Genomic DNA, 115343 nt, shown 5'->3' on the forward strand with positions numbered 1-115343 from the left:
GCGGGCACCGCGGGCCTGGATCTCCCGGATGTTGCTCAGCAGCTTCGAGTGCAGCACCGCCCGGCCCTTCGGCGACGGCATCACCACGATCACCGGCAGCCCGTCCTCGATCAGCGCGATCGGACCGTGCTTGAGCTCGCCGGCGGCGAAGCCCTCGGCGTGCATGTACGCCAGCTCCTTGAGCTTGAGCGCACCCTCGAGCGCCACCGGATACCCCACGTGCCGGCCCAGGAACAGCACCGTCGACGACGCCGCCAGCTCCCGCGCCAGGCGCCGCACCGGCTCGACCGTCTCGAGCACCCGCGCGATCAGGTGCGGCATCGCGGCCAGATCGGCGTACTCGCGGGCCACCTCGTCCGGGTACTTGGTGCCGCGGGCCTGCGCCAGCGCCAACCCCACCAGGTAGTTCGCGGCGACCTGCGCCAGGAACGCCTTGGTCGAGGCCACCCCGATCTCCGGGCCGGCCCGGGTGTAGAGCACCGCGTCGGCCTCCCGGGGGATCTGCGCGCCGTTGGTGTTGCACACCGCCAGCACCCGTGCCTTCTGATCCTTCGCGTGCCGCACCGCCTCGAGGGTGTCGGCGGTTTCCCCGGACTGCGAGATCGCCACCACCAGCGTCGACCGGTCCAGCACCGGATCCCGGTACCGGAACTCGCTGGCGAGCTCGACCTCCACCGGCAACCGCGTCCAGTGCTCGATCGCGTACTTGGCCACCAGACCCGAGTGGTAGGCGCTGCCACACGCGACGACGAACACCTTGTCCACGTCGCGCAGCTCCTGATCCGACAGCCGCTGCTCGTCGAGCACGATGCGGCCCCCGGCGAAGTGCCCGAGCAGCGTGTCGGCCACCGCGGCGGGCTGCTCCTCGATCTCCTTGAGCATGAAGTAGTCGTGGCCGCCCTTCTCGGCGGCCGCCAGATCCCAGTCGATCTCGAACGGGCGGGTCACCACGTCGGTGCCGCCGTCGAAATCGGACACCTGATACCCGTCGGCGGTGATCACCACCACCTGGTCCTGGCCCAGCTCCACCGCGTGCCGGGTGTGCTCGATGAACGCGGCCACGTCCGAGGCCACGAACGTCTCGCCGTCGCCGACCCCGACGACCAGCGGCGTCGACCGGCGCGCCGCGACGATCGTGTCCGGATGGTCGGCATGGGTGAACACCAGCGTGAAGGCCCCCTCGAGCCGGCGCAGCACCGACAGCGCACTGGCCTCGAAGTCCCCCGCGGTCGGCCCGTCCGCATACGCCCGGGCCACCAGATGCACCGCCACCTCGGTGTCGGTGTCGCTGGCGAACTCCACCCCGGCCTTCTCGAGCTCCACCCGCAGCGGCGCGAAGTTCTCGATGATGCCGTTGTGCACCACCGCCACCTTCCCCGACCCGTCCCGGTGCGGATGCGCATTGCGGTCGGTGGGACGACCGTGCGTGGCCCACCGGGTGTGCCCCATGCCGGTGGTGCCGGCGAAGTGCTCCACCCCCACCTCGTCGAGCTCGGCCTCGAGATTGGCCAGCCGGCCCGCCTTGCGCTCGACGGCCAGGCCGCCCGCACCGTCCAGGACCGCCACACCGGCCGAGTCGTAGCCCCGGTACTCCATCCGCCGCAGTGCCTCCACCACGACATCGAGAGCCGGGCGATGCCCGACGTACCCCACGATTCCGCACATGGTTAGCAGGGTACTGGTCCGCGACCCGCCGGTAACAACTCGTCCACGTCCCGGCGGGTGGCACGCTCGAAGCTGATCATCGGCTAACGTTCACGCCGTGGCGGCGAAACCGAAATCCCTGGCCCAGCGGCTCTCGAAGCGCGGACCGCACACGGTGCTGCGCGGCAACCTCGCTCTCGCAGGTCAGCCGGGCATCGTCTACACCCCCGCCGAGGGCTTCGGCCTGCCCGCCGTCGCGTTCGGCCACGGCTGGATGACCGGTCTCGACAAGTACTCGGCGCTGTTCGAACACCTCGCCTCGTGGGGCATCGTCGTGGCCGCCCCGAGCACCGAACGCGGGCCGATCCCGTCGCACCTGGGCCTGGCCGCCGACCTCGGCACCACCCTCGACATCTGCGTGGGCGTGCGCCTGGGCACCGGACGGATCAGCGTGCACCCCGACCGTCTCGGCCTGATCGGCCACGGCATGGGCGCGGGAGCTGCGGTACTTGCGGCGTCCCGGCGCGACGTGGCCGCCGTCGCCGCGCTCTACCCGGCCCCGACGTCGCCGCCGGCCTCGGTCCTGGCCGCGCGTGTGCACGCGCCCGGGCTCGTGCTCGCCGCCGAGAAGGACCTCGGCTCGATGGGCAGTGATGCCGTCGCCGTCGCCCAGGCCTGGGGCGGCGAGATGCTGATGCGGTCCGTCCACAAGGCCACCGACGACGGCATGATCGAGGGCCGCCGCCTGCTCGCCTTCCTCGGCGTCGGCGGCGCCCAGCGCAACACCCAGAAGGTCACCCGCGCGCTGCTCACCGGATATCTGCTGTACCGGCTCGCCGGCGACAAGACCTACGCGCCGTTCGCCGACCCCGAGGCCGAGCTTCCCGGCTCGGAGGTGCTCACCGAGCCCGACGCGATCGACCGCGAGCTCGGCACTCAGATCAACCAGCTGCTCGGGCGATAGAACTCCTCTTCGACGGCCGGCGCCGGCCCGCGCGTCGCGCCGGCGGCGAGTTCACGGGGTTCCCGGAGGCGCCGCAGGTTCTCGAGCCGGCGCTCGACCGCGTCCCGGTGCTCGGCGACGATGTGTTCGAACCGTCCGGTCACAGCGGCCCCGCCTCCGCCAGGACCACGCCGTCGGCAGGCTCCTCCTCGGGGCCCGCTTCGACGCTCTCACCAGCAGGTTCCGCCGACGCGGGCCGCCGCGCGGGGGTGTCCGCCCGCGTGCCGGGCATCCCGGCCGGCGCGGGACCGAGCGCTCCGCCGTCACCTGGTTCGTCCGGTCGCCGCGGCTCGTCGGGCGGTGTGGGCGGCGTGTCGTCGCCCACACCGGCGCCGGGTGTGTCGGGGTCCGTTCCCGTCCCTCCGGCGGCGGGGGCCGGGGTCTCGGGGGCGGGTGTGCGCGACGGCGGGTGTGCCGGATCCGGCGGCGGCGACGACAGCGGACGCTCCGGCTGCGGTTGCGGCGGGCCGGCCGGCTCGACGGCCTCGGAAACCTCTTCCACCACGGTCGTGGCCAGACCGAGGACCGCGCCTGTGAGTTCGCCCACGGCCGTCGCCAGCCGCAGCCCCGCGGCCACCAGGTCCGTCGCCGCCCCACACGGCGACCACGGATCGGTCACCGGAGCCACGCTCCGCGGGCCGGGATCCGGCGGCGCCAGCGTCGCGGCGAGTTCGGCGAGTACCGCCCGCACCGCTCGGTCGGTGTCGTCGCACAGGTCGAGGAACGACTCGACGGCCGTCTCCACCCCGGGCCGGAACACCTCGTCGCGCCACCGCCCGCACCATTGCGTGACAGCCGCGCGTTCGGGGGCCGGGCCCAGCGCCGAATCCCAGGCGGCGAGCTGGGCTGTCGTCGGGCCGTCGCCGCCCGCGGCGCCGGCCAGAATCGCGTCGATCTCCTCGACGGTGCGCCCGCCGACGGTCGTGTCGGCGAACTCGGCGGCCGCCCGGGACTTCTCCTCGACGATCGCGAGCACCGCGGCCGCCGCGTCGGTCAGCGCGCGACGTGCGGCGCCGAGCCGTGCCTGCAGGTCCTCGCCGACCGCCACATGACGGTCGAGCGCGTCGGCCGCACCCACCGCCCCGCCTCCGGTCCAGGCCGCCGCCAAGGCGTCGACGTAGGAGCGCTGCCGCGCGACCTCGGCACCCAGGGCACCCTCGAGCCGGGCGAACACGTCGGCGTCCGCGAGCAGGACGGCCGGATCCGTGCCGCGCTGCTCGTCGTAGCGTTCCCGCAACTGCGCACAGGACGGCAGGCCGGGGGCGCAGCGCTCGGCGCGGGGAAGATGCTCGGCGAAGAAGCGCAACCCGACGCGGCCCCCGTCGAGCACCAGGTCGAGCCGCTGCCCGCCCCCGGTCACCGGCCTCCTCCGGTCACCGGTGCCCCGTCGGCGGCAGGTCGACGGCCCGCAGGACCGACTCGGACTCCCGCTCCAGCCACGCGTACCCCCCGGCCGCGCGCCGCAGCGCCTCCGCGCGGGCGGCCGTCGCCGCCGACCACTCCGCGACCGCCCGATGCAGCCCGTCGTAGCGCGCTCGCACGACCTCGGCCTCGGACCGGTAGCGGTCGCCGGCCGCGTCCGGACCGAAGCCGACGGCGCGGCACGCACGCGCATGCCAGTCGATCTCGGCGGCCGAGTCCGCCAGGCCCTCGGCGATCACCCGGACCGCCGCACCGTCGAGCCCCACCCCGTCACGCACCGCGCCGCCCCCTCCCTCGTCCCCCCAGGTGGTTCGACGCAGCGGGAGGCGGATCGGTTCCCCGGCGGGGCAGAGCCGACAGATGGAGGCCGACAGATGGAGGCCGACAGATGGAGGCCGTCGGATCGGTGCCGTCAGACGGAGGCGACCGCTCCCGCGAGACGATCGGCGAGAGCACGGGCCACCGCGTCGTCGGCGGCCTCGACCATCACCCGGACCAGTTGTTCGGTGCCCGACGGACGCAGCAGCACCCGCCCGGTCTCCCCCAGTTCCCGCTCCACGGCGGCAACGGCGTCCGCGACGACGGAAGCCTTGGCCACCGCGGCCTTGTCCGACACGGGCACGTTCACCAGCACCTGCGGCAGGGTGCGCATGACCGCGGCGAGCTCCGCGAGGGGCGAAGCGGTCGCGACCATCCGTTCCATGAGGCGCAGGCCGGTGAGCACCCCGTCGCCGGTGGTTCCCAGGGCCGGCAGCACGATGTGGCCGGACTGTTCGCCGCCGAGGCTGAACGAGCCGCGGCGCAGCTCCTCGAGCACGTATCGGTCGCCGACGCCGGCGGTCACGACCGTGATCCCGGCCTCGCGCATCGCCAGGTGCAGGCCGAGGTTGCTCATCACAGTGGCGACGAGCGTGTCGGCGTGCAGCTCGCCGGCCTCGCGCATCCCGAGGGCGAGGATCGCCATGATCGCGTCGCCGTCCACCACGGTGCCCGTCGCATCGACCGCGAGGCACCGGTCGGCGTCGCCGTCGTGCGCGAGACCGAGGTCGGCGCCGTGCTCGACGACCGCGGCCCGGAGGCCGTCGAGATGCGTCGAACCGCAGCCGTCGTTGATGTTGAGCCCGTCCGGGTCGGCGTGCAGCGCGACGACCGTGGCCCCGGCCGCGGCGTACGCGGCCGGCCCGACGCGCGACGCAGCGCCGTTGGCGCAGTCCACCACGACCGTCAGGCCCGTCAGCGGCATGCGCACCGCCGTCGCGAGGTGGGCGAGGTAGCGGTCGGCGGCGTCGTCGGCGGTCCGCACCCGGCCGATGCCCGCGCCGGTGGGGCGGGCGACCCCGCCCGCACCGTGCAGCATGGCCTCGATACGGTCCTCGACGGCGTCGTCGAGCTTGTGACCGCCGGCCGCGAAGATCTTGATGCCGTTGTCCGGCATGGGGTTGTGCGACGCGGAGATCATCACGCCGAGGTCGGCGTCGTAGGCCCCGGTCAGGAACGCGACAGCCGGGGTGGGCAGCACCCCGACGGACAACACGTCGACGCCGGCCGCGGTCAGGCCCGCGGTCACGGCGGCCTCGAGCATCTCCCCGCTGGCACGGGGGTCGCGGCCCACCACCGCGACGGGGCGCCGGCCCTCGGCACCGCCTGCCAGCACGGTCGCGGCCGCCCCGGCGAGCCGTACCGCCAGTTCGACCGTGAGCTCGGCGTTCGCCAAGCCTCGCACGCCATCGGTGCCGAACATCCGACCCATCGAGCAAAGTCCTCCACGTCGAGAAATGCGGTCTCCGCCGTCCGCGGGCGCCGCCTGCTGTCGCAAAAAGTACGTCAATGCACGAGAGCAGGCGTCCGGTAGGGAATTCTCTACCGGCGCCTGCTCTCGTGGTCGAACAGGAGCCGAGGCTGACGAGGTCAGCGTCGGCGGCACATCAGCGCTTGGAGTACTGCGGTGCCTTACGGGCCTTCTTCAGGCCGTACTTCTTGCGCTCGGTGGCACGCGGGTCACGCGTGAGGAAGCCGGCGCGCTTGAGCGCGGGGCGATCCTCGGCGGTGACCTCGATCAGCGCGCGGGCGATGGCCAGGCGCAGGGCGCCGGCCTGACCCGACGGGCCGCCGCCGTGCAGGCGGGCATGCACGTCGAACTGCTCGGTGCGCTCGACCGTGACCAGCGGCGACTTGACGAGCTGCTGGTGCACCTTGTTCGGGAAGTAGTCCTCGATGGTGCGGCCGTTGAGCACGAAGTTGCCGGTGCCGGGCACGAGGCGGACGCGGACGACGGCCTCCTTGCGGCGGCCGACGGTCTGCACCGGGCGGTCGAACACGATCGGCGCGGGAGCCGGAGCGGCCTCCTCGGCCACGTACTCGTCCGCGGCGACCTCGACGTTCTCGGCGTCGGTGTACTCGTCGCTGTAGTTCTCGTTCACGTTCTCGGTCACTGCGCCACCTGCTTGATTTCGAACGGCACCGGCTGCTGCGCGGTGTGCGGGTGGTTCGGGCCCGCGTAGACCTTCAGCTTCTTCGCGATCGCGCGACCGAGCTTGTTCTTCGGGAGCATGCCGGTGACGGCCTTCTCCACCAGACGGTCCGGGTTCTTCTCCAGAACCTCACCGACGGTGCGGGACCGGAGGCCGCCCGGGTAGCCGGAGTGGTTGTACAGGAGCTTGTCCTGCTTCTTGTTGCCGGAGATGGCAACCTTGTCCGCGTTGATGATGACGACGAAGTCGCCACCGTCCACGTGGGGGGCAAAAGTGGGCTTGTGCTTGCCGCGGAGCAGGTTCGCCGCCTGCACCGCGAGGCGGCCGAGCACCACGTCGGTGGCGTCGATGACGTGCCACTGGCGGGTCACGTCGCCGGCCTTCGGTGTGTACGTAGACACAGATCTTCCTCGTCTATCGTTTCGCTGCTGGCCCGCGCGCCGCCGATGATCGCTTCCGGCGGCCAGTTGGGACCCGAGAAGCGACGTTCGCCGCGCACGAGGCAACGACGACGGACGACACGCCAACGGCACACGATACCGGGGAGGTGTGTGCACGGTCAAAACAGCACGACGTCCCGGCGGCCTCTCCACCACCGGGACGTCGCTCGCTACTCGTGTCGCCTCAGGCCTGCCACCTCCGTGCCAGCTCGGATTCGACGCTGCGCATCTCGTCGTTGCCCCGCGCCACGGCGACGGCGATCTGGTCGAGCAGCAGATTCAGCTCGGCGGATGCCCGATCCCACTTCTGCTGGGTGACGTGGTACTCGGACCGGGCCTGCCCGTCCCAGGTCTGCACCAGCGGCTCGACCTGTGACCTGATCCGGTCGAGCGTGTCGTTCATGCCGCGCTGCAGTCCGACGACGCGGGTGTGCAGGTCGTCGATGCCACCGAAGTCCTGCCGGATCACATCGGGTCCACTCATTCGTTCGTTCTCCTCGAGTCGTGAGTCGTGTTGTGCGCACGGGCCGATGCGCGGTTCCGCACCGGCCCGCCCGCAGCGGCGTCAGTAGCTGCCGTGGAGGCTGTCGCCGAGGACGTTCAGCGACTGCGCCTGGGCCTGGACGGTGTCCTCGTACGCCCGGCCGTTGGTACGGATGCCGGCGACGATCGCGGCCAGTGCCTCGTTGAGCTGGAGGGCGCTGCGGTCCCATCGCGACATCACGTCGGTGAACGCCATCCCCGACCGGCCCTGCCATACGTCCGGCGACGACGACACGGTGGTGCGCAGCGCACCGAGCAGTTGCTCGAGTTCTCCGTGGGAGTCCTCGATCTGCCGCGCCGCCGTCTCCATGGTCGCGACGTCGGTCGCCACCCGATTCGAACTGCCCTGCCCTGGTTGCGTCACGCCTGTCTCCTCCGTCGTCCCGCGTCCCGTATCCCTCCGGCCCACCGTGGCCGAAGCCGGTTCGCGCCTACATCCGATTGGACGCAGCGCCTGTCCGCCGGGTTCCCCGGCTCGGCGAACGGGGCGATCCGCTACTCCACCGTCACGGTGTGGACGGCCTGCTCGCATTCGTTCTTGATTCCCGCCCATTCGTCGACGAGGAATTGGCATCCGACCGCCACCTGCATGCCGGACTCGACCACGACGAACCAACGCACGAGCGAGAATTCGTCCGGCGCCTCCACGTAGGCGATCACCGGGCGGTCCGCGAAGGTGGTGTCGGGGTCGAGGTCACGGATCACCGGGGAACGTTCGTCCGCGCGCCGGGCCAGCACCTCCCCCACGCCGGCCAAGTCCATATCTTCACGAAGAAGACTGTGCACCAGCACTATTCGCCGATCCCTCCCGCCGGCGGGGACGAGTTCGACGCGCTCGGCCCCGGCAGGCACAGGGTCGCGGACCCTCCAGTCCCCCGGCAGTTCCAGCCGGACGGGCCCGAGTTCGTGACGAACCGAAGGTGGGCGCGGCATGGGCTGTCTCGTCGCCGAGGACTCATCGGCCGAGTCGCCGGCGACGGGAACCTCCGCGCCCACCGCGGGCAGGTCCGCGCCCTGTCCTGCAGTCCACACCCAGCCGGCTGTCGCGGCCACGACGGCCACGACGGCCACGACGGCCCAACGCATCCGGCGGACGGGCCGGGTCGACCGGGAGGCCGGCACGGTGTGCAGCCACTGTGGGAGCGACTCCGTGTCCCCCGACGGGACGGCCGGGGGTTCCGGCACCGCGGCCAGCACCTCGGACGCGGCGACCGGTATCACCCGGATGCCGCGGCCGAGCCGCTCGGCGATCCGCTCGCACAGCGGAATTCCGGGCGGCTCGCCCGGAATCCCCGTCACGAGGACGACATCCGGATCGACGGAACCGCACACGTTTCGCATCAGCCGGTCCAGCCGCTCGGCTCCCGCCGGCGAGTCGAGCAGTCCCTCGTCGAGGTCGGGGTCCCGCGCGATGCGGTCGACGTCGCCGCCGTCGGGGGCGCTCAGCACCGCCATTGTCACGCCGGCGCCGTCGACCTCCGCGACCGCGCATCGCTCGTCGTCGCCCACAGGCGCGGCGCGGCGCGCGGCCACCGCGGCGGTCAGGAGGACGGCATTTCGCGCGACCTGCCGGGCGGCCGTGTGCAACTCCTCCCGCCGACGTTCGCCCCACTCGGTGGGATGGACCACCACCACCGTGTCGAGGCCGGCCGGCGCGCCTGCCGTCGCCGCGACGTACCCGAGCAGGGTCGCCAGCGGCGCATCGTCGTCCGTGGGGACACGGCCGGGAGCCGATGCGGGAATCGTCACGGTCCGATCGGACCGCCGCGCGTACACCCGACCCGGGACGACCTGCAGGTGCAGCGCGTGGACGTCGCTCATTGCGGCGGCAGCCACGCCGTCTGCACGAGCGTCTCCCCGTCGCGTTGCACGAGGATGCCCCGTCCGGGCGGCATCGGGCGCGGACGCGCGGTGCCCACGAGCGCTCCCTCCTCTCGATTGCCGCTCATCACGAGGCCGGCCGCCGACAATTCCCGCAGCCGCGCGATGACCGGCTCGAAGAGAGCCCGCCCGGCTCCCCCGGAGCGGCGCGCCAGGACGAGGTGCAGCCCGACGTCCTTGGCCTGGGGCAGATACTCCAGCAGGGGCGTCAGCGGCGACTGGCTCGCCGCGGAGACGAGGTCGTAGTCGTCGACGACGACGAACACCTCGGGTCCCGACCACCAGGAGCGCTCACGCAGTTGCTGCTGGGTGACGTCGGGACCGGGCATCCGCCGCTCGAACACCGCCGCGAGGTCGCGGGCCATCGCCGACAACGTCACCGCGGACGGCGCGTATCCGCCGAGATGCTCACCCTCGACGACGCCGAGCAGGGTGCGCCGATAGTCCCCGACGATGATGCGGGCCTGTGCGCCGGTGTGGGACTCCACGAGGCTGCGGCAGATGCCGCGCAGCACGGTCGTCTTGCCGCAACCCGAGTCACCGAAAACGAGCAGGTGAGGCTGCTCGGAGAAGTCGATCCCCACGGGGGCCAGTTCGGCTTCGTCGATGCCGACGGGCACGAACAACCGCCGCTCCCCGGGCGCGCCACCGGCAGCCGATCGGTCCGCGAGCGCCGCGAGCACCCCGGCCCGATCGACGCGATCGGGAAGCATGCGCACGGGCGGGGCGGGGCGGCCCGGTGCGGCCGCGGCGACGGCGGCCACCGCGTCGGCCAGTCCCGCCGCGAGGTCGACGACCTCGGAGCTGCCGTCCACACGCGGCAGCGCGGACAGCACGTGCAGTCCGTGGCGGTCGATGCCCCGGCCCGGGCGGCCCTCCGGCACCGCCGCCGCCTTCTTGCGGCCGTACTCGGAATCGGCGGGGTCGCCGAGGCGCAGCTCGAGGCGGGTCCCGAGATGGTCCCGCATCGCCGGCCGCACGTCGCCCCACCGCGGTGCGGTGAGCACCACGTGGATGCCGAAGGACAACCCCTGCGCCGCCAGCACGCCGACCTGCGGCTCCAGCGCCTCGAAATCCTGCCGGATGCTGGGCCAGCCGTCGATCACGAGGAACACGTCGCCGAAGGCATCGACGTCCGCGGCCGGACCGCCGCCCTCCCGGCGGCGGCGCAGTTCGGCCATCGACTCCAGGCCCAGCGCGCCGAAACGACCCTCCCGGCGCCGCAGCAGGGCAGTCAGTTCGGCGATCGTCCGGCGCACCCGGTCGGCGTCGAGCCGGTTGGCGACCGACCCGACGTGCGGAAGGCCCGCGAGCCCGGCGAGGGATCCGCCCCCGAAGTCCAGGCAGTAGAACTGGACCTGCTCGGGAGTGTGCGTCATCGCCATCGACAGGACGAGGCTGCGGAGCACCGTCGACTTGCCGGAGCGCGGCCCTCCGACGACGACCACGTTGCCCGCCGAGCCGGCGAGATCCACCAGCAGCGGATCCCGCCGTTGCTCGAACGGGCGGTCCACGATGCCGATCGGCGTGCGCAGGGTGCTCCGCGGCAGCACGTCGCCGGTGAGCAGAGACCGCGGGACCAGTCGGTCCAGGCTCGGCGCCGCGTCGAGGGGCGGCAGCCAGACCTCGTGCGCGGGGGTGCCGTGACCCCGCACCCGACCGATCAGGACATCGAGCACGGAGCGGCTCTCCTCCGCCGGGACCGGATCCACGCCGGGCTCGGCCGGCCCGGGACCCGGTTCGAGGTGCGCGAGGGGTACTTCGGCCGTGGTGAACAGCCGCGGCCGGGTGGTCGCCGTGCCCGGCCTGATCACCGACCGGCCCGAGCGGCGGGGCTCGTAGGGACCCGACACGTAGGCGGCCGCGAACCGCACGATCTCCGCCGAGTCGCACTTGAGGTATCCGGTGCCCGGCGACGGCGGCAGATGGTAGGCGTCGGGGACTCCGAGAACGCTTCGGGACTCGTTGGCCGAGAAGGTCTTCAAGCCGATTCGGTAGGAGAGGTGACTGTCGAGTCCGCGCAGCCGGCCCTCGTCGATCCGCTGACTGGCCAGCAGCAGATGCATGTGCAGGGATCGTCCCAGCCGTCCGATCGCGGCGAAGAGTTCCGCGAATTCCGGTTGTTGCGTGAGCAGCTCGGAGAACTCGTCCACGACGACGAACAACGCCGGCAACGGAGCCAGCGCGGCACCGCCGGCCCGGGCGCGCTCGTAGTCGCCCACATTCGCGAAGTTCCCTGCCGCGCGCAGCAGTTCCTGCCTTCGGTTCATCTCGCCCTCGAGGGCGTCCTTCATCCGGTCGACCATGGCCAGTTCGTCGGCGAGGTTGGTGATCACCGCCGCGACGTGCGCGGCCGACTCGAGCCCGAGGAAGGTTGCGCCGCCCTTGAAGTCGACGAGGACGAGATTCAGCGCATCGGGGGGATGCGTCGCGATCAGACCGAGCACCAGGGTCCGCAGCAGTTCGGACTTCCCGGACCCGGTGGCGCCGATACAGAGTCCGTGCGGCCCCATCCCGCCCTCGGCAGCCTCCTTCAGATCCAGTTCGACCGGTGCACCGTCGGTTCCGATTCCGATCGGCACGCGCAGCCGGTCGCGGCCCCGTCGCGGCGACCACGCCCGCTCCGGATCGAACTGTGCGACGTCACCGAGACCGAGCAGGTTTTCCCATGGCGCCGAACGATTCTCCCCGTTGCCGGACTCGGCGACCCGCTGGGCGGCGCGGTACGGTGCCAGGCGCCGCGCCGCCGTCTGCGCCTGCGCGACGCTCGCTCCGTCCGGGACCGCGAAGGTCTCCACGCGTTCGCCGGCGCGCGCACCCAATCGGCCCTCACCGACGACGAGTTCGAGCCCGCGGGTGGCCGACAGCCGGGGCATCGACGCGGACAGGTCCAGGACCGTGACGGAGTCGAGCCCGTCGTCGAGGATCCCCGACCCGGAGCCTGGTACGCCACCGTCGATCACGATCACCAGTTCGGGCACACCGTCGACCGGTGGGGTGTTGCGGACGAACCGGCCGCGGCCCGTCAGGCGGTCGGCGAACGCGGTCTCGAGATCCCGGACCGAGCCGAACACGGTGCGGGCGCTGCCCGCACCGTCGGCGATCTCGGGGTTCTGGGCGTGCGGCAGCCACTTGACCCACTCCCACTCCGGGGCGGTGTCCGGACCGCACACCACGGCGATCCGCAGCACGTCCGTGCTGTGGAAGGTGCACAGTTGCAGCAGCATCGCCCGCACCAGATCACGGGCCGCGGGGCGATCGCCGCCGAGCGACACCGCCGCGAACCCCCGCAACGACACCGCGGTCGGCAGGGCCGGTACGACCGAGTGCGCGCGCACGAACCGGCGCAGCGACACGGCCGCCACCGGTTCGAGGTCCTCGACGGGACCCGTGTCGGGGGCGATCAGCCGGGTTGCGAGGCGCTGGCCGCTGAGCCCGACCCGCACGTGGCAGAAGTCGGCGTCGGCTCCGTCGCGTTCCCACATGCGCACCGTTCCCGCGAGCGTCCACAGCACGGCCGGGTCGGGGTGCGTCCACTCCAGGGCCCTCCGCTGCCGGTCTGCGGTGTCGTGGACCTCCCGCCGGAGCTGATCGAGATACCGCAGGTAGTCCTTGCGGTCCTCGTCGGCCTCGGCCGCTTTCGCCCCGCCTCCGCGGCCGCCGCCGGCGAGCATGCCCACCATCGAGACGATCATCATGAGCGGGAAGACGAGCGACATCGGACTTCGCGCCATCCCCGAACCGAACATCAGCGCCACCATGCCGATCATCGCGGCGACCATCACGACGGGCAGCAGCTTCGCCAGGAGATTTCCCGGCGACGAACGCGGAATCTCCGGCGGGGCCTGCATTCTCACCTCGCCCGCCGGCACGCGTGGCACCTCGCGCCGCGGCCTGCGCACGAACCGCACCGTGCTCACACCCCACCCCCGACCCGCACCGTGCTCACACCCCACCCCCGACCCGCACCGTGCCGGCCGTCCTCACGACGGCCGTCCCCCCACGGTCGACGAAGGGTAACGCACCCCTGCGACATCGGCACGCAGGCGGGCGCGAAGACGGCCTGCGCGAAGCGATGTCGTATCGTCTCCGCGAGGTCCGGGCGACACCGGGCGGGCGAGCCCGGCCCGGACCGCAGCACGGTCGGGGGACGACGGGGGGATGGACGATGACGGCTGCGCACACCGAACCGGGGCGGATCGGCGCGCCCGAACTCTGCCGCGTGACCGTGCTGGCCCAGCACACACAGGTCGACCTCGCGTTACCCGCGGACGTCCCTGTCGCACTGCTCGTGCCGGGGGTCGTCGATCTCATCACCGCCCACCGGTCCCACAACGACTTCGACGCCTCCTCCGAGCGGGTCGAGCCCGAGGCGTGGGCGCTGGCCCGTCTCGGATCGTCGCGTCTCGCCGCCGCGCTGAGCCTGCACGAGCACGGCGTCCGGGACGGGGACCTGCTGGTGCTCGAGCACGCGTCGGCACCTGCGCCACCCCCGCTGTTCGACGACGTGACCCACAGCGTCGCGACGGCGGACGAGGCCGGCGCGGGCCGCTGGTCGCCGCGTGCGGCGGCCGCGGTCGCGGCGGTCGTCGCCCTGTCCGCGACGGTCGTCGGGGTGGGGGCCCTGCTGCGACTTGCCTCCCCGGACGGCCGGACGGCCGCCGGTGCCGGCTGCGCCGCGCTCGCCGCCCTGCTCCTGCTTGCCGGGATCCTGCTCGGGCGGGCCCGCGACGACCACCGCACCGCGGCGCTCCTGTGCGCCTGCGCAGTCCCGGCCGCCTTCGCCACCGGAATTCTCGTGGTGCCCGGCTCTTTCGGACCGGCGCACCCCATGCTCGGGGCGGTCCTGTCGGGGGCGGTGGCGACCCTGGTCCTGCTGCTGACCGCCGTCGGAAGGGCGCCCTTCACCGCGGTCGCCGCCGTCGCCGCGACCGCCGCGGCCGCATTTCTCGTCGCCGCCTCGACCGGGATCTCCGCCTCCGCGGTCGGCGCCGGTGTCGTCGTCACGGCCCTGCTGACGGTGACATTCGCACCCCGCCTCGCCATGAAATTCGCCGACCTGCCGTTGCCGCCGGTGCCCGGTCCCGGGACCGGGACCGGGACCCCCGCGCCGCAGACCGAAGACGGCAGGGACGGACCGGGCTCCCCGGACGGCGGGGACCGGTCACTGCCCGATCCCAGCGAGCTGGCGGCGGCCGCCGCGCGGGCACGCGACCACCTCACCGGGCTGATCGGTGCGGGAGCCGTTCTCGTCGTCGCGGGCGCATGGTGTGCCGCGGCGCCGCTGTCCGGCGACGGTCTCCGCTTGCCCGGCACCGCCCTCGCCGTCGCCGCGGCGGCGGTGATCATGCTGCGCGGCCGCACCTACACCGATGCGCGCCAGGCGACGTTGCTGGTGGCAGGCGGCGCAACCGTGCCGGTGGGCCTGCTCGGCGCGGCCGCGGTCGGCGGATCCGCGCCGCCCGTCGTCGTGTTCGCCCTCGCCCTTGCCGTCGCGACCGCAGCGCTGGTGTTCGGCGTGGTCGCGCCGCGACGATCGTTCACGCCGGTGCAGCGCCGCGCCGCCGAAGTGGTCGAGTACGCGGTGATCGCGACGATCGTGCCGTTGGCCTGCTGGGTCACCGGGCTCTACGCCGCCGTCCGCGGGTTCTGACGTGGCCCGCGGCGCACGCCTCGTTGTCGTCGCCCTGGTGCTGACGGCCTCGTCCTTCGGAACGGCCCCGTCCGCCGCGGCGGAACCTCCGCCCGTCGATGCCGGGCGCCTGCCCCCGCCCGGGGAACCCGGGCCCGTCGACGACACCGGGCAGCGTTCGCCGTGTACCACGGTCGACGTCGCCGGCGACAGCGCCTCGATCCCGGAACCACAGCGCGTGCTGAACTTTCCGGCCGTGTGGCCGCTGAGTCGCGGGGCGGGGCAGCTCGTGGCGGTGATCGACACCGGGGTGGGCCGCAATGCGCGGCTGCCCGGGTTGGTACCGGGGGGCGACTATGTCTCCTCGGGCGATGGGACGCAGGACTGCGACGCCCATGGGACCCTGGTGGCGGGGCTCGTCGCGGCGCAGCCGGTCCCCGGGTCGGGGTTCGCCGGTGGCGCCCCGGATGCGCGGATCCTCACCGTGCGCCAGTCCAGCCGCCACTTCTCGGCGCGACGGTCGGATCCCGCCGACCACGATGCGCGCACGTCGCCCGGCTACGGCAACGTGCGCACGATGGCGATGGCGGTGCGCCGCGCCGCGGACCTCGGCGCCACCGTCATCAACATCTCCGAGGTCGCCTGCGCGCCGGCCGCGGAGGGCATCGACGACCCCGAACTCGGGGCGGCGGTGCGGTACGCGACCGAGGTGAAGGACGCCGTCGTCGTGGCCGCAGCCGGCAACGTGGAGGACCGCTGCCAGGGGTCGAACCCGCAGGGGCTCGATCCTCTCCGGCCGGGAGACGATCCGTGGCGCGCGGTCACGACCGTGGCCTCGCCGGCCTGGTACGACGACTACGTACTCACGGTCGGCTCGGTCGAGCCGGACGGGTCACCGTCGAGCTACAGCCTGCCGGGGCCGTGGGTGGACGTCGCCGCGCCCGGCAGCGGGGTGGTTTCCCTGCATCCCACCGCCGATGGCCTCGTCGACGCCTACCGGGGAGCCGAGGGCCCGGTGCCGGTGTCCGGCACGAGCTTCGCCGCGCCGCTGGTGGCCGCGACCGTCGCGCTGGTACGGGCGCGGTTTCCGCACCTCGATGCCCGCACCGTGGCGATGCGGATCGAGGCCACGGCGCACGCACCGGCGGAGGGCTGGAATCCGCGGGTGGGCCACGGCGTGATCGACCCCGTCGCGGCGGTGACCGCCCCGCCGAGGGAGCGGCGTCCGCAGGCGCCGGCCTCGGTGGCCGTCGCGGCGCCGATACCGCGGACGCCGCCGGATCACCGGCCCAGGGACGTCGCGGTCGTCGTGGCGGCGGTGGTGCTCGCGGTCCTGGGGGTGGCGGCGTCGGCGACCGCGCCGCTGCGGCGCCGTCGTCAGCGGCCGGCGCCGACCGGCGCCGGGTCGTGATCCGGCGCGACACCGTCGTGGGCGACGAGTGCCTCCGCCCGCCCGAGTGCAGGTCCCGGCGCGAACAGTTCGACGATCTGCCACGGCGCGGGCACCGGTTCGGAGAATCCCAGGGCGGTCGCGGCTTCCGCGTCGACGATCCCGTAGCGCACGCCGGTGTCGGCCACGTAGAAGAGGGCGCCGCGCCGCGCGCTGTCCGGCGCGACGGAGGTGGTCTGCACGAACGCCCCCCGGCCGGGCGCGAGGTAGGCGCTGTCGGCCTCGGGCCCGGCGCCGTCCGCCTGGGCCAGAGACACGGGCACCGCGCCGTCGGGCAGCGGCAGCACGGACCCCGCCGACACCTCGACGACGGACCGCGACCGTTCGGCCGCGCCGACCCCCGGGATCCACGTCAGGCAGGCGACGGGACGGTCGCGGGCATCGACGACGGTGGGCACGGTAGCGGGAAAGGTGTCCACCGCGAGACCCCGCACGGTCGGAGCCTCGCGCAGCACATCCGGCGCGACGGCCGGGATCTCCGCGGCGCCCTGCGAGTCGGTGAAGTGGACGATCTGCGCTGTCGCCTCGGACACCTCCTGCACGCCGTCGCGCAGCACGACGTAGAACCTCTTCCCGTCGGGCACCGCGACGCGGACCACCGAACCGACGGTCAGCGATCCGATCGGATAGCCGGGTTCGCCGCCAGCACCGGGGATCCGCGGGGCCTCGAGCCGCGGCACCTCCGGGATCGCGGCGAGCAGGCCCGGCCCGACGGGACGTGCCATGCCGGCATCGATGCCGAGGACGCGGGTGAGCGCCTGGTCCGCCAGATCCACCTCGGCGCGGGAGCCTCGGTAGACCAGATGGTGCCTGCCGTCGGCCGCGACGAGCAGGGCCTCGTCGTCGGCGAGAGGCCGCACGCGCTCGCCGTAGGCCGGCTCTCCCCCGGTGACGGTCGTTGTGACGGAACGACTTCCGTCGGTCGTCACGGTGTCGCACACCGTCCACGGCAGCGGTGCCGCGACGTGTGCCAGCGCGGACGGCGCACCGGGGATACCGACGAGGGGCCCCCGGCGCCGGGTTTCGAATTCGCCGTCGGCGACGACGGCGGGGGCCTCGGGCCGCCCGAGCACCAAACGGGCGGAGGCCAGGTTGAGTACCGGATGGAAGGCGCCGTCGATCGCGACCAGCATCGCGCCGGAATCGCGTCCCACCACGATCGCCGCGTCACCGATCCTGTCCTGCGGGCGGAGCAGAGCGAGCGCGGCACAGCCGGCGAGGCCGACACAGGCGAGGACGGCGCCCACCGCCAGGGCACGCGACTGCGACCGCATCGGGTCGTGGATCATCCGCACGTCTCGCCGCACCAGTGCATGTTCCATGCGGCGCACCAGAAATCGGTAGCCGTTGACCTGCCAGCGCGTGGTCGGCTGCGCTCCCATCGATCCTCCCCCGTACGACGCCCCCTCCGCCGCAACACAGTACAGTTCCGCCCGGGAACGTCGGGGGGGCCGGGCCGTCGCTCGGGTGGGAACGGGGGAATCGTCGTGCAGGATGGGATCTTCCGGCGGCCGCGGCGCCGCTGCGTGGTGACGGTGGTGCGGGCGCAGTGCGCGGCGGTGATCGGCGCGACGACGGCGGCGGCGACGGGCGCTCCGCTTCCCGCTGCGGTGACCGTGGCGGTACTGGCCGCGCTGGCGGTGGCGGTGCCTGTCCACGGACTCGACGCCGTCGAATGGGGGCGGCTGTGGTGGCGGTTCCGGCGCCGTTCGCTGCGGTCCGGCCCGGTGATCGTCGACGTCGCGGCGGGCGACGATCGACCGGTCGGGGTGTGCTGGGACGGCACCGCCGTCGTGGCGGTGGTCGAGCTGGTACCGACGGCCGGCGAGCTCACCCGGCTGACACGAGATCGGGCCGAACCGCTGCGCCGGCTTCCGCTGGCCGCGATCGCCGCGTGCCTCGCCACGCACGACGTCGGCCTCGACGGAATCGACGTCATCGTGCACGGCAGCCGGGTGTGCGACGAGACCGCCGCCGGTGCGGCGTACGAGCGCCTGATCGGGCCGCTGCCCGCCGCCGCGACGTGCACCGTGTGGCTCGCGCTGCGGTTCGACTCCGTCGCCTGCCCGGCCGCGGTGGCCCGCCGTGGCGGCGGCTCGGAGGGCGCGGCGCGCGCGGTGACCGCCGCGGCGCGGCGCGTCGTGCGCGCGTTGGCGGAGCAGCACCACACCGCGAGGATCCTCGGCGCGGGAGAGATCGCCGGGGCGGTGGAGTCCGTCGCCGGGTGCGCGGATCCGGCGTTGCTCGAGGAGGATCGGGGCGCCGTACGGCTTCCCGGCGGCTACAGTCGCGCCGCGGTGGTGGAGCCGGGGCACCTCGACCGGGCGATCATGACCCGGGTCTGGTCCGAGTCACTGTCGTCTGCGACGATCGCGGTTCGGCTGCGCCCCGGCGCCGAGCCGGGAGCCGTGCGGATAGGAGCGTCGGTGCGCGGCACGAGCCGCACGCCCGAGCCGAGGATCCGGATGCCGGGCACCCGACGGCTGTGGAGCCGCGAACTGGACGGGTTGCTGGCGTCGATCCCGACGGCCGCGGTGGGGCTCGAGGATCTGATCCCGCTGCGCACCATGCACCTCGCCGACGTCGACGCCCTGGCGCTGCCGGTGACGGGATGCGGGCAGCTGCTCGGCGCGGACGAGTCCGGTGCGGCCGTGTCCGTCCGCCTGACCGGCCGGGGGGTGCGCACCGTGTATGTCGCCGGGGAGCTACATCTGGCGCAGCAGGTGGTGTTCCGGGCGGTGGCGACGGGCGCCCGCGTGGTGATCCACACCGATCGCGCCCTGGCCTGGCATCCCCTGCTGGCCGCGGCGGGTCCGGACCGGTTGCGGTTGGCCGGCGACGATCGGGACTTCGACACGATCGTGTACGACGGCGTGCGGCCGGCGACGGTCCCGGCCGGGACGACCGCGATCCACGTGCACGCACACCCGGATCGGTGGCCGCGCGAGCGCCCGGACGTGTCGATCCTGCAGCCCGGAGCGGCCGGCGATCGGGTGGTGCTGGCGGTGGGTGGCCGACGGCTGTCGCTGTCGTTGGTGAGCATCGACGCCGAGGCCGCGTACATCGGCCGTCCGCGTGCCGCGCAGCCGGCGCCCGCACGCTGAGCCGGGTCCCTCAGCCGGGGTAGGGCTGGGCGGCCCGCCCGGCGCGCACGGTCCGCGCCCACCAGGCGAGCTGGTTCAACATGCGCTGCGCGGCGTCGATCGCGGCGCCGTCGGTGGTGGTGCCGTCGGCGGCGAAGGCGTGCTTGACGCGGTGGAAGCTGACCGATTCGCGGACCGGGACCATGTGCACCTCGACGACGACCTGCCGGAGTTGCTCGACGGCGCGCAACCCGCCGGAGAGCCCGCCGTAGGAGACGAATCCGATCGGCTTGGTGCGCCATTCGCGTTTGACGGTGTCGATGGCGGTCTTGAGGGCGGCCGGGTACCCGTGGTTGTACTCGGAGGTGACGACCGCGAACGCGTCGGCCGCCTCGATCCGCCGGGTGAACGCCTCGGCCTCAGGGCCGCCGGAGAGATCCTGCGGCAGCGGGGTGTCGGCGAGGTCGAGCACGCCGACGTCGAACTCGGGGCGCTGCCGTGCGGTGGCGGCGAACCAGTCGGCGACGACGGGGGCGATCCGTCCGGCGCGCACGCTGGCGACGACGATCTCGAGACGAATCGGGGCTTCGGCGTCCATGGGCCGATGGTAGGCGGCTCAGGCGGTGAGGCCGTGGGTCAGGAGGGCGGCGAGTTCGCGGTAGGCCTGGGCGTCCGGCAGGCCGGTGGCCTCGGCGACGTGGCGCTGCTGGATGCGGACCATGACAGCCGCGACGACGTCGGCGACGAACGCGGCGTGCACGTCGCGCAGTTCGCCGGCGGCGACGCCGTCGGCGATGAGGTCGCGGACGCGTTCGGCGGCGAGGCGGGTGTTGCGTTCGTAGACCTCGCGGGCGGTGGGGGCGGCGGCCATGTCCTCCATGAACTGCGCGGAGGCGGGTTCGAGTTGCCGGCCGACGGCTTCGAGGTAGGCGCGGATGCGGTCGGCGGCGCCGGTGTGGCCGTCGAGTTCGGCCTCGACGCGTTCGGTGGCGCCACGGAAGAAGTGCACGGTGGCTGCGCGGACGAGGCGGTCCTTGCTCTCGGCGAGGGTGTAGAGCGTCGACTTCGAGCAGTGCAGGCGGGCGGCGATGTCGTCGAGGGTGAAGTGGGCGAAGCCCGCGGCGAGGAACAGGGCGACGAGCTGGTCGAACAGCTGCGCCTGACGTGCCGTGCCGCGTCGGATCCCCGCTCTTGTCATACTTCATACAGTACTGCAGTATCGTTCTCAGTACTATTTCCGATCGAGGAGTCTGCCGTGCCTGTCGAGCGCCTGCTGCCCACCCCCGAGGCCTACGACCTCATCGAACTGACCCGCGACGTCGCGGACAAGGTTCTCGCCCCGCGGGTCGTCGAACACGAGCGCACCGAGACGTTCCCCGAGGGAGTCTTCCCGGCCCTCGGCGCGGCGGGGTTGCTGAGCCTGCCGTACCCGGAGGAATTCGGCGGCGGCAACCAGCCGTACGAGGTGTACCTGCAGGTGCTCGAGGAGCTCGGCGCCCGCTGGGCGGCGGTTGCCGTCGCGGTGAGCGTGCACGGGCTGTCGTGCTTCGCGCTGGCCACCCACGGCACCGACGAGCAGAAGAACAAGTGGCTGCCGGACATGCTCGGCGGCGACACGATCGGCGCCTACAGCCTCTCCGAGCCGCAGGCCGGGTCCGATGCCGCGGCCCTGGCCTGCCGCGCGACGGCCGTGGACGGCGGCTACCGGATCTCCGGATCGAAGGCGTGGATCACCAACGGCGGCAAGGCGGACTTCTACACGCTGTTCGCCCGGACCTCCGACGCCGGCTCGAAGGGCATCTCCTGCTTCCTCGTGCCGGCCGGAACCGAGGGCCTGAGCTTCGGTAAGCCCGAGGAGAAGATGGGTCTGCACGCCATCCCGACCACCACCGCCCACTACGACGACGCGTTCGTACCCGGCGAGCGCCGCATCGGCGCCGAGGGCCAGGGCCTGCCGATCGCGTTCAGCGCGCTCGACTCGGGCCGGCTCGGCATCGCGGCCGTCGCGGTGGGTCTCGCGCAGGCCGCGCTCGACGAGGCCACCGCATACGCCAAGGAGCGCAAGGCGTTCGGCAAGAAGATCATCGACCACCAGGGACTCGGGTTCGTCCTCGCCGACATGGCCGCCGCGGTGGACTCGGCCCGCGCGACGTACATCGACGCCGCGCGCCGCAAGGATGCCGGCCTGCCCTACTCGCGGCAGGCGTCGGTCGCCAAGCTCGTCGCGACCGATGCGGCGATGAAGGTGACCACCGACGCCGTGCAGGTGCTCGGCGGCTACGGCTACACCCGCGACTTCCCCGTCGAACGTTTCATGCGGGACGCGAAGATCACCCAGATCTTCGAGGGCACGAACCAGATCCAGCGGCTGGTCATCGCGCGGCACCTGGCCGGCTGACGGTGTGAACTCCCGGCAGCCCCGGGGCGCGCACTCCCGGCGGCGTCGGGGCGCGCGGCCGTCCTCCCCGGCGGCTCGCGCACCCCGACACCGCCCGGATAACTCCTGCCGTGGAATCTGAAACATCCTCCTGTCAGATTTTGCGAACCACCTGCTACCGTGCGCCGGGTGGACAGACGCCGTAGGCGTGGCCGCAGAGCCGCGGACCGGATGGAGTGGGCGGCCGACGCCGCCGACACGGTGGCGACACTCGCCGAGCTCGGCGTCCTGTTCCTGCGGCTCCTGTCGCTGCCGTTCCGCGCGGTGGCGGCGCTGCTCCGGATGATCGCGGACTGACCTCCGACCCCTCGCCGTTCCCCTCGGTATCCTGCGTCACATTTTCTGGGCAAAGCGGACAGCCTGTACTTAGATCTTGTTGGACGTACGTCCAGGATTTGTACATCGACATCGGAGGTAATTCCCATGCTGCTCGGCTCGCTCGGCTCCCTGATCGACCACGTGCTCTCCTTCCTCAGCTGGCTGATCTGAGAGACGCCTCGACGCGTAGCGAAGGGGGCGAGGTCATCCGACCTCGCCCCCTTGCTGTTTCCGTCACGCGTGCCGGGCCGCGCTACGCGCCGATCGCCTCCGCGAGGATCGGCCAGGACTCGTGCAGCGCGTCCTGCCAGTAACCCCACGAGTGCGTGCCCTGCGCGCCCGTGCTGAAGGTCGCCTCGATCCCGAGTTCGTCGAAGGTCCGCCGCAGCCGCTCGGTGCACTGGGCCGTGGCCGCCTCGATGGATCCGAGGACGACCAGGTCGACCGGATCCACCTGCCCGCCCAACGCCGCCTCGTGCGGGCCGGGCAGACCGCCGCCGGACGAGATGTACAGCGTCGTGCCGCGCAACTTCTCCGCGTTCAGCGCCGCATCGTTGGCGATCCACCCCGGTCCGCCGATCGGCCCCCACATGTTCTCGACGTCGCCGCCGCCGAGGGTGACGACGGCCTCCACGTAGCTGCGCCCCGGGTCGCTGCTCGTCTGTGCACACCCGCTGTAGGACGCCACCGCCTCGTACAGCCCCGGCGACTGCTGGGCGAGGGCCAGCACCGAGCTGCCCGACATCGACATCCCCGCGACGGCGTTGCGGCCGTCGGCGCCCAGCACCGCGTCGACGACCGGCGGCAACTCCGACGTCAGGAACGTCGCCCACCGGTGCCGGCCGAGCTTCGGGTCGTCGCGGATCCAGTCCGTGTAGTACGCGAAGGCGCCGCCCACGGGAGTGACGACGTTGACGTTCTTGCCGTCGAAGAACTCGCGGACATCCGTCTGGTCCCGCCAGTTGGCGGCGTCCTCACCCCCACCGGCGCCGTTGAGCAGGTAGAACGTCGGTCGCGCCGCGGAGGTGTCCGCGGGCCGGATCACCTCGACCGGGATCACCCGGTCCATGGACGGCGAGTACACGTGCAGCACCCAGTCGCGCGCGGTCCGCTCCTCCACGTGATCGACGTAGGCACCGGCCGGGTCCGCATCCGCAGCCGGCTGGGCGAGCGCCGGTGCCGTCAGCAGCGACGTCGCGGCGAGCAGTGCCACCGCCACCGTCGCACCCCGTCGCCGGATCGCGGGCAAGTCGAGCAATGGGTGCCTCCCTCTCACACGCCGATCCCCCGGCCGGGCCGGCCGGGGGACGTGCTCGTCGGAACATATCACCGGCCGGCCCGGCCGCAGGTCAGCAGCAGCCGGGGCTGATGGGCCCGCGCATCTCGCGGGTGGCCGCGTTGCGCGCCGCGAGGTCGTCGTCGGCGGGATAGTCGACGCCGACGAGACTGAGCCCGTGCGCCGGGGCCACGGCCACCGCCGCGGCACGCTCCCGTTCGTCGAGCAGTGCGGTCATCCATTCGACACTGCGCCGCCCCTCCCCCACGGCCAGCGCCGCGCCGACGAGGCTGCGCACCATCGACCAGCAGAACGCGTCCGCGCTCACGTGCGCGGTGAGGATCACGCCGACGTCCGGACCGGCGCCCGCCGCGCGACCGCCGGACACCGTCCAGTCGAAGCGCTGCAGTTCGCGGACCGTCGTCGCCCCGTCGCGCCGCTTGCAGAAGGCCGCGAAGTCGTGCAGGCCCAGCAGCGAGGTCGACGCCGCGCGCATCGCGTCCACGTCCACCGGCTTGGGCCAGGCGACGGTGTCGCGGGCCCGCAGGGGGTCCGCCCCGTACACGGCGGTGGTGAGCCGGTACTCGTAGTGCCGGCGGATCGCCGAGAAGCGGGCGTCGAAGTGCGGCGGGGCGACGGAGATGCCGGTGATGCGGACGTCGCGGGGCAGGAACCGGGCGAGACGGCGCACCAGGCGGACGAGGTCGTCCGGAATCGCGGCGGTGGGGACGTCGACGTGCGCGACCTGACCGGAGGCGTGCACCCCGGCGTCGGTGCGGCCGGCGACGGTGAGCTGCACCGGCGCGCGCACGATCGCACCGAGCTTCTCCTCGATCTCCCCGCACACCGTCCGCCGTCCGGGCTGACGCGCCCAGCCGGAGAAGTCGGTGCCGTCGTAGGCGATGTCGAGCCGCAGCCGGGTGGTGTCCACGGCGGCGGCGGAAGGGTTCTCGAAAGCAACGGGCCCGCCGCCCCCGTGGGGGGCGACGGGCTCGTTCGCTTCAGCGGATGCCGAAACCAAGTGGACTAGTCCTTCTTGGCCTCGTCGGCGTCCTTGGCGTCGGCCGCGGTGGCGTTCTCGTCCTCGATCGCGTCGACGACGGCGTCCGCGTTCTCGACCTGCGCGTCGGTGGCGTCGGCCTCGACGGCCTCGACCACATTCTCCTCGGCCGGGGCCTCGGTGGCCGGCGCGCTCTGCGAGGCGGCGACGCGCCGGGCGCGGTCGGCCTCGGACGTGACCGTCTTCTCCTTGACGAGCTCGATGATCGCCATGGGAGCGTTGTCACCCTTGCGCGGCATCGTCTTGACGATGCGGGTGTAGCCGCCGTTGCGGTCCTCGTAGAACGGGCCGATCTCCGCGAACAGCGTGTGGACGACGTCCTTGTTGCGGATGACCTTCAGCACCTCACGACGGTTGGCCAGCGTGCCGGCCTTCGCGTGCGTGACGAGCTTCTCGGCGTAGGGCCGCAGGGCCTTGGCCTTGGCCTCGGTGGTGGTGATGCGGCCGTGCTCGAAGAGCGCGGTGGCCAGGTTGGCCATCAGCGCCTTCTGGTGCGAGGCCGACCCGCCGAAGCGGGCACCCTTCTTGGGCTTGGGCATGATGAATCTCCTAGTAACGGACCGTGAGCTGCTACAGCTGCTCGGTCTCGGCGTAGTCCTCGTTCCCCTCGGCGTCGCCGAAGGAACCGGCGTCCGTGTCGCTCCAGGTACCGGTCGCGGCGTCGTAGCCGGCGACGGTGCTCGGGTCGAAGGACGCGGGGCTGTCCTTGAGGGAGAGGCCGAGCGAGTGCAGCTTGACCTTCACCTCGTCGATGGACTTCTGACCGAAGTTGCGGATGTCGAGCAGATCGGACTCCGTGCGTGCCACGAGCTCACCGACGGTGTGCACACCCTCGCGCTTGAGGCAGTTGTAGGACCGGACCGTCAGGTCGAGGTCCTCGATGGGGAGTCCGAAGGAGGCGATGTGGTCGGCCTCGGCGGGCGAGGGACCGATCTCGATGCCTTCTGCTTCGACGTTCAGCTCACGGGCCAGACCGAAGAGCTCCACCAGGGTCTTGCCCGCCGAGGCGAGCGCGTCCCGCGCGGTGATCGAGTTCTTGGTCTCCACGTCGAGAATCAACCGATCGAAGTCGGTGCGCTGCTCGACGCGGGTCGCCTCCACCTTGTAGGTCACCTTGAGCACCGGCGAATAGATCGAGTCGACCGGGATGCGGCCGATCTCGGCGCCGGATGCCTTGTTCTGAACAGCGGGGACGTAGCCGCGGCCGCGCTCGACGACGAGCTCGATCTCCAGCTTGCCCTTGTCGTTCAGGGTGGCGATGTGCAGGTCCGGGTTGTGGACGGTGACACCGGCCGGGGGCACGATGTCGCCCGCGGTCACGGTGCCGGGGCCCTGCTTGCGGACGTACATGGTGACCGGCTCGTCCTCTTCCGAGCTGACCACGAGGCCCTTGAGGTTCAGGATGATGTCGGTGACATCCTCCTTGACCCCGGGGACCGTGGTGAACTCGTGGAGCACGCCGTCGATGCGAATGCTGGTGACGGCCGCGCCCGGAATCGAGGACAGCAGGGTGCGACGAAGCGAGTTGCCGAGGGTGTACCCGAAACCGGGCTCGAGGGGTTCGATGACGAACTTCGAGCGGTCGTCGGCGATGACCTCTTCGCTGAGGGTGGGTCGCTGCGAGATGAGCATGGAGTGCCTCCTTGTGGGCGTCCGCCATATGACGCCCTGGTCGGGGTGTGGTGTCCCCCCGGACCTCGGGAGGACCGGAAGGACACCACGGCGCGAAGCGCCTTACTTCGAGTAGTACTCGACGATCAGCTGTTCCTGCAGCGGGATGTCGATCTGCGCGCGCTCGGGGAGCTGGTGGACCAGCACCCGCAGACGCGGGCCGACGACCTGCAGCCAACCCGGGATCGGGCGGTCACCCTGGGTCTCACGGGCCACCTGGAAGGGCAGCGTGCCCAGCGACTTCTCGCGGACGTCGATGATGTCGTACTGCGAGACGCGGTAGCTCGGGATGTCGACCTTCTTGCCGTTCACCAGGAAGTGGCCGTGGCTCACCAGCTGGCGGGCCTGACGGCGGGTCCGGGCGAGACCGGCGCGGTAGACGACGTTGTCCAGACGCGACTCGAGGATGACCAGCAGGACCTCACCGGTCTTGCCGGGCCGGCCGGCGGCCTCCTCGTAGTAACGACGGAACTGCTTCTCCATCACGCCGTAGGAGAAGCGGGCCTTCTGCTTCTCCTGCAGCTGGAGCAGGTATTCGCTCTCCTTGATCCGCGCGCGGCCGTGCTGGCCGGGCGGGTAGGGGCGACGCTCGAACGCCTGGTCGCCTCCGACGAGGTCGACGCGCAGACGACGCGACTTACGGGTAACGGGACCGGTATAGCGAGCCATGATTCAAACCTTCCTTTCCCGTTAGACGCGACGCCGCTTGGGCGGACGGCAGCCGTTGTGCGGCTGGGGGGTGACGTCGGAGATGGTGCCGACCTCGAGGCCCGCGGCCTGGAGGGAGCGGATCGCCGTCTCGCGGCCCGAGCCCGGGCCCTTCACGAAGACGTCGACCTTCTTGACACCGTGCTCCTGCGCCTTGCGGGCAGCGTTCTCGGCGGCGAGCTGCGCGGCGAACGGGGTCGACTTGCGCGAACCCTTGAAGCCGACGTGGCCGGAGGACGCCCAGGAGATGACGTTGCCGTTCGGGTCCGTGATGGACACGATCGTGTTGTTGAAGGTGCTCTTGATGTGAGCGGCACCGTGCGGGACGTTCTTCTTGTCCCTGCGGCGCGCCTTCTGGGTCTTCTTCGGACCGGTGCTGCGTGACTTGGGAGGCATTACTTCTTCTTTCCTGCGACGGTGCGCTTCGGACCCTTGCGGGTGCGGGCGTTGGTCTTGGTGCGCTGTCCACGCACGGGCAGACCACGACGGTGTCGCAGGCCCTGGTAGCAGCCGATCTCGATCTTGCGGCGGATGTCCGCCTGGACCTCGCGGCGGAGGTCACCCTCGACCTTGTAGGTCTCCTCGATGAACTCGCGCAGCTTGGCGAGATCCTCGTCGGAGAGGTCCTTGCTGCGCAGATCCGGGCTCACGCCGGTGGCCTCGAGGATCTCCTTCGAGCGGGTACGGCCGATGCCGTAGATGTAGGTCAGTGCGATCTCCATCCGCTTTTCGCGGGGAAGATCGACACCTGCGAGACGTGCCATGTGGCATTCCTATTCGGTGTGCGGAGGTCTGCTCCCAGCCCGTCCCCTGCGTCGTGAAACTGTGTGGTCCCGCGGCCCGGCCGAAGCCGGAACGCCGGTAGTCCGAAACACAGTGGGGCCCCGGCCTCCGAACCGGGGGTGTATCGCGCGGCTCCCCGACGAATCGGGAATCGTGACCGAACGACTGGTGCTGGAAGGTCTTCTCTAGCTTGTTGCCAAGCCGATCTTTCGAAGAGCGGGTGGTCTAGCCCTGGCGCTGCTTGTGGCGCAGGTTCTCGCAGATCACCATGACCCGGCCGTTACGGCGGATCACCTTGCACTTCTCGCAGATCTTCTTGACGCTCGGCTGAACCTTCACGGTGCGTCTGATCTCCTGTGTGTACGCCTGCGGCAGAGCACGAGGCATGCCGCAGACATGGTTCTCCCCGACCGTGCGGCCGGGGAAGCTCTTACTTGTAGCGGTAGACGATGCGCCCACGCGACAGGTCGTAGGGCGAGAGCTCCACGACAACCCGGTCCTCGGGCAGGATGCGAATGTAGTGCTGACGCATCTTGCCGCTGATGTGAGCCAGGACCTTGTGACCGTTCTCGAGCTCAATGCGAAACATCGCATTGGGCAGCGGCTCGATCACGCGACCCTCGACCTCGATGGCTCCGTCTTTCTTGGCCATATCCTCCGCGATCCGTGTTGTTCGGCGTGTGGTTGCATCGGTTTCCGTTACCGTGACGCTCGACGTGACCGGCCTGCGGACAACCGCGGGCCGGCGCGCAGGGCGCACCATCGATCTATGTTACGGGAACTTTCCCACCGGGGCCAAATGCCGAGATGCGAGGAGGACAGCCGTGCGGGCGTTGGTTCAGCGGGTGACGGGTGCCGCGGTCGCGGTCGACGGGCGCGAGGTCGCCCGCATCTCGCCCCGGGCCGGCGGTCACGGGCTGCTCGTGCTCGTCGGCGTGACCCACGACGACGACGCGGCGAAGGCCGCCACGCTCGCCCGGAAGGTGTGGACGTTGCGGATCCTCGAGGACGAGAAGTCCGCGTCCGATCTGGCCGCACCGATCCTCGTCGTCAGCCAGTTCACGCTCATGGCCGACACCCGCAGGAGCCGCCGTCCGTCGTGGTCGGCGGCCGCGCCACGCGCGGTGGCCGAACCCCTGGTGGACGAGTTCACGACGGCGCTGCGCGGCCTGGGCGCCGACGTGCAGACCGGCGTCTTCGGGGAGCACATGGAGGTGAGCCTGGTGAACGACGGCCCGGTCACCCTCCTGCTCGAGGCGTGAACCGGCGGCGCCCGCGGCCCGAGCGAATGTATCGTTCAGCTCCTTCACGGCAGCGAGCGATACATTCGCTCGCCGCCACCGCCGCTACTCCGGGCGCGGGGTCAGGATGCGCGGACCGTCCTCGGTCACCGCGACGGTGTGCTCCCAGTGCGCGGCGCGGCTGCCGTCGGTCGTGACGACGGTCCACTTGTCGCCGAGCACCTCGGTCTCGTAGGTGCCGAGGGTCAGCATCGGCTCGATGGCGAGCACCGATCCCACCACGAGACGGGGGCCCTTGCCGGGCGCGCCCTCGTTCGGCAGGAACGGGTCCATGTGCATCTCGCGGCCGATGGCGTGGCCGCCGTAGCCGTCGACGATGCCGTAGCTCCGGCCGTGCGCCGACTCCGCGGCGCGGGTACCCAGCTCGATGGCGTGCGAGACGTCGGTGAGCCGGTTGTCCGGCAGCATCGCCGCTATCCCCGCCTCCATCGACAGCCGCGTCGCATCGCTGAGGTCGGCGTCGGCGGCGGAGAGCTCACCGACTCCGAAGGTCCACGCCGAGTCGCCGTGCCAGCCGTCGAGAATCGCGCCGCAGTCGATCGACACGAGATCGCCCTCGGCGAGGATCTCCGTCGCCGAGGGGATGCCGTGCACCACGCGGTCGTTCACCGACGAACAGATCGAGCCGGTGAACCCGTGGTAGCCCAGGAAGGAGGGGACGGCCCCCGCGTCGCGGATGACCGCCTCCGCCACCTGGTCCAGTTCCAGGGTGCTCACGCCCGGCTTCGCCGCCTTCCGTACCGCCACGAGAGCGGCGCCGACGACGGCACCCGCCGCCGCCATCGCATCGAGTTCGCCGGCGGTGCGGAACGGAACCACCTTGCGCTTGCGCCCGAAACCCATCTTCTTGCTCCTGCGTCCTTACTTGCCGAGGGCCGCGAGGGCGCGCGCGTTGATCTCGTCGACCTCGCCGACGGCGTCGACCGTGACGAGCGAATCGGCGTAGTAGTCGAGCAGCGGCGCGGTCTCCTCGCGGTAGACCCGGAGCCGGTTGCGGATGACGTCCTCGGTGTCGTCGGCGCGGCCGCGGGCGAGCATCCGCTCCACCACCACGTCCTCGTCGATGTCGAAGGACAGGACCCCGTCGAGTTGGGTGTCGAGATCCTTCAGGATGGCCTCGAGTTCGCGAGCCTGCTCCACGCTGCGGGGGAAGCCGTCGAGCAGGAAGCCGTTGGCGGCGTCGGGCTCGGCGAGGCGGGCGCGCACCATGTTGTTGGTGATCTCGGCGGGCACGAGCTCCCCGGCGTCGATGTACTTCTTGGCTTCGAGGCCGAGCGGGGTGCCCTGCCCGATGTTGGCCCGGAACAGATCCCCGGTGGAGATTGCGGGGACGCCGAGCTTCTCCGACAGGATGGCGGCCTGCGTGCCCTTGCCGGCACCGGGCGGACCGAGGAGTACAAGTCTCACTTGAGGAACCCTTCGTAGTTGCGCTGCATGAGTTGACTTTCGATCTGCTTGACAGTGTCCAGCGCGACACTGACGAGAATGAGCACCGCGGCGCCGCCGAAGATGCTGGTGGCGGTCTGGCTGCCCGAGAGGAAGAAGTTGGGCAGCGTCGCGATGAGACCCAGGTACAGCGAACCTGGAACCGTGATGCGGTTGAGGACGTAGCTGAGGTACTCGGCAGTGGGGCGTCCCGGCCGGATGCCGGGGATGAATCCGCCGTACTTCTTCATCTCGTCGGCCCGTTCCTCCGGGTTGAAGGTGATGGCGACGTAGAAGAAGACGAAGAAGACGATCAGCGAGAAGTAGATCGCGATGTAAACGGGGTTGTTCGGATTCACCAGGTATTCGTTGATGATCCGCTGCCACCAGCTCGGGTCGGTGGCCGAGGTGGCTCCGGTCAGCTGGGCGATGAGGTTCGGCAGGTACAGCAACGACGACGCGAAGATCACCGGGATGATGCCGGCCTGGTTGACCTTCAGGGGCAGGTAGGTCGAGGAACCGCCGTACATGCGCCGGCCCACCATGCGCTTGGCGTACTGCACCGGGATCCGGCGCTGGCCCTGCTCGACGAACACCACGCCGGTGATGACCACCAGCGCGACGACGAGGACGATGGCGAAGACCAGGCCACCGCGGGACTCGAGGATGGTGCGGCCCTCGGCCGGCAGCCGCGAGGCGATGCCGGAGAAGATCAGGATCGACATGCCGTTGCCGACGCCGCGCTCGGTGATGAGCTCACCGAACCACATGACGAGTGCCGCACCGGCCGTCATGACCAGCACGATCACGACCATGCCGAAGATGCTGTCGTCGGCCAGGATCGGTTCGGTACAGCCCTGCAGCAGCTGACCGCGGGCCGCGAGGGCGACGATGCCGGTGGACTGCAGCACGGCGAGCGCCACCGCGAGGTACCGCGTGTACTGCGTCATCTTGGCCTGGCCGGCCTGGCCCTCCTTGCGGAGTTCCTCGAATCGAGGAATGACCACCGTCAGCAGCTGGACGATGATGCTCGCGGTGATGAACGGCATGATGCCGATCGCGAACACCGACAGCTGTAGCAGCGCGCCACCGGAGAACAGATTGATCAGCGAGTAGATCCCGGCGGAGTCGCCGCCGCTGAGCTGATCGATGCAGGCGCGCACATTGCCGTAGTCGACGCCCGGAGACGGCAACGTCGCGCCGAGGCGGTACAGGGCCACCAACCCGAGCGCGACGAGGATCTTCCGCCTCAGGTCCGGGGTCCTGAGGGCCGAGACGAAGGCGGAAAGCAAAGATCCTCCTGGCAGGGCGAAACGGGAGACTGTGGATCGACGCGCGGGGTCCGACGGTCGACAACTCTTGAACTCTAGCAGCGCGCCCCGGACCGGTGCCGTGGCGCCGGGTCGGGGCGGCTCGCACGCGCGGCGGATGTGCTCCGCCGCGCGGCATGCGGTGGGGTGCGAACGCCGAACGGCCGCACTGCGGGACGTGCTGCAGTGCGGCCGTTCTCGAGCTGTGCGTCACGCACGAGCGAACCGGTCAGGCCAGTTCGGTCGCGGTGCCGCCGGCAGCGGCGATCTTCTCCTTGGCGGAACCGGAGAACTTGTTCGCGGTCACCTGCACGGCAACCGTGAGCTCGCCCTCGCCGAGGACCTTCACGAGCTGGTTCTTGCGAACCGCGCCCTTGGCGACGAGCTCGTCGACGCCGACCTGGCCACCCTCGGGGAACAGGCGGGCGATGTCGCCGACATTGACGACCTGGTATTCGGTGCGGAAGGCGTTCTTGAAGCCCTTGAGCTTCGGCAGCCGCATGTGCAGCGGCATCTGGCCACCCTCGAAGGCCGCCGAGACGTTCTTGCGCGCCTTGGTGCCCTTCGTACCGCGACCGGCGGTCTTGCCCTTCGAACCCTCACCGCGGCCGACGCGGGTCTTGTCCGTCTTCGCGCCCGGGGCCGGGCGCAGGTGGTGCAGCTTGATGGTCACTTGGAGGCCTCCTCAGCAGTGACTTCCTCGACAACGACGAGGTGACGCACCACGTTGATCAAGCCGCGGTTCTGCGCGTTGTCCTCGCGGACCACGGACTGGCGGATCTTCCGCAGACCGAGGGTGCGCAGGCTGTCGCGCTGGTTCGACTTGGCGCCGATGGTGCTCTTGACCTGCGTGATCTTCAGCTCTGCCATTACTTCACGCTCCCAGCAGCCTGTGCCCGGGCGCGCAGCATGCCCGCAGGTGCGACGTCCTCGAGGGGCAGACCGCGGCGAGCCGCGACTTCCTCGGGGCGCTGCAGCTGCTTGAGGGCGGCCACGGTGGCGTGCACGACGTTGATGGCGTTGTCGCTACCGAGCGACTTCGACAGGATGTCGTGGATGCCCGCGCATTCGAGCACGGCACGCACCGCGCCACCGGCGATCACACCGGTACCCGGCGAGGCCGGACGCAGCATGACGACACCCGCCGCGGCCTCACCCTGCACCGGGTGGGTGACGGTGGAGCCGATGAGCGGGACGCGGAAGAAGCCCTTGCGCGCTTCCTCGACACCCTTCTGGATGGCCGCGGGAACTTCCTTGGCCTTGCCGTAGCCGACGCCGACCAGGCCGTTGCCGTCGCCCACGATCACCAGCGCGGTGAAGCTGAAGCGACGGCCGCCCTTGACGACCTTCGACACACGGTTGATCGAGACGACACGCTCGATGTAGTTCGACTTCTCGGCGGCACCGCCGCCACGCGAGTCACGATCGCGGCGGTCGCGACCACCACGCTGGTCCCCGGTGTTGGGGCCATTCTGTCCGGCGGGGCCGTTGCCGCCGTCACGCCGCTGACGTCCCGGCATCAGGCGTTCCTTCCGTTCGAAGAGATGGTCATCAGAACTTCAACCCGCTTTCGCGAGCCGCGTCTGCGAGGGCCGCGATCCGGCCGCTGTAGGTGTGGCCGCCGCGGTCGAAGACCACGGCCTCCACGCCGGCAGCCTTGGCACGCTCGGCGAGCAGCTGACCGACCTTGGCGCCGCGCGCCTTCTTGTCGCCCTCGACCGCACGCACGTCCGGCTCGACGGTCGAGGCCGCCGCCAGGGTGGTGCCCGTCAGGTCGTCCACCAGCTGGGCGTGGATGTGGCGCGAGGACCGGTTCACGACGAGACGGGGACGCTCGGCGGTGCCGGCGACCTTCTTGCGCAGACGGAAGTGCCGACGCTGCTTCGACAGCCGACGCCGGGTGGACGCGTCCTTGCCGAGCGGAATCCGCTTGGCCTTCTGGTTCTCGGTCTGGCTCATGATCACTTACCCGTCTTTCCGACCTTGCGGCGCACCTGCTCGCCCTCGTAGCGGATGCCCTTGCCCTTGTACGGGTCGGACTTGCGCAGCCGGCGGATGTTGGCCGCGATCTGGCCGACCTTCTGCTTGTCGATGCCCGAGATCGAGAACTTCGTCGGCGACTCGACCGCGAACGTGATGCCCTCGGGGGCCTCGATCGGGACCGGGTGGCTGTAGCCGAGCGAGAACTCGAGGTCCTTGCCCTTGAGCGCGACGCGGTAACCGACGCCGTGGATCTCCATCTTCGTGGTGTACCCCTGGGTGACACCGTCGATGAGGTTCTGCACGAGGGTGCGCGACAGGCCGTGCAGCGCACGGCTGCGGCGCTCGTCGTTCGGACGGCTCACGTTGAGCGCGCCGTCCTCACCCTTGGCGATGGTGATCGGCTCGGCGATGGTCAGCGAGAGGTTGCCCTTGGGGCCCTTCACTGCGACGTCCTGGCCGTCGATGGTCACCTCGACACCCGAGGGGACGGTGACCGGAAGCTTTCCAATACGCGACATTGTGGTGGCCTCCCTTACCAGACGTAGGCGAGGACTTCCCCGCCCACTCCCTGCTTGGCCGCCTGGCGATCGGTGAGCAGGCCGGAGGACGTGGAGATGATCGCCACGCCGAGGCCGCCCAGGACCTTGGGCAGGTTGGTGGATTTCGCGTACACGCGCAGGCCGGGCTTCGACACGCGGCGCACACCGGCGAGGCTGCGCTCACGGGAAGGGCCGTACTTGAGGTCGACGACGAGGGTCTTGCCCACCTCGGCATCCTCGGTGCGGAAGTCGGCGATGTAGCCCTCACGCTTGAGGATCTCGGCGATGTTCGCCTTGATCTTCGAGTGGGGAAGCTTCACCTCGTCGTGGTACGCCGTGTTGGCGTTGCGCAGACGCGTCAAGAAGTCTGCGATGGGGTCGGTCATGGTCATGGCTGACCTGTTCACCTTTCTCGTTGCGGTTCCCATGCAACACCGGCAGTGGTGACGAATCACCGGTGCGCCGGCCGTGGGCCTACGACGAACTTGGTTTCATGCGGACCGGACGCGGATGCGACCGGCCCCTGACAGTAGTGACGGTGGGTGACCCTGCGGTCACCCACCGTTCACGTCACCAGGAGCTCTTGTGAACTCCGGGAAGCTCACCGCGGTGTGCCATCTCACGGAGGCAGACGCGGCAGAGACCGAACTTGCGGAACACCGCGTGGGGGCGCCCGCAACGCTGGCAGCGGGTGTAGGCGCGCACCGCGAACTTCGGCTTCTTGTTGGCCTTGTTGACCAGTGCCTTCTTAGCCATGGGCTCAGTTCTCCTTGAACGGGAAGCCGAGGTGCTTCAGCAGGGCACGGCCTTCTTCGTTGTTGGTGGCGGTCGTGACGACGGTGATGTCCATGCCGCGCGGGCGATCGATCTTGTCCACGTCGATCTCGTGGAACATCGACTGCTCGTTCAGGCCGAACGTGTAGTTGCCGTTGCCGTCGAACTGGTTGCCGTTGAGGCCACGGAAGTCCCGGATACGGGGCAGCGCGATGGAGACCAGGCGGTCCAGGAACTCCCACATGCGGTCGCCGCGCAGCGTGACGCGCGCACCGATCGGCATGCCCTCACGGAGCTTGAACTGCGCGATCGACTTGCGGGCCTTGCGGATCTCCGGCTTCTGGCCGGTGATCAGGGCCAGGTCGGCGACGGCGCCGTTGATCAGCTTCGCGTCGCGGGCGGCGTCACCGACACCCATGTTGACGACGACCTTCACGACGCCGGGGATCTGCATGACGTTCGCGTAGTCGAACTCCGCGTTCAGCGCGTCGCGGATCTCCTCGCGGTACCGGGTCTTCAGACGCGGTGCGGTCTTGTTCTCGGTGGTGGTCATGTCAGATGTCCTTCCCGTTCTTCCGGGAAATCCGAACGCGCTTGCCGGTTTCCTCGTCGGTCCGGTAGCCCACCCGGGTGGGGTTGCCGTCCGAGTCGATGACAGCGACGTTGGAAACGTGGATCGGGGCCTCCTGCGTCACGATGCCCCCGGAAGAGGCGCCGCGCTCGTTGGCCGAGACCGCCGTGTGCTTCTTGATCCGGTTCACGCCCTCGACGAGGACCCGGTTCTCCTTCGGGTAGGCCGCGATGACCTTGCCCTTGGCACCCTTGTCCTTGCCCGAGATGACGAGCACGGTGTCGCCCTTGTGCACCTTCATCACAGCACCTCCGGAGCGAGCGAGACGATCTTCATGAACCGCTTGTCGCGCAGCTCACGGCCGACGGGGCCGAAGATGCGGGTGCCGCGCGGGTCGTTGTCACCCTTGATGATGACGGCGGCGTTCTCGTCGAACTTGATGTACGAGCCGTCCGGCCGGCGGCGCTCCTTGGAGGTGCGCACGACGACAGCCTTGACGACGTCACCACGCTTGACGTTGCCACCGGGGATCGCGTCCTTCACGGTGGCGACGATGATGTCACCGATACCGGCGTAGCGACGGGACGAGCCACCGAGAACGCGGATGCAGAGAATCTCCTTGGCACCCGTGTTGTCGGCGACGCGCAGTCGCGACTCCTGCTGGATCACTTACTTCTCCTTGACCTGGCTGAATTCGACAGATCCGGGTGCGCGCACCCTTTTCTGTCTGCACGGCGGATTTCCGACCCGACGTGCACGGTCCGTACCCACGAAGGTGGGGCTGTCCCGGCGCTGCCTGAAGCAGGCCGCTCGAGACAACCCCACCATCGTACTGGGTCCCTTCGTCACCCCCGCGGCGGGGGGTGGAGGAGGCCTTACTTGGCCTTCTCGAGCACCTCGACCAGACGCCACCGCTTGGTCGCGGACAGCGGACGGGTCTCCATCAGCTGCACGCGGTCGCCGATGCCGGCCACGCCGTTCTCGTCGTGCGCCTTCACCTTGGTGGTACGGCGGATGATCTTGCCGTACAGCGGGTGCTTCACCCGGTCCTCGAGCTCGACCACGATCGTCTTCTCCATCTTGTCGGAGACGACGTAGCCGATGCGGACCTTGCGGCTGGCGCGCTCTTCCTTCTGGGTCACTGCCTTTTCCTCACTCATGCCGCGTCACCCGCATCCGGGCCGGAGGCCAGGCCGAGCTCGCGCTCACGCAGCACCGTGTAGATGCGAGCGATCTCGTTGCGCACGACGCGCAGCCGACGGTTGTTGTCCAGCTGGCCGGTGGCCATCTGGAAACGAAGGTTGAACAGCTCTTCCTTCGCTTCGCGGAGCTTGGTGACCAGCTCTTCCTCGGTCAGCTCGCGGAGCTCTGTGGCGGGGGTTCCGGTAGCCATCAGAACTGCTCCTCCCTCGTCACGATCCTGCACTTGCACGGGAGCTTGTGCATCGCGCGCCGAAGGGCCTCGCGGGCAATCTCCTCGTTCGGGTAGCTCATCTCGAACATCACCCGTCCGGGCTTGACGTTCGCGACCCACCACTCGGGCGAGCCCTTACCGGAACCCATGCGGGTCTCGGCCGGCTTCTTGGTGAGGGGGCGATCCGGGAAGATGTTGATCCAGATCTTGCCGCCACGCTTGATGTGCCGGGTCATGGCGATACGAGCGGACTCGATCTGCCGGTTGGTGATGTAGGCCGGCTCGAGAGCCTGGATGCCGTAGTCACCGAAGGTCACCTGGGTCCCACCCTTGGCGGCACCCGAGCGGCTCGGGTGGTGCTGCTTGCGGTGCTTGACCCGCCGTGGGATCAACATGCGTCAGCCCTCCTGATTCTCGGTCGGAGCGGGTGCATCGGCGGAGGCGGCGCGGCCGGCGTCGGTGCTCGTCGCGGTGGTGCCCGAGGCACCGGAGCGACGGGGACGGCTCGGACGCTCGCGACGGGGGCGGTCGGCCGGGGCGGCGGCCGCAGCGGCCAGCTCACGACGGCCACCGACGATGTCGCCCTTGTAGATCCAGACCTTCACGCCGATGCGGCCGAAGGTGGTCTTCGCCTCGTACAGGCCGTAGTCGATGTCCGCGCGCAGCGTGTGCAGCGGGACCCGGCCCTCGCGGTAGAACTCCGAGCGGGACATCTCGGCGCCGCCGAGGCGGCCCGAGCACTGCACCCGGATGCCCTTGACGTTGGGCTGGCGCATGGCCGACTGGATGGCCTTGCGCATGGCGCGACGGAACGCGACGCGGTTCGAGAGCTGCTCGGCGACGCCCTGCGCCACCAGCTGAGCCTCGGACTCGGCGTTCTTGACCTCGAGGATGTTCAGCTGAACCTGCTTGCCGGTCAGCTTCTCGAGCTCGGCGCGGATGCGATCGGCCTCGGCGCCGCGACGGCCGATGACGATGCCCGGACGCGCGGTGTGGATGTCCACACGCACACGGTCGCGGGTGCGCTCGATCTCGACCTTGGCGATGCCGGCACGCTCGAGGCCGGTGGCCAGGAACTTGCGGATCGCGACGTCTTCCTTCACGTACTCCGCGTACTGCTTGTCGGCGTACCAGCGCGACTTCCAGTCGGTGGTGATGCCCAGACGGAAGCCGTGCGGGTTGATCTTCTGGCCCACTACTGAGCTCCCTTCCGGCGGTTACGGTTTCCAGCAGACGCAGGCGCCTTGCTCTCGACGATCACGGTGATGTGGCTCGTCCGCTTGCGGATGCGGAATGCACGGCCCTGGGCGCGCGGCTGGAACCGCTTGAGGGTCGCGCCCTCGTCGACGTACGCCGTCGCGACGACAAGCGTGCTCGGGTCGAGGTCGAGGTTGTTCTGCGCGTTCGCGGCGGCGCTCGCGATCACCTTGGCGACCGGCTCGGCCGCGGCCTGCGGTGCGAACTTCAGGATCGACAGAGCCTCGTCCACGGACTTGCCCCGGACGATGTCGACGACGCGGCGCGCCTTCATCGGGGTCACGCGCACGTGGCGCGCAACAGCCCGAGCGCTGTTTGCGGGTGTTTCGGTGCTCAGCTGTGCCGAGCTCTTCGCGTTGCTCATCGGCGCTTGCTCTTCCGGTCGTCCTTGATGTGGCCCTTGAACGTACGGGTCGGCGCGAACTCGCCGAGCTTGTGGCCGACCATCGACTCCGAGACGAACACCGGCACGTGCTTGCGACCGTCGTGGACGGCGAACGTGTGACCGATGAAGTCGGGCAGAATGGTGGAACGGCGCGACCAGGTCTTGATGACCTGCTTGGTGCCCTTTTCGTTCTGCGTATCGACCTTCGCCAGGAGGTGGTCGTCGACGAACGGGCCCTTCTTGAGGCTGCGTGGCATTCTCTAACTCCCTCCTTGACTAGCGCTTCTTGCCGGTACGGCGACGACGGACGATGAGCTTGTCGGACGCCTTGTTCTTGCGGGTGCGGCCCTCGGGCTTGCCCCACGGGCTGACCGGGTGGCGACCACCCGAGGTCTTGCCCTCACCACCGCCGTGCGGGTGGTCGACCGGGTTCATGACCACACCACGGACGGTCGGGCGCTTGCCCTTCCAGCGCATGCGGCCGGCCTTGCCCCAGTTGATGTTCGACTGCTCGGCGTTGCCGACCTCGCCGACGGTGGCGCGGCAGCGCACGTCGACGCGACGGATCTCACCGGAGGGCATACGCAGGGTGGCGTAGGTGCCTTCCTTACCGAGCAGCTGGATGCTGGCGCCGGCGGAGCGGGCCATCTTGGCGCCGCCGCCCGGACGCAGTTCCACCGCGTGGATGGTGGTACCGGTCGGGATGTTGCGCAGCGGCAGGTTGTTGCCGGGCTTGATGTCGGCCTGCGGGCCGGACTCGACCGGGGCGCCCTGCACCAGGCCCTTGGGGGCGATGATGTAGCGCTTCTCGCCGTCCACGTAGTGCAGCAGCGCGATGCGGGCGGTGCGGTTGGGGTCGTACTCGATGTGAGCGACCTTGGCCGGGATGCCGTCCTTGTCGTTGCGGCGGAAGTCGATCAGGCGGTAGGCACGCTTGTGTCCGCCACCCTTGTGACGGGTGGTGATGCGGCCGTGCGCGTTGCGACCACCGCGGCCGTGCAGCGGGCGAACCAGCGACTTCTCGGGCGTCGAGCGGGTGATCTCGGCGAAGTCCGAGACACTCGCGCCGCGCCGACCCGGGGTTGTCGGCTTGTACTTACGAATTGCCATGAGTCTTCTCGTCCTCTATCTCTCGAGACCCGGCCGCCTACGCGACCGGCCCTCCGAAGATCTCGATGGGCTTGCTGTCGGCCGACAGGGTCACGAGCGCGCGCTTGGTGTCCTTGCGCTTGCCGTAACCGAACCGGGTCCGCTTGCGCTTGCCCTGACGGTTGGCGGTGTTGACGCTGGTCACCTTGACGCCGAAGACCTTCTCGACGGCAATCTTGATCTGCGTCTTGTTCGAGTCCGGGTGCACCAGGAAGGTGTAGGTGCCTTCCTCCATCAGCCCGTAGGACTTCTCGGAGATGACCGGAGCCAGCAGGATGTCGCGCGGATCCGCGATCGTGCTCACTTGCTCTCCTCCTTCTCTGCCTGGGCGGACTCGGCCGGCCCGTGGATGAACGTGTCGAGCGCCTCGACGCTGAACACGACGTCGTCGCTGTAGAGCACGTCGTAGGTGTTCAGCTGGTCCGGAGCGATCGCGTGCACGTTCTGCAGGTTCTGCACGCTCTTCCACGCCGCGAGATCCTCACGGCCGACGACGAGGAGCAGGTTCCTGCGATCGGTCAGCTCCGCGAGGAAGGTGCGCGCGCCCTTGGTCGACGGCGTCTGTCCGGCCACGAGCTCGGTGATCACGTGGATGCGCTCGTTGCGGGCCCGGTCGGAGAGGGCACCGCGGAGGGCGGCGGCCTTCATCTTCTTGGGGGTGCGCTGGCTGTAGTCGCGCGGCTGCGGGCCGTGCACGGTGCCACCGCCGGCGAACTGCGGCGCGCGGGTCGAACCCTGGCGGGCGCGGCCGGTGCCCTTCTGGCGGTACGGCTTCCGGCCACCGCCGCGGACCTCGCCGCGGGTCTTGGTGGCGTGCGTGCCCTGGCGAGCCGCGGCGAGCTGCGCGACAACCACCTGGTGGAGCAGCGCGATGTTCGCGGGGGCGTCGAAGATCTCGGCGGGGAGATCGACGGTGCCGTTGGTCTGGCCGCCGGGGGCCTTGACGTCGAGCGTCAGCTTGGTTGCGGTCTCGGTGCTGGTCATGCCCGTGCACCACCCTTCACTGCGGTCTTGACGATCACGACGCCGCCCTTGCGGCCCGGGATCGCACCCTTGATCAGCAGCAGGCCGTTCTCGGCGTCCACCTTGTGGACCGAGAGGTTCTGCGTCGTGATGCGGTCGCTACCCATGCGCCCGGACATGCGGGTTCCCTTGAACACGCGGCCCGGGGTGGCGCAGCCACCGATGGAGCCCGGGCGACGGTGCACAGCCTGCGCACCGTGCGAGGCGCCCTGGCCGGCGAAGCCGTGGCGCTTCATGGTGCCGGCGAAGCCCTTGCCCTTGGAGGTGCCGGTGACGTCGACGAATGCGCCGTCCTCGAAGACCTCGGCGGTCAGTTCCTGGCCGATCTCGAAGCCCTCGGTGTCGTCGACGCGAAGCTCGACGATGTGGCGGCGAGGGGTGACACCCGCCTTGGCGAACTGGCCGGCGACCGGCTTGGTGACCTTGCGCGGGTCGATCGCACCGTAGGCGAGCTGCACGGCGCTGTAGCCGTCGCGCTCCTCGGTGCGGATCTGGGTGACCACGTTCGGTCCGGCCTTGACGACGGTGACCGGAACGACCCGGTTGTTCTCGTCGAAGACCTGGGTCATGCCGAGCTTGGTGCCCAGGATTCCCTTGATCTGGTTAGTCATGTGTTGTCTCCGCTGCGTCTTCTACAAGCTCGCTGGTCTCGAAAGTCACTGAATGTTGACGTCGACGCTCGCCGGGAGGTCGATGCGCATGAGCGCGTCGACGGTCTTGGGCGTCGGGTCGAGGATGTCGATCAGCCGCTTGTGAGTCCGCATCTCGAAGTGCTCGCGCGAGTCCTTGTACTTGTGCGGCGAGCGGATGACGCAGTACACGTTCTTTTCGGTGGGCAACGGCACCGGGCCGACCACGCGGGCGCCCGTGCGGGTCACCGTCTCGACGATCTTGCGCGCAGATGCGTCGATCGCCTCATGGTCATAGGCCTTGAGCCTGATGCGGATCTTTTGTCCCGCCACGCTTAGTGTCCTTTTCTTGCCGCGTTTCGTAGTACCCGAACGAGTCGGGAACCACCTCGTCTGCACAGTTCCACCCGAACGGCGACGGCGAACAGCACTCTTCACACTTCGTGACCGGGCGCACCCGATCCGCATGCCGCTGTTCATCTGTCATTGTTCTCCGGCACACGCGGTCGGGCGTGTCGCCCTACTGCTCGCTCCGCGGCGTCGAACCAACGCTCGACACCACGGATCGACCTGCCGGATGCACCCGTACGGGTGCAGGGAGGTACTGCTTCCGTCTTGCATGTGGCCGCGACCAGGCCGTCAGGCTCGATCCGCGACTGTCACTCGATCTCGTTCCGAGCCGCGGAAAACCGTGACCCGGTCAAGGCAACCCGACCAGTATGCAGGACCCGGTCGGCATTCTCAACTTCGCCCCGGCCGCGCGACCGTCACCACCCTCCGGTCGACAGCGTCGCGGGCGTCCGCACGGGCGCCGCCGCCCCGAGCGTGTTGGTCGGATCGGGACCCGGTCCCGGCGCCGTCGGCGTGGCCACCGGCAGCTCGCGCGGCGCCGGCGCCACGGGCGGCACGTCGCGCCACACCGGCAACGCCTCCTGCAGGGCCAGCCCCACCGAGATCAACGCGGCCTCCTGCCAGGGCAGCGCGCCCAGCTGGACACCGAACGGCAGCCCGGTCACCGCCGAGCGGCCGACCGGGAACGAAACGGCAGGGGCGCCGGTGTAATTGGCCCACTGGACGTCGCCGGCCACCCCGGACAGCACGCTCAGGCCCGCGAACGCGTCGCGGGGACAGCCGTCGTCGAGCGCGCCCGGCAACGCGATCACGTCGAGATCGTGGTCCCGGAACATGGCGTTGTACTGGTGCTGGTAGCGCAGCCGGTCGCGCTCGAGCCCGAAGTAGTCGGCCACCGGCAGCGCGAGCGACGCCACCGCCGCGCTCACGAGCGGTGCGAGATCGATGCGATAGTCGCCGAGCCGGTCCACGAACTGCCGGTGGTAGGCCCCCATCTCCGCCGTGTCGCCGGCCAGGAGCGAATCCGGTGGGTGCGGCATCGACACCGGTACGGTTTCGGCGCCCAGCGCACGCGCCGTCGCGAGGAACTCGTCGAACAGGCGCCGCAGCTCCGGGGCAAGCCGGTCGGTCGCCCCGTGCGGCACGCCGATACGGACGCCCGCGAGCGGCGCGGTCCCGGCGGGCGGCACCAGCGGATAGCCGCCCTCGGGCACGCCCGGACCGGCGGCCGTCACCGGATCGTCCGCCTCCGCGCCGGCGAGGACACCCAGCAGCAGCGAGGCGTCCGCGAGACTGTGCCCGATGGGGCCGGGGTGGTCCCGGGTCCAGGTGAGCGGGATCATCCCGTGCGAGGTGATCCGCCCGTACGTGGGCTTGATCGCCGAGACGCCGCACGAGCTGGCCGGCAGCCGCAGCGAGCCGCCGGTGTCGCTGCCGACCGACAGGGGGACGAACCGGGCCGCCACCGCGGCGGCGCTGCCGCCCGACGAGCCGCCCGGGGAGTACTGCGGGTTCCACGGGTTGGCCACCTGCGGGGTGACCACGCCGATCGCGAACTCGTCGGTGTGCACGTGACCGAGCAGGACCGCCCCGGCCTCCTGCAGCCGGCGCCACACCCCCGAATCCCCGGCGGCCACGTTGTCCCGCAGCACGTTGCTCGACGCGGTGAGCGGGAGCCCGCCCACCGCGAAGAGGTCCTTGAGCGCGATCGGCAGCCCGCACACGGGCGAGACGGGCTCGCCCGACGCCCGGGCGGCGCTGAGCCGGGTCGCCGCCGCGTCGGCGGCGGCATAGGCGAGGTCTGGATAGAGGTGGATCCATGCGCCGACGCCGCCGTCGTGGTCCCGGCTACGGCGCAGGCAGGCATCGAGGAGTTCGCGCGGGTGCAACTGCCCGGACTGCAGCAGGCTCGCCGCTTCGACCGCGCTCAGCAGGGCCGGATCGATGACCGGGACGGTCCCCGGATCGGGCAGCCGGGCCGCCGGCCGGGCGCCCGCGCGCGCAGGGTGCATCAGGCCGAGCCCGACGAGGCCACCGGCCATGGTTCCGAGAAAACGACGTCGTGACGTTTCGAAACTCACCGGTCCGACCATAACGGCGGGTAGCGGAGGCCGCAGCGCACGCGCATCCCGCGCCCCTCCCCCACGGCGCACGACCGGTGCGGAATAATCCGTCGAACGGAAGCGACCCGCGCCCCGGAACGCGGGACTGAAGGAGCGCCGAATGACATCCTCTGCCCAGTCCCGGTCGCCCGGGTCCCGGCCGCTGCGCCGCAGGCCCCAGCTGTCCGACGACGTGGCGGTGCACGTCCGCAATCTCATCATGTCGGGTGGGGTCCGGCCCGGCGACTTCATCCGGCTGGACGAGACCGCGGCCGAGCTCGGCGTGAGCGTCACCCCGGTGCGTGAGGCCTTGCTCACACTGCGCGGCGAGGGACTCGTGGAGCTCGTCCCGCACCGCGGCTATGTCGTGGCCCCGTTGAGCCGGGGCGACATCGACGACCTGTTCTGGCTGCAGGGGCAGATCGCGGAGGAGCTGGCGCGACGGGCGGCCGCGGTGATCACCCCGGACACCGTGGCCGAGCTGGCCGACCTCAACGAACGCCTGGCCGAAGCGGTGCGCAGCGGGGACGGGGCGCGGATCGAGGACCTCGAGTTCGCCTTCCACCGCACACTCAACCGCGCGACCGGCGCGCGCAAGCTGTCCTGGTTCCTGCTCAACGCCACGCGCTACACGCCGGTGCACTTCTACTCGTCCGACCCCGACTGGGGTGCCGCGGCGGTGGCGTCGCACAAGCGCCTCGTGGACGCCCTGCGCCGCGGCGACGGCGATTCCGCAGGCCGGGAGACCCGCCGGCACTTCACCGACGGGGCCGGCCGGCTGGTCCGGCACCTCGACGAGATCGGCGTCTGGAGCTGACGGACGCACGGCCCGGCGCTCGCGGAAGACCGGGGCCGCAGGCACCGGCCGGTAACATCGCGGCGTGACGGCGGGATCTACTCGTCGACGGGTCCGCAAGCGGCCGACCGAGAGTTCCACGGCGGAGAGTGATGCTGAGATACCACGACGAAGCGGTCCTCGTCGACGACCTGCACAAGTCGTTCGGGGACGTCCATGCCCTCAAGGGCATCACGTTCTCCGCCCCACGAGGCTCGGTCCTCGGCATTCTCGGGCCCAACGGCGCCGGCAAGACGACGACGGTGAAGATCCTGTCCACACTGCTGCGCCCGACCGGCGGGCGCGCGGTGATCGCCGGGCACGACGTGGTCGGCGACCCCGCCGCCGTGCGCCGCTCGATCATGATGACCGGCCAGTACGCCGCCCTCGACGAGACGCTGTCGGGCCGGGAGAACCTGATCCTGTTCGGCCGTCTGATGGGCCTCGACCGCGCGGCCGCGCGCCAGCGCGCCGACGAGCTGCTCCGCGAATTCGATCTGGTGGACGCCGGTAAGCGGGCGGTGCGGCACTACTCCGGCGGCATGCGCCGGCGCGTCGACATCGCATGCGGGCTCGTCGTGCGCCCCGAGGTCGTCTTCCTCGACGAGCCGACCACCGGCCTCGATCCGCGCAGCCGGCAGGGCGTCTGGTCCCTGGTGGGTGCGCTCAAGAAGCAGGGCATCACGGTGCTGCTGACGACGCAGTACCTCGAGGAGGCCGACCTGCTCAGCGACAACATCATCGTCATCGACCGGGGCACCGTGGTGGCGGAGGGGACGGCCAACGAGCTCAAGGCCTCCACGGGAGGCAGCTACTGCGAGATCGTCCCGGTCGACCCGAACGCGCTGCCGTGGGTGGTGCACGCCCTCGGCAACCTCGTCCCGCCCGACGTGCGCGCCGAGCTGGCCACCGCGGGCAGCAACGACCGCGTCTCGATTCCAGCGCCGCACGGCCCGGCGACGCTCGCCGAGGCGCTGCGCCGGCTCGCCCCCACCCGGATCGAGCTGGCCGACATCGGCCTGCGCCGGCCCTCCCTCGACGATGTGTTCCTCAGCCTGACCGGGCACTCGGCCGGCGCCGACACGACGTCCGCGACGACGGGAGAGCCCGCGTGACCGTCCACACGAAGAGCATCAGCGCCCAGCGGGTGCGGCACGACGCGAACATCTCGCTGCCGGAGAAGCGGGTGGGCTCGCACCGCCGGGCCGACCCGACGGTGCTCAACCAGTGGAGCGCGCTCACGATGCGCACGGTCCGCACCATGGCGCGGTACGGCGAACTCGTCGTCGCGGCGATCACCCCGGTGGTGTTCGGCCTGGGCTTCTACCTGCCGCTGAAGTTCGTGATGTCGTTGCAGGGCATCGACTACGCGCAGTACCTGATGCCGATCATCGTCCTGCAGGCGATGGCGTTCACGGCCATCTCCGCGGCGCAGCTGTCCTCGGGTGAGGCGATGACGGGACTGACGACGCGGTTGCAGACCATGCCCGTGTTCAGCGCGGTCCCGCTGATCTCACGGATGTCGAGCGCGATGCTGCGGTCCGTCGTGTCCCTGGCGGGGGCGCTCCTGTTCGGCTACGCCATCGGCTTCCGGTTCTCGGCGGGATTCGCACAGGCGGTCCTGTTCTGCGTCACCGCCCTGGCCATCAGCCTCGTCCTGTCGCTGGGCGCCGACGCGATCGGCACGCTGTCGAAGAGTCCCGAGGCCACCGCGCAGGCCCTGACGCTGCCGCAGCTGATTCTCGGCATGCTCTCGTGCGGCTTCGTCCCGGAGGAGGGCTTCCCCGAGTGGATCCGGCCGTTCGTGCGCAACCAGCCGATCTCGCAGTTCTCGTTCGCCATGCAGGACATGGCCGAGGGCGGCGTCACGTGGTCGGTCCTGTTCCCCACCGTGGCCTGGTGCGCGGGTCTCGCGCTGGTGTTCGCCCCGCTCGCCGTGTGGGCCAGCACGAGGCGGGGGTGAGCGGCAGATGAACGGACCTCCCGACATCCGTCCCGTCGACGCCAACGGCGCCGCCTTCACCTTCCCGCCGCCCGAGCACGCTCGTCCGGAGCGATCGTGGGGCGCCCTGTGGGAGCACAGCCGCATCCAGTGCCAGCGGCTCCTGCTGCGCTGGGCGCGCGATCCCGCGACGATGATCCAGGCGCTGGTCTACCCGGCGCTCACCCTGCTCATGTTCCGGGTCGTCCTGGGTAACACGGTCACCGCCGCCACCGGACAGCCCGCGATCTACGGCACGGTCCCCATGATCATCCTGGTCGGTGCCATGTTCGGGTCGGTGGTCAGCGCCGTCGGCCTGCGCACGGAGCGGCAGAGCGGCCTGCTCGGCCGCTTCTACACCCTGCCGATCCACCGGGCGGCCGGGCTGCTGGGCCGCATGCTCGCCGAGGCCGTCCGTGTGCTCGCCACGACCCTCATCATCCTGGCGGCCGGCGTCGGCCTGGGCTTCCGCTTCACCCAGGGTCTCGCCGCCGGACTCGCGATCCTCGTCATCCCCGTTCTCTTCGGCATCGGGTTCGCCCTGATGGTGACGGTCCTGGCCACCATGTCGAGCAAGCTGCCCCTCGTGGAACTGGTGTCGATCGCGTGCACCCTGCTGATGTTCTTCAACTCCGGGTTCGTGCCGGTCATGGCCTATCCGAGGTGGCTGCAGCCGGTCGTGGAGAACCAGCCCATGTCGTGTGCGATCGACACGATGAAGGCCCTGGCGATGGGCGGTCCGCTCGCGGAACCGCTGATCAAGACGCTGATGTGGTCGGCCCTCATGATCGCGGTCTTCACGATTCCGGCGATCCGGGGCTACCGGCGCGCAGCCGAGGAGGGCTGACCTCGGCGACCCCGAACGGCCGTCCCCGGCTGTTATCCTGTCCGCCGACCCGCGGCCGCACAACGGCTGCTGCAGCCACGGCACTGTCACCGCAGTGCGGCCCCTCGGAGGAAAGCCGATGAAGTATGCCCGCCGGATCACCGTCGCGGTGATGGCCGCCGCCCTGACCGCCGCCGGGCCGGCGCTGCCCACGGCCGCCGCGGACACCACCGACGCCGCCTCGTTGCCGGTGCTGCTCGAATCGATGGGGCCGAGCCCCGCGGGGGCGAACAACCTCGACTGCGTGCCCTCCCCCGAACATCCCCGGCCGGTGGTTCTCGTGCACGGAACGAGAATGGACATGACCAGCTCGTGGGCCGTGGCGGCCCCGCAGCTCGCCGACCTCGGCTACTGCGTCTACGCCCTGAACTACGGGGGCATCCGCTCGCTCGTCGACCCCGGCCTCATGATCTGGGGCGTCGGGAGCATCGAGGAATCCGCAAAGCAGCTCGGCGAGTTCGTCGATGCGGTGCGCGCTCACACCGGGGCCGATCGGGTCGATCTCGTGGGCCACTCGCAGGGTGGACCGGTCTCCCGTCAGTACCTGCGGTTCGAGGGCGGCGCGGACCCGGCGGACCCGGCCCGCAACGAGGTCGACAAGCTGGTGATGCTGGGGGCGACCAACCACGGCACCACCTTCAACGGGATGCAGCAGCTGTATTCCCTGTTCGCCCGCCTGGGGCTGGGCAACCAGGAATGGGCCACCGAGCGCGTCGCGCAGATGGTGTTCGGTATCGCCGGTCGTCAGCAGCTGATCGGATCGCGCGTGCTGGCCCGGCTCAACTCCGGAACCGAGACCCTGCCGGGGATCGACTACACGTCGATCGCCACCCGTCAGGACACGGTGGCCACGCCCCCGGAGAATGCGTTCCTGCAACCGGGCGCGGACAGCGCAGTGCACAACGTGTGGGTCGAGGACGTGTGCCCGACCAGCCCGGCCGATCACCTCGCCCTCCTGGAACTTCCGGAGTCGCTGCACCTGGTGAAGTCGGCTCTCGATCCGCACTACGCCGAGACCGTGCCCGCGCCCTGCACGGCGCCGCCCGCCGGCTGACACCCGTAGATCCCCGGCATGCGAACGGCCCCTCCCGGCGGGAGGGGCCGTTCGCATGCTCACCGCGCCGGGTGTCAGACCCCGAGGGCCCGCTGCAGCACGGGCCACGAGTCCTTCAGGTCGTCCTGCCAGTAGCCCCACGAGTGGGTTCCGGTCTCGCGGAAGTTGTAGGTGGCGGGGATGCCGAGCGTATCGAGCCGGTTCTTCAGGTTGTGGGTGCAGTAGTTGGTGGCGGCCTCGATGACGCCACCGACGACGATCTGGTTCGCCAGGACACCGGCGTCCCCGTCGATCTCCGGTCCGGTCAGCGTGTCGTACGGACCGGGCAGACCGCTGCCGTTGGAGATGTACATCTCGAGCCCGCGCAGCTTCTCGGCGTTGACGTAGGGATCTTTCTCCGCCCACGTCGGGTCGTTCGTCGGTCCCCACATGTTCTCGGTGTCGCCGCTGCCCCACGTCTCGACCGTGGTCTTGACGAACTGCTGGCCGATCGGATCGGAGGTCTGCGCGCAGCCGCTGTAGGCGGCGACACCCCGGTACAGTCCCGGCGCGGCGAGAGGCAGCTGGAACACCGAGGTGCCCGAGGTGGAGATGCCCGCGATCGCGTTGACGCCGGTGGTGCCGAGCGCACCGTCGACCAGCGGCGGGATCTCCTTGGTCAGGAAGGTCTCCCACTTGTTCACGCCGAGCTTGGGATCGGGGTTCTTCCAGTCGGTGTAGTAGCTGAACATGCCGCCGACGGGCGAGACGACGTTGACGTGCTTGTCCTTGAAGAACTCGATCGCATCGGTGCGACCCCGCCAGGTGGCCATGTCCTCGCCGCCGCCGGCACCGTTGAGCAGGTACAGCGTCGGCGCGGGCTTGCTGGTGTCGGCCGGGCGCCACACGTCCAGCAGGATCTCCTCGTCCATGGACGCCGAGTAGACCCAGACGAGCAGCTGCTGCTCTCCGTAGTTCTCGATCCTGGTGATGTACGACCCGTTCTCGGACGTGACGGCCGTGATGGGCTGCAGGGTGTCGGCCACCGGGTCGGCCGAGGCGAACGAGGCGCCCGTGAACAGCGGCAGCGCGAGTACCGCCGCCGAGATCGCGGCTGTTCCCAGCCTCCGAGCGCGGCTCCGCGACTCGACAACACTCATTCCGTCAACCTCCTCAGGCCCGGCGGGCGGGCGTCCCCAAGCCCCGGCGAACCGGGGTGCGCCCTGCGGCGCAGCATGTACTGAATCGACAGCACGGGCGTGAACGTTACCTTGCGTACCGGCCGTCAGAAACCTCACCGTTCACATCCGTCACATCGATCGCGTCACGATCCAACGCCGGCACGATCACGTCGAGGGCGGGGGGATCCATCATCGCGCCGTGCGCTCCGGGCACGAACCGATTCCGGACCCGCCCGGACACATACGGGGCCCACAGGCCCGCCGCATCCGCCTCCGTCGGGTGCTCGTCCCGCGCGCTGAAGAAGTCGACGTCGCCGGCGAAGAGCCCCGGTTCGTGCCGGTTGATCAGCTCCGGGGAGAGCACCGCCGCGGCGAAGATGCGCTGCACCCGCGGCGCGTCGAGTTCGATCAGCTCCCGGGGCACCGCGGCGGCCACAGCGTTCGCCGCCTCCGCCGGCAAACCGTCGCGCAGCGCGTCCGGATCCGCGTCCACTCCGAGACTGCGGAGGTTCTCGGCGAACTCGGCGCCGAAGCGGTCCGTGTCGATCCGCGGGATGCAGTCGAGCATCGCGAGGTGCTCGACCCGGGCGCCGCGGGCCTGCAACTCCACCGCCACCGCGTGGGCGAGCACCCCACCGAGCGACCAGCCGGCCAACCGGTACGGCCCCTCGGGACGGACCCGCGCGATCTCGTCGGCGTATCGCTGCGCGAGCGCCTCGATCGACGCCGGGACGAATCCCGGGTCCGTGAGCGCCGGCGTCTGCAGCCCGAAGACCGGCCGGCCGGGAGCGAGCCGCGCCGCCAGGGGCGCATAGGGCCAGGCCAGGCCGATCATCGGATGGATACAGAACAGCGGGGTCACGTCGGGCTCGCCGGCGCGCAGCGGCAGGACCACGGCGAGCGCCGCGTCCCCGCCGGCGTCGTCGCCGCCGATCCGTGAGGCGAACGACTCCACCGTCGGCGCCGCGAGCAACCAGGGCACCCGCACCTCCACCTCGAGCGCGTCCCGCAGGCGCGCGACGACCTGCGTCGCCACCAGGGAGTTGCCACCGAGTTCGAAGAAGTCGTCGTCGAGCCCGACCCGGTCGAGGCCGAGCACCTCGGCGAACATGTTCGCGACGGCCCGCTGCGCATCGGTCTCCGGGGCGCGGTACGGCCGCGTGGCCGTGTCCGGTTCCGGCAGCGCATCACGGTCGAGCTTGCCCACCGGCGTGAGCGGGACCTCGTCGAGGGCGACGATCGCCGACGGCACCATGTGTCCCGGCAGCGCCCTCGCCGCCGAGGCCAGCAACGCGGCGGTGTCGAGGGTCGCCGACGGCCGCGCCGTCACGTACGAGACCAACCGCACGACGCCCGCCTCGGAGGTCCGTCCGACGGTGACGGCGAAGTCGACCGCCGGATCACGGCGGAGCACGGCGTCGATCTCCCCGAGTTCGATCCGGAAGCCGCGGACCTTCACCTGGAAGTCCGACCGGCCCACGTACTCGATCTTGCCCGCCCCGGTCCATCGCACGACGTCGCCGGTGCGGTAGAGGCGGCTGCCGGTGCCGTACGGATCGGCGACGAACCGGGACGCGGTCAGCGCCGGCCGGGCGTGGTACCCCCGTGCCAGCTGGACGCCGGACAGATACAGCTCGCCGGCCACCCCGACCGGCACGGGCCGGAGCCGGTCGTCGAGGACGAGCGAGCGCGTGCCCCGGAGCGGCCCGCCGATCGTGAGCGGCCCGCCGGGGGTCAGCGGATCGCTGATGTTGGTCATGACGGTGGTCTCGGTGGGCCCGTACCCGTTGTGGAACGCCCGGCCCGGCGCCCATCGCGCGACGAGCTCCGGTGGGCACGCCTCGCCGCCGACCACGACGGTCCGCAGGTCGTCGAGGCCCGCGGGATCGACCGACGCCAGTGCCGCGGGCGTCACGAACGCGTGGGTGACGCGTTCGTGACGCAGCAGTTCCGCCAGGTCCGCGCCGCCGTAGACGGTGGGCGGTGCGATCACCAGCGTGGCCCCGGGCGCGACCGCGAGCAGCAGTTCGAGCACCGAGGCGTCGAAGCTCGGCGACGCGAAGTGCAGCGCCCGGGTGGCCGGTCCGAGGCCGTAACGCTCGCGCTGTTCGGCAGCGAAGTTGGCCAGGCCGGTGTGGGTGACGACCACGCCCTTCGGCAGCCCGGTGGAGCCGGAGGTGTAGATGACGTAGGCGGGGTTGTCCACATGCAGCGGACGCGCCCGGTCACGGTCCGTCACCGGCGCGGGCGACAGCACGGCGAGTTCGGACTCGACCTCCTCGTCGTCGAGCACCACCCACGGGATCGTGTCGGGCAGGCCGGTGCGTTCGGCGGCGACGGTCACTCCCGCCCGCGCCCCCGAGTCGGTGACCATGTGCACGACCCGGTCGACCGGGTAGCCGGGATCGACCGGCACGTACGCGGCACCGGTCTTCGCGACCGCCCACACCGAGATCACGGACTCGAAGGACCGGGTCAGTCCCACGGCCACGACGTCCTCGGGCCCGACGCCGCGGGCGATGAGCAGACGCGCGAGCCGCGACGAGCGGGCATCGAGGTCGGCGTAGGTCAGCTCGCGACCCCGGTACGACAGTGCGGTGGACTGCGGGTCGCGGGCGGCGGCCGCGGCCAGCAGGTCGGCCAGCGGCACGGCCGGTTCCGCCGGGCGTCCGGTCCGTCGGACGAGATCGTCGCGCTCGGCGTCGCCCAGGATCTCGAGCTGCCCGGTCGTGCCGGCCGTCCCGGCGACGAGGCCGCCGAGCACCCGGAGGTAGCGCTGCGCGAGGTTCTGCACGGCGGAGGCCGTGAAGGCGTCCCGGCGGTACTTGAACCCGAAGGCCAGCGACTCCTCGGCCGTGGCCACCACCGTGAGCGGATAGTGGGTGGCGTCCCGGGTGTTCACGCCGGCGACGGTCATGCCGTCGATCGAGCTGGCCTGCTCGAGGCCGCTCCGGTCGATCGGATAGGACTCGTACACGAGCAGGGTGTCGAACAACGCGCCGGTCCCCGCGAGCTGCTGGATCTCTGCCAGCCCGATGTGGTGGTGGTCGAGCAGGTCGGCCTGCTCGGCCTGCAGGGCACGCAGCGCCGCGTCGACCGCCATGTCCGGGTCGAGGCGGACGCGCACCGGAATCGTGTTGATGAACAACCCGACCATCGACTCGACACCCTCGAGCCCGCCGGGCCGGCCGGAGACGGTGGTTCCGAACACCACGTCGTCGCGGCCGGTGGAGCGGGCCACCAGCACGGCCCACGCCGCTTGGAGAACGGTGTTGACGGTGACGCCGAGCCGGCTCGCGTACTCGGTCAGCGCGGCGGTGGTGTCGGCGTCGATCGCGACGCGGTGCTCCGCGCCGCCCACGGCTCCCGCCTCGCCGTCACCGAGCACCTCGGCGAGCATGGCCGGCTCCTCGAGGCCGGCCAGCGCGTCCGCCCAGGCCCGGCGGGACCGGTCGTGGTCGCGCGCGGCCAACCACTCCAGGTAGGTGCGATACGCGGGCACCCGCGGCAGGATCGTCGCATCGGCGTCGGTCGCGTAGAGGGTGAGCAGGTCCTTCAGCAGCAGCGGCATCGACCACCCGTCGAGCAGGATGTGGTGGCTGCTGACGGCCAGCGTCCACGCGTCCGGGGCGGTGCGCACGACGAGGAAGCGGATCAGTGGCGGGGCGGCCATGTCGAACGGGACGTCCTGGTCCGCCCGCACCATCGCCTCCAGGTCGGAGCCGTCCGCGCCGACGGCGTCGACCTCGCGCCACGGCAGGGAGACGTCGTCGAGCACCAGCTGCACCGGCTCGCCGGACTCGCCGGCGACGAACGCCGTGCGCAGGTTGGGATGCCGCTCGAGCAGTGCCTCCGCCGCCCGGCGCAACCGGGCCACGTCGACCCGGCCCGCGAGGTGGAGCAGCACCTGGGTGGTGTAGACGTCGGGCCAGCCGTCGGCGAGCATCGCGTGGAAGAGCAGACCGGACTGCAGCGGGGCGAGCGGCCACACGTCGACCAGGGCGGGGTACCGCGTCTCCCACGTGTCGAGGTCGCTCTGGCCGACGTGCACGAGGGGGACGTCGGACGGCGTCAGACCGCCCGCGTCGGGTCGGGCGGCGTGGGCGGCGAGCGCCTCCAGGGCGCGCACCCACAGCTGCGCGAGTTCCTCGACGTCGCCGCGGTCGAGCAGACCGCTCGCGTATCCGAAGTTTGCGCCGAGCCGGCCGCCGATCACGACGGCGTTGATGTCGACCGTGGCCATCGCGGGCGCGTCGGCGTCGTCGCGACCCGACAGGTCGCCGAGGTCCCCGGCGGGCAGCCAGCCGAGACCGGCCGCGCCCTCGGGGATCTCGCCGGCGTCGATCCGGCCGAGGTAGTTGAAGCTGATCTGCCCGGACGGCAGCGCCCGCAGCACGGGGCCGGCGGCCGGATCGAGATAGCGCAGCAGCCCGTAGCCGATGCCCTTGTCCGGAACGGCGCGCAGGTGCTCCTTGACGGCCTTGATCGCGGCGCCCGCGGCGCGGCCCCCGGCGAACGCGTCGTCGAGATCCACCCCGGACAGGTCGAGCCGGACCGGGTAGATGGTGGTGAACCAGCCGACGGTGCGGCCGAGGTCCGCGCCGGGGACGACCTCCTCCTCGCGGCCGTGCCCCTCGAGCCGGACCAGCGCCGACGGCTCGGCGACGCCCCGGTCGCGGCGCCACCGGGCGACGGCGAGTGCCAGCGCGGCGAGCAGTGCGTCGTTGACGCCCCCGTGGAACCGTGCGGGCAACGTCGTCAGCAATGCGTCGGTCGTCGCGGGATCGACCTGGATCCGCACCTTATCCACCGTGGAGGCGAGGTCGACGGTGGGATCGAAGGGGCGCGCGCCGAGCATCGGATCGGGCCCGTCGACGATCGAGCGCCACAGCCCGAGTTCGGCCGCACGGGCCGGGACCGCGGTCTCGGCGAGGGCGTGCGCCCAGCGCCGGAACGACGTGCCGACCGGCTGAAGCTCCGGACGTCCGCCGTTCGACAGCTGCGCCCACGCCGTGACGAGGTCCGGAACGAGGATGCGCCAGGAGACGCCGTCGACGACGAGGTGGTGCGCGACGACGACGAGCCGCCCGGTGCGCGCCGCGCCCGGGTCGAGCCACACGAACTGCAGCACGACGCCCTCGGCCGGCCGCAACCGCGACTCGGCCTCGTCGAGTGCCCGCGCGGCGAGGTCTGCGAGCGCCTGTTCGTCGGTCCCGGGCGCGACCTCGATGCGGGCGACGAGCGCGTCGACGTCGACGCTGCCCGGCGGCGTGGTCGACAGCTCCCAGTCGCCGGAGCCGTTGCGGCGCAGGCGCGCCCGGAGCATGTCGTGGCGGTCGACGACGGCCGTGAGGGTTCCCACGACGCCGTCGCGGTCGATGCCGGCCGGCAGTTCCAGCGCGAGCGTCTGGGTGTAGCGATCGAATCGGCCGCCGCGTTCGACCATGAACCGGACGATCGGCGTCAACGGCATGTCGCCGACGCCGCCGCCGGGAAGCTCGGCCAGCGCGGGTACCGCCGCCTCCGCACCGACGCGCGCGACCTCGGCGAGCCCGGCCACGGTCTTGCGTTCGAACACGTCGCGGGGGGTGAAGACCACACCGCGGGCCTTCGCCCGCGACACCAGCTGGATCGAAACGATGCTGTCGCCGCCGAGCGCGAAGAACGAGTCGTCGGCACCGATCCGCTCCGCGCCCAGGACCTCCGCGAAGACCGCGGCGATCGCGACCTCGGTGGGGGTGCCGGGAGCACGGAATCTCTTGTCGCCCTTGAATATCGGAGCGGGTAGAGCCTTGCGGTCGAGCTTGCCGTTCGCGGTCAGCGGCAGCGTCTCGAGCACCACGATCGCGTCGGGAACCATGTATCCGGTAAGGAACCGGGCCACCGAGTCCAGGACCGTCGCGGGCTCGAGGTCGTGTCCCGCGCGCGGCACCACGTAGCCGACGAGGCGGTCGCCGGTGCGTTCGTCGGTGCGCACGACCGCGACGGCCTGCGCCACACCGGCGACGCCGGTGAGAGCGGCCTCGATCTCGCCGAGTTCGATGCGGAAGCCGCGCAACTGGACCTGGGAGTCGCTGCGTCCGGCGTACTCGAGCTGTCCTCGCGCGTTCCAGCGGGCGATGTCGCCCGTCCGGTACATGCGGGTGCCGGGCGCGCCGAACGGATCGGCGACGAACCGGCCGGAGGTGAGGTCGGCGCGTCCCAGGTAGCCGCGGGTGAGCTGCGCTCCGCGCACGTACATCTCCCCCGGCACGCCGACCGGAACGGGCTGCAGGCGCGCGTCGAGGACGTAGATGCCCAGCCCGGGGATGCCACGGCCGATCACGCTCGCGGCGAGTCCCGCGTCGGCCGCGGCGAGCGGCAGGTGCGAGACGTGCACGGTGGTCTCGGTGATGCCGTACATGTTGACCAGACGCGGCGCGTCCTCGGCGTGCCGGGCGTACCAGCCGGCGAGCCGCCGCAGATCGAGCGCCTCACCACCGAAGATCACATACCGTAGTGCCGGAAGGCCCGTCTCGTCGCCGTGTTCCGCGGCCGCGCGGTCCGCCTCGGCGAGCTGGTAGAACGCCGACGGGGTCTGGTTGAGCACCGTCACCCGTTCCCTGGCCAGCAGGGCGCGGAAGTCCTCGGGCGAGCGCGAGGTGTAGTGGTCGACGACGACGAGCCGGCCACCGTAGAGCAGCGGTCCCCACAGTTCCCACACGGAGAAGTCGAACGCGTAGGAGTGGAACATCGTCCACACGTCCCGCTCGTCGAACTCGAAGGCGGGCCACGTGTTCTCGAACAGTTCGAGGACCGTCCGGTGCGGAACCTGCACGCCCTTGGGACGGCCGGTGGAGCCGGACGTGTAGATGACGTACGCGAGGTTGTCGACGCGCAGCGGGGCCCGTCGTTCGTCGTCGCCGACCGGTGCGCCGGGGACCGCGGACAGATCGAGCGCCGACACGTCGATCACCTCGACGGCGGTGTCCGGCAGCGCCTCCCGATCGGTGCCGGAGACGAGCACGCAGACGGGAGCGGCGTCCGCGAGCATGAATTCGAGGCGGTCCGCCGGATACGTCAGATCCAACGGCAGGTAGGCACCGCCGGCCTGGAGCACGGCGAGGAGTCCGACGACGAGTTCCTCGGTGCGCGGCAGGGCCACGGCCACGAGGCTGTCCGGCCGCACTCCGCGGTCGATCAGGGTACGGGCGAGGCGGTTCACGCGCGACGCCAGCTCCCCGTAGGTCAGGCTGCGGTCGCCGGCGGTGACGGCGACCGCGTCGGGGGTCCGGCCGGCCTGCGCCTGGAACCGGTCGACGAGCGTCTCGCCGGCGGCGCGGGTGCCCGGCGCGTTCCACGCCTCGAGCACGACGGCCCGCTCCTCGTCCGGCAGCAGCGGGATGTCCCCGACCACCGTGGCCGGATCGGCGGCGACCGCCGCGAGCACCCGGGTGAACCGCTGGGCGAAGGCCTCCATGGTGCCGGCGTCGAACAGGTCGGTCGCATAGGTCAGCGCCACGGACAGCCCGCCCGGCGCACCGTCCTCGGCGACCACGTCCGAGACGGTCACCTGCAGATCGAACTTCGCCTGGTCGAAGGCGAAGTCGACCGGTTCGACGGCCAGGCCCGGAAGTTCGAGGCGGGTGCGCGCCAGGTTCTGGAAGCTGAGCGCGATCTGGAACAGGGGGTGCCGCGCCTGGGACCGTTCCGGATCGAGGACCTCGACGATGCGCTCGAACGGCACGTCGGCATGGCCGAACGCCTCGAGGTCGGTCTCGCGGACGCGAGCGAGGAGGGCGGCGAACGTGTCGCCGGGGCCGACCGGGGTGCGCAGCACCAGGGTGTTGACGAACATGCCGATGACGTCGTCGAGTTCGGCCTCGCCCCGCCCGGCGACGGGCGTGCCGATCACGATGTCCTCGGTGCCGGACAGCCGCGCCAGCACAGTGGCCAGTGCCGCGTGGACGACCATGAACAGCGTGACGCCGTGCCCCCGGGCGAGGGCCGTCAGCGCCGCGTGCGTGCCGGCGTCCACGGAGAAGCCGGCGACGGCACCGCGGTTCGACGCGACGGGCGGACGGGGCCGGTCCGCCGGCAGGTCGAGCTGGTCGGGGATCCCGGACAGCGTTCTGCGCCAGTAGCCGAGTTGCTGCGCGAGCACCGACCGGGGATCGTCCTCGGCGCCGAGAACCTCCCGCTGCCACAGCGCGTAGTCCGCGTACTGGATCGCCGGCGGCGCCCAGTCGGGTTCCCGGCCGGCGGCCCGTGCGGCGTAGGCGAGCATCACGTCGCGTGTGAGCGGCCCCATCGAGAATCCGTCGCCGCTGATGTGGTGCAGCACGACGACGAGCACGTGCTCCCGTTCGGACAGCCGGAACAGTCTCAGCCGCAGTGGGACTCCGGTGGTCACGTCGAATCCGGCACCGATCTCGGCGGCGACCGCGGCCGCGAGGTCGGCCTCGCTCACCGGCGTCGGCTCCAGTCCGGCGGCCGGATCCGCGGTGGGCAGGACGACCTGGCGCGCCACCCCGTCGACCTCCGGGTAGACCGTGCGCAGCGACTCGTGCCGGAACACCACGTCGTCGATCGCCGCGCGCAGCGCCCCGACGTCGAGGTCACCTCGGAGCCGGATGGCCAGCGGCAGGTTGTTCACCGCGGAGTCGGGGTCGAAGCGGTTGAGGAACCACATGCGCTGCTGGGCGAGGGACAGCGGGACGACCTCCGGTCGCGGCCGGGGGCGCAGGGCGACGCGCCCGGTCCGGCCGACCTCGGATTCGAGGCGGGCCGCGAGAGCCTCCACCTCGGGGGTCTCGAACAGCACGCGGACGGCCACCTTGGTGTCGAGCGCAGCACCGAGCCGCGCCGCGACCTGGGTCGCGACGAGCGAGTTCCCGCCGAGGGTGAAGAAGTCGTCGTCGAGACCGACGCGGGTGAGGCCGAGCACGTCGGCGAAGATGCCCGCGACGATCTCCTCGACAGGCGTGCGCGGCCCGCGGAACCCGCGGGTTTCGAACACCGGCTCCGGCAACGCCTTGCGGTCCAGCTTGCCGCTCGCGTTGAGGGGGAAGGCGTCGAGCGCGACGAGCGCCGACGGCACCATGTACGCGGGCAGGATCTCCTTGACGGCGCCGAGCAGCTGCGCGCTCTCGACCGCCGCGCCCGGGGCGGGGACGACGTATCCGACGAGCTGCTCACCGGTGGCCGTGGGCACGACGAGCGCCACGGCCTGACCGACCGTGGGCTGCGCGAGCAGAGCCGTCTCGATCTCCCCCAGCTCGATCCGCTGACCGCGGAACTTCACCTGGAAGTCGGTGCGGCCGATGTAGTCGAGGACGGGCTCGCCGCCGGCGGTGCGGCGCCACCGGACGAGGTCACCGGTGCGGTACATGCGAGCGCCGGGGGCGCCGGCGGGGTCGGCGACGAAGCGATCCGCGGTGAGGTCCGGGCGGCCCACGTAACCACGTGCGAGTTGCCCTCCGGCAAGGTACAACTCGCCGGGCACGCCGACCGGGACGGGGTGCAGCCGGCCGTCGAGAACGTACACGCGCACGTTCCACTCGGGCACGCCGATGGGCACGCTCTGCCGCTCGTCACCGGCGGGCCAGTAGGTCACCGAGACTGCCGCCTCGGTCGGGCCGTACAGGTTGTGCACCGCAGCGTCCGAGACCCGGCGGAACGCGTCGACGGTCTCGGGCGGCAGGGCTTCGCCGATCACGAACACGTGCCGCAGCGTCGAGCAGGTGCCGGCCGGCGCATGGGCGGCGAACACGGTGAGCATCGAGGGCACGAAGTCGGTCAGCGTCACGCCGTGCCGGGCAATCGTCTCGGCGACGTACACGGGGTCACGGTGACCGTCGTGGGTGGCGACGACGAGGGTGGCGCCGGCGCGCAGGGGCAGGAACCAGCCCCACAGCGACACGTCGAAGGTGGTGGCGGTCTTCTGCAGATAGACGTCGCCGCCGGTGATCTCGTACTCGTGGGCCATCCACTCGAGCTGGTTGACGATGGCCTCGTGCGAGACGCACACGCCCTTGGGGCGTCCCGTGGAACCGGACGTGAAGATCACGTAGGCGGGGGTGTCCGGGCGGATCGGGCCGGCCGGCTCGCCGTCCCGGATCGGGTCGGGCGCGTAGCACTGCAGGTCGAGGTCGTCGACCAGGACGGGGGCGACCGTGCCGGGCAGGTCCGCCGCGTCCGCGCGGGTGCTCAGGACGCACACCGGCTGTGCCGTGGCCAGGATGTGCCCGATCCGCTCGGCCGGATGGTCGGGGTCGAGCGGGACGTAGGCGCCGCCGGCCGCGATGACCGCGTAGATCGCGACCGGGAGTTCGATCGATCGCCGGATCGCGAGGGTCACCAGGGTTTCGGGTCCGACGCCGAGACCGATGAGGTGCCGGGCGAGCCGGTTGACGCGCGCGTCGAACTCGGCGTAGGTGAGCGACTCGTCACCGAAGACGACGGCCACCGCATCCGGGTGGCGGGCGACGGCGTCCCGGTACGCGGCGAGGAGCCCGGTCGCCCGGACCGGATGCACCGCACGGTCGTTGCCGACGGCGAGGGCGCGGCGCTCGGCGGTGTCGAGGAGGTCGACGTCGCCGACCACGCGGCCGGCGTCGGCGGTGAGCGCCGCGAGCATCCGCATCAGGCGGCCGGCGAAATCCCGCACCGTGGACTCGTCGAAAAGGTCTGTGGCGTAGGTGAACTGCGCCGACATTCCGGCCGGCTTCCCGGCGTCCTCCCGCGGCGAGACGGTCAGCTGCAGATCGAACTTGGCGATGGCCCCGCCGAGGTCGACGGGCTCGATCTCCACGTCCGGCAGGGTCACCTCGGCACGGTCGAGGTTCTGGAAGAACAGCGCCACCTGGAACAGCGGGTGGTGCCCGGTCGACCGCACCGGATCGAGCACCTCCACGAGCCGCTCGAACGGCAGCTCCGCGTTGTCGAACGCGGCGAGGTCGGTGTCCTTGACCCGGCCGAGCAGTTCGGCGAACGTGGCGGCCGGCTCGATGCGGGTGCGCAGCACGAGGGTGTTGACGAACATGCCGACGAGGTCGTCGAGCGCACGCTCGCCGCGGCCGGCGACGGGCGTGCCGATCGCGATGTCCGCGGTGCCCGACAGGCGCGACAGCAGCACCGCCAGCGCGGCGTGGACGACCATGAACGCGGACGTGCCGGTCGCCTGGGCGGTGGCCTCGACCGCCTCGTGCAGGGCGGCATCGACCTCGAAGTCGACGGTGGCGCCGCGGCCCGACGCCTCCACCGGGCGGGGCCGGTCGGTCGGCAGGTCGAGCCGATCCGGGAGGTCGGCGAGCGCGCCGCGCCAGAACTCGATCTCCCGCGCGGCCGGCGACGCGGGGTCGGACTCGTCACCGAGCACCGCGCGCTGCCAGAGGGCGTAGTCGGCGTACTGCACCGCGAGCGGTTCCCACGCGGGGGCCGCGCCGCCGGTGCGGGCGACGTACGCGGTGACCAGGTCCCGCACGAAGGGGGCGATGGACGCGCCGTCGGCGGCGATGTGGTGGACGACCACGACGAGAACGTGCTCGTCGTCGGCCGACCGCAGCAGTGCGACCCGCAGCGGCACCTCGGCGGTCACGTCGAAGCCGGCCGTCGCGAGCCGGGCGACCGCTCCGGGGATCTCGTCGGGCGGCGTCGGCACCGGGTCGAGGGAGTGCGCCGCCTGCTCCGGCGGGAGGACCAGCTGGGACCCGACGCCGTCGCGATCGGGATAGACGGTGCGCAGCACCTCGTGCCGGGCCACGACGTCGGCGAGGGCCCGGCGCAGGGCATCGACGTCGAGCCCCCCGCGGACGCGCAGTGCGACGGGGATGTTGTTCGCGGCCGACGCCGGATCGAACCGGTTGAGGAACCACATCCGCTGCTGTGCCAGCGACAGCGGGATCGGGTCGGGGCGCGGCCCGGCGACGAGCGGTTGCTGCGCTCCTTCCCCGACGGAGGGTTCGACGAGTGCGGCGAGACCCTCGACGGTGGACGCCTCGAACAGCAGCCGCGCGGGGACCCGGGTGGCGAGCCGCTCCCCGAGGCGGGCGGCCGCGCGGGTGGCGACGAGCGAGTTGCCGCCGAGCTCGAAGAAGTCGTCGTCGAGCCCGGCCCGCTCGGTGCCGAGCAGCTCCGTGAACACCTCGGCCACCGCGTGTTCCGCGGCGGAGCGGGGCGCGCGGTACTCGTGGGCGGGCAGCTCCGGTTCGGGCAGGGCCGCCCGGTCGAGCTTGCCGACCGGCGTCAGGGGGATCCGGTCGAGGGGCACGATCACGGTCGGCACCATGTGCGCGGGCAGCCGGCGGGCGACGAACTCGGTCAGCGCGTCGGGGTCGACGACCGCCCCCGGCACGGGGTGAACGTACGACACCAGCCGGGCCTCCCCCGACGGGGTCGGCCGTCCCACCGTGACGGCGAAGTCGGCATCGGGGTGTGCGGCCAGCGCGGCGTCGATCTCGCCGAGTTCGATGCGGAATCCGCGGATCTTGACCTGGAAGTCGTTGCGCCCCGCGTAGATCAGGCCGGTCTCGCCCGATCGGACGAGGTCACCGGTCCGGTACAGGCGGGTGCCGCCGGGCCCGGCGACGAACCGCTCGGCCGTCAGCGCGGCGCGACGGTGGTAGCCGCGGGCGAGGCCGGGTCCTTCGAGATACAGCTCCCCCACGACACCGGCCGGGACGGGGTTGAGGCGCTCGTCCAGCACGTGCGCGGTCATCCCGCGGACGGCCCGGCCGATGGTGACCTGCTCGCCGGGCTGCAGCGCGTGCGAGATGTTCGTCATGATCGTGGTCTCGGTGGGCCCGTAGCCGTTGAAGAAGCGGCGACCGGGCGCCCATCGCGCGACGAGGTCGGGTGGGCACGCCTCACCGCCCACGATCACCACGCCGAGGGTGTCCAGCCCGGCCGGGTCGACGGACGCCAGGGCGGCGGGCGTGACGAAGGCGTGGGTGACCTGCCGGCTGCGCAGCAGTTCGGCGAGGTCCTCGCCGCCGTACACCGACGGTGGGGCGATCACCATGGTGGCGCCCGCGCCGACGGCGAGCAGCAGCTCGAGGACGGAGGCGTCGAAGCTGGGCGAAGCGAAGTGCAGGGTCCGCGAGTCCGGGGTCAGCGTGTACCGCTCGACCTGCTCGGCGCAGAAACCCTCGAGGCCGGTGTGGGTGACGACCACGCCCTTGGGCCGGCCCGTGGAACCGGAGGTGTAGATCACGTAGGCGGGATGCTCCGCCCGCAGCGTCCGGACCCGGTCGTCGAGCGCGACGGGCGCTGCGGACTGCTCGGCGAGGGTGGTGCGGGTCTCGGCGGAATCGAGGGCGATCCAGGGCACGGAGCCGGGCAGGCCGGGCACCGAGGCCGCGAGGGTCAGGCCGGCCCGGGCGCCCGAGTCGTCGATCATGTGCCGGACGCGGTCGTCCGGATAGTTCGGGTCGACGGGCACGAAGGCGGCGCCGGTCTTGGCGACGGCCCACACCGACAGCACCGACTCGATCGAGCGGGGTACGGCGACCGCCACCACATCCTCCGGGCCGATCCCCCGCCGGATGAGCAGCCGCGCCAGCCGGGAGGAGGCCGAGTCGAGCTCGCCGTAGCTCAGGGTGCGGTCCTCGAACACCACGGCGGGTGCGCCGGGGTCCCGTTCGACCGCGGCGGCCAGGAGCTGGGGCAGAAGGGCGACGCGGGGTCCGCGCCGGCGTGTGGGCCGCTGCCGGACCGGCCGGCGGCTGCGTGATTCGTCCGGTCGTCGGTCCCCCGAACCGTCGACACTCATCCCCGCGTGCTCCGTCGCCGGTCGTCCTGCGCGTGCACTCCAGGCATCATCCACCTCGCGTATCCCTCATCGTCCCAGCCGCTGCCCTCTGCACACGACAGTGCAGGGTGGCACGCGCCAGCCCCATTAGACCATCGGGGCGTCGGGCGCTTCGTTACGGCCGAAACCGGGCGGTCGACCGCGGATCACCCGCCGCGGTCGCCGGGAGGACGACGGAGGATACGGGTCAGCGGGCGCCCCCGATCCAGCGGTCCAGCACCGGACCGATCCGGGCGAGGGCTTCCTGCGACGTCATCTTCCAGTGGGTGGCCTGGACCGATTCGACCGCCAGGGTGCCGGTGACGTGGGCCCGCCACTGCTGCGCGGCGCGGGCGGCCGAGGTTCCGTCCTCCCCCGCGGCGAAGAACAGCAGATCACCGTCGTATCGGGCGGGCCGGTGCTCGCCGAGCAGCCGGTAGGACAGGCGCACGCCCTCGAAGAGGCGTTCGAGCCGGGGCAGGGACAGCGCGTCGAACGGGGCCGGCAGGTCGGCGACCAGCTCCAGTGCCCGCGCGGGGGTGAACTCCGCCAGGTCGACGTCGGACCCGACGTCGGTTCCGATCGCGCCGAGCAGGTCGGCGACGGTGACCGCGGAGGGGGCGGTCCCGGTCGGCGCGGTGGGCGGATGCGCGTCGAGCAGGGCGAGGGTGGCGACCTCGTCGCCGTCGGCGCGCAGACGGACCGCGACGGCGTGGGCGAGGATGCCGCCGAGCGACCAGCCGACCAGGTGGTACGGACCGGCCGGCTGGACATGCCGGATCCGGGCCGCATAGTCGGCCGCCCACGCGTCGATGCTCTCGGGCAGCGGTTCGTCGTCGCGCAGGGCCGGGGACTGCAGTCCGAAGAGGGGACGCTCGGGGTCGAGGTGGCGGGCCAGGCCGGCGAAGCTCCACGACAGGCCGATCACCGGGTGGATGCAGAACACCGGTTCGGCGGAACCGCCCGGGCGCAGGGGCAGCACCGCGTCGAACCCTGCGGTGTGATCGGCCGGACCGGGATCGCCGGCGGATGCCTCGATCCGGGCGGCGAGGGCTTCGACGGTGGGCGTGAGGAACAGCCACTGCAGCGACACCGGCAGGCTCGTGCGCTCGCGCAGCCGGGCGATCACCCGCACGGCGCTGAGGGAGTTCCCCCCGAGGTCGAAGAAGTCGTCGTCGAGGCCGACCGGGAACGCCCCGGTATCGGTTCCCCCGGCCGGCGCGAGGACCTCCCGGTATGCGGCGGCGACCTCCGTCTCGAGCGGAGTGCGCGGCGGGCGGTGGCTCCGCGGGGCGATCACCGGCTCGGGGAGTGCCGCGCGGTCGAGCTTGCCGTGCGGGTTCAGCGGCAACGCGTCGAGGGTGACGAAGCCGGCGGGCACCATGTAGGAGGGCAGGGTCTCGGCCAGCGCGGCGCGCAGCCGGGCGACGTCGACCGGCCCGGCGGCCGGGACCAGGAAGGCCACCAGCCGGTCCCCGCCGTGGACGGTGACCGCGGCGTCGCGGATCGCCGGAAGGGCGCGCAGCGCGGCCTCGATCTCCCCGAGTTCGATCCGGAACCCGTGCACTTTGACCTGGAAGTCGGCGCGCTCGAGGTATTCCAGGGTGCCGCGGCCGGGGTCGTCACCGTCGACGCGCCAGCGCACCACGTCCCCGGTGCGGTAGAGGCGTGAGCCGGGCACGCCGAACGGATTGGCGACGAACCGCTCGGCGGTCAGGCCGGGTCGGCCCAGGTACCCGCGGGCGAGCTGCACCCCGGCCAGGTACAGTTCGCCGGCCACGCCCGGCGGCACGGGGTGCATCCGCTCGTCGAGGACGAACGTCTGGGTGTTGGGGATGGGGTCGCCGATCGGCACCGACGTGTGCGCGAGTGCGGTGACCGCGTGCGCGGTCACCGAGACGGCCGCCTCCGTCGGGCCGTACAGGTTCACCAGGTCCGCGTTCGAGGCGCCGAGCGCGCGCTCCGCCGTCGGGGTGGGCAGCACCTCGCCGATGGCGAGGACGCGGCGCAGGGTGTCGGGCAGCTCGCCGGCCGAGTCCTCGAGCAGCGCCTCGAGCATCGACGGCACCACGTGCAGGGTCGTGACCTTCTCCCGGCGGATCAGGTCGTTGAGGTAGGACGGGTCGCGGTGCCCGTCGTGGGCGGTGATCACCAGGCGGGCCCCGCAGGTGAGCGCGGACCAGAACTCCCACACCGACAGGTCGAAGGTCGCGGCGGTCTTGAGCAGTACCGCGTCGTCGGGGCCGAGCTCGTAGTGCGCCCGCTTCCAGGCGATCTGGTTGACGATCGCCTCGTGCGGCACGGCCACGCCCTTCGGGCGTCCGGTCGATCCGGAGGTGTAGATGACGTAGGCGGTGTTCGCGGCGCGCAGCGGTGTCCGCCGGTCCGCGTCACCGAGCGGCGCGGGATCGACGTCGCTCAGGTCGAGGCGGTCGACATCGAGCACCGTCCGCCCGGCCAGCGCGTCGACCCGGTCGGCGGTGGTCGACAGCACGCACTGCGGGGCCGCGGCGCCGAGGATGTACTCGTTGCGGGCCGCGGGGTGGTCGGGATCCAGCGGCAGGTAGGCGCCGCCGGCCTTGGCGACGGCGTACATCGCCACCACGAGGTCGACCGAACGCCGGATGCACAGGGCCACCGTGGATTCCGGTCCCACTCCCTGCGCCACGAGGTGGCGGGCGAGCCGGGTGACGCGCTCGTCGAACTCCCGGTAGGTGAGGGTGCCGCCGCGGAACACCAGCGCGGGTGCGTCCGGGGTGGCCGCGACCTGCTCGTCGAACAGGTCGACGAGGGTCCGGCCGGCGGTGAGGTCGGCCTGTTCGGCCTCCCATGCCCGCATCATCCCGGCGAGTTCCGTGGCGTCGTGCAGATCGATGTCGCCGACGACGGTGTCGGGTTCGGCGACGATCGCCCGCAGAATCCGCAGGTACCGGTCGAGCATGCGCTGGATCGTCGGCGCGTCGAACAGGTCGGTGGCGTAACCGAACTCGACGTCGAAACCGCCCGGGCCGCCGCCCGCACCGTGGTCGACCACTGTGACGTGGAGATCGAAACGCGCTGCGTACGAAACGCTCTCGACCGGCGCGATCCGCAGTTCCGGCAGCTCGAGGGCGTCGTGGGCGAAGTTCTGGTACGAGAACCCGACCTGGAAGAGGGGATGGCGCGCGGTGGACCGGACCGGGTCGAGCACCTCGACGAGGCGTTCGAAGGGCACGTCGGCGTGCGCGAACGCCTGCAGATCGGTGTCGCGGACCTGCTCGAGCAGCGTCGTGAACGACGCGGCGACGTCGACGTCCGTCCGCAGGGCGAGCATGTTGACGAACATGCCGATCAGGCCGTCGAGTTCGGGGGCCGTGCGTCCCGCGACGGGGGTGCCGACGACCACGTCGTGGGTGTTCGACACCCGCGCGAGCAGCACCGCGAGGACCGCGTGCAGCACCATGAACGGGGTCACGCCGTGCTCGCGCGCGAGAGCCGCGATCGCGTCGCGGGTGGCCTCGTCGACCTGCGCCGAGACCCGTTCGCCCGCATGGCCGATGACCGCGGGGCGCGGCCGGTCGGTGGCGAGCTCGAGGTGCTCGGGGATGCCGGCGAGCGCACGCCGCCAGTAGGCCAGCTGCCGGGCCGTCCCGGACCGGGGATCGTCCTCGTCGCCGAGGGCGTCGAGCTGCCACAGCGTGTAGTCGGCGTACTGGACGGGCAGGGGCTCCCACGACGGTTCCCGTCCCGCCGACCGTGCGGTGTAGGCGGTGACGAGGTCCCGGACGAGCGGCCCCAGCGACGAGCCGTCGCCGGCGATGTGGTGGAGGACCACGGCGAGCACGTGCTCGTCGTCGGCGATCCGGAAGAGCCGGGCGCGGACGGGAACCTCGCCGGTGACGTCGAAGCGCCTGCCCGCGAGGCCGGCGAGGCGGGCCGGGGCGTCGGAGTCGGTCGCGTCCTCCGGCCCGAGGTCGAGCGGAACGTCGCCGACGGCGAGGATGCGCTGCTCGCCGACGCCGTCGACCTCGGGGTACACCGTCCGGAGCGTCTCGTGCCGCGCGACGACGTCCCGCACGGCCGCGCGCATCGCGTCGACGTCGAGCCTGCCGGACAGCCGCACGGCGAGCGGGATGTTGAACACCGCCGAGTCCGGATCGAGGCGGTTGAGGAACCACATGCGCTGCTGCGCGGGAGAGAGCGGGATCCGGTCGGGTCGCGGGCGCCGCGGCAGCAGGCCGCGGGCGGCCGCCGGCGCGGCCTCGACCCGGGCCGCGAGCGACGCGACCGTGGTGGCGTCGAACAGGTCGGCGGCGGAGACGGTGACGTCGAGCGCCGCCCTGATCCGACCGATCACGCGAGTGGCGAGCAGCGAGTTGCCGCCCAGGTCGAAGAAGTCGTCGTCGACCGAGACCCGCGGCACCCCGAGCACGTCGGCGAACGCCTCCGCGACGGCCGCCTCCGCGACGGTGGCCGGCGCCCGGTACGGGGCCGACGCGATCTCGGGCTCGGGCAGGGCCGCGCGATCGAGCTTGCCCACCGGCGTCAGCGGAATGGTCTCCAGCGCGATCACCGACGACGGAATCATGTGCGACGGAAGCCGTTCGGCGACGAAGGCCGTGAGCGCGGCGGCGTCGATCGCGGAACCGGGGGCGGCGTGCACGTAGGTGACGAGACGGGTGTCCCCCGTCCCACTCCGGTGACCGACGGTGGCGGCGAAGTCGACCGTGGAGTGCGCGGCGAATGCCGCATCGATCTCACCGAGCTCGATGCGGAAGCCACGGACCTTCACCTGGAAGTCGTTCCGGCCCAGATACGAGATGCCCTCGCGGGCCGAGCGCGGGGACCGCACCAGGTCACCGGTGCGGTACCTCCGGGCGCCACCGGGCGCGGCGACGAAGCGCGCGGCCGTCAGTCCGGGACGATCGTGATAGCCGCGGGCGAGGCAGGGCCCGGTCAGGTACAGTTCGCTGGCCGTGCCCGCCGGCACGGGCCGAAGGCGGGAATCGAGGACCTCGGCGACGACTCCGCGAATCGGGCGGCCGATCGTGACGGGTTCGCCGGGCCGAAGCGGCCCGGAGATGTTCGTCATGATCGTGGTCTCCGTGGGGCCGTACCCGTTGTGGAACCGGCGGCCGGGCGCCCAGCGCGCCACCAGGTCCGGCGGGCACGCCTCGCCGCCGACCACCACCACCCCGAGGTCGTCCAGGCCGGCGGGCTCCACCGAGGCGAGGGCCGCCGGGGTCACGAAGGCGTGCGTGACCCGCTCGCTGCGCAGCAGTTCGGCCAGCTCGTCGCCGCCGTACACGGAGGGCGGGGCGACGACCATCGTCGCCCCGGCGCCGACGGCGAGCAGCAGCTCGAGCACCGACGCGTCGAAGCTGGGGGACGCGAAGTGCAGGGTGCGGGCTCCGGGGGTGAGGTGGTAGCGCTCGACCTGCTCGGCGCAGAAGGCGGCGAGCCCGGCCTGGGTGACCACGACGCCCTTCGGCTGTCCCGTGGAGCCCGAGGTGTAGATGACGTAGGCGGGATGGTCGGGGCGCAGCGGCCGCACGCGGTCGACGAAGGCGAGCGGGTCGGCCGGGCAGGCGTCGAGCTCCTTCCGGATCTCGGCGCCGTCCAGGACGACGGTGCCGAACCCCTCGGGGACGACGTGCCGGTGCGCGGCCACCGTGAGGGCGAGGCGGGCGTTCGAGTCCGACAGCATGTAGCGGACCCGATCGGCCGGGTAGCGGGGGTCCACCGGGACGAACGCCGCGCCCGCCTTGGCGACCGCCCAGACGGCGAGAACGGACCGGATCGAGCGGGTGAGCAGCACCGCGACGCGGTCCTCGGGGCCGATTCCCCGAGCGATGAGCAGGCGCGCGAGCCGGGACGACTCGGCGTCGGCATCGCGGTAGGTGAGGGTGCGTCCCTCCGACGTGAGCGCCGGCGCGCCGGGATCGCGTTCGACGGCGGCCGACAGCAGGTGCGGCAGCAGTGCCGTAGGCGTCCGGCGGCGCGAACCGCGGAGATTTCCGCGGACGGTTCGGTCGATCACCTTCATCGGCTCTCCCCTCCGAATTCCGGAGCCGTTGCGCGCGTGCGCATTCCGGCTCCGTTCACCGCCGGGGTGTCAAGAACTACGGCGACGCCCGCCCTCCCCCGGCGGTCGCCGCTCCACTGTGCCTCGCGCACCGGAACCCCGACGATTCCCGGCGCTAGAGCACTTCGTCACCATTCCACACGAAAACAAACCGTGCCACCTGTACGTATGTCCGGAAACTAAGTTACCGACGGGTAGACCGGCATTCCGGACAGGAGTCGCCGGCCCCGCGAGAGCGTCGGCGCAGCCTCGGCGCGACGTTCGCCGCGCGACACAGCGTCGCCCCGCACGGGACGAACGGCCCGGAGCGCCGCGCGCGACCGGCGGCGGGGAGATCCCGGACCTCGCGCCGGATCTGCCTCGCCACCTGCAGATTCCGGTGGCGCGAGGCGAAGGACCTCGGCACCGCCTCCGGGCCGTTCGGCACCGCCTTCCGGCCGTTCGGCCGTTCCGACCGCACCACGAACCCCGCCAAGCCTAGACAATGCACACGTTTCATCCAACTGTTGGACAGCAGACGTTCGATGTCGAATGTGAGCTCGAACACGGCCGCCACTCACCCATGGGTCAACGATCCACGCCGTCGCATTCCGGGCAGGAGCCGCCGGACGTCCAGCGCGCCAGCAGCGGCCCGAGACGAGCGCACGCACTCGGCCCGGTCATCTCCCAATGCGAGGTCGGCAGGTCGTGCCGGTGCACGCCGCCGGAGACGTACGGTGACCAGTCCCGGCCCGATTCGGGATCCGGCACGGTCTGCGGCGCGGCGCCGACGAAGAGAATGCGTCCCTCGTACCGGGCCGGCACGTGCCGCTCGAGCGCCTCGAACGAGCAGTCGATGCTCGTGAGGACGGACGAGGCGAGGGTGGGATCGATCTCGTCGGCGAGCATCCCGATGTCACCGAGGGCGTACGCCGGTTCCCCGCCGCCGGCGCGGTTCGCACCGAAGGCCGCCGCAGCCACCGCGACCGGATCCACCGGGCCGCGCACGGCGTCGGGCAGATAGGCGTCGAGCAGCACGAGCGAACCGACCTCGAGTCCGGCTCGCTGGAGCTGGACCGCCATCTCGTGGGCGATCACCCCGCCGAGGGACCATCCGACCAGGTGGAAGGGACCGTCCGGATGGACCCGCCGGACCTCCGAGACGTACCGCGCCGCCCAGGACTCGATCGAATCCGGTAGGTCCGACTCCCCGGACAGCGCCGGGGACTGCAGTCCGTAGACCGCACGGCCCGGCTCGACGTAGCCGGCGAGCGAGGCGAAGCTCCAGGCGAGGCCGATCACCGGATGGACGAAGAACACCGGATCGCGTCCGTCGTCGCCCTCGCGCAGCGGCAGCAGCACGTCCAGGGAGGAGTCGGCGGACCCGCTCGCCGGCGGCTTCTCCCCCGCCGACTGCTCGATCCGGGCCGCAAGGTCCCCCACCGTCGGATGGGCGAACACCCACTCGAGCGGCACCGGACGGCCGAGCCGGCGCGCGAGCTCCCGCGTCGCCCCCACGGCCACGAGCGAGGATCCGCCGAGGACGAAGAAGTCGTCGTCGGATCCGACCCGGTCCGCAGCGAGGACGTCCGCGAACACCTGCGCAACCGCACGCTCGACGGGCGTCGCCGCAGCCCGGTAGGACGCCCGCTCGGGCATCGGCGCGGGCAGCGCGCCGCGATCGACCTTGCCCGTCGTTCCGACGGGGAGCCGGTCCAGGCGCATGATCGAGGCCGGCAGCATGTAGTTCGGCAGCTCGTCCGCGAGCGCGCTCCGCAGGGCCCCCAGGTCGAGGTCCGACTCACCCTGCGCGGCAACGACATACGCGACGATCCGAGCGCCGGTCGCGGCGTCGTGGTGCACCGTCGCGACCGCGGCCGCCACGGCGGGCAGACGCAGCAGCGCCGCCTCGATGTCTCCGAGTTCGATCCGGAAACCGCGCAGCTTGACCTGGGAGTCTCCGCGGCCCACGTGCTCGAGGACGCCCGCAGGGGTCCACCGGGCCAGATCACCGGTGCGGTACAGACGGCCCCCGGCCCCGAAGGGGTCGGCAACGAACCGGTCCGCGGTCGCCCCGGGGCTGCCGCTGTAGCCCCGCGCGAGTTGCCGGCCCGCCAGGTAGAGCTCTCCGGTCACTCCCACCGGCACGGGCCGCAGCCGCCGGTCGAGTACGTACACGCGGGTGTTCCACCCGGGCACCCCGATCGGCACCTGGTCGGTGTCCGCGCCCGTGACCCGGTGCGCCGTCACCGACACGGCCGCCTCGGTGGGTCCGTACAGATTGACGAGCTCCGCCCGGCTCGACCGGCGCCACGCCCCGGCCACGGCACCCGGTAGCGTCTCCCCGATCGAGAGCACCCGCCGCACCGAGGTCGGCAATTCTCGGTCTGCACCCGCGATCAGGGCGCTCAGCAGGGACGGAACCAGGTACAGCGTCGTCACGAACTCGCGCTCGACGAGCGCGAGCAGGCGGAGCGGATCGCGGCGAGCCTCGGGATCCGCCACCACCAGCCGGCCGCCACATGTCGTGGCGCCCCAGAACTCCCACACCGACAGGTCGAACGTCGCCACCGTCCGCTGCACCGTCACCTCGTCCGGACCGAACCCGAACTCCGCATGCATCCAGCGCAACTGGTTGACCACTGCGCCGTGGGCCACCGCCACGCCCTTGGGCACCCCGGTCGATCCCGACGTGAACAGTATGTAGGCGAGGTTCGAGGGCCGCAGCGGCGCACTGCGATCGGCGTCGGTCACCGGGGCGGCCGAGTACCGCGACAGGTCCACACTCGAGGTATCGATCACCGGGATCGGCTCCGGCACAACCTCCCTCGCGACGCGCGTGGACACCGCCGTCGCGAGGACCGTCGCCGGCCGCGCCGCCTCGACCATGCGGGCCAGCCTGGTGATCGGCAGCGACGGGTCGAGCGGAACGTAGGCGCCCCCGGCGGCGGACACCGCGTACATGGCGACGACGAGGTCCACGGAGCCGGGCATCATCAGACCGACCCGGGTCTCCGGCCCGACGCCGGCCGCCACCAGCGCGCGGGCCAGCCGGGCGACGCGAGCGCCGAGTTCCCCGAAGGTCAGCTGCACGCCGTCCCCGACGAGCGCGACCGCCCCCGGGCGTTCGTGCACCTGGTGCTGGAACAGCTCGGGGAGGCAGCCGCCGCTCGCAACCTCGACCCGGGTGTCGTTCGTCGCCTCGAGCAGCGCCCGCCGCTCGTCGGCGCCGAGCAGATCGGCGTCGCCGACCGCCCGGTCGGGAACCGAGACGAGTTCGCCCAGGATCCGAACGAACCGGTCCGCGATGGACGCGGCCGCGCGTACGTCGAAGAGATCGGTGGCGTAGGACAGATGCCCGCCGATACCCGCAGGCGTCCCGTCTGCGCCGTAACTGTCGCCGACGATCAGGTGCAGGTCGAACTGGGCGATCTCCCCTGCGACGTCGACCGGAGCCGCCACCAGGTCCGGGAGTTCGAAGGCGACCGCTCCGAGGTTCTGGAACGACAACCCCACCTGGAACAGCGGATGCCGCGCCATGGACCGGGCCGGCGCCAGCGCCTCGACGAGTCGTTCGAACGGGACGTCCGCATGGGCCAGGGCCTGAATGTCCTGCTCCCGGACCTGCGCGAGCAGCGACGCGAAGGAGACGGCGGGATCGACCCGCGTGCGGAACACGAGGGTGTTCACGAACATCCCGATCAGGTCGTCGAGGGCCGCCTCACCCCGACCGGCCACCGGGGTGCCCACCGCGACGTCCTCGGTGCCGGACAGCCGGGCCAGCAGCACCGCGAAGGCCGTGTGCACGACCGTGAAGGGAGTGGTCCTCGTGGCCGCCGCGAGCGCGGCCACCCTGCCGTGAAGGTCCGCGTCGATCGTGACGGGAACCCGGTCTCCCCGGTAGGACTGCACCGGAGGCCGCGGCCGGGTCGTGGGCACGGGCAACTGGTCGGGCAGCCCGGCCAGTTCGTCGGCCCAGTAGGCGAGCTGGCGGGAGACGCGCGAGGCGGGATCGGCTTCGCTGCCCAGCACCTCCCGCTGCCACAGCGTGTAGTCCGCATACTGCACCGGCAGCGGCCGCCATGCGGGTTCGCGGCCCTCCCGTCGCGCGCTGTACGCGAGGGCGAGATCCCGCACGAGCGGCGCCACGGAATAGCCGTCGGCGGCGATATGGTGCACCACGACCAGCAGGACGTGTTCGGCCGGGGACACCCGGAACAGCCGCACGAGAACCGGAACGGACCGGGTGACATCGAATCCGACCGCCGCCGCCGACCGGACGGCGGCCTGGAGCTCCGATTCGTCGACGTCCGCCGGGCGCAGGGCCGGCACACCGGCGCCCGCGGGCAGAATCTGCTGGACCGGGACCCCGTCGACCTCGGGGTAGACGGTCCGGAGGACCTCGTGCCGGGCGACCACGTCGGCGACCGCCGACTGCAGCGCGACCGGATCCAGCCGTCCGGTCAGCCGCACGGCCATCGGGATGTTGTAGGCCGCCGCGGTCGCCTCGAACCGGCTGAGGAACCACATCCGCTGTTGGGCCGGCGACAGCGGGATCCGCTCCGGACGCGGCCGGGCCGCCAGGGCGGGCAGGCCGCCGGACCCGACGTGCCGTTCCACGGCTGCCGACAGCGACTCGATCGTCGACGCCTCGAAGATCACGCGGACGGGCACCGACGCGCGCAGCGCCGACCCGATCCGGGCGACCACACGCGTGGCGATCAGCGAATTCCCGCCGAGCGCGAAGAAGTCGTCGTCGAGACCGAGCCGCTCCGCGCCGAGCACCTCACCGATCACCGAGGCGACGGTCTTCTCGATCGCGGTGGTGGGCCCCCGGAACTCACGGACGGCCGGGACCGGTTCCGGCAGGGCCCGGCGATCCACCTTTCCGGATGTGGTGAGCGGGAGTTCCCCGAGCACGGTCACCACGTCGGGCACCATGTACCGCGGCAGCAGGCGCCCCACTGCCGCGCGAACGGCGTCCGCGTCGGCCTCGGCGCCGTCCGCGGACACGACGTACGCGGCGATCTGCGCGCCGTGGGGCCCGTCGTGGACGGTCACGACGGCCTGCGCCACCTGCGGCTGCGCCAGCAGTGCCGCCTCGATCTCCCCCAGCTCGATCCGCAGACCGCGCACCTTCACCTGGAAGTCGTTGCGGCCCAGGAACTCGAGCGTACCGTCCGGCAACCACCGGACCCGGTCACCGGTGCGGTACAGCCGCGCCCCGCCGGGGTGCGCGACGAACCGCTGCGCGGTCAGATCCGGGCGGGCATGGTAACCGCGGGCAAGTTGCACCCCACCGAGATACAGCTCCCCCGGCACCCCGATCGGCACCGGGTTCAGCCGCTCGTCGAGAACATGCGTGGTGGTGTTGCGGATCGGACGGCCGATCGGCACGGTGCCGGCATCGGTGCGACGTCCGGCACAGCGCAGCACGGTCGCGGTGACGGTCGCCTCGGTCGGGCCGTACGTGTTGTCCAGCAGCGCATCCGAGCGTTCGGCGAACCGGGCCGCGAGCTCTCCCGGCAGCGCCTCGCCACCGACGGACAGGTACTTCAGCGTCGCCGGCAGCTCGAGTGCGGGATCGGCGAGGAACACGGCGAGCATCGCCGGAACGAACTCGAGGATGCCGACGGCCCACTGCCGCGACAGGCGGGCCAGGTACTCCGGGTCGCGATGGCCTCCCGGTGCCGCGACCACGAGCCGCGCACCGACCTGCAGCGGGAAGAACAGCTCCCACACCGACGCGTCGAACGTGATGGGGGTCTTCTGCAGCGCCGTGTCCCCCATGCCGAATTCGTAGCGCTCGCGCATCCACGTCATCTGGTTGACGACGGCGCCGTGGGTGACGGCAACGCCCTTGGGCCGGCCCGTCGACCCGGAGGTGTAGATCACGTAGGCGATGTTCGCCCGATGCAGCGGCGCCAGGCGCTCGTGGTCGGCGAACTCGGTGACCGGCGCCGGGGCGAAGTCCGATTCGTCGACCACGAGGGCCGGGACGGAATCGGGGAGCGTGCCCCGATCGCGCGTCGTGGTCAGCACCACCACCGGCTCGGCGGTGGCCAGGACGTATGCCGTTCGCTCGGCGGGGTGTTCCGGGTCGAGCGGCACGTACCCGCCACCGGCCCGGAGAACCGCATAGATCCCGACCATCATCTCGACCGATCGGCTCATGTGGACGCCGACCAGCCGATCGGGCCCGACGCCGCACGCGACGAGGCGCCGGGCGAGCCGGTCCACCCGAGAGGCGAACTGCGCGTAGGTCAGCGCGGTGTCCTCGAAGACGACCGCCGTCGCGTCGGGGGTGCGCCGCGCCTGCCGGGTGAACGCGTCCAGCACCAACCGGTCACCGAGCGGCGCGGCGGTCCGGTTCAGCTCGTCGAGCCGGGCACGTTCCTCCGCGGTGCGCAGGTCGATGCCGCCGACCGGAACGCCCGGATCGTCCGCCGCCGCCTCCAGGATCGACGCGAGTCGCGCGGCGAACGTCCGCACGGTGTCCTCGTCGAACAGGTCACACGCGTAGACGACGGATCCGGCGACCCCGTCCCGCCGCCCCTGCTCGTCGCGCATCTCGGTCAGGTGGATCTCGAGATCGAGTTTGGCGCCGCCCGTGGCCGTCCCGACCGGCGCGATGTGCAGGTCCGGCAATGCGATCTCGGAGCGGGTGAAGTTGTGCACCACGAGCAGCACCTGGAACAGGGCCGAATGCGCGGTGGACCGGACGGGATCGAGGATCTCCACGAGCCGTTCGAGCGGAACGTCGGGGTTGCCGAAGGCGGCGAGGTCGACCTCCCGCACGCCGGCGAGAAGCTCGGAGAAGGTGGCGTCCGGGTGGATCCGAGTGCGCAGCACGAGGGTGTTGCCGAACATCCCCACGAGATCGTCGAGCGCCTCCTCGCCGCGGCCGGCGACCTGTGCCCCGACGGGAATGTCGTCGGTACCGGACAGGCGGGCCAGCAGGACCGCGAGCGCGGCGTGCGCGAGCATGAAGAACGTCACGCCGTGATCCCGGGCGAGCCGATCGAGCCGGGCGGCCAACGCCTCGTCCAGGGTGAAGTCGACGCTCGCGCCGCGCCCGGTCTGCACGGCGGGCCGCGGGCGGTCGGTGGGCAGTTCCACCAGGTCCGGCAGGTCCGCCAGCGCCGTGGTCCAGTAGTTCAACTGGCGCGCGAGCACCGACTCGGGGTCGTCCTCGGAGCCCAGCACGTCCTGTTGCCACAGGGCGTAGTCGGCGTACTGCACCGGCAGCGGAGTCCACTCCGGTGCCCGGCCCGCTCTGCGGGACAGGTACGCGGTGGCCAGATCCCGGGCCATCGGGGCCCGGGATCCGCCGTCGCTCGCGATGTGGTGAACGACGACGACCAGCACGTGGTCCCGGTCGGTGAGCCGCAACAGGGCCGCCCGGACGGGTACCGCACCGGTGACGTCGAACCCCCGGGAGACGAGGGCGGCGATCCGCGGGTGCAGGTCGTCCTCGGCCACGTCCTGTGCCGCCAGATCGAGCGGTACGTCCTCGAGCGGAACGATCACCTGGAACGGTCCGGAGTCGGAGTCGGGGAAGACGGTGCGCAGGGCCTCGTGCCGGGCGAGCAGGTCGCGCAGGGCGGCCTGCAGCGCCGGCACATCCAGCGCCCCGGTCAATCGCAGCACGAGCGGGATGTTGAAGGCGGCGGAGTCCGGGTCGAACCGGTTGAAGAACCACATCCGCCGCTGCGCGAGCGACAGCGGAATCCGCTCGGGGCGCGGCCGGGGGCGCAGGGGCATCCGGGACGGGACCGCGACCGGATCCCCCATCCGCGCCGCCAGGGCCGACACGGTCGGCGCTTCGAACAACGTCCGCACCGGGACCCGGACGCCGAGGGCGGCCTCGAGCCGCGCGATGACCTGCATCGCGAGCAGCGAGTTGCCGCCGAGCGCGAAGAAGTCGTCGGCGCGGCCGACCCGCTCGACCCCGAGCACCGCCCCGTACACGTCTGCGACCGTTTGCTCGTCGGACGTGGCGGGGGCGCAGTACTCGGCCGACTCGGGCAGCGGCACCGGCAGTGCCCGCCTGTCCAGCTTGCCACCGGGAGTGAGGGGCAGGGCGTCGAGCACGACGATGTGGCCGGGCACCATGTGGTTCGGCAGTTCCCCGGCGAGGAACTGGCGCAGGTGCGCCGGGTCGGGCACGGCGCCGGCCGCGCCGACGACGTAGCCGACGAGCCTGTCCCCGCCGCGCGGATCGGTGTGCAGCACCGTGGTGGCCTGCGCGACGGAGGGGTTCCGTTCCAGTGCGGCGTCGATCTCGCCGAGTTCGATCCGGAATCCACGCAGCTTGACCTGGAAGTCGCTGCGCCCGAGGTACTCCAGTTCGGCGACCGCGCCGGTGCTGCGCCATCGGACCATGTCGCCGGTCCGGTACATCCGCGTGCCCGGCGCTCCGAACGGGTCCGCCACGAACCGTGCCGCCGACAACCCGCTGCGCCGGTGGTAGCCCCGCGCGAGAGCGGCCCCGGCCAGGTACAACTCGCCGGCCACGCCGGACGGCACCGGCCGCAGCCGGGAGTCCAGCACCAGGGCGGCCACCCCCGGTACGGGCCGGCCGACGGTGACCGGGCGCCCGGGCTGCAGCCGCGCGAACGACGAGATGATCGTCGTCTCCGTAGGCCCGTAGCCGTTGAAGTAGCTCCGTCCCGGCGCCCACCGCGCCAGCAGTTGCGGCGATGTCACGTCCCCGCCGACGGACACGACCTCGAGACGGTCGAGTCCTGACGGATCGACCGTCCCCAGCACCGCCGGCGTGACGATGGTGTGGCTGACCCGTTCGGCCCGAAGCAGTTCCGCGAGTTCGGGTCCGCCGACGATCGTCGAGGGCACCACGACCAGGGTCGCGCCCTGGGAGAACGCGGCCATCCACTCGAGCACCGACGGATCGAAGCTGGGCGAGCACACGTGCAGGAACCGCGACCGTGACGTCACGCCGTACAGCGTCACCGCGGCACCGAGCAGCGGGTCGAGACCCGCGTGGGTGACCACCACACCCTTGGGGTGCCCGGTCGACCCCGACGTGTAGATGACGTACGCCGCGTGCTGCAGCGACAGCGGCCGTACCCGCTCGGCGTCGGACATCCGGGCGGCGGATCGTGTCGCGACGGCCCGCACGACCTCGGGATCGTCCAGTTCCAGCCGGGGCGGGGACGCGGGCAGCGCGGGGGCGTACGAGGTGGTGGTCAGGCACACCGCCGCACCGGAGTCGGCGAGCATGTACCGGACCCGCTCCGCCGGATAGGACGGATCCACCGGAAGGTGCGCGGCGCCGGCCTTCGCGACCGCCCACACGCCGAGCACCATCTCGTAGGAACGCGGGAACGCCAGCGCCACCACGTCCTCGGGGCCGACGCCGCGTGCTGCCAGTTCCCGCGCGAGCCGGGACGACGACTCGTCGAGTTCGCGGTAGCTGATCGTGCGGTCCTGGTACCGGACGGCCGGCGCCTCGGGGTCCCGGGAGACCGCCGCCGTCAGGATCTCGGCGAGCGTGCGGGCACCGCTCGGTGCGTCGTCCGGGGCACGGGTGAGCCGGTCGGCTTCGTCGTCGGCAAGGAGCGCCAGGTCACCGACCGGCACGGCCGGGTCCGCCACGGCGGCGGCCAGCAGCCGCACGAACCGCCGCGCGAATCCGGCCACCGTCTCGTCGTCGAACAGGTCCCTGGCGAAGACGAAGTCCGCCGACATTCCCGCCGGTCCCCCGCCGGGGTCCGTGTGTTCACGCAGCGTCAACGACAGATCGAACTTCGCGGTGGTCGCATCGAACGGCACCGCCGCCACGCTCAGGTCCGGCAGCTCGAGACCCGCGGGGGGCAGGTTCTCGAAGGCGATGGCCACCTGGAACAGCGGGTGCCGCGCGGTCGAACGCTCCGGAGCGAGCAGTTCCACGACGCGCTCGAAGGGGATCTCCGCGTGGGTGAACGCCTCCAGGTCGCTCTCGCGGACCCGCGCGAGATGCTCCGCGAACCCGGAACCGGGATCGACCCGGGTGCGCAGCACCAAGGTGTTGACGAACATGCCGACCATCTCGTCCAGCGCGGCGTCACCGCGGCCGGCGACCGCGGTACCCACGGCGATGTCATGCGACGACGACATCCGGGCGAGGAACACCGCGAGCGCGGTGTGCAGGACCATGAACAGGGTCGACCCGCACTGCTGTGCCAGTTCCCCCGCCCGCCGGTGCGTCGGGGCATCGATATCGAACGCGACCCGGCCGCCGGCGAAGGACTGCACCGGCGGGCGGGCCCGATCCGTCGGGAGGTGCAGTTCCGCGGGGAGATCCGCGAGGACCCGCCGCCAGTACTCCGCCTGTGCCGAGAGGGGACTGTCCGCGTCCCGCTCCGATCCGAGCACCTCACGCTGCCACAGCGCGAAGTCCGCGTACTGCAGCGGCAACGGCTCCCATCCGGGCTCCCGGCCGGCGGCCCGCGCGGCGTACGCGGTCATCAGATCGCGCGTCAACGGCGCCATCGACCAGCCGTCGGCGCTGATGTGGTGTGCCACGAACACGAGCACGTGCTCGTCGTCCGCGACCCGGAACAGCCGCACCCGGAACGGCACCTCGGCGGTCACGTCGAATCCGGTGGCCACCACGTCGGCGATCCGGTCGGCCAGCTCCGTTCCGGGCACCGATTCCGACGCCCAGTCGGGCGTGTATCCGGCGGCGGGAACGACCGTCTGGTACGGGCGCCCGTCCGTTTCGGGATACCTGGTTCGCAGGATCTCGTGCCGGACCGCGATGTCGGACACCGACTTTCGCAGGGCATCGACGTCGAGCCGGCCCGTCAGCCGGATCGCCACCGGGATGTTGTCGGCCGCGGAGGCCGGATCGAACCGATTGAGGAACCACATCCGCTGCTGCGCGAACGACAGCGGTACGCGGTCCGGGCGCTCCCGCGCCACCAGCGGAACAGCGTGTGCCGCCGCGCCACCCGACTCCAGATGCGCCGCCAATGCCGCCACGGTCGGCGCCTCGAACACCACCGGCACCGGCACCCGGGTCTCCAGGGCCGCACCCAGGCGCGCCACCAACCGGGTCGCGAGAAGCGAATTTCCCCCCAGTTCGAGGAAGGAGTCGTCCACGCCGACGCGCTCGCGCCCGAGCACCTCGGCGAACACCGACGCGACCGTCTCCTCGACCGGGGTGCGCGGCGCCCGGTATTCCCGCTCGGCGAACACCGGTTCGGGCAGCGCCGCCCGATCGAGCTTGCCCACCGGGGTCAGCGGCACCGCGTCGAGCACCATCACCAGGGCCGGCACCATGTGGCCGGGCAGCGTCTCGGCCAACCCGGCGAGCACCGCCGGCGCGTCCATCCGGGTTCCGGCCGCGGGCAGCACGTACGACACCAGTGCCGTCTCCCCCGACGGCAGCACCTTCCCGACGGTCGCGGCGAACTCGATGTCCGGCCGGGCCGTCAGGGCGGCGTCGATCTCACCCAGTTCCACCCGGAACCCGCGGATCTTGACCTGGAAATCGCTGCGCCCGAGATACTCGATCGGGCCGTCGGCCGCGCGGCGCACCAGGTCTCCCGTCCGGTACATCCGGGTTCCCGGATCCGACCCGAACGGATCGGCCACGAACCGCTCCGCCGTCAGTCCCGGCCGGCGGTGGTAGCCGCGCGCCACCTGGGCGCCCGCCAGATACAGCTCACCCACCACACCCGGCGGCACCGGCCGCAACCGGCCGTCGAGCACGTACGCCGCCAGTCCCGGGATCGGGGTGCCGATCGTGATCGGCTCGCCCGCCACCAGCGGCGCGCTGCTCGTCGCCAGGATCGTCGCCTCGGTCGGCCCGTACGCGTTGAAGAACCGCCGGCCGGGACCGGTCCACCGGCTCACCAACTCCGGCCCGAAGGCCTCCCCGGCCGCCACCACCACCCGCAGGTCCGTCAGGCCCGTGGGATCCACCGAACTCAATGCCGCCGGCGTGATGAACACGTGGGTCACCGCGTCGGCCGCCAGCACCTCGGCCAGGTCGGCACCGCCGCCCACCGACGCCGGCGCCACCACCACCGTCGCACCCGCGGAGAACCCGATCAGCAACTCGAGCATCGAGACGTCGAAACTCGGCGAGCACACATGCAACACCCGCGCGTCCGCACCGACCCCGTAGTGCTCCCGCTCGGCGGAGATCACGCCGGCGATCCCGGCATGGGTGACCGCCACCCCCTTCGGGCGGCCCGTGGAGCCGGACGTGTAGATCATCCAGGCGAGGTCCGGCCCTTCGAGCGCGCGCGTCCGGTCGGCGTACGAGACGGGATGCCCGGGCAGCTGCCCGACCTGCCCGGCCACCGCCGCATCGTCGAGCAGCACCTGTTCGACTCCGGCCGGCACCGCGGCCGCGAAATCGCGCACCGTCATGCACAGGGCCGCGCCGGAGTCTGCCAGCATGAATTCCACCCGCTCGAGTGGGTAGCGCGGGTCGACGGGGACGAACGTCGCGCCCGACTTCGCCACCGCCCACAACGCGAGCACCGACTCCACCGAACGGGGTATCGCCACCGCGACCACGTCGCCCGGCCCGACGCCCCGGCCGATCAGCCACCGCGCCCACCGCGACGACCTCTCGTCCAGCTCGCGATACGACAGGGCGGGGCCACCGGCGGCGCCCACCACCGCGGGATGGTCTCCGCGTTCCTCCACCGCGGAGGTCAGCAGAGTCGGCAGCAGTGCCACGCGCGTGGCCCGGCTACGCGACCGGCCCGGTTCCCTGCGCCGCACCCCCGGCTCTCGCCTCACGCGCCCGGACCTCGATCTGCCCGGACCGGGCTCCTGCGTTGCACTACGGATACAGCTCCTTCCACACGCGGGAAGAGCATGGAGAACTCGTCCCGCCCGGGAGGAATCTACCGGCCGGTATTCAGTTCCGCATACTCCATGGGTCGACGGCGGCCACTGTCGTCCACTGCCCACCCGCGGCAACGGACCCCGGCGGGACCTCGTCGCGGTCGGTGACGACCACGACCCCGAGGTCGTCACCCGGTGCCTCGTTCAACGCGTCTACCAGCGAAGACGGCACGAACGCGTGGGTTACCCATTCGTCGGCCACGACGGCGGCGAGGTCGGCGCCGGGCTCGGGCACGATCACCACCGCCCCCGCGATCCCGGCAGCCAGGATCGCGAAGATGCGCCACTGCTCCGCCGTGAGGTCGCACACCAGCGACCGCGATTCGTAGTCCAGCTTCAGCGCGGCCGCACCGCCGCGGACCACGGCGACCAGTTCGCCGTGGTAGAGCACGCGGCCGGCCACCCACAGCGCGGGGTGCTGCGGCTGCAGGACCCGGACCCGCTCCGAGTAGTCGACCGGCCGGTGGGACAGCGTGTCCACGGCGGCCACCGTCGCCGGGTCGTCGAGGCACACCCAGCGCGCGGCGGCGGACCGACGGGCGTCCGACCCGGTCGTCGTCAACCCGAGCCCGGGTGTCTCCGCAGGCGTGGCGGAGCCGGACACGGCGGGCACGATCGCGGCACCCGCCTTGGTCACCGCCCAGAGCGCGGTGATCAGCTCGGGGCCCGCCGGCACGGCGACCGCGACGCCGTCGCCGGGCCCGACGCCCTCGGCGATGAGATACCGAGCCCACTGCGACGACCGGCGGTCGAGGTCGAGGTAGGTGACCTCGACGCCGTCCGCGACGAACGCCGGGGCCTCGGGATCGGACTCCACGGCGACCTGCCACTCCTGCGGCACCGTCCGCTCGACGCGGTCGGGGACCGCCACCGGCTCGGGCTCGATGACCGTGGGCGCCGTGCGCTCGGTCTCGGTGCGGATGTCGATGTCCCCGACCACCGCGTCGGAGGTTTCCGCGACGGCGCGCAGGACGGTCACGAAGCGTTCGGCGAACGTCGCGACGGTGCCGGCGTCGAACAGGTCCACGGCGTAGGTGAACCCGACGTGCATGCCGGCGGCCGAGCCGCCCGGGTGCTCACGCGGATCGACGGTCACCTGCAGGTCGAACTTCGCGGCGAGTTCACCGGCGTCGAGGGCCTCGACGGTGAGACCCGGCAGTTCGAGGCGCGCGGCCTCGGTGTTCTGGAACGACAGCACCGTCTGGAACACGGGATGCCGGGCCGGGGAGCGCACGGCCACCACGTCGTCGACCACCCGCTCGAACGGCACGTCGGGGTGGCCGAACGCCTCGAGGTCGACGGCGCGGGCCCGGTCGAGCAGCTCGGCGAAGGTCGCCGCCGGGTCCACATCCGTGCGCAGGGCGAGGGTGTTGACAAACATCCCGACGAGGTCGTCGAGGCGCCGGTCACCGCGGCCCGCGACAGGCGTGCCGACGACGATGTCGTGGGTGCCGCTGAGCCGGGCGAGCAGCACGGCGAGCGCCGCGTGGACGACCATGAACAGCGACGCCCGATGCTCGAGCGCGAGGGCGTCGAGCCGCTGCCGGATCTGCGCGTCGACCTCCACCGCCACCGTGCCGCCGCGCAGCGACGGCTGCGGCGGCCGGGGCCGGTCCGTGGGCAGATCGAGCAGTTCGGGCACCCCGGCCAGGCGCGAACGCCAGTAGGACAGCTGGGCACCGGCCGGCGACTGCGCATCGTCGGCGTCACCGAGGACCCGACGTTGCCAGAGCGCGTAGTCGGCGTACTGCACCTCGAGCGGCGCCCAGGCCGGCGTGCCGCCCGACAACCGCGACGCGTAGGCGGTCATCAGATCCCGTGCCAGCGGCGCCAGCGACGCACCGTCGGCGGAGATGTGGTGGACGACGAGAGCGAGCACGTGGTCGTCGGCGCCGACCGAGACGATCCGGCCGCGCACCGGCACCTGCGCGGAGACGTCGAAGCCCTCGGCGGCGAGGGCGACGACCTCGGCGAACGCCTCCTGCTCGGACGCCACCTCGACCGGCACGACCGCGGGCACCACCGCGTCGGCGTCGAGGACGTGCTGGTAGGGCCCCGTCTCGTCCTGCGGGTACCGGGTGCGCAGCGACTCGTGCCGCTCGATCACGTCGCGCACCGCGGCGGTGAGCGCCGCGGTGTCGAGGCGGCCACGCAGCCTGATCGCGAGCGGGATGTTGTAGCTCGCGGAGGCGGGATCGAGCTGGTTGAGCACCCACATGCGTTGCTGGGCGAGCGAGAGCGGCACCCGATCGGGGCGGGGCCCGGCGGTCAGCGCGGGCCGGGGCGCCGATTCCGCGTGCGCGTCGGCCCGGGCCGCGAGTTCGGCGACGGTCGGTGCCTCGAACAGTTCGCGGATCGCGAGGGCGGTTCCGAGCGACTCGTTGATCCGCGCGATCACCCGCGTCGCGATGAGCGAGTTGCCGCCGAGCTCGAAGAACGAGTCGTCCGCACCGGCCCGCTCGACGCCGAGCACGTCGGCGAACACCTGCGCGACGGCGCGTTCGGCGGCGGTGGCCGGTTCGCGGCGCCCGCCCGCGGTGGTGGCGGTCGCCTGCGGCACCGGCAGGGCGCGCCGGTCGAGCTTGCCGTTGACGGTGAGCGGCAGCTCGTCGAGGACGACCACGAGGTCCGGAATCATGTAGCCGGTGAGGAAGGCACCGAGCTGCTCGCGCACGCGGGCCACGTCGACGTCCGCGCCGGCGCGGGGCACGACGTAGCCGACGAGCCGGTCGCCGAGACCGTCGTCGCGGACCACGGCGACCGCCTGGGCCACCGCGTCGGCACGCAGCAGCGCCGCCTCGACCTCGCCCAGCTCGATGCGGAAGCCCCGCAACTGCACCTGCGCGTCGCTGCGCCCGGCGTACTCGAGCTCGCCGTCGGCGTTCCACCGCGCGACGTCGCCGGTGCGATACAGCCGGCCCGCCCCGAAGGGGTCGGCGACGAACCGCGCGGCGGTCAGTCCCGGCCGACCGAGGTAGCCGCGGGAGAGCTGGTCACCGGAGACGTACACCTCGCCCGGCACCCCGACCGGGACGGGCTGCAGCCGCCGGTCGAGCACCCGCAGCCGCAGCCCCGGCAGGGAGCGGCCGATCCGGCTGGCGGCACCGGGGCGCGCGGCGCCGCGGTCGAGGGCCAGGAACGACACGTGAACCGTGGTCTCGGTGATGCCGTACATGTTGACCAGCGTCGGCGCCACGGGCCGGCGCCCGTACCAGCCGTCGAGCTTGCCGAGGTCGAGCGCCTCGCCGCCGAACACGACGTATCGCAGTGCGAGCGGATCGGCGTCGGGACGCTCCACGGACGCGACCCGGTCGGCCTCGTCGAGCTGAAGGAACGCCGAGGGGGTCTGGTTGAGCACGGTGACCCGCTCTGCCCGCAGCAGCTCGAGGAACTGTTCGGGCGAGCGTGAGGTCAGGTAGTCGACGACGACGAGCCGGCCGCCGTACAGCAGCGGTCCCCACAGCTCCCACACCGTGAAGTCGAATGCGTAGGAGTGGAACAGCGTCCACACGTCGTCGGCACCGAACCCGAACAGCGGTTCGGCGTTGTCGAACAGGGTCAGCACGTTGCGGTGGGTGACCGCGACGCCCTTGGGGCGGCCGGTGGAGCCGGAGGTGTAGATGACGTAGGCGCGGTTGTCCGCATGCAGCGGCGCGCTCCGCTCGGCGTCGGTGAGCGGCCCGGACGGCGCGTGCGGGTCGTCGTCCTCGATGTACACCCGGGGCAGGCCGACGTCCGGCAGTGCGTCGCCGTCACCGGTGGTGGTGGTGACGACGCAGCGCGGACGTGCGTCCTCGAGCATGTACCGCAGCCGCTCCGCCGGATACGTGGTGTCGGTGGGCAGATACGCGGCACCGGACTTGAGCACCGCCAGCAGCGCCACGATCAACTCGGCCGACCGGGGCAGCGCGACGGCCACGAGCTCCTCCGGGCCCGCCCCGGCCGCGACGAGCCGGCGGGCGAGGCGGTTGGCGCGCGCGTCGAGCTCGGCGAACGAGAGGGTGCGTCCGGCGAACGTGACGGCCGGGGCGTCGGGGCTGCGGCGGACGACGGCGTCGAAGCGGTCGGCGAGGGTCGCCGCTGCGGGCACCCGGACCCCGGACCCGAGCGTGCTCCACTCGGTGAGGATCCGCTCGGCCTCGGCGTCGTCCAGGAACGGCAGCGCGCCGACCGGGGTGGCGGCGTCCACGGTGACGCCGCGCAGGATCCGGGTGAACCGGTCGGCGAGGGACCGCATGGTGGGGGCGTCGAAAAGATCGGTGGCGTAGGCGAGTTCGACGGTCATCCCGCCGGGGGCGCCGCGCTCCGAGAGCTGCTCGGCGACGGTGACCTGCAGGTCGAACTTCGCGATGGCCGTGTCGAATTCGACCCCGGAGATGCTCAGGTCGGGCAGCTCCAGGGCGGACTGCGGCAGGTTCTGGAAGGTGAGCATCACCTGGAACAGCGGGTGCCGGGCCTGCGAGCGGGGCGGGTCGAGCACCTCGACGAGCCGTTCGAACGGCATGTCGGCGTTCGCGAACGCCTCGAGATCCGTGCCGCGCACCCGGGCGAGCAGGTCGGCGAACGGCTCACCGGATTCGACGGCGGTGCGCAGCACCAGCGTGTTGACGAACATGCCGATCAGGTCGTCCAGGGCGGCCTCGCCGCGGCCCGCGACGGGGGTGCCGACGGCGATGTCGTCGGTGCCGGACAGCCGGGCCAGCAGCACGGCCAGCGCCGTGTGCACCACCATGAACACGCTCGCGTTGTGGGTGCGGGCCAGGTCGGCGAGCGCCGCGTGCAGTTCGGCGTCGATCGGGACACGAAGGGCGGCACCGTGATTGGACGCAACGGCGGGACGGGGCCGGTCCACCGGGAGGGTGAGTTCCTCGGGCAGGTCGGCGAGCTGCGCGCGCCAGTAGGCGAGCTGCCGCGACAGCACGGATTCCGGATCGTCCTCGTCGCCGAGCACCTCGCGCTGCCAGAGCGCATAGTCGGCGTACTGAACCGACAACGGCGGCAACGGATTCGGCTCGTCACGGGTGCGCGCCCGATAGGAGGCGACGACGTCACGGGTCAGCGGCGTCATGGAAAAACCGTCGCCGGAGATGTGGTGCACGACGAAGACGAGCACGTGCTCCTCGTCGGAGATCCGCAGCAGCGCGACGCGCCACGGCACGGCGGCGGTGACGTCGAACCCGGTGCCGACCAGCTCGAGGACGCGAGCGGGAACGTCCTCGGCCGCAACCTCGACGGGGGCGAGATCCGGCAGTACCTCGGCCACCGGCAGTACCACCTGGTAGCCGTCGCCGTCGGTCTCCGGGTAGACGGTGCGCAGCGACTCGTGCCGGGCGACGAGGTCGGCGACCGCGCCGCGCAGGGCGTCGACGTCGAGACGCCCGGCGAGCCGGATCGCGACGGGGATGTTGTCCACCGCCGACTCGGGCGCGAACCGGTTCAGGAACCACATGCGCTGCTGGGCGAGCGACAACGGGATCCGCTCGGGGCGGTCGCGGGCGACCAGCGCCACGGCACCCGAGCCGGCCTGCGACTCGAGCCGCGCCGCGAGCGCCTCCACCGTCGGCGCCTCGAACACCAGCGGCACCGGCACCCGGGTGTCGAGGGCCGCGCCGAGCCGGGCGACGAGCCGGGTGGCGACGAGGGAGTTGCCGCCGAGGTCGAGGAACGAATCGTCGAGACCGACCCGCTCGACGCCGAGGACGTCGGCGAAGACGTCGGCGACGGCCTGCTGGGCCGGGGTCTGCGGCGCCCGGTACTCCCGGACCGCGAACACCGGGGCGGGAAGGGCCGCGCGGTCGAGCTTGCCGACGGGATTGAGCGGCACCTCGGCGATGGGGACGACCGCCGCCGGGAGCATGTAGTCGGGCAGGAAGCCGGCCGCGAACTCGACGAGAGCGCCGGTGTCGAGGTCCGCGCCCCCGGCGGCCGGCACGACGTAGGAGACGAGCGCGGTCTCCCCGGAGGGCAGGGCGCGGCCCACGGTGGTGGCGAACTCGACGTCCGGGTGCCGGACGAGGACCGCGTCGATCTCGGTGAGTTCGATGCGGTAGCCGCGGATCTTGACCTGGAAGTCGGAGCGGCCGAGGTACTCGATCACACCGCTGTCGTCCCGGCGCACGAGGTCGCCGGTGCGGTACATGCGCGCCCCGCCGTCCGCGAACGGGTTGGCGACGAACCGGTCGGCGGTCAGGCCCGGACGGGCGTGATACCCCAGCGCGAGCTGTGCGCCCGCCAGGTACAGCTCACCGGTGACACCGGCGGGGACCGGGCGCAGGTGCGTGTCGAGCACGTATGCCCCCACGCCGGGGATCGGGGTACCGATGCGGATCGGCTCGCCCGGGTGCAAGGGGGCACTGCTCACCGCCAGGACGGTCGCCTCGGTCGGCCCGTATCCGTTGAAGAAGTCGCGGCCGGGCGCGGCCCAGCGCTCGACGAGATCGGGACCGAAGCTCTCCCCCGCCACCACGACCACGCGCAGGTCGTCCAGGCCCTGCGGGTCGACGGACCCCAGCGCCGCCGGGGTGATGAAGGTGTGGGTGACGCGCTCGGCCGCGAGCAGCTCCGCCAGGTCCGCGCCGCCGACGATCGTCGGCGGCGAGACCACCAGGGTCGCGCCGGCGGTGAAGGCGCTCAGCAGCTCGAGCATCGACACGTCGAAGCTGGGCGAGCAGATGTGCAGCACCCGCGCCTCGGCGGTGACCCGGTAGTGCTCGCGTTCGGCGGTGATCAGGCCGGCGATGCCGGTGTGCGGGACGGACACGCCCTTCGGCAGGCCCGTCGACCCGGAGGTGTAGATCATCCAGGCCGGGTGCAGCTCGGACAGCGGCCGGATCCGATCGGCGTACGACACCGGGTGGCCGGGGCGGGCGGCGATGTCACCGGCCACGCCGGGATCGTCGAGCGCGGTCCACCGCACCGAGCCCGGCAGGTCCGCGGCGAAGGCCGTGAGGGTCAGGCCGACGGCCGCGCCGGAGTCGGACACCATGTGCAGGACCCGCTCGGCCGGGTACTTCGGGTCGACGGGCAGGAACGTCGCCCCCGACTTCGCCACCGCCCACACGGACAGGACGGACTCCGCCGAGCGGGGCACGGCGACCGCCACCACGTCGCCCGGGCCGATGCCCCGCTCGATCAGCAGCCGCGCCAGCTGCGACGACTTCTCGTCCAGCTCCCGGTACGTGAGCGTCGCCCCGCCCGCCGCGACGACCGCCGGGTGATCGCCGCGTTCCTCCACGGCCGATACCAGCAGTTGCGGCAGCAACGTCGCCTGGGTGCGGGTGCGGGAGCCCCGCTGGGGGCGGGTGGGGGCGGGACGGCGGCTGCGGGCGGGGCGTTCGCGGCGCTCGACGGCCGGCGACTGGGGAGCGATCGCCGGATCGCTCCCGCCCAGGCTGCCGTCGTGTCGAGAAGACCGCATGTAGATGCCCACATCCTTCGCTTCGGTTCCGTTGCTCGCGCGCGAACGAGCAAGCATAGTCACTGCGCCCGGCGCCCTCGGCGGGACCGTACCGGCCGGTAGCCGCCACTCGTTCATCCACCGATGCGCCCGCGACGTTACCCTCGGGCCCCCGCCGGGACCGGACGCGGTGAGGCTCCCCCGACGAAAAGGGGAGCCTCACCGCGGCGGGCCGGACCTCAGGCGACGACGACCCGATGGGCCGTGCGCCACCGCTCGAGCAGGTCCTCCGGCGCCCGATCGACCACGACCACCACCGCCAGATCCTCGAGCCCCCCGGGTTCGAGGGTGTCGAGCGCGTCGGCGGTCAGGTGGGCGTGGGTGACCCACTCGTCGTACAGGGCGGCGTCGAGTGCCTCCCCCGAGTCGGCGCCCTCGGGCACCACGACGACCGTCGCGCCGGTGGCCGTGACCAGCAGCGGCTCGAGCGCACCGGCCTCCGCCGCGGTCGACCCGACCGCGGCGCTGCGCGACTCGTAGGTCAGGCCGTACTGCTCGCGCAGCTCGCCGATCCGGTCGATCAGCTCGGCCTGGGTGAACGTGCGGGTCGCGGTGACCAGGGCCGGGCTCTCGGACCCGACGACCCGGAGCCGGTCCGCGTACGAGACGGGGTGTGCGGCCTGCGCCGCCTGCTCGGCGCGCAGCTGCTCGTCGTCGAGCGGCAGCCACGTGACGGTGCCGGGCAGGCCGGCGGTGAGTTCCGCCACGGTCAAGCCCAGCGTCACCCCTGCGGCGCCCGGCGCCCCGACGAACGGGCCGCCGGGATCGACCATCAGCAGGGCCGCGCCGGTCTTGGCGACCGCCCACTGCGCCACCACCGACTGCACCGACCGCGGGACGGCGACGGCGACGACGTCGCCGGTGCCGATGCCGCGCGCGATGAGCAGCCGCGCCAGCCGCGACGACCGCGCGTCCAGCTCGCGGTACGGCACCTCGGTGCCGTCGACGGCCACGGCCGGGGCTTCCGGATCCTCCTCGACCACGTGGGCCAGCACGGCGGCGAGCGTGCGGCCGGTGCTCGCGGCCGGAGCCTGCGCCGGCTCGGCCTCGGCGACGAGGTGTGCCCGCTCCGCGGCGTCCATGAGGTCGATGTCCCCCACCGCCGCCTGGGCGTCGGCCACGAAGGCGTCGAGGACCCGCACGAACCGCTGCGAGAGCACGGTCACCTCCGTCTCGTCGAAGTACCGCTCCAGGTACTTGAAGGTGAACACGATCTCCGACTGCGCGAGGGTGAGCAGCGTCAGCGGGTAGTGGGTCGCGTCGTCGAGCCGGACGTCCGTGACGGTCATGCCGTCGAGGTCCGTGGCGGCGGAGGACAGCGCGGCCCGGTCGATCGGGTACGACTCGAACACGAGCAGCGTGTCGAATCCGATCCGCCCGCCCGCCCGCTGCTGGATCTCGGTCAGACCCAGGTAGTGGTGGCCGAGCAGTTCCGCCTGCTGTGCCTGCACGCGGCGCAGCAGCTGCGCGACGGTCTCGTCGTCATCGGTGTCCACCCGCACCGGCAGAGTGTTGATGAACAGGCCGACCATCGACTCGACGCCGGGCAGCTCGGCCGGCCGGCCGGACACGGTGGCGCCGAAGGTCACGTCGGAGCGTCCCACGATCCGGCCGAGCAGCACCGCCCAGGCCGCCTGCACCAGGGTGTTCACGGTGACCCCGAGGCTCGCGGCCAGGGCGGTCACCGCCCCGGCGCGTTCCTCGTCGAACACCACGTGCACCGAGGAGATGGCGTCCGCGTCGGGATGCCGCACCGACGGGGCGAGGACGGTCGGCTCCTCGACGCCGGCGAGTGCCTTCGCCCACACCTCGAGCGACGCCTCCCGGTCCTGCTCCGCCAGCCACTCGAGGAACTCCCGGTAGGAGCGGACGGCCGGGAGCGCGGTGGTGTCCCCGTGCGTGACGTACAGCGCCATGAGGTCCTGCATGAGGACCGGCATGGACCAGCCGTCGAGCAGGATGTGGTGGACCGTCACCGCGAGCAGCGAGCGGCCCTCGGCCACGTCGACGAACAGGAACCGGATCAGCGGGGCGGTGCCGAGGTCGAAGCGCCGGACCTGCTCGTCGCGCAGGATGCGGGCCAGCTCGGCGTCGCGGGCGTCCTCGGCGAGGCCGCCGAGGTGCTCGTGCCGCCACTGCACGTCGACGTCACCCAGCACCAGCTGCACGGGATCGCCGCTGTCGGTGACGAACACCGTCCGCAGGTTCGGGTACCGGTCCAGCAGCGCCTGCGCCGCGGCGCGCAGCCGCTCCGGATCGACCGCACCGCCGAGTTCGAGCACCGCCTGCATCGTGTAGACGTCCACGCTCGCCTCGGTCATGAGCGCGTGGAAGTGCAGACCCGCCTGCAGCGGCGACAGCGGCCACGCGTCGGTCACCGACGGGTACCGCGACTGCCACACGTCGAGGTCGTGCTGGGCGACCGACACGAGCGGCACGTCCGACGGGGTCAGGCCCCCGGCGCCCGGCTCGCGGACGTGGCGGGCCAGCGCAGCCAGGGCCTCATGCCAGTGCTGTGCCAGCTCCTCGATCTCCGAGCGCTCGACCACCCCGGCGGGGAAACCGAAGCGCGCCTCGAGCTGCGGGCCCTCCGGGCGGTACGACACGGTCGCCGCGACGTCGATCGTCGCGGTGACGGGCAGGCCGGCGGGGCGGACCGTGAGGTCGCCGAACGCATCGGCCGGCGCCCACGCGCCGCCCGGGACCGGCTCGCCGTAGTGGAACGCAACCTGCGGCCGCGGAGCGCCGAGCTCCCCGGCGGAATCGGGGTCGAGGTGCCGCAGCAGACCGAAGCCGGCACCACCGTCGGGCAGGGCCCGCAGCTGTTCCTTGACCGCCTTGACGGCGGCGCCCATCGCCGGTCCCCCGGCGAACGCGTCGTCGAGGTCGATTCCCTCGAACCCGGCACGGAACGGGAATACGGTGGTGAACCATCCGACGGTCCGGGACAGGTCGGCACCGGGGACCACGGCCGCGTCGCGTCCGTCCCCGTCCACCGCGAGCAGCGTGGACGTCTCGTCGATGCCCCGGTCCCGGCGCCACCGCACCAGCGCGAGGCCGAGCGCGGTGACCAGACCGTCGCGGACGGTGCCGTGGAACCGCTCGGGCACCGCGGTGAGCAGCGCCTCCGTGTCCGCGGCGGGGACGGTGCCGCGCACGTGCTCGACCGTGGCGCCGAGATCGACGGCCGGGTCGAGCGGGCGGTTCCCGATCGGGAAGTCCGGTCCGTCGAGGATCGAGCGCCACAGTGCGAGTTCCGTGCGGCGCTCGGGCCGGCCGGCCGCCTCGACCAGCCCGTGCGCCCAGCGGCGCAGGGAGGTACCGACCGGGGGCAGCACCACCGGGCGTCCGGCCGCGAGGGCGTCGTACGCGGCGGCCAGATCGTCGACCAGGATGCGCCAGGACGCGTCGTCGGCCACGAAACGGTGGGCGACGATCAGCAGCGTCTCGCCGCGCCCGTCGTCGATGCGGACGAACTGCACCATCCGGCCCGTGGCGGGGTCGAGTCGCTCGACGGCCGCCCCGAGGGCCCGCTCGGCGCGGGCCCGCACGTCGTCGGCCGCGTCCGTTGCCGGTTCCGCCTGCGCCAGCAGGGTTTCCGGGTCGACGGTGCCGGTGGCACGCACCCGCAGGGCGACGGCGCCGTCGGCGTCGTGCTCGACGATCGCACGCAGCGCGTCGTGATGGTCGACGAGCACGCCGATCGCCCCGGCCAGGGCATCGTGGTCGACGCCGGAGGGCAGGATCACCGCCGTGGCCACGGCGAGTCGTTCGACGTGGTCGGCGGCGTCGAGCGCGTCACGCATCGCCGGCGTCAGCGGGACGTCGCCGACACCGCCGCCGGGCAGTTCCGCGGGTGCACCCGCCCCACCGCCGGTGAGGGTGGCGACCTCCGCCAGACCCGCGACGGTCTTGCGTTCGAACACGTCCCGCGGGGTGAACACCACGCCGCGGGCCTTCGCGCGCGAGACCAGCTGGATCGAGACGATGCTGTCGCCGCCGAGGGCGAAGAAGTCGTCGTCGAGACCGACCTGTTCGAGACCGAGCACCTCGGCGAACACCCGCGCCACGGCCTCCTCCGTGACGGTGGTCGGGGCCCGGAACTCCCGGGCCTCGAACACCGGCGCCGGCAGCGCCCTGCGGTCGAGCTTGCCGTTGACGTTCAGGGGCAGCGCCTCGAGCACCACGAACGCCGCCGGCACCATGTACGACGGCAGGTCCCGCCCGAGTTGCGTGCTCACGTCGGCGACGTCGAGCACGACGCCGGGCTGCGGCACCACGTAGGCGATCGCCTGCGGTCCGACCCGGTCGTCCTCGCGGACGATCACCGCCACGTCCCGGATACCGTCGACGCCGCGCAGCGCGGCCTCGATCTCGCCGAGCTCGATGCGGAAACCGCGAATCTTGACCTGGAAGTCCGTGCGTCCGACGTACTCCAGGCGACCCGCCGGATCCCACCGCACCAGGTCACCGGTGCGGTAGAGCCGTTCGCCGTCCCCGAACGGCGAGGCGACGAACCGCTCCGCCGTCAGATCCGCCCGGCCGTGGTAGCCGCGCGCCAGCTGCGCACCCGCCAGGTACAGCTCGCCGGGCACGCCGGCCGGGACCGGATTCAGCCGCGCGTCGAGCACGTACACCCGCGAATTCCACTCCGGGACACCGATCGGCACCGACACCCCGGTGGCGTCGTCGACCTCGTGGAAGGTCACCGACACCGCGGCCTCGGTCGGACCGTACAGGTTGTCCAACCGGGCCGTGTTGTGCGCCAGGAACCGTCGCGCCGTCGCCGCCGGCAACGCCTCACCGATCGCGAGCACCCGTCGCACCGACGCCGGGAGCCGGTCCTCGCCGTCGACGAGGAGCGTCTCGAGCATCGACGGCACCACGTGCAGGGTGGTCACGGACCGCTCGGCCATGAGCGCGGCGAGGTAGCGGGGGTCGCGGTGCCCGTCCGGCGCGGCGATCACCAACCGGCCACCGGAGACCAGCGCCGACCAGAACTCCCACACCGACAGATCGAACGTCGCCGCCGTCTTGAGCAACACCGCATCGTCGGCACCGAGCGCGTACTCCGCCCGCTTCCACACCAACTGGTTCACGATCGCCCCGTGCGGCACCGCCACACCCTTCGGCCGACCCGTCGAACCCGACGTGAAGATCACATACGCCGTGTTCGACGCCCGCAACGGCGCCAACCGCTCCGCATCGGGGACCGGAGCGTCCGACAGTTCGTCGAGGTCGAGGGTGTCGAGAGTGAGCGTCGGGATCGTCTGTCCCGGTACCACGAAGCCGTCGCGCTCGGTGGTCAGCACCACCACCGGAGCCGCGACCTCGAGAATGTACCCGGTCCGCTCCGCCGGCTGATCCGGGTCCAGTGGCACATACGCACCACCGGCCTTGGCCACGGCGTACATGCCCACCAGCAACTCGACCGACCGGCGCATCGCCAGCGCCACCGTCGACTCCGGCCCCACACCCAGCGCAACAAGCTGCCGCGCAAGACGATTGACCCGGGCATCGAACTCGCCGTAGGTGAGCGTCACACCCTCGAACACCAACGCCGGCGCGTCGGGAGCGCGCCGCACCTGCTCGTCGAACAGATCCACCAGCGTCGCCGGCCCCCCGACCGCACGAGCGGTCTCGTTCCACGCCTCGAGCACCCGCACCCGCTCGGCCACCTCGAGAATCTCGATATCCCCCAGAGCCACCGACGGATCCGCCACGACCGCCTCGAGCACCCGCACGAACCGCTCCGCGAACACCACGACGGTCGGCTCGTCGAACAGATCCGTGGCGTACGTGAGCACGCTCGTGATCCCCTCGGGGGCGCCGTCGTCGGCGTACCGGTCGGTGACCACGAGATGCAGGTCGAACTGCGAGGTCTGCAGGTCCGCGTCCACACCGGAGACGGTCAGTCCCGGCAGCTCGAGGCTCGTCGTCGCGAGGTTCTGGAACGACAGGCCCACCTGGAACAGCGGATGCCGCGCCGTCGACCGCTCCGGATTGAGCACCTCCACGAGCCGCTCGAACGGCACGTCGGCGTTCGCGAAGGCCTGCAGGTCCCGCTCCCGCGCCTGGTCGAGCAGGTCGGCGAAGGACTCGCCGGGCTCGACCCGGGTGCGGAAGACCAGCGTGTTGACGAACATGCCGATCAGATCGTCGAGTTCACGCTGACCGCGGCCGGCGATCGGCGTGCCGATCGCGATGTCGTCGGTGCCCGACAGCCGCGCGAGCAGCACCGCGAACGCGGCGTGGACGGCCATGAACAGCGTCGCCCCCCGGCCCCGCGCCAGCTCGACCAGCCGCCGGTGCAGGTCGGCGTCGATCGTGAAGTCGATCTTCCCGCCCGCGAAGGACTGCACGGCCGGTCGCGGCCGGTCGGTCGGCAGATCCAGCTGGTCCGGCAGATCCGCCAGGGCCTGCTTCCAGTACGTCACCTGCTTCGCGGCCACCGACGCCGGGTCGTTCTCGTCGCCGAGCACCCGCCGCTGCCACAGGGCGTAGTCGGCGAACTGCACCGGCAGCGGTGCCCAGTCCGGAGCGTTCCCGGTCGACCGGGCGACGTACGCCGCCACGAGATCGCGGGTGAGCGGCCCCATCGAGGAGCCGTCCGCCGAGATGTGGTGGACGACGAAGGCGACGATCATCTCGTCCTCGCCGACGGCGAACAACCGCACCCGGATCGGGGCCTCCGACGTCACGTCGAAGCCGGTGTAGGCCAGCTCGCGGATCCGATCGGCGACCTCGTCCCAGGTGGTGACGACCGGTGTCAGGTCCGGGACCACCGCCGTCACCGGCAGCACGACCTGGACCGCGCCGTCGTCGGTCTCCGGGTACGCCGTGCGCAGCACTTCGTGCCGGGTGAACACGTCCCGGATCGCGTCCTGCAGCGCCGCGACGTTCAACCGGCCCGAGAGCCGCAGCGCCACCGGCAGGTTGTAGGCCGCCGACTCCGGGTCGAAGCGGTTGAGGAACCACATGCGCTGCTGGGCGAGCGAGAGCGGCACCCGTTCCGGCCGCGGCCCGGCCACCAGTGGCACGGACCCGCCGGATCCGGCGTGCTGCTCGACGTGCGCCGCGAGCGCCTCGACCGTCGAGGCGTCGAACAGCACCCGCACCGGCACCCGCGAATCCAGCGCCGCACCCAGGCGCGCCACCAGCTGCGTGGCGATCAGCGAGTTACCGCCGAGCGCGAAGAAGTCGTCGTCGAGACCGACCCGGTCCACGCCGAGGACCTCGGCGAAGATGCCCGCGACGATCTCCTCGATCGGAGTCGTCGGGGCCCGGAACTCCCGCGCGGCGAACGTCGGCGCGGGCAGCGCCTTGCGATCGAGCTTGCCCGAGGTGTTCAGCGGGAACTCCGCGAGCACCACGATCGCCGCGGGCACCATGTACGACGGCAGCGTCCGCGTCACGAACGCGATCACCTCGCCCGCGTCCACCTCGTGGCCCGGCGCGGGAACGACATAGCCGGCGAGCTGGTCGCCGGTCGGGGTCGGCACCACCAGCACCGCGGCCTGGTTCACCGACTCGTGCGCCAGCAACGCCGTCTCGATCTCGCCGAGCTCGATGCGCTGACCGCGGAACTTCACCTGGAAGTCGGTGCGGCCGATGTACTCGAGTTCCCCGGTTTCGTTCCAGGTGACCAGGTCGCCGGTGCGATACATCCGCTCCCCCGGCGCCCCGAACGGGTTCGCGACGAACCGGTCGGAGGTCAGGTCCGGGCGGCGGACGTAGCCGCGGGCCAGCTGCACGCCCGCCAGATACAGCTCACCCGGGACCCCGACCGGCACCGGCCGCAGCCGGCCGTCGAGGACCAGCACCCGCACGTTCCACTCCGGGACGCCGATCGGCACCACGTCGACCGGTCCGGTGGCCGGCGCCTGCCAGAAGGTGGCCGACACCGCCGCTTCGGTCGGGCCGTAGAGGTTGTCGATCGCGGCCGTGCTGATGCGCCGCACGCCCTCGATCGTCTCCGGCGGCAGGGCCTCGCCGATCACGAAGATGTGCCGCAGCGTGGCGCACGACTCCCGGTCGACGTGGGCGGCGAACACCGTGAGCATGGACGGTACGAAGTCGGTGATCGTCACCTTCTCGCGGGCGATGACGTCCGCGACGTACACCGGGTCGCGGTGGCCGTCGGGTGTCGCCACGACCAGCTTCGCCCCCACGCTCAGCGGCATGAAGAAGCCCCACAGCGACACGTCGAACGTCGTGGCCGTCTTCTGCAGGTAGACGTCCTGCGCCGTCATCTCGAACTCGTCGAGCATCCACGCCGTCTGGTTGACGATGGCGCGGTGCGTGACGGCGACGCCCTTGGGCCGGCCGGTCGAGCCGGACGTGAAGATGGCGTAGGCCGTGTTGTCCGGGCGCAGCGGCGCACGCCGGTCCCGGTCGGTGACGGGCGCGTCCGAGACCGCCGACAGATCCAGCTCGTCGACGAGGACGGCGTCGACGGTGAGCCCGTCGGGAACGGTGAACTCGTCGCGGGCGGTCGTGACGATGCACACCGGGTCGGCCGTGTCGAGGATGTGCCGGACACGGTCGACCGGGTGATCCGGATCGATCGGCACCCATGCGCCGCCGGCCTCGACGATCGCGTACATGCCCACCAGCAGGTCGAACGACCGCCGGATCGCCAGGCCCACCAGGGACTCCGGCCCCACCCCCTGCGAGATCAGGTGCCGCGCGAGGCGATTGACGCGGGCGCCGAATTCGGCGTACGTCAGCTCGGCACCCTCGTAGGCCAGCGCCACCGCATCCGGGGTGCGCCGGGCCTGCGCCTCGAACCGGGACAGGAGCAGTTCGGTGCCGTCGAGGGCGTGGTCCGAGTCGTTCCACCCGTGCAGGATCTGCTCGAGTTCGGCCGCGTCGAGCAGATCGACGTCGCCGACGGGCAGCGCCGGCTGCTGTGCGATCGCTTCGAGGACCCGCACGAACCGCGACAGCAGCGTCTCGACCTGCTGCACGTCGAACAGCCTGCGCTGGTAGCGCAGGTCGAGTTCCATGCCGGATCCGACATGGATGAACAGGCTCAGCGGGTAGTGGGTGGCGTCGTTCGTGCCGACGCCGGTGACCGACATGCCGTCGATCGACGCCGCCTGGTCGGCCAGGCCCTTCTCGTCGAGCGGGTAGGACTCGAACACCGTGAGGGTGTCGAACGCCACGGTCGGCCCGGCGACCCGCTGGATCTCGGTGAGACCCAGATGATGGTGTTCGAGCAACTCGGCCTGCTCCTGCTGCAGGCGCTGCAGGAACCGCTCGATCGGCTCCTGCGGATCGAACGTCACCCGCACCGGCAGGGTGTTGATGAACAGGCCCACCATCGACTCCACGCCGGGCAGGTCCGCCGGCCGGCCCGACACGGTGGCGCCGAAGACGACGTCGTCGCGTCCGGTCGACCGGCCGAGCAGCACGCCCCACGCCGCCTGGACGAGGGTGTTGACGGTGACGCCGAGCCGGGCCGCGGCCGAGGCGATCTCGGCCGTGCGGGCGTCGTCGAGCAGCAGCCGCACGCGGTCGGCGCCCTCGGCGCCGGGGTGCCGGTCGGTCGCCGGGGCGAGCAGCGTCGGCTCCTCGAACCCGTCGAGCACCCGGGCCCACGTGGCGCGGGAGGCGTCGAGGTCACGCTCGGCGACCCACGCCAGGAACGACCGGTAGGAGCGGGCCCGCGGCAGCGGCGACGCATCCCCGCGGGTGGCGTACAGCATCATCATGTCCTGCATCAGCAGCGGCATCGACCAGCCGTCGATGAGGATGTGATGCACGGTCACGCCGAGCTGGTAGCGGCCGTCGCCGAGCGACGCGAGGACGAACCGGATCAGCGGCGCCTCGTCCATCGCGAACCGGCGCGCCTGCTCCTCCCGCCAGAACGGGACCGTCGCGCGCACGCCCTCGGCGGCGACGAGCTGCGACAGGTCGGCCTCACGCCACGGCACCCGCACGTCGGAGAGCACCACCTGCACCGGGGCACCGGCGGCGTCGGTGACGAACACCGTCCGCAGGTTCGGGTACCGGTCGAGCAGCGCCTGCGCCGCACCGCGCAGCCGCTGCGGATCGACCACGCCGTCGAGGTCGAGCACGGCCTGGATCGTGTAGACGTCCACGCTGGATTCGTCCATGAGGGCGTGGAACAGCAGGCCCGACTGCAGCGGGGACAGCGGCCATACGTCGGTCGCCGACGGGAAGCGCGCCTCCCACGCCTCGAGGTCCTGCTGGGTCACCGACACGAGCGGCACGTCCGACGGGGTCAGGCCGCCGGCGCCGGGCTCGCTCGCGTACCGGGCCAGCGCCGCGAGCGCGTCCACCCAGTAGGCGGCGAGGGACTCGATCTCGTCCGGGCCGAGAAGGCCGGTCGGGAAGGCGAATCCGGCCGCGAGCTGCGGTCCGTCCGCACCGTCGGACACGATCGCGTTGATGTCGACGACGGCGTTGGCGGGCATGTCCGCGTCGAGGGCGGCGTCGACCCCACCGAGCGCGTCCGTCGGAACCCAGCCGATCGCGGCGAGTTCCTCGGGCACGTCCGCGGCGGACACCCGGCCGAGGTAGTTGAAGCTCACCTGCGGCTGGGTGGTGTATGCGGACAGGATCTGCGAGCCGACCGGATCGAGGTGGCGCAGCAGGCCGTAGCCCATGCCCTTGTCCGGGATCGCCAGGAGCTGTTCCTTGACGGCCTTGACGGCGGATCCCATGGCGGTGCCGCCGGCGAAGGCGTCGTCGACGTCGATGCCGGTCAGGTCCACCCGCACGGGATGCGCGCTGGTGAACCAGCCGACGGTGCGGGACAGGTCCGCACCCGGCACGACCGACTCCTCGCGGCCGTGACCCTCGAACTTCAGCAGCGCGGACGTCGCGTCGACGCCGCGGTCGCGCCGCCACCGGGTCAGCGCCAGGCCGAGCGCGGCGATGAGCCCGTCGTTGACGCTGCCGTGGAACAGCGCGGGCACCGCGGTCAGCAGCGCCTCGGTGTCGGCCGCGGGGATGTTCACGTCGAGACGCTGCACGGTCGACGCGACGTCGACCGCCGGGTCGAACGCGCGGCCGCCGAGCAGCGGGTCCGACCCGTCGAGCACCGACCGCCACAGCTCCAGCTCCGCCCGGCGTTCGAGCGCGCGCGCGGCGTCCACCAGACCGTGGGCCCAGCGGCGCAGCGACGTGCCGACCGGCGGCAGCGCGACGTCCTGTCCCGCCGCCACCTGGCCCCACGCGACGGCGAGGTCGGGCAGCAGGATTCGCCAGGAGACGCCGTCGACCACGAGATGGTGGGCGACGACGAGCAGCACGCCGGGGCGTTCGCCGGGTCCGAAGTCGAACCACACGAACCGCAGCACCCGTCCCTCGGTGGGCGCGAGCCGGTCGAGCGCGGCGTCGAGCTCGCGCGACGCGACCGCGGTGAGCGCGGCGGCGTCGATGTCGGCGGGCACCTCGACGCGGGTGACGAGTTCGTCGGCGTCGACCGTGCCCGCGGCACGCACCCGCAGCACGGGGGCGCCGTCGGCGTCGTGCTCGAGGATCGACCGCAGCGCGTCGTGGTGGTCGACGACGGCGCCGATGGTGCGCACCAGCACGTCCCGGTCGATGTCCTTAGGCAGCGTCACCGCCACGGACTGGGAGAAGCGGTCGAACCCGCCACCCCAGCCGAGCACCTCGCGCATGATCGGCGTGAGCGGCACCTCGCCGACGCCGCCGCCGGGCAGTTCCTTCAGCCCGCCGGGGCCCTCGCCCGCGGTGGTGCGGGTCGCGACCTCGGCGAGACCGGCGACCGACCGGCGCTCGAACACGTCACGCGGCGTGAACACGACGCCGCGGGCCTTGGCGCGCGAGACCAGCTGGATGGAGACGATGCTGTCGCCCCCGAGCGCAAAGAACGACTCGTCGACGCCGACCCGGTCGAGGCGCAGCACCTCGGCGAACACCTCGGCGATGATCTCCTCGAGATCATTGCTCGCGGCCCGGAATTCGCGCTCCTCGAGCTCCGGTTCGGGCAGCGCGTCGCGATCGAGCTTGCCGACAGGGGTCAGCGGGATCTTGTCGAGCACGACGAGCGCGGAGGGCACCATGTGCGCCGGCAGCGAGCGGCCGACGAACTCGGTCAGCGCGGCGGTGTCGATCGTCGCGCCCGCCTTCGGCAGCACGTAGGAGACGAGCACGGTTCCGCCGGAGGGCGTCGTGCGGCCCAGCGTGGCCGCGAACTCCACGGTCTCGTGGGACGTCAGCGCCGAGTCGATCTCGCCGAGTTCGATGCGGAAACCGCGCACCTTGACCTGGAAGTCGCTGCGCCCGACGAACTCGAGTTCGAGCCGGTCGTCGTCCATGACGCGCCAGCGCACCATGTCGCCGGTGCGGTACATCCGCCCGCCGTCCGCCGTGAACGGATCGGCGACGAACCGTTCCGAGGTGAGCACCGTGCGCCGGTGGTAGCCGCGGGCGAGGGCGGCACCCGACAGGTACAGCTCACCCGCGACACCCACGGGGACGGGCCGCAGCCGCGAGTCGAGGACGAGGGCGGTCGTGCCGCGCACGGGGCCGCCGATCGTGATCGGATCCCCGGGCCGCACGTGCGCATAGGTGGAGATGACCGTCGCCTCGGTCGGACCGTAGCCGTTGAGCAGCGTGCGGCCGGGCGCCCACCGGTTCACCAGCTCCGGCGGCAGGGCCTCACCACCGACCACGACCACCTCGAGGCTGTCGAGGCCCTCGGGGTCGACGGTGCCGATCACCGCGGGGGTGATGATCGTGTGGGTGGGGCGTTCGGTGCGGAACAGTTCCGCGAGGTCGGGGCCGCCGATGATCGTCGACGGCACGACGACCAGCGTCGCGCCCTGGGAGAACGCCGCGATCCACTCCATCACCGACGGGTCGAAGCTCGGCGACATGATGTGCAGGAACCGCGAGCGGGACGTCAGGCCGTACAGGTCGATGATCGTGTCCAGCAGCCCACCGAGGCCGGTGTGGGTGACCACGACGCCCTTGGGCCGGCCCGTCGAACCCGACGTGTAGATCAGGTAGGCAGGGTGCTGCGGGCGCAGCGGCCGGACACGGTCGGCGTCGGTGATCGGTGCCGACGAGCGGGCCGCGACGTCCGGTGCGAGACCGGGATCGTCGACGACCAGCCACTCGGCGTCGTCGGGCAGGCCGGCCCGGTGTGCGGTTCCCGTGATACCCAGGGCCGCACGGGAATCGGAGAGCATGTAGCGCACGCGCTCCGGCGGGTACGACGGATCGACCGGCACGTGTGCGGCGCCGGCCTTCGCCACCGCCCACACCGCACGGACCATGTCGTAGGAGCGCGGGAACGCCACGGCGACGATGTTCTCGGGGCCTACGCCGCGCTCGACCAGCAGCCGCGCGAGCCGGGACGAGTCCTCGTCGAGCTCGCGGTAGGTGATCGACCGTCCCTCGTACCGCACGGCGGTGGCGTCCGGGTCCAGGGACGCGCCGGCCGTGAGGAGGTCGGCGAGGGTTCCGCCGCTGACGACGTCGGTGCCGCGGACGTGGGTCAGCCGCTCGAGCTCGTGCGGCGCGAGCAGCGGCAGGTCACCGACGGGCAGGGCCGGGTCGGCCAACGCCGCGTCGAGGAGGTGCGCGAAGCGGGCGGCGAACCCCTCGACGGTGCCGGCGTCGAACAGGGACCGCGCGTAGGAGAACTCGGCGGAGATCCCGTCCGGTCCGCCCTCGGTGGTGGTGTGCTCCCGCAGGGTCAGTGCGAGGTCGAACTTGGCGCTGTCCACGTCGAACGGCACCGTGGACACACTCAGCTCGGGCAGCTCGAGTCCGGTCTCGGGGAGGTTCTCGAACGACATGGCGACCTGGAACAGCGGGTGCCGGGCCGTGGACCGCTCGGGGTTGAGGATCTCGACGAGCCGCTCGAACGGAAGATCCGCGTGGGCGAACGCCTCGAGATCGCTCTCGCGGATGTGCCCGAGATGCTCGGCGAACCCGGCGTCGGCGTCGATGTGGCTGCGCAGCACCAGGGTGTTGACGAACATGCCGATCATCTCGTCGAGTTCGGCCTCACCGCGGCCGGCGATCGGCGTGCCGATCGCGATGTCGTCGGCGGCGGACATGCGCGCGAGGAACACCGCGAGGGCGGTGTGCATGACCATGAACAGCGTCGTGCCGCTGCGCCGGGCGAGGTCGGCGGCCTGCCGGTGGGTGGCCGCGTCGATGCGGAACTCGACCGTGCCGCCCTCGAAGGCCTGCACCGACGGCCGCGGCCGGTCGGTGGGCAGGTTCAGCTCGTCGGGCAGGCCGGCGAGCGTCCGCTTCCAGTAGTCGGCCTGCGCGGAGACGAGGCTGTCCGGATCGTCCTCCGATCCCAGGACCTGCCGCTGCCACAACGCGAAGTCCGCGTACTGCACCGGCAGCGGCGCCCGGTCCGGTTCGTGCCCCGCCGCGCGCGCGACGTAGGCGATCATCACGTCCCGCGTCAGCGGTGCCATGGACCAGCCGTCGGCACTGATGTGGTGCGCGACGAACACCAGCACATGGTCGTCGCCGGCGATCCGGAAGAGCTTGGCGCGCAGGGGGATCTCTTCGGTGACGTCGAAGCCGGCGGAGACCACCTCGGTGACCCGGGCGACGAGGTCGGCCTCGGAGACCGGTTCGGGCGTGAGATCGGGTGCGGCCTCGGCGACCGGGAGGACCACCTGGAAGGCGTGCCCGTCGGACTCCGGGTAGACGGTGCGCAGCACCTCGTGCCGGGCGACGACGTCGCGCACCGCGGCCCGCATGGCGTCCACGTCGAGCGTTCCGGTCAGCCGGACCGCCACCGGGATGTTGTTGACCGCCGACCCGGTGTCGAAGCGGTTGAGGAACCACATGCGCTGCTGCGCCAGCGACAGCGGGATCCGGTCCGGCCGCGGCTGCGGCACCAGCGGCGGACGACCGCCCCCGCCGGCGTGCTGCTCGACCGCGACGGCCAGGGCCTCGACCGTGGGCGCCTCGAAGACGACCCGGACGGGGATCTTCGCGTCGAGCGCGGCCCCCATGCGGGAGACCACCTGGGTGGCGAGCAGCGAGTTGCCGCCGAGCTCGAAGAAGTCGTCGTCGACGCCGACCCGGGCGAGGCCGAGCACCTCGGCGAACACGCCCGCGACGATCTCCTCGACGGGGGTGCTCGGAGCGCGGAACTGCCGCGCCTCGAACACCGGTTCCGGCAGCGCCTTGCGGTCGAGCTTGCCGTTGACGTTCAGCGGCAGCGCCTCGAGCACCACGAACGCCGCCGGCACCATGTACGACGGCAACGCGCCGGCGAGCCCGGACTTCACGTGCGCGATGTCGAGCACCGCGCCCGTCTCCGGAACCAGGTACGCCACGAGCTGCGTGCCCGCCCGGTCGTCCTCCCGGGCGATCACCGCCACGTCGCGCACCTCGTCGGCGCCGCGCAGCGCGGCCTCGATCTCGCCGAGCTCGATGCGGAATCCGCGCACCTTCACCTGGAAGTCGCTGCGGCCGAGGTACTCCAGGCGGCCGGTGGTGTCCCACCGGACGAGGTCGCCGGTGCGGTAGAGCCGCTCGCCGTCGCCGAACGGGGAGGCGACGAACCGCTCCGCCGTCAGATCCGCCCGGCCGTGGTAGCCGCGCGCCAGCTGTGCACCGGCGAGGTACAGCTCGCCGGACACGCCGACCGGCACCGGATGCAGGCGCCCGTCCAGCACGTAGACCCGCGAGTTCCATTCCGGCACACCGATGGACACCGAGGCGCCTGCGTCGCCCACCACGTCGCCCGCGGTGATCGACACCGCGGCCTCGGTCGGGCCGTAGAGATTGACCAGCTGCGCGCTGTTGTGTCGCAGGAACCGCTGCGCCGTCGCCGCCGGCAGCGCCTCACCGATCGCGAGCACCCGGCGCAGCGACCTCGGCAGCATCCCGTCGGAGTCGACGAGCAGCGCCTCGAGCATCGACGGCACCACATGCAGGGTGGTGACCTCCTGCTCGGCCATCAGGGCGTTCAGGTAGCCGGGATCGCGGTGACCCTCCGGCGCGGCGATCACCAGCCGGCCCCCGGAGACCAGCGCCGACCAGAACTCCCACACCGACAGGTCGAACGTCGCCGCGGTCTTGAGCAGCGCCGCGTCCTGCGATCCGAGGCCGAAGTGCTCGCGCTTCCACAGCAACTGGTTCACGATCGCGCCGTGCGGCACCGCCACACCCTTCGGCTTGCCCGTCGAACCGGAGGTGAAGATCACGTACGCGGTGTTCGACGCCCGCAGCGGCGCCCGCCGCTCGGCGTCGGTGACCGGAGCACCGGCGTAGGTCGACAGGTCGGCCGTGTCGATCGCCAGGCGCGGGACAGACCTGTCCCCCGGGATCTCGACCGCGTCGGCGGTCAGCACCACCACCGGAGCCGCGGCATCCAGGATGTACCCGGTCCGCTCGGCCGGCTGATCCGGGTCGAGCGGCACGTACACGCCACCGGCCTTGGCGACGGCGTACATGCCGACGAGGAGCTCGATCGACCGGCGCATCGCCAGCGCCACCGTCGACTCCGGGCCGACCCCCGCCGAGATCAGGCGACGGGCAAGCCGGTTGACGCGGATGTCGAACTCGCCGTAGGTGAGCGTCTCACCCTCGAAGAACAGGGCCGTGGCGTCCGGAGTCCGGCGCACCTGCGCGTCGAACAGGTCGGGCAGGGTCACCGACGCGTCCACGGCGTGATCGGTGTCGTTCCAGCCCTCGAGCACCCGGAGCCGCTCGGCGTCGTCGAGCAGCGGCACATCGCCCACCGGGAGCGACGGGTCCGCCACCACCGCTTCGAGCAACCGCAGGAAGCGGCGGGCGAAACCGGCCACCGTGGACTCGTCGAACAGGTCCGTGGCATAGGTGAAGAAGCCGGTCACCCCGGCCGCGGCACCGTCCTCGGCGTGCCGGTCGGTGACGATCAGATGCAGGTCGAACTGGGAGATCTGCATGTCCGCGTCGACGTTCGCGATGGTCAGACCCGGCAGCTCGAGCCGGGACTGGGCGACGTTCTGGAACGACAGGCCCACCTGGAACAACGGGTGCCGCGCGGTGGAGCGGACGGGGTTGAGCACCTCCACGAGCCGCTCGAACGGCACGTCCGCATTGGCGAACGCCCCCAGGTCGGCCTCGCGGGCCTGTGCCAGCAGGTCCTCGAACGCCGCATCCGGCTGGACCTGCGTGCGGAAGACAAGGGTGTTGACGAACATGCCGATCAGATCGTCCAGCGCCCGCTCGTCACGCCCCGCGATGGGCGTGCCGATCGCGATGTCGTCCGTGTCGGACATCCGCGCGAGGAACACCGCGAGGGCGGTGTGCATCACCATGAACAGCGTCGTGTTGCTGCGACGGGCGAGGTCGATCAGCCGGGCGTGCAGCTCCGGATCCACGGCGAATCCGGTCCGGGCGCCGGCGAAGGACTGCACCGCCGGGCGCGGCCGGTCGGTGGGCAGGTCCAGCTGGTCGGGCAGACCGGCCAGCGCGTTCTTCCAGTACGCCACCTGCTTCGCCGCAACCGAGTCCGGATCGTCCTCGGACCCGAGGACCTCCCGCTGCCACAGCGCGTAATCCGCGTACTGCACCGGCAGTGGCGCCCACGCGGGGAACTCGCCCTGCGAACGCGCGATGTAGGCCTGCATCAGGTCCCGGGTGAGCGGGCCCGCCGACGAACCGTCGGCCGAGATGTGGTGGACGACCAGGGCGAGCACGTGGTCGTTCGCGGCGAGCCGGAACAGCCGCACCCGCAACGGCACCTCGATGGTGACGTCGAAGGTCGTGGCGCCGAGTTCCCGGACGGCCGCGACGATGTCGTTCTCGCCGACCGCGATCGGGGTGAGATCCTGTTCGGCCTGGGCGGCGGGCACGACGACCTGGATCGGGCCCTCGGCCGTCTCCGGGTAGTAGGTCCGCAGGATCTCGTGCCGGGTGACGAGGTCACCGACCGCCGCCTGCAGCGCCGCGACGTCGAGCGTTCCGGTCAGCCGGATCGCCATCGGCACGTTGTACGCGGCGGTGTCCGTGTCGAAGCGGTTGAGGAACCACATCCGCTGCTGGGCCAGCGACAGCGGGATCCGCTCGGGACGCTGCCGCGCCTCGAGCGGCCGCCGGGCGTCGGCGCTCTGGTGCTGGACGGACACGGCGAGCGCCTCGACGGTGGGCGACTCGAACAGCGCGCGGATCGGCACCCGGACATCGAGCGCGGCACCGAGCCGGGATGCCACCTGGGTGGCGAGCAGGGAGTTGCCGCCGAGCTCGAAGAAGTCGTCGTCGAGACCGACCTGTTCGAGACCGAGCACCTCGGCGAACACCCGCGCCACGGCCTCCTCCGTGACGGTGGTCGGCGCCCGGAACTCCCGCGCCTCGAACACCGGCGCCGGCAGCGCCCTGCGGTCGAGCTTGCCGTTGACGTTCAGCGGCAGCGCCTCGAGCACCACGAACGCCGCCGGCACCATGTACGACGGCAGCTGCTGCGACAGGGCCGACTTGAGCTCCGCCGCATCGAATTCCGCACCGGCGGCCGGAACCACGTACGCCACGAGCTGCGCGCCCCCACGCTCGTCGTCCCGCGCGATCACCGTCACGTCGCGCACCTCGTCGATGCCGCGCAGCGCGGCCTCGATCTCGCCGAGCTCGATGCGGAATCCGCGCACCTTCACCTGGAAGTCGCCGCGGCCCACGTAGTCGAGCTCGCCGCCCCCGTCGCCCGTCCCGATCCACCGGACGAGATCGCCGGTGCGGTAGAGCCGCTCGCCGTCCCCGAACGGCGAGGCGACGAACCGCTCCGCCGTCAGATCCGCCCGGCCGTGGTAGCCGCGCGCCAGCTGCGCACCCGCCAGGTACAGCTCACCCGTGACGCCGGCCGGGACCGGCCGCAGCCGCGCGTCGAGCACGTACACCCGCGAATTCCACTCCGGCACACCGATCGGCACCGACACCCCGGTGGCGTCGTCGACCTCGTGGAAGGTCACCGACACCGCGGCCTCGGTCGGACCGTACAGGTTGTCCAACCGGGCCGTGTTGTGCGCCAGGAACCGTCGCGCCGTCGCCGCCGGCAATGCCTCACCGATCGCGAGCACCTGCCGGAGCGAGTTCGTCAGCGTGCCGCCGGACTCGACGAGCAACGCCTCGAGCATCGAGGGCACCACGTGCAGGGTGGTGACCCCCTGCTCGGCCGCCAGCGCGTTCAGATAGCCCGGGTCGCGGTGCCCGTCCGGCGCGGCGATCACCAACCGGCCACCGGAGACCAGCGCCGACCAGAACTCCCACACCGACAGATCGAACGTCGCCGCCGTCTTGAGCAACACCGCATCGTCGGCACCGAGCTCGTACTCCGCCCGCTTCCACACCAACTGGTTCACGATCGCCCCGTGCGGCACCGCCACACCCTTCGGCCGACCCGTCGAACCCGACGTGAAGATCACATACGCCGTGTTCGACGCCCGCAACGGCGCCAACCGCTCCGCATCGCCGACCGGGCCGTCCGCGAACACCGACAGATCCGCCGCATCGAGTTCCAGAGTGCGGACAGACCTCTCCCCCGGCACCTCGAACGCGTCCCGCCCGGTGGTCAGCACCACCACCGGAGCCGCGACCTCGAGAATGTACCCGGTCCGCTCCGCCGGCTGATCCGGATCCACCGGCACATACGCACCACCGGCCTTGGCCACCGCATACATGCCCACCAGCAACTCGACCGACCGGCGCATTGCCAGCGCCACCGTCGACTCCGGCCCCACACCCAGCGCAACAAGCTGCCGCGCAAGACGATTGACCCGGGCATCGAACTCGCCGTAGGTGAGCGTCACACCCTCGAACACCAACGCCGGCGCGTCGGGAGCGCGCCGCACCTGCTCGTCGAACAGATCCACCAGCGTCGCCGAACCCCCGACCGCACGAGCGGTCTCGTTCCACGCCTCGAGCACCCGCACCCGCTCGGCCACCTCGAGAATCTCGATATCCCCCAGAGCCACCGACGGATCCGCCACGACCGCCTCGAGCACCCGCACGAACCGCTCCGCGAAACCGGCCACGGTGCCCTTGTCGAACAGGTCCGTCGCACATGTGAACGTCGCGTCGATGCGGGCGGGCGTCCCGTCCTCGTCGTAGCGGTCGAAGACCGTCAGCTGCAGGTCGGTCTTGGCGAGCTCGAGTTCGAAGTTCGTCGGCGAGACGGTCAGCCCCGGCAGCTCCAGCTTCGTCTGCGCGAGGTTCTGGAAGGACAGGCCCACCTGGAACAGCGGGTTGCGGGCCGTCGAGCGCACGGGGTTGAGCACCTCGACCAGGCGCTCGAACGGCACGTCGGCGTTCGCGAACGCCCCCAGGTCCGTCTCGCGCACCTGGGCCAGGAACTCGTCGAACGCGACGTCGGACTGCACTCGGGTGCGGAAGACCAGCGTGTTGACGAACATGCCGATCAGATCGTCGAGCACCCGCTCGCCCCGGCCCGCGATCGGCGTGCCGATCGCGACGTCGTCGGTGCCCGACAGCCGGCCCATCAGGGTCGCCAGGGCGGCGTGGATCACCATGAACAGCGTGGCGTTGTGCCGGCGCGCCAGCTCCTGCAGGCCCCGGTGGACGTCGGCGTCGACGGTGAAGTGCAGCGATTCGCCGCGGAAGCTCTGGCGAGGGGGCCGCGGCCGGTCGGCCGGGAGATCGATCTGGTCGGGCAGACCGGCCAGGGTCCGCTTCCAGTACTCGACCTGCCCGGCGGCGACGGAGTCGGGGTCGTCCTCCGAACCGATGACGTCACGCTGCCACAACGCGTAGTCCGCGTACTGCACGGGCAGCGGCTCCCAGCCGGGCGCCTCGCCGCGGGAACGTGCCTCGTAGGCGATCGTGACGTCGCGCGCGAGGGGCGCCATGGAGGCGCCGTCGGCGGAGACGTGGTGCACGACGAACGCCAGGACGTAGTCGGAGTCGGTGATCCGGAAGATCCGCGACGCCACCGGCACCTGCCGTGTCACGTCGAAGGTCGTGGACATGAATGCGACGATCTCGCCGGTGAGGTCGTCCTCGGTGACGTCGTACGGCGTCAGGTCGGGCAGCGCGTCGTCCACGGGGAGCACGATCTGGTGCGGCTCGCCGTCCGGGTCCGGGTAGTAGGTGCGCAGCATCTCGTGCCGGCCGATCACGTCGCGGACCGCCGCCTGCATCGCGGCCAGGTCGAGCTCACCCTGGAGCCGCACCGCGAAGGGGATGTTGTCCACCGCGGAGGAGGTGTCGAACTGGTTGAGGAACCAGTAACGCTGCTGGGCCAGCGACAGCGGCAGCCGCTCGGGACGCGGTGCCGCCTCGAGCGGGCGCCGGGCGCCGGTACCGATCTGGCGGCCGACCTCCGCGGCGAACGCTTCGACGGTGGAGGTTTCGAACAGCAGCCGCAGCGGCACCGACGCATCGAGCGCCGCACCGATCCGCGAGACCACCTGCGTGGCGATCAGCGAGTTGCCGCCGAGGGCGAAGAAGTCGTCGTCGAGGCCCACCCGGTCGAGACCGAGCACCTCGGCGAACACACCCGCCACGATCTCCTCCACCGGAGTCGTCGCGGCCCGGAACGCCTTGACCTCGAACACCGGCTCCGGCAACGCCTTACGGTCCAGCTTGCCCGACGCGTTCAGCGGCAGCGCGTCCAGTTCCACGAACGCCGACGGCACCATGTACGACGGCAGGTGCGCCTCGAGGGCACGGCGGGCGAGGGTGTGGTCGAACGTCCCGGCCGCGGGGACGACGTACGCCACCAGCTGCTCGTTGCGGACCATCGCGACCGCCTGGGCCGCCTCGGTGTGTTCGACGAGCGCGGCCTCGATCTCGCCCAGCTCGATGCGCAGGCCGCGCAGCTTGACCTGGAAGTCCGTGCGCCCGATGTACTCGAGTTCCCCGCCCTCGGTCCACGTCACCAGGTCGCCCGTGCGGTACAACCGCTCCCCGGGCGCGCCGAACGGCGACGCGACGAACCGGTCGGCCGTCAGGTCCGCCCGACCGACGTAGCCGCGGGCCAGCTGCACCCCGGCCAGGTACAGCTCCCCGGCCACCCCCACCGGGACCGGGCGCAGCCGGGCGTCGAGCACGTACACCCGCGTGTTCCACACCGGCGCACCGATCGGCACCGACACCACGTCCGCGTCGGTCACCTCGTGGAACGTCACGTCCACCGCGGCCTCGGTCGGCCCGTACAGGTTGTGCACGCTCACACCCGGCAGCACCGACCGCACCCGGGCGGCGACGGCTGCGGCGAGGGCCTCACCCGACGCGAAGACGTACCGCAGCGACGAGATCCCGCCGACCGCGGACTCCGCGACGAACACCGCCAGCATCGACGGCACGAAGTGCGCGACCGTCACCGACCGTGCGCGCATGACCGCAGCGAGATACCCCGGGTCACGATGGCCGTCCGGCGCCGCCACCACCAGCCGCGCCCCGACCTGCAACGGCCAGAAGAACTCCCACACCGACACATCGAACGTGAACGGCGTCTTCTGCAACACCACATCCTCGGCGGTCAGCCCGTACCGACCCTGCATCCACACCAGACGATTGACGATCGCCGCATGCGAGACGCCCACACCCTTCGGCCGGCCCGTCGACCCCGACGTGAAGATCACATACGCCGTGTTCGACGGCCGCAACGGCGCCGTCCGGTCCGCGTCCGCGAGCGGCGTATCGGAATACCCCGACAGGTCCACCGCGTCGACGCACAGGACAGTCGTCTCCCCCGGCGCCTCGAACCCGTCCCGCGTCGTGGTCAGCACCACCACCGGTTCCGCCACCTCGAGGATGTAGCCGTTGCGCTCGGCCGGCTGATCCGGATCCACCGGCACATACCCGCCCCCGGCCTCCACGACCGCGTACATCCCCACCAGCAGATCCACCGACCGGCGCATCGCCAACCCCACCAGCGACTCCGGCCCCACCCCCACCGACACCAGATGCCGCGCCAACCGGCGCACCCGCCCGGCGAACTCGCCGTACGTCAACGACTCGTCCCCGAACACCACCGCCACCGCCTCCGGCGACCGGCGCACCCGCTCCTCGAACAACCCCACCAACGTCACCGACGGCACCGGATGTGCCGTGTCGTTCCACACCTCGAGCACCCGCGACCGCTCCACCGGCTCGAGGATCTCCAGGTCGCCCACCGCCACCGACGGATCCGCCACCACCTCCTCGAGCACCCGCACGAACCGCGCCGCGAACCCCGCCACCGTCGCCGCATCGAAAAGATCCGTCGCATAGGTGATCCCGACCGCGTATCCGGCGGAATCGGCTGTCTCGGCAGCCGTTTCGGCGAGGGAGAACTGCAGGTCGAACCGGGCGGTCGCGGCGTCGAAGTCGAGGCCCGAGACGCTCAGGCCCGGCAGCTCGAGGGACCCCATCGCCTGGTTCTGGAAGGACAGCATCACCTGGAACAGCGGGTGCCGCGCCGTCGACCGGGCGGGATTGAGCACCTCCACCAGCCGCTCGAACGGCACGTCCGCGTGCGCGAACGCGTCGAGGTCGGTCCCGCGTACCCGCGCGAGCAGGTCCGCGAAGGACTCCCCACCCTCGACCCGGGTGCGCAGCACCAGGGTGTTGACGAACATGCCGACCAGGTCGTCGAGTTCCTGCTCGCCGCGGCCGGCCACCGGGGTGCCGATGGCGATGTCGTCGGTGCCCGACAACCGCGCCAGCAGCACCGACAGCGTCGCGTGCACCACCATGAACGGGGTGACGTTACGCTCCCGCGCCACCCGTCCGATCGCGGCATGGAGTTCCGGTCCGAGCGAGAACTCGTGCACCGCACCCGAATTGGATGCGAACGCCGGCCGGGGCCGGTCCGACGGCAGGTCGAGCTGCTCGGGCAGCCCGGCGAGCGCGCCGGTCCAGTACGCTTCCTGGCTCGCGATCACCGAGTCCGGATCGTCCTCCGATCCGAGAACCTCCCGCTGCCACAACGCGTAGTCGGCGTACTGCACCGGCAGGGGCTCCCACTCCGGCTCCCCACCGGTGGCGCGCGCCGAGTACGCCACCACCACGTCACGCGTGAGCGGCCCCATGGAGAAGCCGTCGGCCGCGATGTGGTGCACGACGAGGACGAGAACATGCTCGGTCGCGGACACCTCGAACAACCGCGCCCGGAACGGCACCTGTGTCGACACGTCGAAGCCGGCCGAGGCCATCGTCAGGACCTCGCCGAGCAGCTCGGCCTCGGACACCGGGATCGGCGACAGATCGGGAATCACCCGCGAGGTCGGCAGCACCTGCTGGTACGCCACCCCGTCGGCGTCCGGGTACACCGTCCGCAGGGACTCGTGACGGGCCAGCACGTCGGCGACCGCCACCTGCAGCGCGTGCCGGTCCAGCAGTCCGGACAGCCGGATGGCCAGCGGGATGTTGTTCACCGCGGAGTCCGGTTCGAACCGGTTGAGGAACCACATCCGGCGCTGCGCCAACGACAGCGGGACCCGCTCCGGTCGGGTCCGCGCCACCAACGGCGCTCGGCTGCCGGAGGCGTCGGCCTGCTCGAGGCGCGCGGCCAGGGCGGCGACCCCGGACGCCTCGAACAGCGTCCGCACCGGAATCGTGGCGCCGAGCGCCGCGCCGAGACGGGAGATGACCTGCGTGGCGACGAGCGAGTTGCCGCCCAGTTCGAAGAAGTCGTCGTCCAGCCCGACGCGGTCCACGCCGAGGACGTCGGCGAAGACCCGCGCGACGATCTCCTCGACCGGGGTGGTCGGCGCCCGGAAGACGCGGGCCTCCTGCTCCGGTTCCGGCAGTGCACGCCGGTCGAGCTTGCCGCCGGGCGTCAGCGGGATCGAGTCCAGGACCACCACCGCATGCGGCACCATGTAGCTCGTCAGGAACTGCGCCACGGAATCCCTGACGGCGGCGCCGTCGAGTTCGGTGCCCGGTTCGGGGACGACGTACCCGACGAGCTGCTCACCACGCTGCCCGTCCCGGCGCACCGTCGCGACCGACTGGGCGACACCGGCGCACCGCGCGAGGGCCGCCTCGATCTCACCGAGTTCGATCCGGAAGCCGCGGATCTTCACCTGGTCGTCGGCCCGGCCGACGTACTCGACCACACCGGCCGCCTCGTCGCCGGGAGAGCCGAACCACCGCACCACGTCACCGGTGCGGTACATCCGGCTGCCGTCGGTGGCGTACGGGTCTGCCACGAACCGCTCGGCCGTCAGCCCGGCCCGACCCAGATACCCGCGGGCCACCTGGATTCCCGCCAGATACAGCTCGCCGGGGACGCCGACCGGCACCGGCCGCAACCGGTCGTCGAGAACGAGCACCCGCATGCCGCGGACGGGGC

General features: G+C 71.8%; 66 protein-coding genes (2 of these 66 cut by a window edge). 12 read left to right on the forward strand and 54 right to left on the reverse strand.

The genetic code is table 11. The features are described 5' to 3' along the window. A protein-coding gene (gene glmS, locus KZJ41_RS19190; RefSeq protein ID WP_029544805.1) for a glutamine--fructose-6-phosphate transaminase (isomerizing) crosses the window boundary here: on the reverse strand, window positions 1-1665 show its 5' portion. Its footprint begins 201 nt before the window's first position; the window shows 1665 of its 1866 coding nt (coding positions 1-1665); it begins with the start codon at window positions 1663-1665; its stop codon lies beyond the left edge, outside the window. Between the two features lie 97 nt (window positions 1666-1762). Here glmS and KZJ41_RS19195 point away from each other — a divergent pair, with 97 nt between their 5' ends. Continuing rightward, window positions 1763-2608, forward strand: coding sequence for a dienelactone hydrolase family protein (locus tag KZJ41_RS19195; protein ID WP_006934933.1), 846 nt, complete (start codon window positions 1763-1765; stop codon window positions 2606-2608). Here KZJ41_RS19195 and KZJ41_RS19200 read toward each other — a convergent pair. The 10 genes from KZJ41_RS19200 to eccCa all read right to left on the reverse strand — a co-directional run bounded on the left by KZJ41_RS19200 (window position 2581) and on the right by eccCa (window position 13324). Continuing rightward, window positions 2581-2751 carry a hypothetical protein gene (locus KZJ41_RS19200; RefSeq protein ID WP_006934931.1) on the reverse strand — a complete coding sequence of 57 codons (171 nt, stop codon included), beginning with the start codon at window positions 2749-2751 and terminating at the stop codon, window positions 2581-2583. The genes KZJ41_RS19195 and KZJ41_RS19200 overlap by 28 nt on opposite strands. Next, complete coding sequence (locus KZJ41_RS19205) at window positions 2748-4007, reverse strand: hypothetical protein (protein ID WP_203330107.1); 1260 nt, start codon at window positions 4005-4007, stop codon at window positions 2748-2750. The genes KZJ41_RS19200 and KZJ41_RS19205 overlap by 4 nt, the downstream gene beginning before the upstream one ends. Before the next feature lie 13 nt (window positions 4008-4020). Then, window positions 4021-4347 (reverse strand): hypothetical protein, encoded by a 327-nt coding sequence (locus KZJ41_RS19210; RefSeq protein WP_006934927.1) that lies wholly within the window; start codon window positions 4345-4347, stop codon window positions 4021-4023. 134 nt (window positions 4348-4481) lie between these two features. Continuing rightward, window positions 4482-5819: a phosphoglucosamine mutase gene (gene glmM / locus KZJ41_RS19215; RefSeq protein WP_006934924.1), complete on the reverse strand. Its 1338-nt coding sequence runs from the start codon at window positions 5817-5819 to the stop codon at window positions 4482-4484. Between the two features lie 175 nt (window positions 5820-5994). Beyond that, window positions 5995-6501 carry a 30S ribosomal protein S9 gene (rpsI, locus tag KZJ41_RS19220; RefSeq protein WP_006934923.1) on the reverse strand — a complete coding sequence of 169 codons (507 nt, stop codon included), beginning with the start codon at window positions 6499-6501 and terminating at the stop codon, window positions 5995-5997. Further along, a complete protein-coding gene (gene rplM, locus KZJ41_RS19225; protein ID WP_006934922.1) occupies window positions 6498-6941 on the reverse strand; it encodes a 50S ribosomal protein L13 in 444 nt (147 codons plus the stop codon). The genes rpsI and rplM overlap by 4 nt, the downstream gene beginning before the upstream one ends. Before the next feature lie 223 nt (window positions 6942-7164). Beyond that, on the reverse strand, window positions 7165-7464 hold the full coding sequence (locus tag KZJ41_RS19230; protein ID WP_006934921.1) for a WXG100 family type VII secretion target: 300 nt from the start codon (window positions 7462-7464) through the stop codon (window positions 7165-7167). Between the two features lie 81 nt (window positions 7465-7545). Then, window positions 7546-7887 carry a WXG100 family type VII secretion target gene (locus tag KZJ41_RS19235; RefSeq protein WP_231772664.1) on the reverse strand — a complete coding sequence of 114 codons (342 nt, stop codon included), beginning with the start codon at window positions 7885-7887 and terminating at the stop codon, window positions 7546-7548. A 131-nt stretch (window positions 7888-8018) separates the two neighbouring features. Further along, window positions 8019-9359 (reverse strand): type VII secretion-associated protein, encoded by a 1341-nt coding sequence (locus KZJ41_RS19240; RefSeq protein ID WP_235431076.1) that lies wholly within the window; start codon window positions 9357-9359, stop codon window positions 8019-8021. Then, entirely contained in the window at window positions 9341-13324 is a 3984-nt protein-coding gene (eccCa, locus tag KZJ41_RS19245) for a type VII secretion protein EccCa (RefSeq protein ID WP_050035522.1), read from the reverse strand. The genes KZJ41_RS19240 and eccCa overlap by 19 nt, the downstream gene beginning before the upstream one ends. A 248-nt stretch (window positions 13325-13572) precedes the next feature. Here eccCa and eccD point away from each other — a divergent pair, with 248 nt between their 5' ends. Together eccD and mycP are read left to right on the forward strand one after the other, a co-directional pair. Continuing rightward, window positions 13573-15057, forward strand: a complete 1485-nt coding sequence (gene eccD, locus KZJ41_RS19250; protein ID WP_050035523.1) for a type VII secretion integral membrane protein EccD — start codon at window positions 13573-13575, stop codon at window positions 15055-15057. A gap of 1 nt (window position 15058) precedes the next feature. Then, window positions 15059-16447: a type VII secretion-associated serine protease mycosin gene (mycP, locus tag KZJ41_RS19255; RefSeq protein WP_050035524.1), complete on the forward strand. Its 1389-nt coding sequence runs from the start codon at window positions 15059-15061 to the stop codon at window positions 16445-16447. On the opposite strand, the gene eccB is transcribed toward mycP, so the two are convergent. After that, entirely contained in the window at window positions 16414-17868 is a 1455-nt protein-coding gene (gene eccB / locus KZJ41_RS19260) for a type VII secretion protein EccB (protein WP_065922353.1), read from the reverse strand. The two genes, mycP and eccB, sit on opposite strands and share 34 nt — an antisense overlap. Window positions 17869-17973: 105 nt before the next feature. Between eccB and eccE the strand changes: the two genes are divergently transcribed. Further along, window positions 17974-19590, forward strand: a complete 1617-nt coding sequence (eccE, locus tag KZJ41_RS19265) for a type VII secretion protein EccE (RefSeq protein WP_235431077.1) — start codon at window positions 17974-17976, stop codon at window positions 19588-19590. 10 nt (window positions 19591-19600) lie between these two features. Here the strand turns inward: eccE and KZJ41_RS19270 are convergent, their stop codons facing one another. Continuing rightward, a complete protein-coding gene (locus KZJ41_RS19270; protein ID WP_029544898.1) occupies window positions 19601-20167 on the reverse strand; it encodes an NADPH-dependent FMN reductase in 567 nt (188 codons plus the stop codon). A gap of 18 nt (window positions 20168-20185) precedes the next feature. Then, window positions 20186-20767, reverse strand: coding sequence for a TetR/AcrR family transcriptional regulator (locus KZJ41_RS19275; protein ID WP_006947198.1), 582 nt, complete (start codon window positions 20765-20767; stop codon window positions 20186-20188). Window positions 20768-20824: 57 nt separating this feature from the next. Here KZJ41_RS19275 and KZJ41_RS19280 point away from each other — a divergent pair, with 57 nt between their 5' ends. Together KZJ41_RS19280 and KZJ41_RS19285 are read left to right on the forward strand one after the other, a co-directional pair. After that, window positions 20825-21967 (forward strand): acyl-CoA dehydrogenase family protein, encoded by a 1143-nt coding sequence (locus KZJ41_RS19280; RefSeq protein ID WP_006947196.1) that lies wholly within the window; start codon window positions 20825-20827, stop codon window positions 21965-21967. A 168-nt stretch (window positions 21968-22135) separates the two neighbouring features. Next, on the forward strand, window positions 22136-22303 hold the full coding sequence (locus KZJ41_RS19285) for a hypothetical protein (RefSeq protein WP_155948273.1): 168 nt from the start codon (window positions 22136-22138) through the stop codon (window positions 22301-22303). A 274-nt stretch (window positions 22304-22577) separates the two neighbouring features. Here the strand turns inward: KZJ41_RS19285 and KZJ41_RS19290 are convergent, their stop codons facing one another. The 9 genes from KZJ41_RS19290 to infA all read right to left on the reverse strand — a co-directional run bounded on the left by KZJ41_RS19290 (window position 22578) and on the right by infA (window position 28474). Next, window positions 22578-23582 carry an alpha/beta hydrolase family protein gene (locus KZJ41_RS19290; RefSeq protein ID WP_006947192.1) on the reverse strand — a complete coding sequence of 335 codons (1005 nt, stop codon included), beginning with the start codon at window positions 23580-23582 and terminating at the stop codon, window positions 22578-22580. Between the two features lie 91 nt (window positions 23583-23673). Continuing rightward, a complete protein-coding gene (truA, locus tag KZJ41_RS19295; RefSeq protein ID WP_029544901.1) occupies window positions 23674-24621 on the reverse strand; it encodes a tRNA pseudouridine(38-40) synthase TruA in 948 nt (315 codons plus the stop codon). 5 nt (window positions 24622-24626) lie between these two features. Beyond that, window positions 24627-25199, reverse strand: a complete 573-nt coding sequence (gene rplQ / locus KZJ41_RS19300; protein ID WP_029544902.1) for a 50S ribosomal protein L17 — start codon at window positions 25197-25199, stop codon at window positions 24627-24629. Between the two features lie 31 nt (window positions 25200-25230). Continuing rightward, window positions 25231-26292, reverse strand: a complete 1062-nt coding sequence (locus KZJ41_RS19305) for a DNA-directed RNA polymerase subunit alpha (protein ID WP_006947180.1) — start codon at window positions 26290-26292, stop codon at window positions 25231-25233. Window positions 26293-26394: 102 nt separating this feature from the next. Continuing rightward, window positions 26395-27000, reverse strand: a complete 606-nt coding sequence (gene rpsD / locus KZJ41_RS19310) for a 30S ribosomal protein S4 (protein WP_006947173.1) — start codon at window positions 26998-27000, stop codon at window positions 26395-26397. A 21-nt stretch (window positions 27001-27021) separates the two neighbouring features. Further along, a complete protein-coding gene (rpsK, locus tag KZJ41_RS19315; protein WP_003938066.1) occupies window positions 27022-27435 on the reverse strand; it encodes a 30S ribosomal protein S11 in 414 nt (137 codons plus the stop codon). Further along, on the reverse strand, window positions 27435-27803 hold the full coding sequence (gene rpsM / locus KZJ41_RS19320) for a 30S ribosomal protein S13 (RefSeq protein WP_003938067.1): 369 nt from the start codon (window positions 27801-27803) through the stop codon (window positions 27435-27437). The genes rpsK and rpsM overlap by 1 nt, the downstream gene beginning before the upstream one ends. 244 nt (window positions 27804-28047) lie before the next feature. After that, complete coding sequence (gene rpmJ / locus KZJ41_RS19325; protein WP_003938068.1) at window positions 28048-28161, reverse strand: 50S ribosomal protein L36; 114 nt, start codon at window positions 28159-28161, stop codon at window positions 28048-28050. Window positions 28162-28252: 91 nt separating this feature from the next. Continuing rightward, window positions 28253-28474 carry a translation initiation factor IF-1 gene (gene infA / locus KZJ41_RS19330; protein WP_003886926.1) on the reverse strand — a complete coding sequence of 74 codons (222 nt, stop codon included), beginning with the start codon at window positions 28472-28474 and terminating at the stop codon, window positions 28253-28255. A 172-nt stretch (window positions 28475-28646) separates the two neighbouring features. On the opposite strand from infA, the gene dtd reads away from it, so the two are divergent. Continuing rightward, entirely contained in the window at window positions 28647-29084 is a 438-nt protein-coding gene (gene dtd, locus KZJ41_RS19335; protein WP_006947171.1) for a D-aminoacyl-tRNA deacylase, read from the forward strand. An 84-nt stretch (window positions 29085-29168) separates the two neighbouring features. On the opposite strand, the gene map is transcribed toward dtd, so the two are convergent. The 25 genes from map to KZJ41_RS19460 form a co-directional block, all read right to left on the reverse strand. Next, window positions 29169-29966 carry a type I methionyl aminopeptidase gene (map, locus tag KZJ41_RS19340; RefSeq protein ID WP_006947169.1) on the reverse strand — a complete coding sequence of 266 codons (798 nt, stop codon included), beginning with the start codon at window positions 29964-29966 and terminating at the stop codon, window positions 29169-29171. A gap of 18 nt (window positions 29967-29984) precedes the next feature. Next, entirely contained in the window at window positions 29985-30530 is a 546-nt protein-coding gene (locus tag KZJ41_RS19345; RefSeq protein ID WP_006947168.1) for an adenylate kinase, read from the reverse strand. After that, window positions 30527-31840: a preprotein translocase subunit SecY gene (secY, locus tag KZJ41_RS19350; protein WP_006947167.1), complete on the reverse strand. Its 1314-nt coding sequence runs from the start codon at window positions 31838-31840 to the stop codon at window positions 30527-30529. Before secY ends, KZJ41_RS19345 begins: the two co-directional genes overlap by 4 nt. A gap of 247 nt (window positions 31841-32087) precedes the next feature. Then, complete coding sequence (gene rplO / locus KZJ41_RS19355) at window positions 32088-32531, reverse strand: 50S ribosomal protein L15 (protein WP_006947166.1); 444 nt, start codon at window positions 32529-32531, stop codon at window positions 32088-32090. Next, window positions 32528-32728, reverse strand: coding sequence for a 50S ribosomal protein L30 (gene rpmD, locus KZJ41_RS19360; protein ID WP_006947165.1), 201 nt, complete (start codon window positions 32726-32728; stop codon window positions 32528-32530). Before rpmD ends, rplO begins: the two co-directional genes overlap by 4 nt. Continuing rightward, window positions 32728-33378, reverse strand: a complete 651-nt coding sequence (rpsE, locus tag KZJ41_RS19365) for a 30S ribosomal protein S5 (protein ID WP_006947163.1) — start codon at window positions 33376-33378, stop codon at window positions 32728-32730. Before rpsE ends, rpmD begins: the two co-directional genes overlap by 1 nt. 31 nt (window positions 33379-33409) lie before the next feature. After that, complete coding sequence (gene rplR / locus KZJ41_RS19370) at window positions 33410-33817, reverse strand: 50S ribosomal protein L18 (protein WP_029544906.1); 408 nt, start codon at window positions 33815-33817, stop codon at window positions 33410-33412. 2 nt (window positions 33818-33819) lie between these two features. After that, the gene (gene rplF, locus KZJ41_RS19375) at window positions 33820-34359 is read right to left on the reverse strand and encodes a 50S ribosomal protein L6 (protein WP_006947161.1); all 540 of its coding nucleotides are present in this window, start codon (window positions 34357-34359) and stop codon (window positions 33820-33822) included. Window positions 34360-34373: 14 nt separating this feature from the next. Further along, window positions 34374-34772 (reverse strand): 30S ribosomal protein S8, encoded by a 399-nt coding sequence (gene rpsH, locus KZJ41_RS19380; protein WP_017681442.1) that lies wholly within the window; start codon window positions 34770-34772, stop codon window positions 34374-34376. A gap of 178 nt (window positions 34773-34950) precedes the next feature. Then, window positions 34951-35136 (reverse strand): type Z 30S ribosomal protein S14, encoded by a 186-nt coding sequence (locus tag KZJ41_RS19385; protein WP_006947159.1) that lies wholly within the window; start codon window positions 35134-35136, stop codon window positions 34951-34953. A gap of 4 nt (window positions 35137-35140) precedes the next feature. Beyond that, entirely contained in the window at window positions 35141-35707 is a 567-nt protein-coding gene (gene rplE, locus KZJ41_RS19390; protein WP_006947158.1) for a 50S ribosomal protein L5, read from the reverse strand. A gap of 1 nt (window position 35708) precedes the next feature. Further along, window positions 35709-36026 (reverse strand): 50S ribosomal protein L24, encoded by a 318-nt coding sequence (rplX, locus tag KZJ41_RS19395; RefSeq protein ID WP_006947157.1) that lies wholly within the window; start codon window positions 36024-36026, stop codon window positions 35709-35711. Continuing rightward, window positions 36026-36394 carry a 50S ribosomal protein L14 gene (gene rplN, locus KZJ41_RS19400; RefSeq protein WP_006947156.1) on the reverse strand — a complete coding sequence of 123 codons (369 nt, stop codon included), beginning with the start codon at window positions 36392-36394 and terminating at the stop codon, window positions 36026-36028. The genes rplX and rplN overlap by 1 nt, the downstream gene beginning before the upstream one ends. Before the next feature lie 206 nt (window positions 36395-36600). Further along, complete coding sequence (gene rpsQ / locus KZJ41_RS19405; protein WP_026137932.1) at window positions 36601-36885, reverse strand: 30S ribosomal protein S17; 285 nt, start codon at window positions 36883-36885, stop codon at window positions 36601-36603. Continuing rightward, the gene (rpmC, locus tag KZJ41_RS19410; protein ID WP_003938084.1) at window positions 36882-37118 is read right to left on the reverse strand and encodes a 50S ribosomal protein L29; all 237 of its coding nucleotides are present in this window, start codon (window positions 37116-37118) and stop codon (window positions 36882-36884) included. Before rpmC ends, rpsQ begins: the two co-directional genes overlap by 4 nt. Continuing rightward, entirely contained in the window at window positions 37118-37534 is a 417-nt protein-coding gene (rplP, locus tag KZJ41_RS19415; RefSeq protein ID WP_006947154.1) for a 50S ribosomal protein L16, read from the reverse strand. The genes rpmC and rplP overlap by 1 nt, the downstream gene beginning before the upstream one ends. A 3-nt stretch (window positions 37535-37537) precedes the next feature. After that, a complete protein-coding gene (gene rpsC / locus KZJ41_RS19420; protein ID WP_003938086.1) occupies window positions 37538-38335 on the reverse strand; it encodes a 30S ribosomal protein S3 in 798 nt (265 codons plus the stop codon). After that, window positions 38335-38760, reverse strand: a complete 426-nt coding sequence (gene rplV / locus KZJ41_RS19425; protein ID WP_037201025.1) for a 50S ribosomal protein L22 — start codon at window positions 38758-38760, stop codon at window positions 38335-38337. The genes rpsC and rplV overlap by 1 nt, the downstream gene beginning before the upstream one ends. Further along, window positions 38757-39038, reverse strand: coding sequence for a 30S ribosomal protein S19 (rpsS, locus tag KZJ41_RS19430; protein ID WP_003938088.1), 282 nt, complete (start codon window positions 39036-39038; stop codon window positions 38757-38759). The genes rplV and rpsS overlap by 4 nt, the downstream gene beginning before the upstream one ends. 19 nt (window positions 39039-39057) lie before the next feature. Then, a complete protein-coding gene (gene rplB / locus KZJ41_RS19435; RefSeq protein WP_003938089.1) occupies window positions 39058-39891 on the reverse strand; it encodes a 50S ribosomal protein L2 in 834 nt (277 codons plus the stop codon). Between the two features lie 37 nt (window positions 39892-39928). After that, window positions 39929-40234 carry a 50S ribosomal protein L23 gene (gene rplW, locus KZJ41_RS19440; RefSeq protein ID WP_003938090.1) on the reverse strand — a complete coding sequence of 102 codons (306 nt, stop codon included), beginning with the start codon at window positions 40232-40234 and terminating at the stop codon, window positions 39929-39931. Next, a complete protein-coding gene (gene rplD, locus KZJ41_RS19445) occupies window positions 40231-40914 on the reverse strand; it encodes a 50S ribosomal protein L4 (protein WP_006947148.1) in 684 nt (227 codons plus the stop codon). The genes rplW and rplD overlap by 4 nt, the downstream gene beginning before the upstream one ends. Then, window positions 40911-41564: a 50S ribosomal protein L3 gene (gene rplC / locus KZJ41_RS19450; RefSeq protein ID WP_006947147.1), complete on the reverse strand. Its 654-nt coding sequence runs from the start codon at window positions 41562-41564 to the stop codon at window positions 40911-40913. Before rplC ends, rplD begins: the two co-directional genes overlap by 4 nt. Before the next feature lie 45 nt (window positions 41565-41609). Next, window positions 41610-41915 (reverse strand): 30S ribosomal protein S10, encoded by a 306-nt coding sequence (rpsJ, locus tag KZJ41_RS19455; protein ID WP_003938093.1) that lies wholly within the window; start codon window positions 41913-41915, stop codon window positions 41610-41612. A 434-nt stretch (window positions 41916-42349) separates the two neighbouring features. Next, window positions 42350-44026 (reverse strand): amidase, encoded by a 1677-nt coding sequence (locus KZJ41_RS19460; RefSeq protein ID WP_373566441.1) that lies wholly within the window; start codon window positions 44024-44026, stop codon window positions 42350-42352. Window positions 44027-44156: 130 nt separating this feature from the next. On the opposite strand from KZJ41_RS19460, the gene KZJ41_RS19465 reads away from it, so the two are divergent. The 5 genes from KZJ41_RS19465 (at window position 44157) to KZJ41_RS19485 (ending at window position 48791) form a co-directional block, all read left to right on the forward strand. Continuing rightward, window positions 44157-44852 carry a GntR family transcriptional regulator gene (locus tag KZJ41_RS19465; RefSeq protein ID WP_006947145.1) on the forward strand — a complete coding sequence of 232 codons (696 nt, stop codon included), beginning with the start codon at window positions 44157-44159 and terminating at the stop codon, window positions 44850-44852. Between the two features lie 131 nt (window positions 44853-44983). Continuing rightward, window positions 44984-45985: a daunorubicin resistance protein DrrA family ABC transporter ATP-binding protein gene (locus tag KZJ41_RS19470; protein ID WP_006947144.1), complete on the forward strand. Its 1002-nt coding sequence runs from the start codon at window positions 44984-44986 to the stop codon at window positions 45983-45985. Next, entirely contained in the window at window positions 45982-46833 is an 852-nt protein-coding gene (locus KZJ41_RS19475; protein WP_050035539.1) for an ABC transporter permease, read from the forward strand. The genes KZJ41_RS19470 and KZJ41_RS19475 overlap by 4 nt, the downstream gene beginning before the upstream one ends. A 7-nt stretch (window positions 46834-46840) precedes the next feature. Further along, window positions 46841-47698, forward strand: a complete 858-nt coding sequence (locus KZJ41_RS19480; RefSeq protein WP_006947142.1) for an ABC transporter permease — start codon at window positions 46841-46843, stop codon at window positions 47696-47698. A 118-nt stretch (window positions 47699-47816) separates the two neighbouring features. Continuing rightward, a complete protein-coding gene (locus KZJ41_RS19485; RefSeq protein WP_006947138.1) occupies window positions 47817-48791 on the forward strand; it encodes an alpha/beta fold hydrolase in 975 nt (324 codons plus the stop codon). 74 nt (window positions 48792-48865) lie between these two features. Here KZJ41_RS19485 and KZJ41_RS19490 read toward each other — a convergent pair whose 3' ends face one another. From KZJ41_RS19490 to KZJ41_RS19515, 6 genes are all read right to left on the reverse strand, one after another. Continuing rightward, a complete protein-coding gene (locus KZJ41_RS19490) occupies window positions 48866-49930 on the reverse strand; it encodes an alpha/beta hydrolase family protein (protein ID WP_006947136.1) in 1065 nt (354 codons plus the stop codon). Between the two features lie 106 nt (window positions 49931-50036). After that, window positions 50037-63701: a non-ribosomal peptide synthetase gene (locus tag KZJ41_RS19495; protein ID WP_251549425.1), complete on the reverse strand. Its 13665-nt coding sequence runs from the start codon at window positions 63699-63701 to the stop codon at window positions 50037-50039. A 226-nt stretch (window positions 63702-63927) separates the two neighbouring features. Then, window positions 63928-69738 carry an amino acid adenylation domain-containing protein gene (locus KZJ41_RS19500; protein ID WP_373566486.1) on the reverse strand — a complete coding sequence of 1937 codons (5811 nt, stop codon included), beginning with the start codon at window positions 69736-69738 and terminating at the stop codon, window positions 63928-63930. Window positions 69739-70350: 612 nt separating this feature from the next. Continuing rightward, window positions 70351-82461 carry a non-ribosomal peptide synthetase gene (locus KZJ41_RS19505; RefSeq protein WP_251549429.1) on the reverse strand — a complete coding sequence of 4037 codons (12111 nt, stop codon included), beginning with the start codon at window positions 82459-82461 and terminating at the stop codon, window positions 70351-70353. Window positions 82462-82645: 184 nt separating this feature from the next. Further along, window positions 82646-90049, reverse strand: a complete 7404-nt coding sequence (locus KZJ41_RS19510) for a non-ribosomal peptide synthetase (RefSeq protein ID WP_251549431.1) — start codon at window positions 90047-90049, stop codon at window positions 82646-82648. A 218-nt stretch (window positions 90050-90267) separates the two neighbouring features. After that, window positions 90268-115343 carry the 3' portion of a non-ribosomal peptide synthase/polyketide synthase gene (locus tag KZJ41_RS19515; RefSeq protein WP_251549433.1) on the reverse strand. The gene runs 4468 nt beyond the window's last position, so only the last 25076 of its 29544 coding nucleotides appear in the window; the start codon falls outside the window, past its right edge — the gene reads right to left on this strand; it ends in the stop codon at window positions 90268-90270.

Source organism: Rhodococcus sp. 11-3 (assembly GCF_023704055.1).
In the GTDB taxonomy this organism is placed as follows: domain Bacteria; phylum Actinomycetota; class Actinomycetes; order Mycobacteriales; family Mycobacteriaceae; genus Rhodococcus; species Rhodococcus aetherivorans.

Coding starts and splice junctions, on each gene's coding strand:
- rplP (WP_006947154.1), bottom strand. CDS start 37,534: ATGTTGATCCCACGGCGGGTCAAGCACCGCAAGCAGCACCACCCGAGC.
- rplE (WP_006947158.1), bottom strand. CDS start 35,707: ATGACCACCACCGAGAACAAGACCGCACCGCGTCTGAAGACCCGGTAC.
- infA (WP_003886926.1), bottom strand. CDS start 28,474: ATGGCCAAGAAAGACGGAGCCATCGAGGTCGAGGGTCGCGTGATCGAG.
- rplD (WP_006947148.1), bottom strand. CDS start 40,914: ATGACCAGCACCGAGACCGCAACCAAGCTGACGCTCGACGTCAAGGCC.
- map (WP_006947169.1), bottom strand. CDS start 29,966: ATGGGTTTCGGGCGCAAGCGCAAGGTGGTTCCGTTCCGCACCGCCGGC.
- rpsS (WP_003938088.1), bottom strand. CDS start 39,038: ATGCCACGCAGCCTCAAGAAGGGCCCGTTCGTCGACGACCACCTCCTG.
- rpsD (WP_006947173.1), bottom strand. CDS start 27,000: ATGGCTCGCTATACCGGTCCCGTTACCCGTAAGTCGCGTCGTCTGCGC.
- KZJ41_RS19275 (WP_006947198.1), bottom strand. CDS start 20,767: ATGACAAGAGCGGGGATCCGACGCGGCACGGCACGTCAGGCGCAGCTG.
- rpsM (WP_003938067.1), bottom strand. CDS start 27,803: ATGGCACGTCTCGCAGGTGTCGATCTTCCCCGCGAAAAGCGGATGGAG.
- KZJ41_RS19470 (WP_006947144.1), top strand. CDS start 44,984: ATGCTGAGATACCACGACGAAGCGGTCCTCGTCGACGACCTGCACAAG.
- eccD (WP_050035523.1), top strand. CDS start 13,573: ATGACGGCTGCGCACACCGAACCGGGGCGGATCGGCGCGCCCGAACTC.
- rplX (WP_006947157.1), bottom strand. CDS start 36,026: ATGAAGGTGCACAAGGGCGACACCGTGCTCGTCATCTCGGGCAAGGAC.
- rplQ (WP_029544902.1), bottom strand. CDS start 25,199: ATGCCCAAGCCCAAGAAGGGTGCCCGCTTCGGCGGGTCGGCCTCGCAC.
- KZJ41_RS19385 (WP_006947159.1), bottom strand. CDS start 35,136: ATGGCTAAGAAGGCACTGGTCAACAAGGCCAACAAGAAGCCGAAGTTC.
- KZJ41_RS19230 (WP_006934921.1), bottom strand. CDS start 7,464: ATGAGTGGACCCGATGTGATCCGGCAGGACTTCGGTGGCATCGACGAC.
- rpmD (WP_006947165.1), bottom strand. CDS start 32,728: ATGGCAGAGCTGAAGATCACGCAGGTCAAGAGCACCATCGGCGCCAAG.
- rpmC (WP_003938084.1), bottom strand. CDS start 37,118: ATGGCTACCGGAACCCCCGCCACAGAGCTCCGCGAGCTGACCGAGGAA.
- KZJ41_RS19495 (WP_251549425.1), bottom strand. CDS start 63,701: ATGAGTGTCGACGGTTCGGGGGACCGACGACCGGACGAATCACGCAGC.
- rplF (WP_006947161.1), bottom strand. CDS start 34,359: ATGTCGCGTATTGGAAAGCTTCCGGTCACCGTCCCCTCGGGTGTCGAG.
- KZJ41_RS19460 (WP_373566441.1), bottom strand. CDS start 44,026: ATGGTCGGACCGGTGAGTTTCGAAACGTCACGACGTCGTTTTCTCGGA.
- rplC (WP_006947147.1), bottom strand. CDS start 41,564: ATGACTAACCAGATCAAGGGAATCCTGGGCACCAAGCTCGGCATGACC.
- KZJ41_RS19490 (WP_006947136.1), bottom strand. CDS start 49,930: ATGAGTGTTGTCGAGTCGCGGAGCCGCGCTCGGAGGCTGGGAACAGCC.
- KZJ41_RS19465 (WP_006947145.1), top strand. CDS start 44,157: ATGACATCCTCTGCCCAGTCCCGGTCGCCCGGGTCCCGGCCGCTGCGC.
- KZJ41_RS19510 (WP_251549431.1), bottom strand. CDS start 90,049: ATGCGGTCTTCTCGACACGACGGCAGCCTGGGCGGGAGCGATCCGGCG.
- rplV (WP_037201025.1), bottom strand. CDS start 38,760: ATGAGCAACGCGAAGAGCTCGGCACAGCTGAGCACCGAAACACCCGCA.
- rpsK (WP_003938066.1), bottom strand. CDS start 27,435: ATGCCTCCCAAGTCACGCAGCACCGGTCCGAAGAAGACCCAGAAGGCG.
- KZJ41_RS19305 (WP_006947180.1), bottom strand. CDS start 26,292: ATGCTCATCTCGCAGCGACCCACCCTCAGCGAAGAGGTCATCGCCGAC.
- rpsE (WP_006947163.1), bottom strand. CDS start 33,378: ATGCCGGGACGTCAGCGGCGTGACGGCGGCAACGGCCCCGCCGGACAG.
- rplR (WP_029544906.1), bottom strand. CDS start 33,817: ATGAGCCAGACCGAGAACCAGAAGGCCAAGCGGATTCCGCTCGGCAAG.
- eccB (WP_065922353.1), bottom strand. CDS start 17,868: ATGGGAGCGCAGCCGACCACGCGCTGGCAGGTCAACGGCTACCGATTT.
- KZJ41_RS19270 (WP_029544898.1), bottom strand. CDS start 20,167: ATGGACGCCGAAGCCCCGATTCGTCTCGAGATCGTCGTCGCCAGCGTG.
- rplB (WP_003938089.1), bottom strand. CDS start 39,891: ATGGCAATTCGTAAGTACAAGCCGACAACCCCGGGTCGGCGCGGCGCG.
- rpsH (WP_017681442.1), bottom strand. CDS start 34,772: ATGACCATGACCGACCCCATCGCAGACTTCTTGACGCGTCTGCGCAAC.
- rpsQ (WP_026137932.1), bottom strand. CDS start 36,885: ATGAGTGAGGAAAAGGCAGTGACCCAGAAGGAAGAGCGCGCCAGCCGC.
- KZJ41_RS19480 (WP_006947142.1), top strand. CDS start 46,841: ATGAACGGACCTCCCGACATCCGTCCCGTCGACGCCAACGGCGCCGCC.
- KZJ41_RS19485 (WP_006947138.1), top strand. CDS start 47,817: ATGAAGTATGCCCGCCGGATCACCGTCGCGGTGATGGCCGCCGCCCTG.
- glmM (WP_006934924.1), bottom strand. CDS start 5,819: ATGGGTCGGATGTTCGGCACCGATGGCGTGCGAGGCTTGGCGAACGCC.